The following is a 108,028-nucleotide window of genomic DNA, read 5'->3' as shown; positions in this document are numbered from 1 at the left end:
AGAAATACGGCCAGCCGATGCAGCATTGGTTCGACGAGATCGCGCCGATGCTGGAGCTTTCGCATATGCAGATCGTGTCCTTCCTGAAGGAAACCCATGCGATGGGCCACGGCCATGCCAATGCCATCGTCGCCCACCAGCTTGCCCAGAAGAAGAAGGGTGCCTGAGATGAAAGACTTCATCATTCCCGACCGCGATTTCGGAACCCCTGCCGCGCGCGCCAAAGAGATGGTCACGCTGAGCATCGATGGCTTTGATGTCACGGTTCCCGCCGGCACCTCTGTGATGCGCGCGGCGGCCGAGGCGGGCATTCAGGTGCCGAAACTTTGCGCGACAGACAGTCTGGAGGCTTTTGGCTCTTGCCGTCTGTGCGTGGTTGAGATCGAGGGGCGGCGCGGCACGCCCGCCTCTTGCACCACGCCCGTGACCCCCGGCATGGTGGTGCACACCCAGTCGGACACCGTGCGCAAGATCCGGCGCGGGGTGATGGAGCTGTATATCTCGGACCACCCGCTGGATTGCCTCACCTGCTCGGCGAATGGGGATTGCGAGTTGCAGGATATGGCGGGCGCGGTAGGCCTGCGCGATGTGCGCTATGAGGCGCAGAAAACCCATTTCCGCCCGCGCAACACCAGTGGCGAGGCGAACCCGCAGTATATTCCGAAAGATACGTCGAACCCGTATTTCACCTATGATCCGGCCAAGTGCATCGTCTGTTCGCGCTGCGTGCGGGCCTGCGAAGAGGTGCAGGGCACCTTTGCGCTGACCATCGAAGGGCGCGGTTTTGACAGCCGGGTGTCGTTCGGGGCGAAAACCGATACCGCGCTGGAGTCCGATTGCGTGAGTTGCGGTGCTTGCGTGCAGGCCTGCCCCACCGCGACCTTGCAGGAAAAATCGGTAATCGAACTCGGCACGCCGCAGAAATCGGTCATCACCACTTGCGCCTATTGCGGCGTGGGCTGTTCCTTCAAGGCCGAATTGAACGGCGACCAGCTGGTGCGCATGGTGCCTTACAAGCACGGCAAGGCCAACCGTGGCCATTCCTGCGTGAAGGGCCGCTTTGCCTATGGCTATGCCACCCACCGCGACCGCATACTGAAGCCGATGATCCGCGACCGGATCGACCAGCCGTGGCAAGAGGTCAGCTGGGACGAGGCGCTGCGCTTTGCCGCCGACCGGATGCGGGGCTTGCAGGAGAAATATGGCCGCCGCTCGATCGGGGTCATCACCTCCAGCCGCTGCACCAATGAGGAAACCTATCTGGTGCAGAAACTGGCGCGGGGTGTGTTCAGGAACAACAACACCGACACCTGCGCGCGGGTGTGCCACTCGCCCACTGGCTATGGTCTGGGCCAGACCTTTGGCACCAGCGCAGGGACGCAGGATTTCGACTCGGTCGAACACACCGATGTGGTGATCGTGATCGGGGCCAACCCGACCGACGGCCATCCGGTCTTTGCCAGCCGTCTGAAAAAGCGCCTGCGCGCCGGAGCCAAGCTGATCGTGATCGACCCGCGCCGGATTGATCTGGTGAAATCGGCGCATATCAAGGCGGCGCACCACCTTCCGCTGCGCCCCGGCACCAATGTGGCCGTGGTCTCGGCCTTGGCCCATGTGATCGTGACCGAAGGGCTGATGGATGAGGCCTTCATCCGCGAGCGCTGCGACTGGGACGAGTTTCAGGACTATGCCGCCTTTATCTCGGACCCGCGCCACTCGCCCGAAGCGACCGAGTTGCTGACCGGGGTGCCTGCCGCCGATCTGCGGGCGGCGGCGCGGCTGTTTGCCACCGGCGGCAACGGGGCGATTTACTATGGCCTTGGCGTGACCGAACATTCGCAGGGCTCCACGACCGTGATCGGGATTGCCAATCTGGCGATGCTGACCGGCAACGTCGGCCGCCCCGGTGTGGGGGTGAACCCGCTGCGGGGACAGAACAACGTGCAGGGGTCATGCGACATGGGGTCATTCCCGCACGAACTTCCCGGCTATCGCCATGTGAAAGGCGACGAGGCGCGCGCGGTGTTCGAAGCGGCCTGGGGGGTGACGATTGATCCGGAACCCGGCCTGCGCATCCCAAACATGCTGGATGCGGCGGTGGAGGGAACGTTCAAGGGGCTCTACTGCCAAGGCGAGGACATTCTGCAATCCGACCCCGACACCAAACATGTGGCAGCGGGTCTGGCGGCGATGGAATGTGTCATCGTGCATGACCTGTTCCTGAACGAGACGGCGAATTACGCGCATGTCTTCCTGCCCGGCTCCACCTTCCTTGAGAAAGACGGCACCTTCACCAATGCCGAGCGCCGCATCAACCGCGTGCGGCGCGTGATGGCCCCGCGCAACGGCTATGCCGACTGGGAGGTGACGCAGATGCTGGCGCGTGCGATGGGGGCCGATTGGCACTATACCCACCCGTCGCAGATCATGGATGAAATCGCGCTGACGACGCCCAGCTTTGCGGGGGTGAATTACGAGGTGCTGGAGGAGAAAGGCTCTGTCCAGTGGCCCTGCAACGAGGCGAACCCCGATGGCACCCCGCTGATGCATGTGGACGGTTTCGTGCGCGGCAAGGGGCGGTTCATCGTGACCGAATATGTCGCCACCGAAGAACGCGCCGGCCCGCGCTTCCCGCTTTTGCTCACCACGGGGCGCATCCTGTCGCAATATAACGTGGGGGCGCAGACCCGGCGCACCGCGAATGTGGTCTGGCACGATCAGGATGTGCTGGAAATCCACCCGCATGATGCCGAAGTGCGCGGGGTGAAGGAAGGCGATTTCGTGCGTCTCGCCTCGCGTTCGGGGGAGACGACCCTGCGGGCGAAACTGACAGACCGGGTGTCGCCGGGCGTGGTCTATACCACCTTCCACCACCCCGACACGCAGGCCAATGTGATCACCACCGATTTTTCGGACTGGGCCACCAACTGCCCGGAATACAAGGTCACGGCGGTGCAGGTCTCTCCGTCCAACGGCCCATCGGACTGGCAGGAGGATTACAGCGCACAGGCCGAGATGTCGCGGCGCATCCTTCCGGCGGCGGAATAGCGATGCGGGCGGCGATCACGGGCCTGCGCGGGGTTTCAGTGCAGGGTGACAGCATGCGCGAGGTTTGGCGCAACCTGCCCGAGGAGACGCCCGTGGCGCTGGTGTTCAACGGCACCACGGCGGCGGTGATGATGGCCTCTCCGCAGGATATCGAGGATTTCGCCTTTGGCTTTGCGCTGACCGAGGGATTTATCGACACGCTGGATCAGGTGGATTCGTTCGAGGTTGTCGCGCATGAGGCTGGCATAGAGGCGCGGTTCTGGATCACCGAGGCGCGGGCCAAGGCGATGCAGGCGCGCCGCCGCAACATGCTTGGCCCCGTGGGTTGCGGTCTGTGCGGGATCGACAGTCTGGAGCAGGCGATCCGCCCGTTGCCGAGGCTGGTGGCGGCGGGTCCCCGCTTGACGCGGGCCGAGGTGGCCCGCGCGACCGACGCCCTGCGCGCCCATCAACCCCTGCACGACCAGACCCATGCCGTGCATGCCGCCGGATTCCTGCTGCCCGGACAGGGGATTGTGCTGGCCCGCGAAGATGTGGGGCGGCACAATGCGCTTGATAAGCTGATCGGAGCGATGGTGCGTGGCGGGGTGGAGGCCGGGGCCGGAGCCATCGTGCTGACCTCGCGCGTGTCGGTGGAGATGGTGCAGAAAACCGTTATGGCCGGATGTCCGGTGCTGATCGCCGTTTCTGCTCCGACCGCCCATGCCTTGCGCCTTGCCCTGGACGCGGGGCTGACGCTTGCCGCCTTTGCACGGGGCGGCGGCTTTGATCTTTATACCCACCCTGACCGTATTCAGACCGGAGCCTGTGATGCAGCCTGAAAAAATGGTGATGATGGCCAATCAGATCGCCACATTTTTCGAGTCCCAGCCCGACAAGAACCGGGCAGAGCGTGTGGCGGCCCATATCAATGATTTCTGGGAGCCGCGGATGCGGGCGAAACTGCTCGATCATGCGGCGGCCGGCGGTGCGGGCCTGTCGCCTCTGGCGCGCGAGGCTTGCGCCCATATTCGCGCGCCGGCCTGACGGCAGACGGCGCGCGGGCGGGGCTTGACCCCGCAGCAATCATCAGACAGAGGGTGCGGCGGGCCGGATAGCCTGCGGCACAGGCCGCATTTGCCGCCCGCTTCTTGCGCCGCGCCTGTACGTTGACGCTGTAATCTGCAGGAAACCGGAAGAGGCCGACTGAAGCCGGAAGAACGTGGAAAAGCGCGGGAAAACGGGGAGTTATGGTGGGTCGGCAGGCTCTTGGCGCGGAATGTGCGAAGTTTGCAGTAGGACCACGAAACGACCTCAAAAGCGAGTTTGAGGCATTCGCAGCCGCTCTTTAGGGGCGTCGAGAGCGGACCGTTCAAATAGCTGTAAAACAATGGTTTTCAGGCGAGAGTGCGCAGGCGGGTGGCATGTTTGGCCGGTCTGGCGGGCTCCGGAACATGCAAATTTGGCCGCAAGTTCCGGAGGCGTTTGCATGTTCGGCGTAACCCTTTGAAACAATAGCATTACCAGTGGAGTGGCGCAGCCGGGGGCGGTGGCCGAACATGCAAATGGATTTGGCGCTAAAGACGGCTGATCAGCAGTTCTGCGGCGGGCTTTGCCCGGCCTTTTCCGGCGACGGTATAGGTCGTTGCGACCTCCTCGATCTTGGCCCAGGCGAAGACGTGGCGGACCTCTGCCACGTCGTTGATCGACAGGAGGAACCGGCCATTCGCGCCCGCCAGCTGGTCGGAGAGGCGCTGGAAATCGTCGCGGCTGAACAGGGCCTTGCCATAGTCGCCCTCGCAACCCCAATAGGGTGGGTCCAGATAGAACAGCGTCCCAGGGCTGTCGTAGCGCCGGATGAAATCACCGAAGTCGAGGCATTCGATGACCACGCCCGAGAGGCGCGTGTGCAGATCTTCCAGCATCGGTTCCAGTGTCGTCAGGTTGAACCGGCCGGGCCGGTCAACCGCGACGCCGAAATTGCGGCCCGAGACCTTGCCGCCAAAGGCAGTGCGCTGGAGATAGAGGAAACGCGCTGCGCGTTCGAGATCGGTCAGCGTGTCCGGGCTGGTCTCGACCAGTCGGTTGAATTCGACCCGCGTCGTCAACTGGAAGCGCAGCGTGTCGAGGAACTGCGGATAGTGCCGCTGCAGGATGCGGAACAGGTTGGCGACATCGCGGCCCGCGTCATTGATCACCTCGGCCCTTGGCCGGGTGCGGCGGCGCAGGAAAATACCGCCCATGCCAACGAAGGGCTCGGCATAGGTGGTGCAGGGTGTCGCATCAAGAATGGCACAGATGCGCTTGGCCAGGTTGCGCTTGCCGCCCAGCCAGGGGGCGACGGGAAGGGTCGGTTCAACGGGCCTTAAATCGGCGTTCATGGGGGGTCCTGCGGCTGAGACAAGCTTGGAACATATCATGAACTTAGGCGGGTGTCACAGCCCGTCGATGCGATCCATTTCGTCTAGCGTCAGTACCGCGCCCAGCACGATATCAACTTCCGCCAGATAATGCTGCCACATTGGTTTGCCTTCGAATTGGATGTCCTCGGGGTTGCCCGCAAAGCGACAAAGCGCGCGGGCGGCGCGCTCTCTGGCAGGCTTTATCTTGCTGCCCTTTTGTCTCGGTTGAGCTTTTGAGGCGTTTGGCTTGGTCATGGCCTAACAGCCTGCTTTTCTAAGCTCACAGCCGTGCCGGAGGCTACAAGAAGCAGCATGCTTTTGCCCTGGCCGGAGATTTCTGAATAATCGAGGTCAACGCCCACGACAGCATCGGCCCCGAGGTTGAACGCCTCCAGCCGCAGTTCGGCCAGGGCGGTTTCGCGGGCTTCGCGCAGGCCCTGTTGCATGATCTTGCTGCGGCCACCAAAGGTGTCGCGGAACATCGCCCCGATATCCTTGAACAGATGCATGCCGATCACGACCTCGGCCGTCACGATATCCAGCCGCTCGATCACCGGCAGGTTGTGAGCGGTTTCCGTGGTCAGGATGATGCGGGAGGCGGCCTGACCAGCGTCTCGTCTCTGTTGTTCTGCGGCCGCAGTGGCAAGAGCTTCCCGAGACGATTCTTCTGCCTTTTTTGCCAGTGCACATGGGGCGCACAGACCGAACTGAAGATCCCAGCGGGATACTTCGGCGGTGCAGTTTGAACAGGTTGCCATAGCCGGTTACTCCTTATTCGTGTGACCCCACCACATCACCTTTCCGATGATCTTTACATCGGAAATCGGGCGAAATTCTGGGGGTGTTGTGTGGTTGTCTGACAGGAGACCGAGATTGTTTTTGTCGACGAGCGCCAAGCGCTTGACCCTTGCCGCACCGTCGTCGAGGAGAGCGTAGATCGGGGCAGGCCGAGTGTCTTTCGGCGATCTGGGCTTGTCAGGTGGTGCGTCTTTTGAGGTGTCGATCAAAAGCATATCGCCCGGATGTATCGTCGGCATCATACTGTCGCCAGTAGCCCGAGCCAGTCTGGCAGAAGAGGCCGATACACCTATCCTGGTCAACCAAGAACGCCGGAAGGCCAGGTGGTCGATCACCGTCTCACCTTCGTTCATTGCGCCCCCGCCTGCGGCAAGGCTTGCTCCGTGCAATGGGATATGGGCGAAATCCTTGCCGTCAATAAACATCTGTTCCGCTGGGGCGGTGTCACGGGGCGGCCCGAAGTAAAGCTCAAGCCCGAGGTATTCAAAGAGCGCGTCGAGTTTGTCAATGCCCACGAGCCGTCCAGCCCGGATATCTCTGATCAGTCCATCGTGGCCGACGATGGCGAAAGAAGCCAAGCGGCCAGAAACGCCTTTGTTACGCAGGCCAGCTTCAACCAGCTCGCGAATGCGCTCTCTTATGTCTTGTGATTTCAATGTGTTAGCTTGCATGGCGTGTGACTATACACCCTAGGCAAGATAAATAAATCTGATTCGGGTGGATAAGACGCAAATATCTTGACCAGACAAGATTGATATGTCTTATATGCGGCATGACCCATGCCAGCTATCAGCACCTTCTCGACCTCAGTGATGCGTTCGCGCAGCACACCAATATGAGCCACTGGCGGGTGTCATTCCTCGCCCGTGGTGACGGCCAGTTCTTCAAGCGGTTGCGTGAAGGAAAAGGCTGCACAGTCAAAACCGCAACGGCCGTACTGCAGTGGTTCTCCGACAACTGGCCGGAAGACCTCACCTGGCCTTCCGACATTCCCCGTCCCCCCAAGAGCAAGAAGGAGGCTGCGTGATGCGCCTGTTTCCCGGCCTGCGCGAAGAGTTGCGGACAGCAGCTCCGGCGTTCATTCCCGGCATCCTGATCGACAGATTTCTTATCCGGGGAGTAGAAGTGTTGCTGTCTCCCTTGGTGATGGCAGCCCCGGAGCTTGAGAAACGCATTCGGCCGCGTGTCGGGCGGCTTTGCGATATTTCCAACCCTTCGTGGGCAGTACGCGCTGAGCGAGCCGCATGGCTCTGGCTGCTCGAAGAGCGAGGAACCGCGCCTGAACCCACAGAAGAACCTGATCATCCGGGCCAAGACGGGCAATCCTACGATCCCGCTCAGCCGGATCTTCGCCCAGGTAGACAAAGGCCACCTTTGGCGGGTCAAGCAACTGCGGGAGCAGAGTTTGCCAGTCGCGTTCGAGCCAATCCGCCAACACTTCCCGCTCGTCCTCAGAATACACGTCAAGGAGTTCGTTAGCATGCGCTTCCGCCTCCCAGATGTATCGGTCGAAATGTTCCATCGGCCAAGTCCTTCTTCCCGTCCGGTTGTTTGCGCTTCGGATGGTAGGGGAGGCCCCGGTCCGGCCAAAGCGAATTCGCTGCCGGACCGGGCACCTGTTTCTGTTTCGCGGCGGTCGGCTGGCCCCTGCCGCAGCGGGAGCCGCCCTGACCGGGCCGGGGAGCCAACCCCGGCCGGTCAGGGCGTGCTGCACCGCCTGCTCGCGGCCCATGCCCGCCTTGAGAACAGCCTGATCGGTGATGTCCTGGGCGCGGCTGCGCTGTTTGCCCTGCTGTATGTCTGCCTGCTGGCAGGGGAGGGGGCACAATGATGATGCTCGGCGTTCCTCAGACCTGGGCGACGGCCATGGGCCATTTGCAGGCGGCGCTTGATGCCCGCGCGCAGATGCGCGACCGCACCGTGACCCAGGCGGAGCGGGACAGTGCCACGGCCCGCTACACGCATTCGGTCGACGCTCTGGTCGATGCCCTGCACCGCTGCATGTCCAATCAGTTGCTTGGCCGGATCACGCTCTGGCTGGCACGGGGAGGGTGGTTTTGATGACCAAGGACTGCAACCTGCCAAAGCCCGCGCGCATGGCTTTCCGGGCCGAGCATCTGCCCGGCAAGGGCTATGCGGTGTTTGACCCGGAGGGGGCGATGTGTGGCCGGATCACACCGTTCCGGGTGCAAGCCGAGCAGCTGCGCGACCGTTTGCAGCGCGCCGCTGATCTGAAGGCGAAGCGCGGGCCTCGGCCCTGCCTGTCCTGCAGCACAGAGTTCGCGAGTGAGGGCATCCATCACCGGCTTTGCAATGGCTGCCGGGGGCGCAGTGACGGCGGCAGCATGACGATTGCCGCCACATCGAGCGGAAAGGTCCGTCGCGCCGCAAGGGCGTGACGGGGAAGACAAGGGGCCAGACGTGAAGAAACCAACCCTGATGCAGCAATCCACGGTGAAGCTGGCCGATATCGACGCCCGCAGCCGGTTGCGCCCGGTCTCGGAGGCGGGGGTCGAAAGCCTGATCGCCTCGATCCGCGAGACCGGCGTGATGAAGGATGCGATCCATGTGCGCAAGAAGAAGGACGGCAGCCTTGTGCTGATCGCCGGGGCGCACCGGCTGGAGGCGGCAAAGCGGCTGGGCTGGGAAGAGATCGAGGCCAAGGTCTGGACCGACGTGACCGACGACTGGGCGCGTCTGATGGAGATCGATGACAACCTTGCGGGCGCGGAGATGAATGCGCTGGATACGGCGGTGTTTCTGGCGGAGCGCAAGAAGGTCTATGAGCGGCTGCACCCAGAAACGAAATATGCGACCGGGGCAGCGTTGGCGGCCAAACGCTGGGATGCGACGGAACCGAGTTCCGTCGCATTCGTGACCGCGACAGCAGAGAAATTCGGCCTCACCGATCGGCAGGTACGCAAGATCGTTGCCGCTGGTGGGAAGCTCGGCGCTGGCGAGGTGCACCAGCTGCGCCAGGCCCCGCGCCCGGTCACCCTGAAAGACCTGACCGAGATTGCCCGGATCAGTGATCCGACCGAACGTCATGACGTGGTCGGGCGGATGGCGGCGGGTCAATGCAAGTCCGCCGCCGAGGCACGGCGCAGCCTGAAATCCGGTGTTGAAACCCCCGTTAAAGACCCGGTTGCAGCCGAGTTCAAGGCGCTGCTGGCGGCATGGTCCCGCGCCCGCCCTGCGGCCCGCGCCCAGTTTGTCGATGACGAATACGGCGCGATTGCCGCTGTGATGGCGCGTGTCGCCAAGGGCCGGGGAGAGGCCGCATGATCGCCGCCGCCCCGCAAAAGGAATGGTGGTCGACGGCAGAGCTGTCTGCTGCGGCGCTGCCCGATCTGCCGGACACCCGGCAGGGTGTTGATGATTTCGCCCGGCGCAACGACTGGCGCGGGCACCCTGAATTCGCGCGCCGCCGGTCCGGGCGGGGCGGTGGCTGGGAATACAGCTGGCGGCTGTTGCCACCACGCGCTCAGCGCAGGCTGATCGAAGCCGCTGCTGCAGATGCTGGTGATCCGACTGCACCCGAGCGCATGGACCGGGAGGAGGCCTGGGCGTGGTATGAGGGCCTGAAGGAGAATGCCAAGGCCAGGGCGCTGACCCGGCTGCGGATCATCCAGCAGGTCGAGGCGATGGAGCCGGTGCTGGGCCGGGATCTGGCGGTGCGGCAGGTGGCCATGGCAACGGGTCAGGGCGCGCGCACGATCTGGAACTGGCTGAACATGATCGAGGGGGTGCGCAGCGCCGACCGGCTGCCCTATCTTGTGGATCGCCGCAATGACGGTGCCAGCCGTCAGGGGGGCACCGTCGATTGCGATCCCGAGTTCTTCGACCTGATCAAGAGCTATTATCTGCGGCTGTCCGGGCCGTCCTTTGCCTCGGCCTATCGGGCGGTTGTCCGGATCGCGAAGGCCAGGGGGTTGGCGATCCTGCCGGAATGGATGATGCGGCGGCGGCTGAATGCGGTGGTCAGCCATGTGACGCAGGTCCTGCTGCGCAAAGGGCTCGATGCGGTCAAGCGGCTGTATCCGAGCCAGGTGCGTGACAAGACCTGCCTGCATGCGCTGGAAGCGGTGAACGCCGACTATCACAAGTGGGACAACTTCGTCATCTGGCCGGTCGAGCCGGGACAGAATGAGCCACCGTATATTGGGCGGCCCCAGATGGTGGCGTTTCAGGACATCTTTTCCGGTCGCATCATCGCATGGCGGGTCGACCAGACCGCCAACAGCAGCACCGTGTTGCTGGCCGCTGGCGACATGATCGAGGACTGGGGCATCCCGAAGCATGTGTTGCTCGACAACGGGCGCGAATTTGCCGCGAAATCGGTGACCGGCGGTTCCGAGACCCGGTATCGGTTCAAGGTCATGGATGACGATGTGCCGGGCCTGTTCACATCGCTCGGCTGCGAGATCCACTGGGCCACGCCCTATAGCGGCCAATCCAAGCCTATCGAGCGCGCTTTCCGGGATATGTGCGACAGCATCGCCAAGGATCCCCGGCTTGAAGGATCATGGACGGGCAATCGGCCCGATGCCAAGCCCGAGAATTACGGCAGCCGTGCGATCGAACTGGAAGAATTCCTGCGGATCGTTGCCGAGGGCATCGCGGAGCATAACACCCGTGTGGGGCGGCGCTCGGAAGTGGCCTATGGGCGCAGCTTTGCCGAGGCGTTTGACGAGAGCTACGCCAGATCGAAGATCACCAAAGCCACAGAAGCACAGCGCCGCATGTGGATGATGGGGGCCAAAGGGTTGAAGACCCATAGCCGGACCGGCGAGGTCAGTCTGATGGGCAACAAATACTGGTCGTCCTGGATGACCGAACTGGCAGGTCGTGCTGTCGTGGTGCGCTTCGATCCTGCCGATCTCTGGGCCGGTTTGCACATCTACAGTCAGGACAACGCTTACCTCGGCCATGCCGAAACATTCCACCGGGGCGGTTTTTTCGCGATGGAGGATGCGAAGGTTCTCGCCAAGTCGAAGCGCGCCTGGCTCAAGGCCGAGCGCGAGGCCGCAAAAGCGCACAAGGTGTTCACAGCGGCAGAGCTTGGCCGTGAGCTGGACAAGGTGGCCCCGGTCGAACCCGGCGCACCGGCGGCGAGCGTGGTGCAGCTGGTGCCGACAAAGGCCGTTGTACGCGGCAAGCCGAAGGTGGCCCCACAGGCAGACGCGCCGGGTGCGACCGTCACCACCCTGCCATCACGCCCCCGGCGTGCCGTCGATCCTGTCCAGTCGCCCCGCGAGCTGTTCCGGCGGGCGCTGGAGCTGGAACAGATCATCGAAGCCGGTGGGCCGGTCACGGCTGACCAACAGCGGTGGCTCACCGGCTTTCAGACGACATCCGACTACCGGACCGAGCGGAAGCTGTGGCTGACCCACGGCGACACGCTGTTCGGATAACAAAAAGGAGACGATCGAGCATGTCAGACGTCCTGTACCAAAATGTCGCCGCCCTGCGCAATGTATCCGCGCTGCACGCCCTCGTGGACCGGGTGCAGATGCGCGAATACGGCCTGCCCGGCATGGCGACATTTTACGGCCCTTCGGGCTACGGCAAATCCTGCGCCGCCACCTATGTCCAGAACAGCTTTGACGCGATCCATGTCGAAGTGCAGCCGCTCTGGCGGTCGAAGCAGCTGCTGCACTTCCTTGCTGTCGAGCTGGAGTTGAAACCGGCTCGGACAGCACCGGAACTGGCGCATCAGGTTGCCGAAGCTCTCGCAAAAGCGCAGCGCCCTTTGTTGATCGATGAAGCCGACCGGCTGGCGCGCGGCGACATGGTCGAGGTCGTGCGCGGGCTTTACGAGGCCTCGAACGTGCCTGTGATCCTGATCGGCGAGGAAGAATTGCCGCTTATGCTGCAGCGCTGGGAGCGGGTGCATGGCCGGATGCTGGACTGGGTCGCGGCGCAACCGGCCGAGATCGGTGATGTGTCACAACTGGCCCCGATCTATGCGCGGGGCATCACGATTGGTGACGATCTGAAGGCGCTCATCCTCGAACAATCGCGGCGCTCGCTGCGGCGGGTTTCCATCAACCTTGCCAAGGTGCGCGAGGAGGCGATGCGCCAGGGTTGGGAGAGAGTTGCCCTGAAAGAGTGGGGTGGGCGGCCGTTTTTCGGAGGTGACGCCCCGGCACCCCGCCGCGAGGAGGCCAGTGTGGTGGCCCGGGCACAGATTGCGGCCCGTCAGGCCCGGAGGAGCGCGTGACATGCTGATGGGGGCAAATCAGACTGTGACCGCCGCCCGGTTGCCCGAGACCGAGGCCAAGGCCTGGGCGCTGGCGCAGCGGGTCGGAAAATTCGGCTACGCGGAGATTGCCACGGAGCTGAGCATCAGCCTGGAGGCGGCAAAGAAGATCATCCTTCGCTGGTGCGATGAGGGCCGGGTGCGGGTGGAGCATGGCGGTGGGGCGCGGGGGCGCAAGATGTTCGCGCTCACCCCCGAATACCGGCAACCAACCGACCGGGCATCGCTGATCGCCGGACAGTTCTGGACGGCGATGCGCAATCTCAAGAAGTTCGGGCCGGTCGATTTGCTGGCGCATTGCCGGGAAGACCTCCGGCCAGAGCTGAAGGAGGCGCGGGCCTATTGCCGGGCCTTGCTGCAGGGCGGCTATCTGAGCGTTCTGCGCACGGCAGACCCATCGGTTGGCCGCGAGGCCACCTATGTGCTGGTGCACAACAGCGGGCCGCGTGCGCCGCAGGAAAAGCGGGTCTCGGCGGTCTGGGATGCGAATGAGGGGGTCTATGCCTTTGTCAGCGGCATCGGCCGGATGGAGCGCGCGAAATGAGCGGCCCGCTCGATACCGCCCGCGCTGCATGGGGTGATGGTCTGCCGGACTGGGTGGAGGGGCTTGCCATTGAATGTGGCAAAGCCAGTCAGGCCAAGGTGGCCAAGGCGCTTGGCCGGTCCGCCTCGCTGGTGAGCGCTGTGCTCGCCAACAAATATGGCGGTGACCTGGTGGCGGTCGAGGAACGCTATCGCGGCGTCTATGGCCGCGCCGTGGTCGCCTGTCCGGCCCTGGGCAACATGCCGACAAATGAATGTCAGGACTGGCGGGCCAAGGCGAAGCGCTTCCAGACCGGCAACCCGCTGCGCTCGCGCATGTTCCGTGCCTGTCAGCGCTGCCCCCGATATCTGAAGGAGACACAGGAATGAGGCTTCCCCCGTCGATGAAGGAAACCCGCCCGGCACAGGAGGTGATCGACGCCTTCCTGTCGCTGCGCCAGGCATCCGCAGATCTGATCATCACCTCGCGGATCAGTATCCGTCCCGTGGTCCGCGTCCGCCATGAGCTGATGTGGCTGCTGCGCGATCTGACCCACCTGACCTTGTCCGGGATCGGCCAGCTGGTCGGTGGCCGCGACGAAACCACGGTGCGCTATGGCATCGATCAGGTGTCCGACCGCATTGCGCAGGATGATGGCTATCGCCGCGAGGTGCAGTATCTGCGCCGCTCCATCCTGACGGGTGCCTCGTCGGGCATGATGCCCGACCTTTGCCTGACCGCCGTGCGGTCGGTGCTGGCCAACGGGGACCTGTCCGATGCCGAGGCCCGCAAGGCGGCACTGCAGCTGACGGAGGCGCGGCATGGGTAGGCCTGTCCGCCCGATCGTGCCCATGGCACCGCAAGAGATGGTCGAACGCGCGGCGCGTGCGGTGGGCCGGGTTCTGCGCGATGACATGCGCGGCATCACCGGCCTTTCGATTGATGACATCACCGCCATGACCGGGACGCTGATCGCGCTCGGCCTGGTGCCGGTCCTGCCCGGCGAAGCCACCCCAGACACCCTTATCGAAAGGACACGGACATGACGTCCCATACCACGCGGTTTGAACCACACCCGGTCCCCACCGGCATCATCGAAGCCAATGGCAACCTGTACATGGCGGACGGGAAGGGCGGTCTGCGTGCCGTCGAGAACGTTCCGACGATGAAGCGTCTGCAGGATGAGCAGGTCCGCAAGATCTTTGGGTTCGCCTTTGCCCTTGCCGCCCAGATTGCCCGTTTCAAAGGCCATGTTTACGAAGACCTTGGCTCATTCGACGCGCTGATGATGCAGGATTATGGCCTGACCGTGGGCGGCCCGAAGGGCAACCGCACCTATTCCACCTTTGACGGGCTGATGAAGGTGGAAGTCCGCATTCAGGACCGGATCGCCTATGGCCCGGAAATGCAGATCGCCAAGATGCTGTTCGACAAGGTGCTCAATGAACGGGCGGCCGGGGCCGATCCGCTGATCCGGTCGATCATCACCAGCGCCTTTGACACTGACAAGGAAGGCCAGATCAACCGGGCCAATGTCTTCGTGCTGCTGAACGTCCAGGACGATGATCCCGAGTTCCGCAAGGGGCAGGAGGCGATCCGGGCTGCGATGCATGTCATCGGGTCCAAAAGCTACCTGCGGTTCCAGCACCGCGATGCCTATGACGCGCCTTGGCAGACGCTGACCATTGATCTGGCGAGTGCATAGCTATGATCGGAGTTCTTCTCATCATCATCGCCTTTGTCTTGCAGTGCTTCGCGATCTTCTTCGGCGCGGTTTGCGGGACTTTTGTTCTCCAAGAGGACCGGCGCGCGACCGTTGTAAGTCTGTCCTGTGCTGTCGCACTGGCCATTGCCGCATCGGCGCTGATGATCGCTGCAGGGGGCGTGTGATCATGGGTTTTCATATCTTTGGCGCTCCCGACGAAAAGCTCCGTCTGAAGTCGTTTGGCGCAACCGTGAAAGGTGTCAAAGCGACGATCCGGATTGAGATCGAAACAGAAGACATGGCTGCACTCGGCTACGCACTCGGAGAATTGGGTGAGGTGCAACAAGGTCAGCGCGCAAAGTCTGTAAGGCGTCTTGCGTTGCCCGCCCCGGAGGCGCGATGATCATGGTTCATCTCGACCTCCGCGCCCAGATATTTGAAGAGATTGCGGCGCTTGCCTCCCGCGTCCACGCCGCGATGGCGGAAGAGGTCGTGGAGCGCCGGAAATACTGGTTCGCGGGCATCCCGACCGAGCTGGACCTGCATGCCGCCCGCAAGGCGGTGGCGCGCCGACTGAAACTCACCCTTGAAACCGTCGAGTCCATGCTGGCCCCGCCGGTGCCCCCAGCTGAGGAGTAACCCCCATGTCGGCCCGTCTTCAACCTGACCTGCCTTTGCATCAAAGGATCGCCATTATTGAGGCGGCACTGGAGCGCGCGCTTGATCGCGGGCCAGAGATGTCCGTCGAAGCGCACGGCCCAAACGCCAGCGATCTCTCCGTCTATGTGATCGCGCGACCCTTCGATGATGCGCGTGTGGCCCATGACCTTCACGACATCGCCCGCGAGTTGGAGGTGCTGCTTTGACCTCGGACAACATCAAGCAAAAGATCGCCGCTCTCCTGAAAATGACCACGGCAGCCGGTTGCACCGAGGCAGAAGCGCTCGCTGCTGCTCAGAAGGCGGCGGCGTTGATGCGCGACTATGGGTTGTCTGAGGCCGAGGTGACTATCGGGCAAGCCTCAGTCAGTGCCTCGACCAAAGGCAGGAGTGCGCGCGATGCCCTCTGGAAGGTCGTAGCCTATTGCACCAATACCGCGCCGACATTTCTGCATGAAAAAGGCATGCGGGGTGCCGATCTGGTTTTCGTCGGACGAGAACCCGGCCCGGAGATAGCAGCTTATTTGGTCGCTGTCCTCAATCGTGCTGTGGATACCAGCATTGCGGAATTCAAAGCCGGGGGGGTCTATCGTCGCCGCAGGACGGATGCTACCCGCCGCGTGGCAGTTCGTGATTTTACGATGGGGATGGTCGCCCGCCTGTCCAATCGACTGATTGAGATTTTCGGCCCGTCTATCGACAAGCAGGCCAATGCTGTCGCGACATCTGCTCGGGATGAACGATTTTCAGGTGCGAAACCAGTTTGTGCACCAGCAGTTGGCAAGGCGCGGTTTGATGATGCTGTCTGGTCTGGCTGGACTGCCGGAAGCAAGGTCAACCTCGCAAGTGGTGTCGGTAGCACTCACAATCCTCCGAAGCAGATCGGCGGCGCGAAATGACCGCGGCCCTGATCCGCACCATCCATGTCGGTTGCCGCCAGCTCGGGCTGGACGAGGACACGCGGCGCGAGCTGCAGCTGCGCGTGGTGGGCAAGGCCAGTCTGTCAGACATGACGGCTGCCGAGCAGCAGAAGGTTCTGGACGCGCTGAAGGCCGAGGGGTTCAAGCCGACCGGCGGGGCCAAGGCGAAGCGCCCTGCGGCGGCGCGGGGCGATGTGCGGTTCTGCCATGTGCTGTGGCGGCTGTTGAGCGAGGCCGGCGCACTGCAAAAGCCGGGTCGGGCCGGTCTCAACGCATTCCTGCGCTCGCAGTTCGAGGGCAAGTGGAAGTCGGTGCCGATCGACATTGATGCGATGCGCGACCACGACCAGATCAATGACGTGGTGCAGGCGCTCAAGGCGATGTGCCGCCGGGCGGGGGTAGCGCTCAAGTGACCCGCCGCCGCCCCCATGTCAGCGATCACGCAATGCTGCGCTACCTTGAGCGGGTGGTCGGCATTGATGTCGAAACCCACCGCCGCGAGGTTGAACGCCGGGTTGCCACCGCCGTCGAGATGGGGGCCTGCGGGCTGGTATCAGACGGGTTTCGCTACACGATCTCGGATTTCCGGGTCACCACCGTCACCCCTGCGTCATCGGATCCGGGGATGCCGCGTATGATCAACAGGAGGCGGCTGGATGACCGCCTGGATTGATGAACTCGAACGTGACCTCGGCCTGACCGTGCGGCTGAATGTCATTGCCAACGCCGGTGGTCAGCGCCGTGATATCCCTCGGCCGGAGCATTCCGAAGCTTCTGCCCTTGCCTCCGAGATCGGCGTGGATGCCGTCCGCTGGCTCGCCGAGCGCTTTGCAGGCACCAAGATCGACATCCCTTCGGCGCGTGGCAACGAGGTGCAGCGCCGGGCAAGCCTTCTGCGGGCTGCTGTCCTCGAAGCCGGATTGACCAATCCGACGCGGACGGCGAATGATCTGGCAAGGGAGCATGGCGTCACCTCGATGTGGGTGCGCAAGCTCCGGGCCGAAATGCGGCGCGATGCCGGATTTGAACCGCTCCTGCCCCTGTTCGACTGACCCCCGAAACCGCATCCCCCGGCCTGTTGCCGGGGGCATATGGCATCCCGGTCCGTGACCGGGGCCGCGAGGTGCCCCTTGAGCGGGGCCACCATGCGTCTGAGAAACCACAAGATCGAGGGGGTGCCCTTCATCCCCGCAAAACTGACCGGGGGCAAGATCGTCCCCGAGATTGTCATCATGCATGACACAGCCGGGCGGCTGGAGGCGTTCAACAGCCGCGATTATCTCGCCCGGACCACGGTTGCCTCGGTGCATTTCGTGGTGGAGCGGGATGGCACGGTCTCGCAGCTGGTGGCCACGAACCTCCGCGCCGGTCACGCCGGGCAGTCCAGCTATCATGGTCGCAAGGACTGCAATGCCTTCTCGATCGGCATCGAGATCGTCAATCCGGGCAAGCTGACCCGGGGCCTCGGCGGCTCTGCGCTGGCCTGGTGGGGGCAAGACTTTGGTTATGGCGCGTACCAGGTGGTCGAGGCCGAGACCAAAGAGCATGGTCGTGGCATCTGGATGCCCTATGCGCCGGAACAGATCGAAGCGGTGATCGATCTGCTGGAGGCGTTGTTTGCTGGCATTCCCACGCTCAAGGACATCACCACGCATTGGTATGTCAGCCCCGGCCGCAAGATCGACACCAACCCGCTGTTTCCGCTGGAGGCGATCCGCGCCCGTGTCTTTGGCCGCGATGATCCGGCCGCTGCAGAGGCCGAGGCCGCAAGTGCACAGGTCGCTGCGGATCAGTGGGTTCAGGTCAACACGCCGGGCGACACGCTTACCCTGCGGCGTTGGCCGTCGTTCAACCCCAATGCCATTGCCGCCATCCCGCATGCTGCGGTGGTGCCGGTGATCCGCAGGGGCAGCTTTGATGGCCGGGACTGGTTGCTCGTGCAGTACGCCGGGCACGAAGGCTGGATCGTCGCGCGCTATGCCACCCCCTTCAACCCCGATGAGGTTTCCCGATGAACGATTTTCTGCTCATGCTCTACTGGGAGCTCTTGCCGATGCTGCTGCAACTCATTGGTGCGGTTCTCGGCCTCTTTCTGATCTGGGCTGCCAGAACGGCAAAAAACCGCTGGGGCATCGAGATTGAGGCTCGCCACCGGGAGGCGCTGCATTCCGCTATTATGTCCGGGATCCGGGCATCACTGTCACGCGGCACTGTCGGTGAGGATGCCATCAACGAAGCGATCTTGCATGCGGGCAGCAGCGTGCCTGACGCGATCGCTGCGCTCAATCCGGGGGCCGGAGTTCTTGTATCCATTGCTGAGGCCAAGCTGCGCGAGGCCATCGAGGCATCGCCCGTCTATCGGCTGGACGGCAATCCCGCAGCTTGGCCTGCTGGTGTGGCCCGGCCCTGATGCAAGCCGCTATTGAACTGGGCCCGGCTCTTGCCGTGATGCTGGCAGGCCTGAGCATCATCAACATCCTCTACACCTGGTGGCGGACCCGCGACCAGAACGTTGAAACCCGCTTCAAGGCGGGCAGCGAACGCATGGACCGGCTGGATCACCGGCTGGGCTCGGTCGAACAGACGCTGCGCGGCCAGCCGACCAAGGAAGACATCCACAGCCTCGCGCTGGCGATGGAGCGGCTGGAAGGATCGGTGGGCATGCTGCGCACCGCACACAATGCCACGATCGAGGCCAGCAAGCGCCAGGACATCGTGTTGACCCGTGTCGAACAGTATCTGCTGGAGCGCAAATGACCGACTATCTCGCATTCAACAGCCGCCATCGCCGTCTGGCCATCCTGCGGTTCCTCGAAGCGATCCCGACCTACACGTCGAATGTCTCGATCCTGACCGATGTGCTCAACAGCGACCGGATCGGCATCGACACGACGCGGGATCAGGCCACCACCGAACTGGGCTGGCTGGCCGAAAATGGCTTTGTCACGCTGGGCGGGTCGAGTGATTTCCGGGTGGCGACCGCGACCGCGCGTGGGGTCGAAATCGCTACCGGCCGCGCCACGCACCCCGACATCCAACGTCCCAGCCCGAGGCGCTGAGATGCCGCCGCCCCGCAAGATCGACCTGCTGCCGCAAGAATTGCGCAGCTGGCTTCAGGAGGAGCTGCGCGCCCGTGGCTTCGGCCAGTATGAAGAACTGGCCGAGGCTCTGAACTTCCGGCTGGAAGAGGCCGGGCTGGACCTGCGCATCCGCAAGTCAGCCATCCATGCCTGGGGCAGCGAATATCAGGAATTCGTCCGCCTTCAGGAGCAGGCATCCGACTGGGCGAAGGAATGGCTTGGCGACATGGGCATGGAGGATCAGGCGCAGCGTCAGAACGTGCTGTTCCAGATGCTGACCACGCTGGCGTTCAAGGTGATGCAGGCCGAGGTTTCCAAGGAGGGTGCCGAGATCAGCCCCCAGAACCTGCACTTCCTCGCCAAAATGATGAAAGACGTCATGTCCAGTTCCGGCATCGTCCAGGCGATGCAGGACAAGGAACGCAAGGCCCAGTCCGCAAAGCTCGATGCAGCAGTCGCATCGGGCGACATTGACGCCGAGGCTGCTGCCAAGGCGCGCGCGATCATGGGTTTTGCATGATGGCGAGCACGCGCCAGATCATCAATGATCTTCGGGCACATTCCCGTGCGTTTGAAGGCACTCATGTGCAGGGAACGATGATGACCAGCCTTTGCCGGAGTCTTGACCGTGCCGTGCATGAGCTGGAACGGCTTCATGATGAGGTCACCTTGCTCCGGGCCTTCGCGGAGATCCCGCAGGACGCGCCATGAGCGCCATCTCCCCGCTCAGCCCGGTCATCAATTTCCTGCCCTATCAGAGGGCATGGATCGCTGACGAGAGCCGGTTCAAGATCGGCATGTTCGCCCGCCAGACCGGCAAGACCTTCTCGACGGGCGGCGAATGCGCCGATGATTGCTTCAGGTCATGGATCGACGGCCGTCGCAGCCGCTGGGTGATCCTGTCGCGTGGCGAGCGGCAGGCGGCCGAGATGATGACCGAGGTGATCAAGCCGTTCACCAAGGCCTTTTACGAGGTCTACAACACCCTGTTGAAGGGCGGTGAGCCGGTGTTTTCCGAAGGCGAGTTCCGTGCCCCACAGGCGAGCGGCCCGGATGCAGTCTACAAGGCGCTTGAGGTCGGGTTCCCGAACGGCAGCCGGATCACAGCGCTGCCTGCCAATCCTGACACCGCGCGTGGGTTCTCGGCCAACGTGATCCTGGACGAATTCGCCTTTCACGCGAAGAGCCGCGAAATCTGGGCGGCGCTCTTCCCGGTCATCTCCAAGGGCCAGCAGAAGCTGCGGGTGATCTCGACGCCGAACGGCAAGGGCAACAAGTTTTACGAGCTGATGACCGCCGAGGACAGCGTCTGGTCGCGGCATGTGGTCGATATCTATGAGGCGGTGCGTCAGGGGCTTGATCGCGATGTCGACATGCTGCGGCGCGGGATGGCGGACGAGGATGCCTGGGCGCAGGAATACGAGCTGAAATGGCTCGACGAGGCCAGCGCCTGGCTGGATTACGACCTGATCTCGGCCTGCGAACATGCCGGGGCCGGAAAGCCCGAAGGCTATCAGGGCGGGCTTTGTTTCGTGGGCGTTGATATCGCGGCCCGCAACGACCTCTTCGTGATCTGGGTGGTGGAGCTGGTCGGAGATGTCCTGTGGACCCGTGAGATCATTGCCCGCCGCCGGATCAGCTTCGCCGAACAGGATGCGCTTCTGGCCGAGGTGATGCGGCGGTACCGCGTGGTGCGTTGCCGCATGGACCAGACCGGCATGGGCGAAAAGCCGGTCGAGGATGCCAAGCGGGTGCACGGTTCCGAGCGGGTTGAAGGCGTGCTGTTTTCAGCCGCGTCGAAGCTCGACATGGCGACGACGCTGAAAGAGCGGATGCAGGACCGCAAGACCCGCATTCCAGCGGGCGATCCGAAGCTGCGGGCCGATCTGCACTCCATCAAATCGCAGGTCGGGGTAACCGGCACACGCCGCCTGATCGCGGACGGGGACAGCGACGGTCATGCCGACCGCTTCTGGGCGGGTGCGCTGGCCGTGTCCGCCGCCGATATGGGGGCCGAGGACTATGGGTATCAGGCTGCGCCGGGTGTCCGGTCCCGCTGGGCCGACCGGCGGGCCGATGATGATGATGATGACAAGGCTTCCGGCCAGCGCTGGGGCCATGGCGGAGGTGCCTGGTGATGCTACTCGATCAATTCGGCCGACCGATGCGGCGGGTGACAGCCGCCGAGTTGCTGGAACGCCAGGCGGTGGCCTCCATCGGCTCTGTGCGCCAGGTGCAGAGCGGGCACCCGGCGGACGGGCTGACCCCGCCGCGCCTGACCACCATCCTGCGCCAGGCAGAGGACGGTGATGCCACCGCCTATCTCGAAATGGCCGAGCAGATGGAGGAAAAGGATCTCCATTATGCAGCCGTTCTGGCGGTCCGGAAGCGGGCCATCCGGTCCCTCGAAATTCAGGTTGATCCCGGCGACGAGACCGCAGCCGCCAACGAGGCCGCCGATATGGTGCGCAACACCCTGAATTCGTCGTCAGTGAAGTCCTCGCTGATCGACATCATGGATGCCCTGGGCAAGGGCTTTTCGGTGTCGGAGATAGTCTGGGAGCGTGAGGGCAAGGGGCTGAAGCTGGCCGGTCTTGAGCTGGTCGATCCGCGCTGGTTCGAATTCGACCGCGACAACGGCACCCACATCTACCTGCGCGACAATGCCGGGCCGCAACCGCTGCGCCCTGACAGCTACATGATCCATATCGCCAAGGCGAAATCCGGTCTCGCAATCCGGGGTGGTCTGGCCCGGCTTGCGGCCTGGGCATATCTGTTCAAGAATTTCAGCCTGAAGGACTGGGCGATCTTTCTCGAGGCCTATGGCCACCCGCTGCGCCTGGGCAAATATGGGCCATCCTCGTCGCCGGAAGACCGGCTGACGCTGCTCAGGGCGGCAAGGCAGATCGGCGTCGACATGGCGGCGATCATCCCCAAGGACATGGAGCTTGAGGTGATCACGGCCGCCACCACCGGGTCGGACAAGCTCTATGAGGGCAACGCGCGGTTCTGGGATGAACAGATCTCGAAAGGGGTGCTGGGGCAGGTTGCCACCACCGATGCGATCGCGGGCGGCCATGCGGTCGGCAAGATCCATGAAGAGGTCCGCGGAGACATCCGGGATGCGGATGCCGAGCAGCTCGCCGGGAGCCTGCAGCGCGATATTGCCGGGGCCATCGTGCGGCTGAACTTCGCCGACCGGCACAGGGTGGCGCTGCCGGTGATCCGGTTTGTCTCGCCGGAGCGGGCTGACCCGAAACTGATGCTGGAACTGATGGAGAAAGGCCCCAAGGCAGGGCTGCGCATTGCCGTGAGCCAGATCCGCAACGTCTTTGCCCTGCGCGAACCCGAGGCCAATGAGGAGGTGCTGACGCCCCCTGTGCCGGAACCGCCGAAGCCGGATGTGCCGCCCGTCAACCCCGACCCGGCAGCCATCCGTCAGACTGCTGCGCGCGTTTCAGATATTGTCCCACGCGACAGCGTCGACGCCCTGGTGGACGAGCTGATTGCCTCGGGTGACATGCAGGAGGCACTGGACGGCGAAATCGGGCAGCTGATCGAGGCGCTCGGCCGGGCGGGCTCCCTGGATGAGGTCCAGGACATCCTTGCTGTGTTCAACGCCGCACCGCCCGGTCCGGTGCTTGACCAACTGGAGCAATCGACCTTTGCCGCCCGTGTCGCCGGTGAAACCGGCGCTCCGGTCCGGTGACCGGCATGACCGGGATCGAGCTTCGTCCGCTGCCACATCGCGATGCGATCGAGTACTTCACCTCCAAGGGCTATGCGCCGCAGCTGCAGCGGTTTCACCATCTCGATGTCTTCCGGGAGGAACACGCCCGGAACTGGGTTGTGGCAAAGGCGATGCGCGATGACGTCTCGCAGGCGATCCGGGACGAGATGACACGTGCGCTGGCGGAAGGCCGGACGCTGGCGCAGTTTCAGGCCGAGCTGGCCCCGCGCCTTCAGGAGCTGGGCTGGTGGGGCAAGCAGTCGAGGGTCGATCCGCAGACGGGAGAGACGGTCAACGCCCAGCTCGGATCGATGCGGCGGCTGCGCACCATCTTTGACACCAACATGCGCACCGCCCATGCCGCCGGGCACTGGGCCGCGATCCAGCGCACCAAGCGGGCCTTTCCCTATCTGCACTACATTCAGGTGGAGCGGCCCAGCAAACGCCACGACCACACCCGGTTCCATGACAAGATCTGGCATGTGGATGATCCGGTCTGGCTGCGCATCTATCCGCCGAACGGCTGGTTCTGCGGATGCCATGTCATCCAGCGGACCGAAGGCTGGATGAAGCGCAACAACCGCAAGGTCGATCCGGTCCCTGATCTTGAAGAGAGGCCTTGGGTCAACAAGCGCTCGGGGGAGGTTTTCGATGTTCCGCGCGGCGTCAATCCGGGCTTTGACACCAATCCCGGGGCGGCCTGGCTGGATATCAAGGACGCCTGGACGGCGGTGACACCGGAGTTTGCGCCAGACAAGCGCGCCCGTGAGCTGGGGATCATCGAAGGCCTGCGCCTCCAGCGGCTGGGGCGGGGCACCGAAAGCCTGGTGGCCACGCGCCCGGATGGCGAACCGGCATGGATGGCTTCGGCCAGGCCGGATCGCCCTGCTGTCGTCAGCTTTGATCGTGGGGCGGTGCCCGCTGGCGGCTCGCTGCTTCACAGCCACATCACCGATACCACCCTGTCCAGCCAGGACCTGACCGAGATGTTTGACAGCGGTGCGGCTTCGGTTGTGGCGATCACGCCCGGCGGATCGATCTGGCGGGCGGTGCGCGTGCCTGCGGCGCTGGCGCGCGATAGCCTTGCCGAATTCACCTCGCGCCTTGCGGTCTTCAGATCAGAGCTGACCGGCAATCCGGATGCCCGGTTTCTCTATCATCATGCGCTTGCGCTATGGCTTGAGAAAAACGGTGTCATCACCTATCGTTTTCACATGAGCGAGCGTGTCCGGCAGTTGCTGGACCGGAACGCCGAATTGGTGCGGAGACTGATCGATGGCACGCCTTAGGCCAGAGCCTGAACTCTATGACGTGCCCGGCTGGCGCGCGCTGGTTTCTGAGCTGCGGGCTGCCCCTCCTGCCGAGGCGGCCCCGGCCTATCTCGCCTATGCGGAAGCGCATCTTTCGGCGATTGCGGAACTGCCCCGGAAAACGCCCGCACAGCAGCCCTGAGGCTTGCTGCGGGCGACGTTCGCGCAAACCCGGACTGGCCATTTTTGAACGCGCTGGCGGGTTTTTGAACGGTAGTCTGGCCCGACCCGCGCCAACACCCCGCTTGTGCGGGCGGACCGACCCCCGAAACAGCATCCCCCGGCCCTGAAGGCGCGTCATTTGGCATAGCTGGCCCATGACACAGCTTGCCCGAAACATCTGCGCCCAGCTTGCGCCTCTGCCATCGGCTCCGGCCGACCGGATCGAACTGATCCCGGTCGGGCCATTCAAGACGGCTGACAGCCGCCCCGTCTTCAGCCTCGATCATCCCGAGGACGTCATCCGCAACAGCCTGTCTGTCGCGGCGGGCGGTGTTTTGCCCATCGACTTCGATCATCGGTCGTTTGGCGAGAAGGGCAGCACCGACAGCCGCGCGGCGGGCTGGATCACCGGGCTGGAGGCTGACGGCGGTCGCATCATGGCATCGGTCGAATGGACAGCCGAGGGCCGCAAGGCGCTGGAAGACCGCAGCTACCGTTTCATCTCGCCCGTCTTCAAGAACCGCGCCGACGGTCAGGTGGTCCTGATCGAAGGGGCTGGCCTCGTCAACACACCCGCACTCCCGCAGCTCCGTCAACTTGCGTCAAAGGAAACCCTGATGGACCCGATCCAACAGATTGCGGGCATTCTCGGCATTGCCGCCGAGAAGCCCGATGACATCGTCTCCCGTGTGAAAGCCCTCGCGACAGCCGAAACCCAGCTGGCCTCGATCGCCAAAGCCGCAAATGTGACCGGTGACGATGCTGTCACCCAGATCTGCAGCCGCCTCACGGCCACAGCACCCGACCCGGCGCTCTTCGTGCCCAAGGCCTCGTTCGACGAGCTGCAGACGCAGTTCGCATCGCTGGCAAAGGACATCAAGGATGGCAAGGTCGAGGATGCGCTGGAAAAGGCGCGTGACGAGGGCAAGCTGACGCCTGATCTCGAACCCTGGGCGACCCAGCTGGCAGCCAAGGATCTGGCCGAGTTCGAGGCCTGGGTGAAGGTTGCTCCAGTCCGCGTCGATCTTGGCCGCCGCCAGCTGGCGGGCAAGCAGCCGCCAAAGGCCACCGGCGACACACTCGATCCGCTGGAGCGGCAGGTTGCCGCCCGGATGGGTGTGTCTGCCGAAGACTTCATCAAGAACCGCAACGCAGGCCAGGAGGGCTGACCGATGACTGCTCTGACCAAGAACGCCCCCCGCACCCGGGTTGGGGAGGGAAAGCGTTTCCGCGATCCTGTCGCGGCCTCGATGCGCATCTTTGCCGGGTCGATGGTCGCCCTGAATGCGGCCGGTAACGCGGTGAAGGCCATCCCGACCGCCACCCGGGTGCGCGGCGTTGCCCTGGCCGAGGTCGACAACTCGGATGGCGCTGCCGGTGCGGCCAGCGTCGATATCGAGCGCGGCCCGTTCCTCTTCGCCAACGACACCACGAATGCTGTCACCCGCGTCCATATCGGCGGCACGGTCTACGTGGTCGATGACAACACCGTCGGGTCGGCCTCGGCTGGCACGATCGCGGCGGGCAAGTGCCTGGACGTGACGCCCGAGGGCGTCGTCGTCGAAATCCTCTGAACGGAGATCCGACCATGGATATCACCCGGGCCTCCCTGGCAGCCCTCAACATCGCCATGACAACCGCCTTCAACACCCGGTTCACGGGCGTTGAACCCACCTTTGGCCGCGTTGCGATGACGGTCCAGTCATCGACCCGCCATCAGGCCTATCCCAAGCTGTCGGAGCTTGGCCCGATGCGCGAGTGGATCGGCGAGCGCTACATCGAGCGGCTGGAGACCGATGGTTTTGTCATCACCAACCGCAAGTTCGAAAAGACCGTTGCGGTGCCGGTCGATGACATCTCCGATGATCAGTATGGCATTTACACGCCGCTGGTCTCGGACATGGCGCAGGTCGCGGCGGAACTGCCCGACGATCTGGTCTGGGAGCACATGGAGAAGGGCTTCAACACCACCCACTATGACGGCCAGTTTTTCTTTGACACCGATCACCCGGTCGAAAACGAGCAGGGCGTGGAAGTGTCGGTGTCGAACTTCCAGGGCGGTTCCGGTGCGGCCTGGTATCTGATCGACGACAGCCGGGCGATCAAGCCGATGATCTTCCAGGACCGCGAGGCCGCGAAGATCACCGCCAAGACCAGCCTGACCGACGACAACGTCTTCAATCAGGACGAATTCGTCTGGGGGGCCAAGCGCCGCTGTGCTTCGGGCTTCGGGGCCTGGCAGCTGGTCTATGCCTCGCGCCAGACGCTGAACGCCACCAACTACGGTCTGGCCCGTGCCGCCATGATGTCGATGCGGGGCCATCGCGGCCGCAAGCTGAACCTCAAGCCCAAGTTGCTGGTGGTGCCGCCGTCGCTCGAAGGGGCTGCCCGCGAAATCCTGCTCAACGAGCGCGATGCAAACGGGGCCACCAACAAATGGCGCAACACCGCCGAGCTGCATTGCGAGACCCGCCTGACGCTCTGACCTGCCACCCCGGCGGTCGGCTTCCCGAGGGGCGGGCAAAATCCGCCCCGACGATAAACCGACAGGAGACCAAAGATGACTACCCCAGATACAGGTCCGGCTGCGGCCAAATCCGATGTGCAGACCAAATCCGAAACAAAGGCGAAGCCGAACAGTACCGCGCCCCGCAAATCGCCGGTCCCGCCGGTGGGTGATCGCCCTTTGGACAGTTCTGCCACCGGCGCTGGTGGCCCGGAGGAGCACGGTGAGCCTGAAGGGCATGTTCAGGTGGTCCGGGTGGTTGGCCCTGAAAAAGGCCGTCGCCGCGCGGACCGGCGTTTCGGCCCGGAGCCGACAGATATTCCGCTGGCTGATCTCTCTGAGGATGATCTGCAGGCGTTGAGACGGGATCCGGCGCTGATCGTCTCGATTGGCGCGGTCCCGTCAGAGGCGACCGCAGAGGACTGATTTGTCGGGGTAGCTCAGTCGGTAGAGCGCCGGGCTCATAATCCGGAAGTCGCAGGTTCAAGTCCTGCCCCCGCAACCAAGAACACTCCAGCGCCCAAGGTGGCCCATGTCCTATGCAAGCATCGCAGAATTCAAGGCAGGGATCCCCGGGCGGGATCTCGTGGCTTTGACCGATCTGGGCGTTGATGCCTCTGGCGAGGTGGATGACGACCGTATTCAGGCGGCGCTGGACGATGCCTCGGCTGAGATCGACAGTTACATCGCCAAGGCGGTGACAGTGCCGCTGTCGCCCGTGCCGCGCATCCTGAAGGTCATCTGCCGCGATCTGGCGCTGCACCGGCTTTATGTGAACATCGGCCACAGCATGGAGGCGCGCAAGAGCCTGCGCGACGATGCCATCGGCTATCTGAAATCGGTCGCCCGGGGCGATGCTTCCCTTGGGGATGGCGGCGAAGTCGCGCCGTTGATCACCTCTCCCGGTGTGGCGATGACAGACGGTCCCGCCCGCCAGATCACCCGCAACAGCCTGAAGGGTTTCTGACATGGCTGGGGTGCAGTTTACGGTCGGTCTCGAAGATGCCGCTGCCAGCCGGGCATTGTCCGCGCTGGCCGCCGCCTCCGAGGACATGACCCCTCTGATGGAAGAAATCGGTCGTGTCCTGGTCAACGGCGCGATCGAGCGGATCGGCACCACCAATGTCGGCCCGGATGGTGTGGCCTGGCAGCCAAGCCGTCGCGCGACCGAAAAGGGGGGCAAGACGCTGCATGACAGCGGTGTGCTGATGCGCAGCATCAACGCCTGGGCCTCCCCGGATCAGGTCGTCGTCGGCACCAATGTGCCCTATGCCGCCGTCCACCAGCTGGGGGCGGCGACCGGCTCGCTTGGGGTCTGGGTCGGCAATGACAAGAATGGTCGCGACATGACTGTGCTGTCGCCCTGGGGCGATATTCCGGCGCGGCCCTATCTCGGGATTTCGGAGGAAGAACGGGCCAGCGCCCTTGATCTTGTCGAGATCCGCTACGGCGCGATCATCGAGGCCCTGCAATGATGCCCGCTGTGATCGAGCGCCTGAAGCAACGGGCACCGCTCCTGAGCAACCGCGTCTATGGCGCGGCGGCTCTTGCCGCCCTCATGAAGGCCGATGCGGTGCCGAAGGTGACCCCTTGCGCCCATGTGCTGCCAACCGGCCTGACCGGACGCAGCGACGGCGACGCCGCCACAGGCGCCTATGTCCAGTCCTATGACTACGGCTTTGCCGTGGTGCTGTCGCTGCGTGCCCATGATCCGCTGGGCGAGCGGGCGGCGCTGGACGAGGTGATCCCGATGATCATGGAGATCGCCAACGCGCTCGCGGGCTGGACCCCGGATGACGATACCGTCGGGGTCTTCGTCTTTCGCCGGGCGGCGCTGGCCAGCTTTGCCCGTGGCGTGGCGATCTACGAGTTGAACTTCACCCTTCAAGACCAGCTGAGGACCATTCCATGACCGGCAAGACCAATGCCCCGTTGCCCGATGCGGGCGGCAGCTACATCCGCGATCCGAAGACCGGCGCAATTCAGGTGGTCGAGGCTGCGTCCGATGCACCCGCCCCGGACGCCGGGAAGCCCGCGATCAAACCCGTCAAACAGCCGGTAAAGGAGGCCTGACATGCCCTTGAAGTGGAAATCCAAGGTTCTCCTGGCCAAGATCGAGGCCGAATACGGGACCGATGCGACGCCGACCGGAGCTGACAATGCCATCCTTGCGACCGAGGTCCGCCTGACCCCGATGGAAGGTCAGGATGTCAATCGCAACCTTGAACTGCCCTGGCTTGGGGCGCAGGCGTCCATTCCGACCGAACTGCATGCAAAGCTGGCATTCCGGGTCGAGATGACGCCCTCCGGCACGGTTGGCACCGCTCCGGCCTGGGGCGTGCTGCTGCGCGGCTGCGCCATTGCCGAAGTGATCACCGCTGCGACATCGGTGGCCTACAATCCGGTGACGAATGGCCATGAGTCCGTCACGCTGTATCTCTGGATTGCCGGGACGCAGTACAGGCTGCGCGGCGCACGTGGCACCTGCACCTTGCGGGTCAATGCCCAGGGCATCCCCTATCTGGAGTTCGAGTTTACCGGCCTGTGGAGCAAGCCAACCGAAGTTGTGCAGCCGACCCCTGCGCTCGCGGCACAGTTGGCGAACAAGCCGCGTGTGGGCACCACCGCGAACACGCCGGTCTATACCTACAACGCGGTGCCGCTGGTCATGCGCAGCTTTGCCCTGAACTTTGGCAATGCAGTGGAGACCCGGTTCCTGATCGGGTCCGAAAGCATCCTGATCACCGACAAGGCAGAGACGATCGAGACCACGGTCGAGGCGGTGCCGCTGACCACGCTCGACCCGTTTGCGCTGGCTGAAAGCCAGACGGCGGCGGCGCTGGCGCTGACCCATGGCATTGTTGCCGGCCGCATCGCATCGCTCGCGGTGCCTGCGGCGCAGATGCAGCGCCTGCAATCGCTGGAGAACCAGCAGAACATCAAGGAATGGCCGCTGCGCATGGTGCCGCTGCCGGTCACCGGCAATGACCAGTGGACGCTGACCCTGACCTGACCGCTGCCTTTTCAACTTCCCAACAGAAAGACATCCCCATGCTGAAAATCGTCAAGAACCCCGAGTTCACCGCGCCGGTAAAGGTCCAGGTGCCCGCAGAGGGTGGCTATGCCGACATGAACTTCACCGCCCGTTTCAAGGCCCTGACCGTGAGCGAGTCCGAGGCCTTCGACATGATGTCGATCCGGGGCACGGATGACTGGCTGCGCACGATCCTGATCGGCTGGGACGGTGTGGTGGGCGAGGATGACCAGCCCCTCTCGTTCAACAACGCGGTCCGCGACCAGTTGCTGGATGTGCCCTTTATCCGCATGGCGATCATCCAGGCTTACAACGCTGCGATGATGGGCGCGAAGCGGGGAAACTGACGGCGGCCGGGGCGGCGTGGGTCCGGGGCGAGCTGGACGGCGCAGCCCCGCAGGAGGCCGAAGAGGATGCCGCCCTTTGGGGGATCGAACTGCCCGAAGGCTGGAATGACCGGCAGCTGGACGAGGGGATATGGCAGGAGCATCTGCCCGCGCTGCTGGCTTTCCTCGCCGTCTCGGGCCAGTGGCGCACCCGCCCGCATGGCATGGGCGATATCCGCTGGATCGGTCTCGATTACGGCGCTGTCCGGGACGGGCTGGATCTCGCCGGGATCACGGTGACGCCGGATGTCTGGGCCGATCTGCGCCTGATCGAAGCCGGGGCACTGGATGAGCTGAACAAGGAACGGTGACATGGCCAACGGCGATCTGAATGTATCGATCATCCTGCGCTTTCTGGCCGATCAGGCCCGGCGCGAGATGTCGGGCGCGGGCACTGACCTGAAGACGCTCGGGGCTGCTGCCGAAGAAGCCGGGCGCAAGGCAGCGGGCGCAGGGGCCGCCATCGGTCAGACCGGGACCGCCGCCCAAGCGGCCGCTGCCCCCCTGAATGTGCTGAGCCAGGCGACGGCAACCAATGTGGTGCAATCGATCAATCTGACCGCGCAGATGGGCCGCAACACGACAGCGGTGGGCGGCATGATGAATGCCGCGACCGGACTGACCCGCAGCATCAAGGATCAGGTCGAGGCGATGCGGGCCGAGGCGCGCGAGGCTGGTCTGCTCAAGACGCAGCTGGATGAGGTCCGCGCGCGGTTCAATCCGTTGTTCGCGGCATCGCAGCAATATGAGATGGCCCTGCGCGACATCGCCGAAGCCGAGCGGATGGGGGCGATATCGGCACAGGAGGCAGCAGCGGCCCGGGACCGGGCAGCTCAGTCCATGGCCCCGATGAACAGCGAGCTGCGAGGCAACGCCGGGGCGGCCAACGCTGCCACCGCCGCGAACGCCAACCTGTTTGCACAGTGGAACGATATTGCGGTGATGATGGCAGCGGGCCAGAACCCGATGCAGCTTGCCCTGCAGCAGGGCACGCAGGTCAGTCAGGTGCTGATGGGGCTCGGCGGTGGAACGACGGCGCTACGGGCCGTCGGCAAGAGCTTCATCGCGATGCTGAACCCGATCAGCCTGGCCACAATCGGGATCATCGCCTTCGGGGCGGCGGCATTCCAATGGCTGACATCCTCAACCGTCAAAGTGCTGTCGCTAGATGATGCAATGGATCAGTTGTCATCGCGCATGGCGGACTACAAGTCAGCGGCGGGCGATGCCGGATCATCGACTGCATCTCTGGAGGAGCGTTTCGGCGCGGCGAGTGCAGAGGCACGTCGCCTGCTTGGGGATCTGGAGAAAGTCCAAGCTTCCCGGGCGCTGCTTGCAGCATCTGATGCATTTCGGGGCATTGCAACTGATCAGGGGTTGAAGCTTGGCGGGGCTGCCAGCGGGTTTGGGGCCGACCTCAAAACCTTGTCTAAAACCTTTGGCCTGGACACGACGGAGAAGGCAGAACGAGAGGCGGCTTCCGCAGTTCGAAACGCAATGATGGCTGTCAATTCTGCCTCATACTCCCGTGACCCATCTGCTCGCCTGCAAAAAATGTCCGCAGCGATGGCCGATCTTGTGGCGCGGACAACAGAGGCGGTCGACCTCGACGGCAAGCGCACGGCTGCGGAGGAAATGCTCCTGGAGGCACTTCTTCAACAGAATGTCGCTCTTCTTGAACAGGCAGCTTTGGTTGACGGCTCTGGCCGTGCCGAAGCCATCACCCGCCAGATCGACACAATGGTGCAGGGCTATAATCAGCAGGCACAGCTTGCGCAGGCGGTCCTTCAGTTTGGCGAGAACTCGGCCCAGGTCGAGGCGCTGCGCAACCGCCATGCGCGCGAGGCCCTGCGCATCCGGCTGGAAGAAATCGGCGTGGTGCAGGGCAGTGCCGACGAACAGCGCGCCCTGGGCGAGCTGGAGGCTGCACAGGCTGCCGAGGCTGGCGTCAACACGGATCGCCGTCGCAAGGCAATGGGCGAGATTTTCACCGACCTGCGGCGGCAGCAAGAGATGTCGCAGGCCATCCTCCAGTTCGGCGAGACGTCAGCAGAGGTCGAGGCCGTGCGTGCCCGGCATGCCGATGATGTGCTCAAGGCGCGGCTTGAGGAAATGGGCATGGCCCCGCTGCTGATCGCCATGGCGCTTGGACTTGCCTCTGCCGAGCGGGACCGCGCGCGGGCCATCCGCACTGAAGCCGCCCGGAAAAGCGCCGACAGCATGCTGGCCGATCTGCGCGAAGAGGCCGCGATCAATGCGGCCATCGCTCAGTCCGGCGAAGACAGCCTGCACGTGAAGGGGTTGCAGATCGCTGCCGAGCGCCGCGCGTTCGAGCAGACTCTGGCCACGCTGGAGGTGACAGCGGCCGTCAAGCGCGAGTTGCTCGCCGCATGGGATGCCGCGCGCGGCTTGGCTTCGGCCGATCCGTTCGGATCGCTGGGCGCTGGTCGCGATTATTCGCGCGGGCAACAGGAGCGTCTGGAGCGGCTGCGGCTGGAGCACAGCCTGCTCGGCCAGAACGAGGCGGTCCGCACCCGGATCGTTGCCCTGTGGCAGGTCGAACGTGACATGATCCGCGAGGGCATTGACCTGACCAGCGCGCGGGCGGCGGAGATCCGCGCGGCAGCGGAGGAAGAGGTGTCCCTGACCCGGATGATCGAGCGTCAGCAGGAGGCCTGGCAAAAGGTTCAGTCCTCGGCGGAAAGCGCGATCGACGGCATCGTCGGCAAGCTGATGGACGGCGACATCGATGGCGCGCTGGAGGCGCTGGCAGGCCAGATCACGGGCATGTTCACCGAGCTTGCTGTCACCAACCCGCTGAAGAACGCGATGCTCGGGACCAATTACGGCACCATGCAGGATGTGGGCGGGCTGAAAGGCATCTGGGGGCGGCTGACCGGCCAGGCCGATCCGCTGACCGCCTCGGTGTCGTCGATGGGACCGGTCGCATCGATGCAGGTCACTGCTGCCAGCGTCACCATTGCCGGGCCGGGGGCCATGTCCCTGATGACCGGAGCCGCTGGCGGGGCAGGGATGGCCGCGAACACCGCTGGCGCTCCGGGAGCCTTTGGCGGGGGGCTCGGCGGCGCTGTGGGCGTGCAGCAGCAGGTCTGGGCATTCTTCGCGGCGAAGGGGCTGAAGCCGCATCAGATTGCGGCGATCATGGGCAATGTGCAGGCGGAGAGCGGGTTCAATCCGCTGGCGGTCGGGGATGACGGCACGTCCTTTGGCCTGTTCCAGCACCATAAGAGCCGGGGCGCGGGCCTGCTCGATGCAACCGGCGGCATGGCCGGGCTGGGCAATGTCAATGCGCAGCTCGAATATGTCTGGAAGGAGCTGCTGACCTCGGAGAGCGGGGTGCTGAAAAAGCTGCTGGCCGCGCCCGATGTGCAGCAGGCAACCTCTGCCTTCGTGGGTTTTGAGCGCCCGCAGGGCTGGTCAGCCGCAAACCCGATGGGCGCGCACAACTGGGCGGGCCGCGTCGGGTCGGCAGAAGCCGCTCTTGCGAAATTCGGCACCACCGCCCAGACCGCCACCGGCAATCTCGGCACGCTGGGCACCGGGTTCGACGTCTTCGGCAGCGCTCTTGCGCAGGGTCTGAATGGCGCTGCCAGCGGCGGTGCGCAGGGCGGGATTGTGGGCCTGCTCGGCGCATTGGCGCAGGGTATCGCGGGTAAACTCAAGATCCCCGGCTTTGCGGCGGGGGGTGATTTCGGGGGCGGGCTGCGGGTTGTGGGCGAGAACGGGCCGGAGCTGGAGTTCACCGGGCCGAGCAGGATCCTCAATGCCAACCTGACCCGGTCTATCATGACCTCGCGCCCGCCGGTCGCTGCCAACAGCGCACCATCGGTCATCCAGCTGCAGCCGGTGCTGGTCAACAACACCGCCCGGCAGGTCGATCTGCAGGTCGAGGAGACCACCGATGCGCGCGGCCAGCGCCAGCAGCGCTATGTCATCTCGGATGTGGTGGGCGACGGGCTGGCCACGCCGGGCGGCAAGGCCGCGCGCAACATGAGCCAGCTCTACAACGTGAAGAAACCGGCGAGGCGGCGGTCGTGATCCTGACATGGCCCGCAGATCTGCCGCGCCCCGAGCGGCCCAGCTGGCAGCTGACCTCGCAGGACGCGCGGCGCAAGACGCAATCCGATGCCGGGCCAGCGCGCTACCGCCGCCGGTTTTCCTCGGCGGCAAAGCTGGTGACCCTGTCCGTGATCCTGACGCGGGACCAGAAGGCGATCTTCGACAGGTTTTTCCACGAGGACTGCGCCGAGGGCGCGCGGCTGTTCTACATGCCCGATCCGACCACCGATGGCTGGGCCTTGCTGACCTCAGACGGCACCCCGCTGCTGACCGGCGGGGGCGTGCCGATCCTGATGGCGGCGCGCTGGCTGTGCTCCTGGGGCGATCAGGTGCCGGTCGAGACCATCCACGGGCAGGTCGAGTTCAAGAAATCGTTCAATCTGCAGGTGATGCCATGAGACGTCTTTCCCTGAATGCACGCCTCGCCCAGGACGCCGAAGGCGGGGCCGAGATCGAGGTGGCGCTGATCCACATCGAGCACCCCGATCTGGAGGCCCCGATCCGGCTGTCCACCGACAACACCGAACGGCTGTCGGACGATCCGCTGATGTATGGCACCCGGTCCAGCTGGCGCGGGGCCAATCCGGTGACCGAGCCCTATCTCTGGGTCATCGCCTCGGCGGTGCTGCCCGGCGACGCCGATGATGCCCCGGCCTCCGCCCAGATCGCGCTGGAAAACCTTGATGCCGAAATGGTGGACCTGGTGCGGTCCTTCACCGATCCCGCCAGCGTCAGTCTGGCCGTGGTGCTCGCAGGGTCCCCGGATGTGATCGAGGGCGAGTGGACCGGCCTGCTGCTGGTCTCGGCCGACATCACCGCAGGCGAGATCGTCCTGTCGATCAGCCGCGACGAGGTAGAGCTTGAAGCATTCCCGCCGGGCCGTATGACCCGGCTCAATTTTCCGGGGCTGCACACATGAGGAGAAAACTATGCCTTTCCCAAATGGCTACACCAAGATTGTCTCTAACGGGGATCCGATCAACTGCCCCGACAGAGCGACGGACGACTTCGTTCCGGCTCAGCCAACAATCACTCTTGAAGGTGCGCCGTCTGATGTTTGGCGCGAAGTTTTCCGCGCGCGAAAGCAATCAGGAGAGCGGATGCAACGATATTGCCTGCAAGACGTGGTGCTCAGTGCTCTTCCCGCCAGAGAGCATGACCCGGCTCAATTTTCCCGGGTCCCGCTCATGAAAGCTATTGCGCGCTGGTCCGTGTCCGCTTTTCGCGCTCTTCGGCAACCCTATGCAGGTCAGCTTCTACGGCGTCTGCAAGCTGTCGAAGAAAGGCTGGAAGAGCTTGAGCGCCAGCGTCTTCAACCTCCCCATACGGTTGATCCCGTCCCGTCGCGAGAACCGGCAGACCAATTGTCAGATCGTTCTCGAACGATATTCCGTGTGTCTGATGTACGCAGGAGATGTTGAAGATGGTGGTGAAAAAGTCCGGACCATCGTTCCCATCCTCCATTTGTTCGAGCCGGATGCTTCCGATTGTGAGCGTGATGTCCATGTCATTCCTCTCGTGTGTGCAGCGCGTGGGGATAGCGACGATCCGGGGGGCGCTGGCACGCTCCCCGGTGTCGCGACTGTATCGGCGTTTCATGACCGCACAATCCCGGAGTCTCCAATGAGCTGGTCTGATCGCTTCATCGGGATCCCCTATGCCGACTTCGGCCGCGACCGTCACGGCTGTGATTGCTGGGGGCTGGCCTGCATCATCTACCGCGAGGAGCTGGGCGTCACGCTGCCCGATTATCTGGGCTATGGATCAGTTGATGAGCATGGCGAGATCGCGGCGCTGATCTCGGGGGCGGCCACCTCGCCGCTCTGGCTGCCGGTGACCGGCGCGGCGGTGGCCTTTGACATCGCGGTGTTCCGGCGCGGCCGGTTCTCGACGCACCTCGGGATCGTGATCCGGCATGGCATCATGATCCATATGGTCGCAGAGGATCAGGCCAAGGTGCAGGGCTATGCCGATGGCCCCTACAAGCACCGCTTTGCAGGCCACTACCGGCATGCTTCAAGAGCCATTGAACGCCCCGTTCAACTGATTTCGGAGGCTGTCCGATGACCGGCATTCCCGTCCTCGCCGCCCCCGCGATTGATCCCGGCAGCGCCCGGATCGAGGTGACGCTGCCCGAAGGGCTGACCATCGGCGAGATCGTGGCGATGGTGCTGCCCGGTGCCGCGCCTGCCGATCGGGCACGTGCCCGGGTCACGCTGGTCAGCCCGCGCGGATCGGCCATGATCCTGCCAGAGCACTGGCATGCCGTGCGGCCCCGGCCGGGGGTGCGGGTGGTGATCCGGCTGGTGCCGGGCAAGGACGCGCTGCGGACGATCCTGTCGGTCGTGGTGTCGATCGCGGCGGTGGCGCTTGGCACGATGTTCGGTCCCGCGCTGGCGGGCGCATTGGGTTGGGGCACCGGCGCTGCGGCGGTCGGCACCGCAACGGCCCTGATCGGCATTGGCGTCAACCTGCTCGGCAGTCTGCTGATCAACGCCCTGATCCCGCCGGTCAAGCCGGATGACGAACGGCGCAACAGCTACAGCATTTCGGGCTGGCGCAACCGGCTTGACCCTGACGGGGCGGTGCCGGTGGTGCTGGGTCAGGTCCGCTATGCGCCGCCCTTTGCGGTGCGCAGCCATACCGAGATCGTGGGCGACGCGCAGTATATCCGGGCGGTGTTCTGCTTTGGCGAGGGTGCGGTCGGGCTGTCGGATTTCCGGATCGGCGATACCTCGCTGGCGGATTTCGACGATGTCGACATCGAGGTCCGGGAGGGTCGGCCGACCGATCTGCCGCTCAGCCTCTTCCCGCGCCAGATTGTCGAGGAGAGCATCGGCGTCGAGCTGACCCGGCCCTTGCCCCGTGACAATCTGGGCGAGGTCATCGCGGGCAGCCCGGCCATAGAGACGCCGGTCGTGCGCACCACCGGACCCGATGCGCAGGGCGCATCCATAATCATCGCCTTTCCCACCGGTCTGATCAGCTTTTCCGGCAAGGTCAAAAAGCAGCATCACGGTGTGTCCATCCGGGTCGAGCAACGTCTGGCGGGGGCCGATGAGTGGCAGCTGGTCACGCCGCTGGACATATCGGCCCGGCGCATCGAGGCGTTTTACCGCCAGCTCACCTGGTCATTCCCGACGCGCGGCCGCTTCCAGATCCGGCTCACCATGATGACGCCGGAAACCGAGGAGACTCAGGTGCAGCAGCGCGCGGTCTGGGCCGGGCTGCAGACGCTGCGCCCGGAATACCCGCTCGCCTATCGCCAGCCGCTGGCGCTGGTCGCGGTCCGGGTCCGGGCGACGCATCAGCTGTCGGGGTCGCTGGACAATTTCTCGGCGCTGGCCTGGCGGGTGTGCCTCGACTGGGACCATGTGGCCGAAGAGTGGATCGAACGCCCGACCTCGAACCCCGCCTCGCTCTATCGCTACATCCTGCAATGCCCGGCCAATCCGAAACCCGCCACCGATGCCGAGATCGATCTGGGCCAGCTGACCGACTGGCACCATTTCTGTCATCTGCGCGCGCTGCAGTACAACCGGGTGCTGGATCAGGCCGGGACCACGCTGCGCGAGGTGCTGACCGAGGTTGCCGCCGCCGGGCGCGCCTCACCGCGCCATGACGGCACCAGATGGGGCGTGGTCATCGACCGCCCGGCCGAGCTGATCGTCGATCACATCAACCCGCGCAATTCCTGGGGGTTTTCGGTCCGCCGCGCCTATGTCGAAAAGCCGCATGCCTGGATCTGCAAGTTCCAGGACGAGGACAACGACTACAAGGAAGCCCAGCGGGTGATCCGGCGGCCGGGCTATACCGGCGACATCACCGTGACTGAGACGCTGGAGCTGCCCGGCATCACCAATGCCGCCATCGTTTATCGTGAGGGCCTGCGACGGTTCTTTGAGGCGGAGTACAGGCCGGATGTGTTCGAGGCCACCCAGGAGGGCGCGTTGCGCGTGGCGACCCGGGGCGATACGGCGATGCTCAGCCATGACGTGCTGTCGCGCATGCAATGGGCCGGGCGGGTGCGGCATGTGTCAGGATCGCTGGTCGCGCTTGACGAGCTGGTGACCATGGTGGAGGGGCGCAGCTATGCCCTGCGGTTCCGGGTCTTTGCGGATGACGAGGATACGGTCGGCACCTCGGTGGTCCGCCCGGTCGCGACCCTGCCGGGGGAGGAGACGCTCCTGACCCTGACCGGCTCCGGCCCGGTGCCGCTCGCGGGCGACATCGTGCATTTCGGCGAGATGGGCACCGACAGCTATCCGGTGGTCGTCACCCATATCGAGGCGACCCAGGATCAGTGCCAGATCATCCGCGCAGTGGCTGCAGCGCCCGAGATCGACGCCCTGACCAATGCGGCCGAGGTTCCGGCATGGTCGGGGCGCGTCGGGGTCGAGCTGGGCGCAAACCTGCTCCAGCCCTCGGCCCCGCGCTTCACCTCGATCACCTCGGGGATTTCCGGCACCGGCGAGGCCGGGCGGATCGATTTTCTGATCGTGCCGGGCAGCGGGGCGATCAGCGCGGTCTCGTTCCGGATCTCGCACCGGCTCGGCACCAGCGGCGACTGGACCGAGGCGGTGATCCCGGTCGCGGCCGGTGGGGGATCGATCCTTGTCTATGGCTCTGGCAGCACCGCCCAGATCACCGCGCAGGCCCTGTCCTGGACGGGGGTGGCCGGGCCATGGACCACGCCGGTGACAGTGATCATCGGCGCGGGCGATGCGCCGATCCCGGCGGCGCTGGATGATGAGACCATCTCGATCACCACGCTGCTCGGGGGCGCGCTGATCCAGCTGGCCACCGGCCCGGATGCCAATACCACCCAGATCCAGCTCTACCGCTCGACCTCGGCCGTGCTGGACCGCGAGACCGACGCGGTCGGCGGGGTCCATGCTGTCAGCCCGCTGCAGAGCTTCAGTTTTGCTCTGGGCGACACCACCCGGTCCAATCTGGTCACGGGCGGCACCATGGACGCCCCGGCGGCCTGGGATCTGGATCCGGGCTGGGCGATTGCCGCCGGGCTGGCCACCCACACAGCGGGCACGGCGGGGGCCATCGGTCAGGCGCGGGCCTTTGAGGCAGGCAAATGGTACCGCCTCGGCTACATCGTCTCCGGCCGCACGGCGGGCGGGCTGACACCGCGCCTGACCGGCGGATCGGACCGTCCCGGCACCAGCATTGCGGCCAACGGCTTTCACCGCGACCGCATCCAGGCGGTCACCGGCAATGACCGCATCGAATGGCTGGCGGGCACCTCCTTTGACGGCGCGATCGACGATGTGATCGTCTATCTGGAGACCGGGGCCTGTCTGGCGCAGGACATCCATTACATCTGGATCGAGCCGCAGAACGATGATGGCGTCCCCGGGCCGGTCAGCGGCCCCTTCACCATCGTCGTGATCTGACCCCCCCCGAAACCGCATCCCCCGGCCACGCCGCCCCGCGCGCGCGTATCGAGGGCTGCAGAAACCCGGCGGCCCGGAACCCGGTTCCGGTCGCCGCTGTGCCCCCCGCGCGCGCATAGACGGGCGTGCCCCTGATGGAGAGAGCCCATGCCCGCTGGCGTTGCGTCCACCAACCTCACCGAGGCGTCGGTGGTTACCGATGTGCTCGGCAACCAGTCCGGCGAGAGTGTCAGGATCCCGGTCGCCCGGCTGGCCCAGCAGCTCAGCCTGGATGCCATCGTGGTCAACAAGGAGACGCGGGCGCTGCTCGACGCCGATCTGTCCTGGGGCGACGGTGTGCGTGGCGCGGTCTGGGGCGATCCAACCGAGGCCTTGCGCGGGGTCTACCTCAAACTGGGGGCCTGGGGCACAGGTAGCTGGACGCGCATCGGCGATGTGCCGCAGAGCGCTCTGACAGAGGCCCAGCTTGCGGCCAAGGCAGCCCGCGACATGCCGATCATCACATTGCAGTCGTCGGGCGACGCGGCCGCTCAGACCGCTGCCTTGCCTGCAGGCGTGACGCTGACCCAAGGCCTGATGGTGATGCTGTTCTCTGGCAATACAAATACCGGGGCGATGACGCTCAACGGGTTGCCGATCCTGCGCCAGACCGGCGGGGCGCTGCTGCCTGCCGACGTACCTGCATCAATCGGTCTTTTGCTGCGCTGCTCCAATGGCGCGACCCAATGGCGTATCGTCGGGCGGTCCGCAGAGGATCCGGCCACCACAGCTGCCATCGGCGGGAGAGCGCCGCTCCTGCAGACCCTGCCGCTGGCAGCTGCAGACGGTGGCAGCGCAAACGCTCAGGTGTCAACTGCGCCCCCCGGAATGACGGGATATGCCCCCTCTCAGGTGTTTTTGTGGCAGGCCACCGCCACCAATACCGCCCCCGATCCGACGCTGGATGTCGGCGGTTTTGGCCCGCGCACCCTCAAGGCGGCAACCGGCGGCACGCTGTCCGCCGGAGACGTGCGGGTGGCCAGCCTGTATCAGCTCAGGGTGATGGCGGACGGCACAACCCTGCGCATCATCGCCACCCTGCCATCCGATGTGGCGGCGCAGATCACCGCCGCGCTGACCCCGGCCATCGCACCTCTCGCGCGCAACGGCGACGTGTCACAGGTCAACTTGTGCGACTGGATCACCCGCCCCTTTGTCAACGCACAAGCAACCCGCGTCGTCCTCGCGGATGGCACCCCCGGGGTGCAGGTATCTGGCACGGCTGCATCCGGACGATTTGCCCGTATTCCGCGCGACGCGATCAACGGCGAGACCTTTTCGGCAGGCGCGGTCGTAGATTTCTCGGATGTGGCAGGCCGTATCCTGGCCATGCAAATGACGGCCGCCCTGACGGAAATCCGCGACCTCTCGGATGGCAACGGCGACTATCGCACCCAGCTCAACATCACCGCCGGAATGGCGAACGCTCCGCTTTCAGTTCTGGACAAACCCCTCGCCCCTACGTGCGCTTTTGTCGATCTGTACTCAGACATGGGGTCCGGGGTCACCGGCACAATCAGGATCAAGGAGGATTGGGTCAGTGCCGGAGCCAAGCGGTTTGCCTTCCCGACGCCCGACTTCATGACATCAGGCCGGGTTTGTCATGTCAGCCCCACCGGCACGCTGGGCGCGGCTGGTACCGCCGCTGCGCCGGTCAACACCTTGCGCCGCGCGATGGCGACCGGGGCGTCTACGATCATCCTGGCGGACGGCGTCTATGCCGCCGCCAACATGCTGATCGACGGCAATATGTTTGGCGGCATCGACCTGATCGCGGCCCCCGGCGCGATGCCCATCATTCGCGGCGGCGATATCGTGACCGGGTTTACGGCGGTGCCGGGCCGCACCGACGTGTATCAGGCGGCGCTGGCGACTGCCCCGGCGATGCACCATGCCAGCACCCCGCGCGGGTTTGTCTGGCTGATCGGGGTGCCCTGGTCCGAGATCAGCGCCGCAGATCGGCGGACGCAACACCATGGCCGCTCGCACCGTTGCCCGCACATGCCGTTTTACGCAGGCCCGACCAGCCTCGACACGCTGGAGGCAGCCGCGCGCGTCAGCTGGTGGTGGTCTTCTGGCGTGCTCTATGTCCGGTCTGTGCCGGGCGTCGATCCGCTGACAATGGCGGTGCGGGTGCCGCGTGGCGATGGCATTACCAACCGCCGCCAGCAGAACAAGCTGTCGGCCCTGGGCATCACATGGGAGTTTGTCGGCCTGACTTGCGACAACATGGCGCGCTATGACTTCGAGGGCATCAATGTCATCGGTGCGCCGGTCGACGGCCTGTCGCTGGATTGGGTCAGCGGCACCGATCGGTTTTGCAGCGTCATCGGCTCATCTAATGACAACTGGAACGGCCATGGCACAACCGGCGACACGCCCGGTCGGCAGGATGGCCGGGCCTCGATCGACTATTTTCTGCACAGCATCGAGCCCTATTCGTGTCTGGCTCACGATGATGGCCGGTCGCTGCACGAGCGCGGGCGCGGGCGGGTAGACGGCGGGCTGTTCGAGCAGTGCGGCTCAACAGGATGCGCCCCCGCAGGCGGAGCGGAAGACGGTTATTATGGCACCGAAATCGTCGGCTGCGGCTGGGACACCGGCGCGGGCAGCGGCGGTGAGCGCGCCGGGATCGCGGCGGTCAACCCTGTCATCGACGATGGCACCGGCACGCGGGTGGAGTGCCGTGGCGTCATCATCCGCGACTGCCCGCGCGGCTTTTACGTCGGCGTGGGCGCATCGCACCGGATGGAGCTGTGGGACACCTGGACCATCGGCTGCACCGAGCACGCGCTCTATGCCGCCGCCGCCGGAGCCAGCATCGTGCACCACAACCACACCGACATCGGATCGGCGGCCCTGAAGGGCGGACCGGGCATGGCCGGGATCGTGGCAGCTAACGGGACGGTGGTGACGTGATGGGTCGGTCCGAAGCAGGTGGCATGGGGGCATGGTGTTCTCGGTAAAGGGGCGTTAAACACCCCCTTCAACGAAAACCGCGCTGCTGCAGGTTATGACGTAAAACTCTGCAAACTACGATGTCGCGCTACAGCCGCCGTCGGCAAGGTTGTCCACAAGAGATTTGCAAACAAATCGCTTTACAGGCTTTCGCTTCTGCAACACCATATCTAGTATGGGCCTGTCGGGTAATCGCAGAGCCTTGCCAGACACCCAGCATTTCGTGGGTTCGCCCCTGCGGAAGGCATCATCAAGAGGCCGGGCAATGTCACTTACCGAAGATTTCCTGTCAAACGACGATATGCACCCGATCGATATCGTCGAAACCCTTGCCGAACACCATGCGTGGGAGTTTGACAGGGTGACCGACGATCAGATCGCGATGGCGGTCGAGGGCCAGTGGCGCACCTATTCGCTGACGCTCGCATGGTCGGCGCAGGACGAGACGCTGCGGTTGATCTGCACCTTCGAGATGGAGCCGCCCGAAGGCAAGCTTCCGGCGCTTCTCGATGTGATCAACCGTTGCAATGACATGGTCTGGACCGGCGCTTTCACCTATTGGGCCGAGCAGAAGCTGATGGTCTGGCGCTATGGGCTGGTGCTGGCGGGCGGGCAGATTGCGGGACCGGAGCAGATTGACCGGCTGATTTCCAGCGCGGTCATGGCGGCAGAGCGCTTTTATCCGGCGTTCCAGTTGGTGGGCTGGGGCGACAAGACTCCGGCCGAAGCGATGAAAGTCGCCATTGCCGAGGCCTACGGTCGCGCCTAACTTGCCCCCCGTAAAGACGGGGAACACGATGAATCTGGATAGGATCAACCGCCGGGGCCTTGTGCTTTTGGGCTGCGGCAAGATGGGATCGGCCATGCTGGAAGGCTGGCTGGGGCAGGGGTTGCAGCCCGACGCGACATGGGTGATCGACCCGCATCCTTCGGCATGGGTGCAAGGGCTTGCCGAAAAGGGCCTGCGGCTGAACGCGGGCATGCCCGAGGCGCCTGCGGTTGTGCTGATTGCGGTCAAACCACAGATGATGGGGGCGGCGCTGCCGCAGATTGCGCGGTTTGGCGGGACGGATACGCTGATCGTGACGGTGGCGGCAGGCACGACCATTGCCACCTATGAGGCGGCATTTGGCGCAGGCAGCCACATCGTGCGTGCCATGCCGAACACGCCCGCCGCCGTCAGCCGCGGGATCACCGCGATCATCGGCAATGCTGCCGCCACGCCTGCCGATCTGGATCTTGCCGAAGCCCTGCTGTCGGCCGTGGGGCAGGTGGTGCGGCTGGAGGCCGAGCACCAGATGGATGCGGTCACCGCCGTTTCCGGCTCTGGCCCGGCCTATGTGTTCCACCTGATCGAGGCGCTTGCTGCCGCGGGCGAGGCCGAGGGGCTGCCTGCGCCGCTGGCCATGCAACTGGCGCGGGCCACGGTGACAGGGGCGGGGGAACTGGCCCATCGCGCCCCCGAAAGTGCCGAGCAGTTGCGCATCAACGTCACCTCTCCCGGCGGGACGACCGCAGCGGCCCTTGCGGTGCTGATGGCGCCGGAGGACGGGTTTCCGGCGCTGCTGCGCCGAGCGGTCAAGGCGGCGGCGGACCGCGGGCGGGAGCTTGGCAAATGATCAGCTATGAGGATTTCCAGAAGGTCGATATCCGTGTGGGCGTTGTCACCCGCGCCGAACCCTTTCCCGAGGCGCGCAAGCCCGCGATCAAGCTATGGGTGGATTTTGGCGGAGAAATTGGGGAGAAACGCTCGAGCGCGCAACTGACGCGGCATTACACGCCAGAGACGCTGGTCGGGCGGCAGGTGATGGCGGTCGTCAACTTCCCGCCGCGCCAGATCGGCAAGGTGTTGTCGGAGGTGCTGGTGCTGGGCGTGCCGGATGAAACGGGAGAGGTGGTGCTTTTGGCACCCGACCAGAATGTGCCTGCGGGCGGAAGGATGTTTTGATGAAACTGCTGATCACACGCCCGCTGCCGGATGCTGTTCTGGACGCCGCCCGCGCCCGTTTTGACGTGACGGTGCGCGAAAGCACCTTGCCGCTGACCGCGGACGAATTGCGCGCCAGCTTGCGCGATTATGATCTGGTGCTGCCCACGCTGGGCGACCGTTATCAGGCCGATGTGTTTGCCGATGTGCCAGCCCCGCGCGCGCGGATGCTGGCCAATTTCGGGGTGGGCTACAACCATATCGACGTGGCAGCGGCCCGTGCTGCGGGGTTGCAGGTCTCCAACACCCCCGGCGCTGTCACCGATGCCACCGCCGATATTGCCCTGACGCTGATGCTGATGACGGCGCGCCGCGCCGGGGAAGGCGAGCGTATGGTGCGGGCCGGTCTGTGGGAGGGCTGGCACCCGACGCAGATGCTGGGTATGCATCTTTCGGGCAAGCGGCTTGGCGTGATCGGGATGGGCCGTATCGGCAAGGCGATTGCGCGCCGCGCGCAGGCGGGTTTCGGCATGGAGGTGGTGTTCTTCAACCGCTCGCCCGTGGCCGATGCCGGAGTTCCGGCGCGGCAGGTCACGCTTGAAGAGGCGATGGCCGCCGATGTGGTGGTGCTTGCGGTGCCGGGTGGCAAGGAGACGCATCATCTGGTCAACGCAGGGACGCTGGCCCATATGAAGCCGCACGCCATTCTGGTGAATATCAGCCGGGGCGATGTGGTGGACGAGGCCGCCTTGGCCGAGGCCCTGACGGGCGGGCGCATTGCCGGGGCCGGGCTTGATGTCTACGAGTTCGAGCCGAAGATCCACCCCGCGCTGATGGCGTTGGAGAATGTGACGCTGCTGCCGCATCTGGGCACCGCCGCTTTGGAGGTGCGCAGCAACATGGGCATGATGGCGGTGGACAATCTGCTGGCCTTCGCCGACGGGCGGGATTTGCCGAACCCGGTATGACCGCGTCGGGTTAGGCCCGTCTGCCGCCAGCCTTCGCGTCCAATTGCGCGGTCTGCCTTGGTTTTGCCAAAGCCTTGCCTTGGGGTGGCCCTGTGCATCGGTCAGGGCTGAAGGGGCTGGCCCATTGCGATGCCGGCAAAACGGGGTGCGGATGGGAACACGTCGATGATCTGGGCGGGGTCGGAACAGGCGGGGCAGGACGGACCTTCGGTTGTGGCCGAAGGGATCATTGCCACGACCCCGATTGCCACCCCGTCGGGCTGGTGTCCCGCCGGAGAATTGCACAGCGGCGCAGAGGTGATGACCTTTGATGGCGGCAACCAGACCGTGACGCGCGCGCTGACCTTGCCGCTGGAAGAGCCGCCGCCCGAGTTCTGGCCGCTGCGGGTTCCAGCCTGGGCGATGGACAATCGGGAAGATGTGCTGCTGTTGCCCGAGCAGAAGGTGCTGATCGAGGCCGATTGCGCCGAAGACCTGTTCGGTGATCCCTTTGCGCTGGTCCCTGCGCGGGCGCTGGAAGGGTGGCGCGGGATAGAGAGGAGCCGCCCGCCACAATTGCTGGCTTCGGTGCAACTGCGGTTTGCGCGGCATCAGCTTGTCTATGCCAGTCGGGGGATATTGCTGTCTTGCGCGGGTGATCCGTTTGCCGAGGCCGAATGGCATCCGCGCGATTTCAGCGTCTGTTCGCTGGCACAGGCGCGGCATCTGGTCACCTGCCTGATGGCCGAGGAGGCGGGTGCCGCCCTGCGTCTGGCAAGGCAGCACCCGAACGGTTCGCTGGCTTAGGCCGCCTTGCGGGCGGATTTGCCGTAGAAGGTCTGTCCCGACGCTGCCATCTCGCGCAAAAGGTCCGGCACGGCAAAGCGTGCCCCGTGGCGGGAGGTGAGCGCATCGCAGAGTTCCACCGCGCGCGGAGCGCCGATGATGTCGAGCCAGCCGAACGGGCCGCCGGACCACGGGGCAAAGCCCCAGCCAAGGATGGCACCCACATCGCCTTCGCGGATATCGGTCAGCACCCCATCTTCCAGCGCACGCACGGCTTCCAGAACCTGCGCCATCAGCAGACGGTGCTGCACCTCGGTCAGGTCCGGTTGCGCATCGGCCAGCGGATACTGTGCCGCCAACCCGTCCCAAAGACCTTCGCGCTTGCCCGCAGCGTCGTAGGTGTAAAAGCCGGCATTGGCCTTTTTGCCCATGCGGCCCTGATCGGCCATCCAGAACAGCACCTCATCCACCGCGCCATCGGGATAGGCGTCGCCCATCGCCAGTTTGGTGGCCTTGGCGATCTTGACCCCGAGATCGATCGAGGTCTCGTCGACCAGTTGCAGCGGCCCCAGCGGCATGCCCACCAGCTTTGCCGCGTTTTCCACCAGCGCCGGTTCCACCCCTTCGGCGACCATGCGGATGCCTTCGTTGATGTAAGGAATGATGCAGCGGTTGGCGTAGAAGAAGCGGGCGTCATTCACCACGATCGGCGTCTTGCGGATCTGGCGCACATAGTCCAATGCCTTGGCCACCGCCACATCGCCGGTTTCCTTGCCGCGGATGATCTCCACCAGCATCATCTTGTCGACGGGCGAGAAGAAATGGATGCCGATGAATTGCGCGGGCCGCTGGCTGGCGCGGGCCAGTTCCGAGATCGGCAGGGTCGAGGTGTTGGAGGCAAAGATGCACTCTGCGCCCACCACCGCCTCGACCTTGGCTGTCACCTCGGCCTTGACCTTCATATCCTCGAACACCGCTTCGACGATCAGATCGCAGCCCTGAAGTGCCGCGTAATCGGTGGTTGCGGTGATGCGGCCCAGCACTTCGGCCTTTTTCTCGGGCGTGACCTTGCGGCGCGCGATGCCCTTGTCGAGGATGGCTTCGGAATAGGCTTTGCCGCGATCTGCCGCGTCTTGGGCGGCGTCGATCAGCACCACTTCTATCCCTGCATTGGCCGAGACATAGGCGATGCCCGCCCCCATCATGCCCGCGCCGAGGATGCCGACCTTCTTCACCGTCTGGTCAGGTGCGTCCGGACGGTTGGCGCCTTTCTCCAGCGCTTCCTTGTTGATGAACAGGCTGCGGATCATCGCAGACGAGGACGGGTTCATCAGCACCGAGGTGAAGTGCCGCGCCTCTATCTTCAGCGCGAGATCAAAGGGCACCAGCGCGCCTTCGTAGACCGCAGCCAGAAGCGCCTTGGCGGCAGGGTAGACGCCCATCGTCTTGCCGTGCACCATTGCGGATGCGCCGACAAAGGTCATGAAACCGGCCGGATGATAGGGGGTGCCGCCGGGCATCTTGTAGCCCTTGGCGTCCCAAGGCTTGACCAGATCGGCATCGGTGGCGGCGAGAACCCATTCCTTTGCGCGGGCCAGCAGGGCATCGGGGGCAACGACCTCGTCGATAAGACCGCCCGCCTTGGCGCCCTTGGGGTCAGAGAGCTTGCCTTCGAGGAGATAGGGCGCGGCCATCATCGCGCCCATCTTGCGCACAAGCCGCGTGGTGCCGCCTGCGCCGGGGAAAATGCCGACCATGATTTCCGGCAGGCCGATCTTGGCCTTGGGGTTTTCGGCGGCAATGATGCGGTGGCAGGCCAGAGGCACCTCCAGCCCGATGCCGAGCGCGGTTCCCGGAAGGGCGGCGACAATCGGCTTGCCGCCCTTGAGCGTTTTGGGGTCCATTCCGGCGCGTTCGATCTTGCGCAGGATCGCGTGCATATGCATCACGCCGTTGAAAATCCCCTCGGCCCCGCCCTCGTCGCGCATCTTGGCGATGACGTTCAGGTCCATCCCGCCGGCGAAGTCCTTTTTGCCGCTGGTGATGATGATGCCCTTCACCGCGCTGTCGGCAAGGGCGGCATCAATCTGGCTGTCGAGTTCCGCAAAGCCCGCAAGGGACATCACGTTCATGGATTTGCCGGGCACGTCCCAGGTGATGGTGGCGACGCCATCGGCGTCGATCGTGGTGGTGAAATCGGTCATTCTTGCGGTCCTTTCGGTAGGGCGGCCGTTCGCGTGCTGGAAATCAGGAACGGCCAGCGCGAATTGGCGAGAGCATTGGTGATCGAGGCCGCGCGCCAGCGGCCTTCGACAAGGCGGAGCGTGATTTGCGAATGGAACGGATCAAGCACCCGCATGCCGCCGGAAATCAGGTGGGTGACATAGCGGCCCGAAAGCAGATCGGGATCGAGACACTGCGCGCCTTCGACAAGGCGGATGTAATCGGTCACCCGCTGCGTTTGCAGCATGGTGCGAAAGGCGTCAAAGCCCTCGCGCAGGGCTGCCTCTGTCGTGATGGTCAGATTTGCGCTGTGGGTCACAAGATGAAACGGCAGCGCCACCCCGGTCTGATAGGCCGCAAAATCCCCCGCCATGACGGCAGCGGCGATCTCGTCCAGATAGGTCTGAAGGATGGCACCTGCCTCCATCTGTCAGACCCGCTCGATGATGGTGGCCGCGCCCATGCCCGAGGCGATGCAAAGCGTGGCAAGGCCGGTGCCTTTGCCAGACCGCTCCAACTCGTCGAGCAGGGTGCCGATGATGATGGCCCCGGTCGCCCCGAGGGGATGCCCCATCGCAATAGAGCCACCGTTCACATTCACCCGGCTCGCGTCGACATCGAAGGCCTGCATGAAGCGCAGCACCACGCTGGCAAAGGCCTCGTTCACCTCGAACAGGTCGATGTCGCTGATCGACATCCCGCTGTCCTTGAGGATCTTTTCCGTCACGGGGACCGGGCCTGTCAGCATGATCGTGGGGTCGGTGCCGATCTTGGCGGTGGCGCGGATGCGGGCGCGCGGCTTCAGGCCATGCGCCTGCCCGAACTCTTTCGACCCGATCAGAACCGCCGCCGCGCCATCGACGATCCCCGAGGAATTGCCGGCATGGTGGATGTGGTTGATCCGCTCCAGATGGGGGTATTTCATAAGCGCGATCTTGTCGAAGCCGGGCATCACTTCGCCCATGTCCTTGAACGCCGGTTTCAGGGACCCAAGGGCCTGCATGTCGGTGCCGGGGCGCATGTATTCGTCATGCGCCAGGATCGGCAGGCCGTTCTGGTCGCGGATGGTGATGACAGATTTGGCAAAGCGCCCGTCAGCCCAGGCCGCTGCCGCACGGCGCTGCGATTCCATGGCCAGAGCGTCGGCGTCATCGCGGGAAAAGCCGTATTCGGTGGCGATGATATCGGCCGAGATCCCCTGCGGCACGAAATAGGTTTTCATCGCAAGGCTCGGGTCAACGGCGATGGCCGCGCCATCGCTGCCCATCGCGACACGGCCCATCATCTCGACCCCGCCCGCGATATAGGCCTGTCCGGCCCCGCCCTTGACCTGATTGGCGGCAAGGTTCACCGCCTCCATGCCACTCGCGCAGAACCGGTTGATGGCAAGGCCGGGGATACGCTCGTCAAGATCGGACAGCAGGACTGCCGAGCGGGCCAGACAGCCGCCCTGTTCGCCCACTTGCGTGACATTGCCCCAGATCACGTCCTCGACCGCATGGCCTTCGAGACCGCTGCGCTCTTTCACCGCGTTCAGCACCTTTGCCGACAGCGCGACCGAGGTCAGCTCATGCAGGCTGCCATCGGGGCGGCCTTTGCCACGGGGGCTGCGAACGGCGTCGTAGATATAGGCTTCTGACATGATGTCTTCTCCTTATGTCCGGTCCGCAGGGGAGCCGGGCATCAATTCATAGGGGTGTTTCCAGCCGGGCAGGGCGCTGATGCGGTCCAGCCAGGCATCGATATGGGGCCAGTCCTTGCGGTCAAAGCCAAAGGGTTCGGGGTAATAGAGATAACCGCAGCACGACAGGTCGGCGATGGTCGGGCCATCGCCAACCACCCAGTCGCGCGCGGCCAGATGATCGTTCAGAACGGTATAGGCGGCCTTCAGGCGGCCCTGCAGGAACGGGACCACACCTTCGGGGCGCTTTTCGGCGGGCAGGAAGTTCATCAGGAACCGCACCGTGCCGATCTGCGTCGACAGCTTGTGATTGTCCCACAGGATCCAGCGCAGGATTTCGGCCTGTTCCTGCTTTGTGGAGCCTCCCAGCTTGCCCGTCTGCGCCGCGATGTGCATCAGGATGCTGCCCGACTGCGTAAGCACCTCATCACCGCTCACCAGCACCGGAACCTCGCCCATAGGGTTGAGCGCGCGATAAGCGGCGGTGCGGGTCTCGCCGTTGAAGAAATCGACATAGCGCGCCTGCCAGGGCGTGTCGCTGAAGACGAGCGCCAACGCGCATTTATAGGCGTTGCCGCTTTCGCCAAAGCAGTAGAGCTGCACCGTCATCCCTGTCTCCTCCCCTGTGTCTCCGGCTGCTGTGCCGGTGTTTTGCGCCCCCGGATTGCCGGAGGCGTTTCGGGAACAGACGAAGGCCGCAGGGTCTGAAGTGTCAGCGTTTGCGGTCTTCGAGTTCCGAATTGAACAGCCGGAGCCTGTGGGCCAGATTTTCGCTGTGGGTGACACTGTCGAAATGTTCGAACAGGAACGACAGCGCCTCTCCTTCATCCAGCCCGGCCTCGGCGGCGAAACGTTTCAATCTGCGGTAGCCGTCTTCGGTCATGGCGACGGGAAAGCGGCGGGTCAGGCGAAAACGTTTGGGCATCTGGGTTCTCCGTCTGGGGCGGGGCAGATCTTTCGCGAAAAATCGTGCCCCTGTCGCAGCCCAGTCTAGAACGCCTCGGCGGGCAAGGCCATGACCGTCTCGGCCCCGCTTTCGATCCGCGCAAGATGCATGCCGCAGGCGGGCAGTTGCCGTGCCATGTAGAAGCGGCCGGTGGCGATCTTGGCTTCCAGATAGTCACGGTCGGCATGTCCGCCATCCAGCGCGTCATAGGCGGCCCGCGCCATGCGCGTCCACATCAGGCCAAGGCAGACATGGCCCATCAGGTGCATGAAATCATAGCTGCCCGACAGGGCGGTGTTGGGGTTCTTCATGCCGCTTTGCATGAAGAACATGCCCGCCTGCTGCAACTGTTTCGAGGCCAGTTTCAGCGGTTCGGTAAAGCCCTTCATGCGGTCATCGCCGTCATGCGCCTTGCACTCGGCCTTGACCATGTCGAAGAAGGCCATCACATGCTTGCCGCCATCCTGCGCCAGCTTGCGGCCGACCAGATCAAGTGCCTGCACCCCGTTCGCGCCTTCGTAGATCATGGCGATCCGCGCGTCGCGGGCGAACTGGCTCATACCCCATTCCTCGATATAGCCATGCCCGCCGAACACCTGCTGGGCCTGCACCGCCATGTCGAAGCCCTTGTCGGTCTGGAACCCCTTGATGACCGGGATCATCAGGCTGACCAGCCCTTCGGCCGCCGCATCATCCTGACGCACCGAACGGTCGATCAGGTGCGCGGCCCAGAAGGTCAGCGCCCGCGCGCCTTCGACAAAGCTTTTCTGCTCCATCAGGTTGCGGCGGATGTCGGGATGCACGATCAGCGGATCGGCGGGGCCGGACGGGTTCTTTGCCCCGGTCACGTCGCGCCCTTGCAGACGGTCCTTGGCATAGGCGAGCGCATTTTCATAGGCTGCGGCCGCCTGGGCATAGCCTTGCAGGCCGACGCCCAGACGCGCCTCGTTCATCATGGTGAACATGGCCCGCATGCCTTTGTGCAGATCACCCAGAAGCCAGCCCTTGGCCCCGTCATAGTTCATGACGCAGGTGGCATTCCCGTGAATGCCCATCTTTTCTTCGATCTTGCCGCAAGACAGGCTGTTGCGCGCACCAAGCGAGCCATCCTCGTTCACGAGGAATTTCGGCACGATGAACAGAGAGATCCCCTTGGTGCCTTCGCCGCCGCCGGGAGCCTTGGCCAGCACCAGATGGATGATGTTCTCGGCCAGATCATGCTCACCCGCCGAAATGAAGATCTTCTGGCCGGTGATCAGATAGCTGCCGTCCTCCTGCGGTTCGGCCTTGGTGCGCATCAGCCCGAGGTCGGTGCCGCAATGCGGCTCTGTCAGGTTCATGGTGCCGGTCCAGTCACAGGACACCATCTTGGGCAGATACTGCGCCTTCTGCGCATCGGTGCCGTGGGTATGGATCGCGGAATAGGCGCCGTGGGTCAGGCCCTGATACATGTTGAAGGCCATGTTGGCCGAAACGAAAATCTCGCCCACCGCGGTGCCCATCAGATAGGGCAGGCCCTGACCGCCATACTCGGGGTCGCAGTCGAGCGCGGTCCAGCCGCCCTCTTTCATCGCGGCGAAGGCGGCATCGAAGCCCTTGGGCGTGCGCACGATGCCGTTTTCCAGCACGCACCCCTCACGGTCGCCTACAGCGTTCAGCGGGGCCAGAACCTCTGACGCGACCTTGCCCGCCTCTTCCAGCACGGCGGCAGTGAAGCCTTCATCCAGTTCGCCATAGCCGGGCGTGTCGGAAGCCGTAACTTTCAGGACATTGTGCAGAAGGAATTGCATGTCCTTGACGGGGGCGGTGTAGGTTGGCATCGGTGCTCTCTCCCTTGGTCTTGTTCTGGATCATTCCGCGGCACGGCGCAGGCTGGCGATCATCGCCTTGCCCGCGTCGAGTTCGGTCTTGAGTTCGGCAATCGCCTCATCGAGTTCGGCGCGCTGCGCCTCCATCTGGGCGAGGCGCTGTTGCGCCAGTTCATAGGTCCGAATGGCCTGCGCATGGTTCGAGCCGTCCCGATCATAGAGATCGAGCACCTGCCGGATATCCTCGAGGCTGAAGCCAAACCGCTTGCCGCGCAGGATCAGCGTCAGCCGCGCGCGATCCCGCCGGGTGAACAGCCGGCGCGTGCCATCGCGCTGCGGAAACAGCAGTTCCTTGGCCTCATAGAAGCGCAAGGTGCGCGGCGTGACATCGAAACTGTCACACATCTGGCGAATGGTCATCAGGTCATCGGTCATCGTCATGCACTCTTTGCCACATCGTCTGTGCTAGGCAGATGTGTGCTTTTGACCGAGCATACTAGAGTGCTTGACGTTAACGTAAATGTAACGTCACGTCAGAAAACCGGGTGACGTGATGTCAGATCAATCGAGCTTTGCGAGCGCGTCGACCGTTGTCGCGCGCAGGGCGCGCAGGTCTTCGATGGTGGCGTCAAGCTCCGCGCGTTGCTGCTCCAGCGCGCCAAGTTGGCGGTCGGCAAGACCCAGAAACGTTTCATACTGTGGACGGCTGCCTTGCTGGCGATAGATCAGCAGCCATTGGCGGATTTCTTCAAGGCTGAAGCCAAAGCGGCGCCCCCGAAGGATCAGCGTCATTCGCGCCAGTTCTCGCGGCCCGTAAAACCGCGCGCGCCCTTCTTTTTCAGGAGAGAGCAACTCGATGTATTCGTAGTAACGCAGCGTGCGCGGGGTAACGTCGAACCGGGCACACATTTCCTTGAAGCTGAGGCGGTTGGTGTCGGTCATTCTGGTCCTCCGTTGCCCAAGACTAAGCACGGATCGTGCGGTGCGCAACGCCCGCGCCGTCATTTCCGGTCTTGCGGCGGCAAGCGAAGCGGCGATTATGGGCCGCAAGGAGACGCCATGACCGATATCATCCGCATCGCCCGCCAGTTCATCGAGGCTATTCCGCATGCCCGCGCCTTGGGTATGTCGTTTGAAAGTCTGGGCGATGGCAAGGCCGTGATTTCCATGCCTTACGATCTGCGCTTTGTGGGGGACCCTGCCACGGGGGTCATCCACGGCGGCGCGGTTTCGGCGTTGATGGACACGGCATCGGGGGCGGCGGTGATGTGTCATCCGGTGGCCCCGGTCTCTACCGCCACACTCGATCTGCGCATCGACTATTTCCGCGCGGCGACGCCGGGCCAGAAGATCACCGCGCATGCCGAGTGCTATCACGTGACCCGCTCGGTCGCCTTTGTCCGCGTGACTGCGGTCGATGAGGACGAGACGCGGCCTGTTGCCGCCGCGACGGGTGCCTTTACGCTTGATCGGCCCAAAGGAAACGCCGCATGAAGCCCGCACGCCCCGAACCCGTGCAAGTGGTCAAGCAGCGGCGCGATGCCGCCCTGCGCAGTCTGTTGTCCGGCGTTCCCTATATCGCCTACCTCGGCATCCAGTTCGACCGCCGCGGTGACGAGTTGACGGCAATCCTGCCCTTCGACGAAAAGCTGATCGGCAATCCGGCCTTGCCCGCGCTGCATGGCGGGGTCACGGCGGCCTTTCTCGAGGTGGCGGCGATCATCGAACTGGCATGGGGCAATCTGTGGGAGGAGATGGAGGCCGGACGGCTGGACCTGACCGCCGACCTTGGACAGGTCCGCCTGCCCAAGACCATCGATTTCACCGTGGATTACCTGCGGTCGGGCCTGCCGCGAGATGCCTATGCGCGGGCGCGGATCAACCGGTCGGGCAGGCGCTATGCCAGCGTGCATGTCGAGGCATGGCAAGACAACCGCACGCGGCTTTTCGCGCAAGGCACCGGGCATTTCCTGATGCCGCCCGCACCCGGCGCACCTGCCGAGTAGTGGCGGGTGCCTCGGTCTAGCGCTTGAACAGCCGGAAGGCCGCCGAGGCTCCGTAGCCGGCCACCACCGCGATAAGCAGCGAGAGCAACCCGTAGATCAGCGGCTGATCGCGCGAGAGATTGAACAGGAACCGCTCCAGCCCCTCTTTGCGCACGTTGATCTGCCGCTCGATCTTGTCCACCACTTGTCCGTCCCGCGTGAGGAAGATGCGCACCCTGTACAGCCCCTCGGTCAGGTTGGCGGGCAGCACTACATCCGAGCGGAACAGGGTGGACTGGGTGAATTGGACCGAGCGCTCGTTCAGGCGATAGCGGTTCTCGCTCTCGCGCACGCGGATCAGCGCCTCCAGAAACTCGGGCGCATTGGCAGCCTGTTGCGAGATCCCCACCGCCCGGATCGCACGCGGAATGGTGATCTGATGCCGCAGGTTCTCTGTCTCGGACAGGATTTCCTTCAGCCGACCTGTGGTCGCGATGGCATAGAACGACGGGGCGCTCGCGATCTGCACCGACTCGCGGTTGATCCATATGCCAGCCGTCCGTTCCTTCCTGCGCACGGTCACAGGAGTTGCAGGCCCTTCGACGGTGATGATGACATGCAATTGGCCTTCCGGTGCGGGGGCCGTGCGCCGCACCGCGCCGTAGATCAGGATTTCGGAGCCTTCGAAATCCGCCGTGATCGACACCCGGTTCTGGCTGAGACCTGCCACAATGTCTTCTGTGGACGCGGCGGCGGGCAGCGCGAAAAGGCAGAACAACAGCGCGGCGCGGATCATGGCAACAACCCCGGCGCGATGGTGTAAAGCTCGGACGGGCGCAGCAGCAGGTCCAGCGCGATCTTGAAGGCCACGCCCAGCACCAGCAGCGACAGCAGGATGCGCAATTGCTCGGCCTTGAGCCGCCCGCTCACCGCGGCCCCGATCTGCGCCCCGATGACGCCGCCAAAGATCAGCAGCACCGCCAGCATCATATCCACCGTATTGGCGGTGACCGCATGCATCACCGTGGTGAAGGCCGTCACGAAGATGATCTGGAACAGGGAGGTTCCGATCACCACCTTGGTCGGCATCCCCAAAAGATAGATCATGGCAGGCACCATGATGAACCCGCCGCCCACCCCCATGATCGCGGCGAGAAAGCCCACCAAGGCCCCGACCGCCAAGGGGGGCAGCACCGAGATGTAAAGGCCCGAGGCGCGGAATTTCATCTTGAAGGGCAGGCCATGCACCCAGTTATGCGTATGCGACCGGCGGATGGGCGCGCCGGGCTTTCGCGTGCGGCGCAGCGCGATCACCGATTCCCAGAACATCGTCAGGCCGATCAGCCCGAGGAAAAGCACATAGGAGAGTTGCACAAACAGGTCGACCTGACCCGCCGCCGTAAGCCGCGCGAAAACCCAGACGCCCGACGCCGAACCGACCATACCGCCGGCCAGCAGGACAAAGCCCATGGGAAAGTCGACAGCCTTGCGCTTGAGCTGCGCCAGCACCCCCGAAACCGAAGAGGCCACCACCTGATTGGCGCCGGTTGCCACGGCGATGGCGGGCGGAATGCCGATGAAGAACAGCAACGGGGTGATCAGAAATCCGCCCCCCACACCGAACAGCCCCGACAGGAACCCGACCACGCCGCCAATTCCCAAAAGAAGGAACATGTTCACCGAAATATCGGCAATGGGAAGAAAAATCTGCATCAGTGGCCCCGGCAGGCGAAAGGGCGGTCAGTCCAAAGGGTTGCGCGCCTTTGGCAGGGAAGTCAAACCCCGATCCGCCTCATCGCAGCGTGTTCAGGAAATGCCGCAGGATGCGTTCCAGTTTTGCCGCACCCAAGGGGGCCATCGCCTTGGTGTGTTCATGGCTGATCTGCTCGTCCGACATGCCCGCCGCCATGTTGGTGATGGTGGAGATTGCGGCGCAGCGCAGCCCCAGAAAGCGGGCCAGAATGATCTCTGGTACAGTGGACATGCCCACGGCATCCGCACCCAGAAGCTTGAGCATGCGGATTTCGGCGGGAGTCTCGAAGGACGGGCCGGAATACCACGCATAGACCCCGCCCTTCAGATCGATGCCTTCGGCTTTTGCGCTGTCCGAAAGCGCGGCGCGCAGGGCCGGGTTATGGGCATCGGTCATCGGGACGAAACGCGCATCCGTCGGCTCCCCGATCAGCGGGTTCAGGCCGCTGTAATTGATATGGTCGGTCAGCAGCATCAGATCGCCCGGCGGAATGTCGGGCCGCATCGATCCTGCGGCATTTGTCAGGATAAGATCGCGCGCGCCAAGGTCCCTCAGAACCTCCAGCGCCAGCCGCATGGCCGCAGGATTGCCCTTTTCGTAGTAATGCTCGCGCGCGCCCAGCACCGCCACGCGCACGCCATTGAGCAGACCGACATGCAGATGCGGATTGTGCCCAGAAACGGCGGCATGTGGAAAGCCCGGAAGGTCGGCGTAGGGAATCGCGACACCTTCCACCGCATGGGCAAGATGGCCCAGACCGGAGCCAAGGATCAGCCCGAGCCGCACCGGCTCTGCTCCGGCACGCTGCCGGATCAGATCGGCTGCTTCTGATGTCACACTCATGGTACGGTCCTTTGTTCTTGCATGGCTCCGGCGGGCCGTTGCCCCCGAGGCAAACCCCGGGGGCAGGTTGCAGGCGCGCGCGTCAGCGTTCTTTCACATAGGGTTGTCCGCCCGCGCGTGGCGGGATGGCCTTGCCGACAAATCCCGCCAGCACCAGCACGGTCAGGATGTAGGGCAGGGCGTCAAGCAGCGGCACCGGCACCTTCATCTGGACCACGGACTGCACCACATCGGGCCGCAGGGCGAGCGCCTGGAAAAAGCCGAACAGAAGGCAGGCCCACATTGCCGCGACGGGGCGCCATTTGGCAAAGATGAGCGCCGCGAGCGCGATGTATCCGCGCCCTGCGGTCATCTCGCGGCCAAAACCGGCCTGAAGCGCGGTTGCCATATAGGCCCCCGCAACACCGCACAGAATGCCGGTGATGGCCACGGCGGCAAAGCGCAGGCCAATGACAGAGACGCCCGCCGTATCGACCGCCGCCGGATTTTCCCCGACGGCGCGCAGGCGCAGGCCAAAGCGGGTACGGAACAGCACCCACCATGTGAAGGGAACGATCAGGAAGGCGATGTAGACCAGCACCGAATGGCCCGAAATCACCTCGTAATAGAGCGGGCCGATCAGCGGCACATCGCGCAGGGCCTCGGCGCCGGGCAAGGTCACCGGGTTGAAGCGGGCATCCCCCGACAGGGGCGGTGTGCGCCCGCCTTGCTTGAACATGGCCTGCGCGATCAGCACAGTCAGGCCCGACGCCAGAAAGTTCAGCGCCACACCCGAAATCAGCTGGTTGCCGCGGAAGGTGATGGCGGCAAGCCCGTGCAGCGCTGCGAACAGCATCGACGCACCGATCCCGGCCAGCAGCCCCGCCCAAGCCGACCCCGTCAGGGCAGCGACCGCCCCTGCCGACATTGCCGCGGACAGCATTTTGCCTTCCAGACCGATGTCGAAGATGCCGGCCCGCTCGGAGTAGAGCCCCGCGAGGCAGGCAAGCAGCAACGGGGTGGCAAGGCGCACCGTGGTGTCAAGGACTTGCAGAAGCGTTGCGTAATCCATCAGGCTGCCCTCACCGCTTTGGCCGAACGGACCAGCGCGAAGAGCCGCTCGAGGATCATGCGCACCATCATGTCGAGTGCGCCGGTGAACAGGATCACAAGGCCTTGCACCACGATGCGCATCTCGATCGGGATGCTGGTCCAAAGGCCCAGTTCCGCCCCGCCCTGATAAAGAAAGCCGAAGAGCAGCGCCGCCAGCACCACGCCGAACGGGTGGTTGCGGCCCATCAGTGCCACGGCGATGCCGATGAAGCCCGCCCCCTCGGACGAGTTCTGCAGGAGCCGTTCTGCTTCGCCCATCACGTTGTTGATGCTCATCATGCCGGCCAGCCCGCCCGAGATCAGCATGGCGATGATGGTGATGCGCACCGGATTGATACCGGCATATTTGGCCGCGGCCTCGGATTTTCCGAAGGCGCGGATCTGATAGCCAAGCCGCGTGCGCCAGAGCAGCGCCCAGACCACCACGGCCATCGCAAGCGCGATCAGCAGAGTGATATTGGCAGGCACCGGCCGCTGGAAGATCAGGCTAAAGCCGGGAATGTCATTCAGCGCGGGCAGTTGCGCCCCCACCGGAAACCGCGCCGAGGCGGGGTCCATCTGCCCAGTCGGGCGCAGCACATCGACCAGCACATAAACCATCAGCGCGGCGGCGATATAGTTGAACATGATCGTGGTGATGACAATATGGCTGCCACGTTTGGCCTGCAAATAGGCCGGTATGGCGGCCCAAGCTGCCCCGAACAGCGCCGCGCCTGCCGTGGCCGCAGCAAGTGCCACCGTCCAGTGCGGCCAAGGCAGCGACAGGCAGACCAGGGCCACGCCCAGCCCGCCGATTTGCGCCTGACCTTCACCGCCGATGTTGAACAGACCCGCATGGAAAGCCACCGTGACCGCAAGGCCGGTGAAGATGAAGCTGGTGGCGTAATAGAGCGTATAGCCCCACCCGTAGGGAGAGCCGAGCGCCCCGTCGATCATCACCTTCAGCGCCTCGGTCGGGCTTTGCCCGATGGACAGCAACACCAGCGCGGAAATCACCGCCGCAAACAGCAGGCTGACCAGCGGCACCAAGGTCAGGTCGGCCCATCTTGGCAAACGGTCCATCAGTAAGCCTCTTTCTTGAGCTTGGCGTCGCTTGTGCCTGTCATGCCGGCCATCAGCATCCCCAGCTCGCGCTCGTCGGTGCTGGCGGGGTCACGCATGCCCATGATCTGGCCGTCAAACATCACGGCGATGCGGTCCGACAGCGACATGATTTCGTCAAGTTCCACGCTGACCAGCAAGATAGCCTTGCCCGCATCCCGCAGGGCGACGATCTGCTTGTGAATGAATTCGATGGCCCCGATGTCGACCCCGCGCGTCGGCTGGCCGATCAGCAAGAGATCGGGGTTCTGTTCCACCTCGCGTGCAACGACAATCTTTTGCTGGTTGCCGCCGGAAAAGTTCTTCGCTTCCAGCGTGGGGATCGGCGGGCGCACGTCATAGGTGGCCATCTTCTTCTCGGTATCGGCGCGCAGGGCGTCGTTATCCATGAACAGGGCCGATTTCTGATATTTCGGGTCGTTGTGGTAGCCGAAGGCGACGTTTTCCCAAGCGGCGAAATCTAGGATGAGCCCGTGGTGGTGGCGGTCTTCCGGAACATGGGCGATGCCCGCCTCGCGGCGGCTTTGCCCGTCGGAGCCGGGGCCGGAGAGGGGCAGCGGCACCCCGTTCAGGGTAATCGTTCCGCTGGCCTTGGTCATGCCGCCCAAAGCTGCGAGCAGTTCTGACTGGCCATTGCCCGCCACCCCCGCGATGCCGAGGATTTCCCCGGCGCGGATATCGAGGCTCACGCCCTTGAGCCGTTCGACCCCATGTTCGTCACGCACGCGCAGGTCCTGCACTGACAGCACGACCTTGCCGGGGGCGGGCGGCGTTTTCTCTACCTCCAGAAGCACCTTGCGGCCCACCATCAGTTCGGCAAGCTGTTCGGGGCTGGTGTCACGCGTCTTGACGGTGGCCACCATCGTGCCGCGCCGCATCACGCTGACATTGTCGGTGGCTTCCATGATCTCGCGCAGCTTGTGGGTGATCAGGATAATGGTTTTGCCCTGATCCTTCAGCCCGCGCAGGATGCGGAACAGATGGTCGGCCTCGTCCGGCGTCAGAACGCCGGTGGGCTCGTCCAGAATGAGGATGTCGGCCTGCCGGTACAGCGCCTTCAGGATCTCGACGCGCTGCTGGTGGCCGACCGAAAGATCCTCGATCAGCGCGTCCGGGTCGACGTTCAGCCCGTATTCCTGCGCAAGGTCCTTGAGCACCTGCCGCGCCTTGCCCAGCGAGGTGTTGAGCAATGCGCCCTCTTCGGCGCCAAGCACGATGTTTTCCAGAACGGTGAAGTTCTGCACCAGTTTGAAATGCTGGAACACCATCCCGATACCGGCGCGAATGGCGCTCTGGCTGTCGGGAATCGGGGTGGGCTGGCCGCCCACGAGGATCTGGCCGGAATCGGCTTTGTAAAATCCGTAGAGAATCGACATCAGGGTCGATTTTCCGGCACCGTTCTCACCGATGATGCCGTGGATCGTGCCTTTCGGCACGGCGATGTTGATGTCCTTGTTTGCCTGAACCGGGCCAAAGGCTTTGGAGATGCCCTTCAACTCGATGGCAAAGGGGGCGGCAGTTGCCTGCCGCCCCATGTTGTCTGCCGAAGCGGCCATCAGAACGTGGCAACCGGGCAGGTGTCGTCGGTGCGGTAGTCATGCACCACCAGCTCGCCCGACTTGATCTTCTCGGCGGCGGCATCGACAGCAGCCTGCATCTCGGGGGTGACCAGCGCGGCGTTGTGCTCGTCCATCGCATAGCCGACCCCGTCCGAGGCCAGGTTGAGAGCCTGCGGCGTGGTGTCGAGCGCCTCGCCCTGCTTCATCGAGTTGTAGACGGCGACATCCACACGCTTGAGCATCGAGGTCAGGACCGAACCCGGGTGCAGGTGGTTCTGGTTGCTGTCGACGCCGATCGACAGGATGCCTTCGTCAGCGGCGGCCTGCAGAACGCCCAGACCGGTGCCCCCTGCGGCGGCGAAGATCACGTCAGAGCCTTGCGCCTTTTGCGCCTTGGCCAGTTCCGAACCCTTCACCGGGTCGTTCCATGCGGCGGGGGTGGTGCCGGTCATGTTCGAGATGAAGTTGATGTCGGGGTTTGCCGCCTTTGCGCCTTGGGCATAGCCGCAGGCAAAGTTGCGGATCAGCGGAATGTCCATGCCGCCGACAAAGCTGACGGTGCCGGTCTTGCTGGCCAGGGCAGCCATCATGCCGACCAGATACGAACCTTCATGCTCGGCAAAGCCGATGGACAGAACGTTCGGATGCGCGGCAGGGTCCACAAAGCCGTCGATGGTGACGAACTTGGTGTCGGGGAAGTCCTTGGAGACGGTGGCGATCGGGTCAGACATGCCAAAGCCGGTGGTCACAATCGGGTTGGACCCCGCTTCGGCCAGACGGCGCAGCGCTTGCTCACGCTGGGCCTCGTTCTGCATCTCGATTTCCTTGTAGGTGCCGCCGGTTTCCTGCGCCCAGCGCTCGGCCCCGTTGAACGCGGCTTCGTTGAAGGATTTGTCGAATTTGCCACCCAGATCGTAGATCAGCGCCGGTTCCGCACTGGCAACGCCAGCGGTCAGCGCCAGCGCACCGGCTGCGCCCAAAAGCTGCTTCATCATGGTCATGGAGAGTCTCCCGGTTGTCATTACGACGATTACGTTTTTTGTTGCCCAAGACATACCGCAACAGCGGGTGTCCGGATCGTTGCAATTTAGGGCAGGGTCGCGGCAAAGGGTCAAGTGCCATTTGAAAGGCGGCGCATCAGATTTGATCTTCCGATCAAATTCCGGGCAGCGCAGGGGCGATCTGACGTGGCGTTACAGGGCGCGCGACAGCACCAACGCATCGACACGGGTGCCATCCGGCTCGCTGTAATACCCCTTGCGCCGCCCGACTTCCACGAATCCCGCCTGCCGATAAAGCGCGATAGCTCCGCAATTTGAGGCTGCAACCTCCAGAAAAGCCTGCGCTGCGCCGCGCACGCGCGCCTCGGTCACAAAGCGTTGAACCAGGCTGCGCCCCATTCCCGTGCGCCGCGCGTCCGGCATGACGGCAAGTGTCAGCATTTCCGCCTCGTCGGCGACCACGCGCCCCATCAGAAAACCGCTTGATTCGACCAGCGCAAACACCTCGGGGCTGCCGAGCAGGCTTTCGATCTCGGCGGCAGACCACGGGCGCGGCAGGGTGAAACAGGCGGCATGGATCGCTGCCAGAGCGGCGATGTCAGGCATCGAGGATAACCGGGGGCGGGTCGCTTGGCGGCGCGGCATCGGCCCCGCGCAGATAGAAGGGGGCAGGGCGCGGCTGCGGATGGTCCAGACGGCCCGCCGCCAGCCGCGCCGTTGCCTCGACCAGTGGCGTCGGTTGCGGCAGAACCGGCAGGCCCAAGGCCGCCGCCGCCGATCCGGTCACTGGCGTTGCGGGCTCTAGCCCCGCAAGGGGCCGCAACACAGCCGGACCCGCGCCATCTTGTTGAAAGGTTTGCACATAAGCTTCCTCGCGCCGCGCATCTTCGACAACGGTCACAGGGCGCGGCAGCCCAAAGGCGAGCGCCTCGAGCCGCGTGACCCCGATGGCAGGCACCCCCAAGGACAGGGCCAGCCCGCGCGCCGCCGCGACGGAAATGCGCACCCCTGTGAAATTGCCCGGCCCGGTGCCGACTGCAATCGCCGCCAGATCGTGCCAGCCGATGCCGCCCTCGGACAAGAGTTCTTCCAGCAGCGGGATCAGGCGCTCGGCCTGTCCCTTTGCCATCTCCTCGTGCCGCATAAGGCAACGGCCATCGGGCAAAAGCAAAGCGGCGGCGCAATGCGCCGCCGATGTGTCAAAGGCCAGAATGGCGTCAGGCGGCAACCGGACGCACCTCGGTCACTTCCGGAATGTAATGGCGCAACAGGTTCTCGATGCCCATCTTCAGCGTCAGGGTCGAGGAAGGACACCCCGCGCAGGCGCCTTGCATGTGCAGATACACCACACCGCGGTCAAAGCCGTGGAAGGTGATGTCGCCACCGTCCTGTGCCACCGCGGGCCGCACGCGCGTGTCCAGCAATTCCTTGATCTGGCGCACGATCTCGCCATCCTCGCCCGTATGTTCGGCATGGCCGCCCGCAGGCTTTGCCTCACCCTCCATCACCGGAGCGCCGGACTGGTAATGCTCCATGATGGCGCCAAGGATGGCGGGCTTGATGTGCTGCCAGTCGGTGTCATCTGCCTTGGTCACCGTGACGAAATCGGCACCGAAGAACACACCTGTCACTCCGCCTGCGGCAAAGATGCGGCGGGCCAAGGGCGATTTTTCAGCCGCCTCGGCGGTCGGGAAATCAGCCGTGCCAAGATCAAGCACGGTCTGGCCGGGCAGGAATTTCAGCGTGGCGGGGTTCGGGGTCGACTCGGTCTGGATGAACATGGCTATCTCCGACAGTTCCACTCGGATATGGGCCTTTGCCCGGCACAAGTCAACCTGCTGGCCGTCCGGGTGGCTGCCCCCCTGTGCGCCTGCCAGCGGTGCGGCCGGACAGCACGCCCTTGGTCAGTCTAGCGCCTCGTCCGATCCGAAATAGGCATACATCGCCTCGATCGGGGTCAGGGCGCGCAGAGGTGCGTGAATCTTGTCGGCGGAGGCCGAGTTGCAATAGTCCGGCGTGGCCGCCCGCGCCCGCGCAAGCGCTGTGACATGGGTCGGCAGGTGAAACATGCTCTGCGATGGGAGAGCGGTCATGGCATTGGCCCTTTCGTTGCTCTCCTCCCTGCACGAGAGCTAATCGCCCGAGCGCCCGAGCAAAAGGTCCAAGGCCGCATCGCCGCTCTGCGCCTCGCGCATGGGTCAGGTGATACGCTCCAGCCGCTCTTTCGACATCTCGCCCGGAACGATGGTGATCGGGATCGGCAGGCCCCCCGCGTTTTTCGACATCTGGGTGACCAGCGGGCCGGGTCCCGATTTGTCGCTGCCTGCCCCCAGGACAAGCACCCCGATTTCGGGGTCCTCCGCCACCAGTTTCAGGATCTCGGTCACCGAATCCCCCTCGCGGATGACAAGGTTCGGGTTCACGCCCTGTTTGTCGCGCATCCATTTGGCGAAAACCTCGAAATGCGCCTCGATCCTTTCGCGGGCTTCGGCGCGCATCAGGTCGGCAACGCCCATCCAGTGCTGGTATTCTTCGGGTGGGATCACCGACAGAATGGTGACGCCCGCACCGGTATGTGCCGCGCGCAAGGCGGCAAATCGCATTGCGTTCAGACATTCCCTGCTGTCATCCAGCACGACAAGAAACTTCCGCATCTGTATTCTCCCCAAGCGGAGGCATCATGGCGACGGCAACGGGGGCTGGCAAGCCTTGAAGGCAGTTCAGGCAAAGCGGCGGGCTGCGTCCAGCGCAAGCCCGGTGCCGACGCTGCCGAACATGTCTCCGGTGGCGATAGGCGTGGACGGCAGGCAACGGGTGACAGCATCGCGCAGCACGGGCAGGCTGGCAGAGCCGCCGGTCATGAATACGGTGCCGATCTGCTGCGGTGCCACTCCGGCCCGCCGCAGCACTTCGGCAAGACCCGAGGTCAGCCGCAAGACAGGCTGTTCCACCGTGGTTTCAAACCCCGTGCGCGACAATGTCTTGTCCCGCGCGCCGGTCAGCGCGGCAATCTCGATCTGGGTCATGCTGCGCGCTGACAGGTCGATCTTGGCCGCCTCTGCCGCCATGGCCAGTGAATGACCCTGCCGCTGCTCCAGCACCGAAAGCATCCGGTCCAGCAGATCGGGCCGGATCGCCCGCTGGCGCAACTCCTTGATTTCACGTGCGACAGCGGGTGCATACATCGCGTTGATCCGGTGCCAGCTTGCCAGATCGAGATAGTAGTGCTGCGGCATCGGGGCTTTGCCGCCATGCACGAGCGAGCCGAACCCCAGTTCCGGCATGATATGGTCAAGGCTGAGCAGGCGGTCCAGATCGGTGCCGCCCAAGCGCAGGCCGTGATTGGCAAGAATGTCGCCCGACCGGTCCGCCCGCCGCGCGCCTTCGGGCGAAACGCGGATCACCGAAAAGTCGGTGGTGCCGCCGCCGATGTCCACGATCAGCACCAGTTCCTCGCCCTTGATCCGGCTTTCATAATCCAGCGCCGCCGCAATCGGCTCATACTGGAAGCCGATTTCGGTGAACCCCTGTTCGCGGGCAATCGCCTCCAGCACATCCTGCGCCGCCTGATCGCCCGCCGTGTCGTCATCGACGAAATGCACCGGACGACCCAGCACGACATGCTCGGTCCCGGGTTGTGCCGCCTCCAGCCGCGTGCGCAGATGGGCGAAAAAGCGTCCGATGATCTGGGTAAAGGCGATCGCGCGGTTGCCGACCTTGGTTTTCTCGTGGATCAGATCGGACCCGAGCGCGCTTTTCAGCCCGCGCATCAGCCGCCCGTCCTCGCCCTCGACATAGGCCGCCATCGCCGCACGTCCGAACTGGGGCGGCGCGCCCTCGGCATCCCAGAACACCGCAGAGGGCAGGGTCGTGTGCTCGCCCTCGAGCGCGATCAGCCGCGCTCCGTCGCCCGCAGGAATTGAAACGGTGGAATTGGAGGTGCCAAAGTCCACCCCGCAGACGCCTGCCTGTGCCATGTTGCCCCCTGACTGCAAGCGGGCGGACCTAAGCGCTTTGCGGCGCGCTGTAAAGGCCCACCCGTGCGCGGATCAATTGGCCTCGGCCAGCAGGGCGGCCAGATCAAGCCGCTTGTTCACCATCGCCAGGGTGCCGTTCGCATCACGCGGCCATGCGCTTTCGGGACGGTCGACGTAAAGCTCGACGCCGTTCTCGTCGGGGTCGCGCAGGTAGATCGCCTCGCTCACCCCGTGGTCGGCGGCGCCATCAATCGGCCAGCGCGCTTCGACCAGCCGCTTGAACACCTGCGCCAGTGCCTTGCGGTCGGGAAACAGAAAGGCGGTGTGGTAAAGTCCGGTGTGGCCGGGGGGTGGCGGTGTGCTGCCAGCGCTTTCCCAAGTGTTCAGGCCGATGTGGTGATGATAGCCCCCCGCCGCCAGAAAGACCGCCTGCGGCCCATAGCGCTGCGTCACCCCAAAGCCCAGAAGGCCGCCGTAAAAGCCGATGGCACGGTCCAGATCGGCCACCTTGAGATGGACATGGCCCACGCGGGTGCCGGGGTGAATGGTATGCATCATCGTCTCCTTCGGACAGCTGCCCTGCGAAAGCGATCATAGACCATTGCTGGCCATCTCCATAGGCGCACCGGCGCACAGGTTCTGTCGAAAAAAGCCCCCCAACCCCTCAGGGCTGGGGGAAAAAGCGGGCCGCACAGGGCCGGGGAAAGACCCTCGTGGCAGCGACGGTTCGGGAAAGGCCCGCCTGCGGCAAGACATAGCCGCGCTCGGCGTCAATCATGTGACACGGGCGCGCAGCCGGCGGATCACCATGCTCTGCACCATTCCGGCCAGCAGCATCGCGAAAGACAGCAGCGCCCCCACCAGACCCACGATCAGCGCCACCGCCTCATCGCCATAGCGGAGGGTGGCCCGCAGCAGGCGCGATTTGCCCAGCACCTCGGCGCGGGACACGGTCTTTGGCCCCAGCGCCTCGGCTGCATTGGCCAGTCGCCGTGCGTCGGTCGCGTCGTCGACAAGAGGCAGCAGGTGCAGCGCGGGGACGGGGCCCGTGGCATCGGCCATGCGGCCAAGGTCGGCAACCGTTTCAGCCAGCGGACGCAGGGCATCCGTGCGCAGCAGTGCCGCCGCATCGTCGGCGCTGCGCACCATCGGCAGGTCGGCCCAACGGATGCCGTCTGTCACCGCACCCGTCATCCGCGCGCCCAAGGCAGGCGAAAGCCGTCCCATTCCGCGCGCGAGCCGGATCGTCGCCGTTCCGGCCTTGACCGTGGCCGAAGTGCCGCCCGTCGCAACAAAGGCGGCGGTGGCCCCCAACCCCAGCACCGAAAGCCCGAGGTCCAGTTGGTCAATCGGCCGGCCAAGGCTGTAGTCCGCCCCTGCCTTGACCACGCCGCGCAGGTCCTCCACCGGAGTCAGAAAGATCGGCGCCTTGCAGATCAGGGCGGTGGAGAGGGAACAGGCGTTTATGTCCCACATGCAGGCAAGGCAATCACCGGATAGGGCCATCAGCCCCGACTCTTCCTCCCATGCCTGCGCATAGCTTGCGGGCAGCGGATAGCCCTGCGCCTCGGACACTTCGGCCAGAGCTGTCAGCGCAACCCAGTTGCGCGGGCTTTCGTCAAGACGCGCCTCGATCAGGGCCGCCAGCCGGTCAGGCGTTGCCTCGCGCGCCATCATGCGGTCGGTCGCCGCCTCGATCTCGGCCGCGCTGCGGTCGATCAGCGGGCGCAGCGCGGGGGTATTGGCAATCTGATAGCCTGCGCGCAGGGTCACCGTCAGAGACCCCGCGAAGGCAAGCAGCAAAAGGGCACGCAGCAGACGCTTCATCGCAGGCAGGATAACAGGGCTGGGCAGGGCGTCCCAGCCCTTTCCACCCTGCATGCCGTTGCGCGGTGCCGCGCGCGTCCGCCAGAGGTCAGCGACGCGACCGGATCATGCCGACAATGTCATAAACCTGCGTCAGGATCGGGCGTGCAATGGCTTCGGCACGGTCGGCCCCTTCGCCCAGAATGCGGTCGATCTCGGCAGGGTCCTGCATGAGGCGATTCATCTCGGTTGTGATCGGGGCCATCACCGACACGGCCAGATCGGCCAACCGGGGTTTGAAGGTGCCGAACTGTGCGCCGGCGTGTTCGGCGATCACCTCTGCCGCCGTCATTCCCGCAAGCGCGGCGTAGATGTTCACCAGATTGCGCGCTTCGGGCCGGTCTTTCAGCCCGTCAAGGCTGTCGGGCAGGGGCTCGGGGTCGGTCTTGGCCTTGCGGATCTTGGCGGCGATGGCGTCGGCGTCATCGGTCAGGTTGATGCGGCTCTGGTCCGACGGATCAGACTTCGACATTTTCTTGGTGCCGTCGCGCAAGGACATCACGCGGGTAGCGGCACCTTCGATCAACGGCTCGACGATGGGAAAGAAATCGACGCCGTAGTCGTGGTTGAACTTGGTGGCGATGTCGCGGGTCAGTTCCAGATGCTGCTTCTGGTCCTCGCCCACCGGAACATGGGTCGCGTGATAGGCCATGATGTCGGCCGCCATCAGCGCCGGATAGGCGTAGAGGCCCAGCGACGCGGCCTCGGCATTCTTGCCCGCCTTGTCCTTGAACTGGGTCATCCGGTTCATCCAGCCCAGACGGGCAACGCAGTTGAAGATCCACGCGAGTTCCGCATGGGCGCTGACCTGACTCTGGTTGAACAGGATCGAGCGCGCCGGATCGACGCCCGAGGCGATGAAGGCCGCCGCGCCCTCACGGGTTTGCTGGCGCAACTTCGCGGGGTCTTGCCAGACGGTGATGGCGTGCATGTCGACGAGGCAATAGATTGTCTGGATGCCCTCGTTCTGCTTTTCGGCAAAGCGTTTCAGAGCGCCGAGGTAATTGCCAAGGGTCAGTCCGCCCGAGGGCTGGATTCCCGAGAAGATACGCGGCGTGAAGGCTTGCGGCGTGTGGACCGCCGAAGTCTCTGACATGGTCGTCTCCATCTGGATAAAGTCCTGCCGCTGGCGTAATCCATGGGCAAGGGGGCGTCAATCATGCTGGCCCCGCGAGGAGTTTGCGATGCAGGACATGAACGCCGCCCCCCTGAACCCGCTGCCGATGGTGGTCTGGGTGCTGGCCTTGCCGATGATCGCGATGGAACTGGTGCTGGCCGCGGCGGGGGCGGGGCTTGTGGGCGGGGCGGAGGGGATCGGCTGGCGCTTGCAGGCGCTGGAACGCTTTGCCTTCTCGCCCGACCTCATGCGGTATCTCCTCGACACCGGGCAGTATCCGCTGGACGGGATGCACCGGCTGGTCAGCTATCCTTTCGTGCATGGCAGCCTGACCCATGTGCTGTTCGTGGTCGTGATCCTGCTGGCCTTGGGAAAGATGGTGGGGGAGGTGTTCCGCTGGTGGGCGGTGCTGCTGATCTTCTTTGCCTCGGCCATCGGGGGGGCGCTGGTCTATACCCTGATCCTGCCCGGCGTGCGGGCGCCGTTGATCGGGGGGTATCCGCCGGTCTACGGGTTGATCGGGGGGTTCACCTTCCTGCTCTGGGTCAATCTGGCGGCGGTGGGGGCCAACAAATACCGGGCCTTCACGCTGATCGGGTTCCTCCTGGGCATCCAGCTGATCTTCGGGCTGCTGTTCGGGGGCGGGTATGAATGGGTGGCGGACCTGACGGGATTTGCCACCGGCTTTGCCCTGTCTTTCGTGGTCAGCCCCGGTGGCTGGGGGCGGGTGCTGGAGAAGATGCGCCAGCGGTAGAACCGCTGTGTTACACAGGCGCGAACTCAATGAAATCAAAGGTTTAGATTTCCGGTTTAACGTGGTCTTAACCTTTTGTCCCGCTCATCCGGCCTGATGGCCGCCTTCGCTGGTGCGACCGAAGACGGCCATCAGGCCGGATGAGGGGCGGGTCAACTGCGATTGCGGCGCAGGGCGGATTTGAAATCGGACAGGCGGAAGGCCCCGATCAGGGTGCCGAGGCCGAAATAGGCCACGATGCCCGAGGCGATCAGCAGCGCGAGGCCGAGGTAGCGCAGCCCTTCGGTGCCGAGCATCGGGCCGAGCGCCGTCATCGCCGCCAGAAGCACCCCGCCCATCGCAAGCGAGGCCAGCACGATCCGCCATGCGCGGGCGCGGAACCGGTCGTCAAACTGCGCTTCCGGCCCCATGCCGCGACTGCCGCGCCAGAGTTGCCAGACCATCACCCAGGCCGAAAGCGTGGTCGCCAGTGCCGCCGCGACAAAGCCGATCACCGGCATCAGCCCGATGGCGATGAGCGCGTTCACGATCATGCAGATCACCGCATAGCGGAACGGGCGTCTGGTATCTTCGCGCGCATAGTAGAGCGGTTGGAGAACCTTCTGGAACACGAAGGCCGGCAGGCCCATGCCATAGGCGGCGAGCGCCATTGCGGTATTGGCGGTGTCATCCGGCCCGAAGGCCCCGCGCTGGAACAGCACCGAGCAGAGCGGCATGGCGATGACCACCAGCGCCACCGCCGCCGGAAAGGTCAGCGCCAGCGCGAATTCGGTGCCGCGATTGAAGCTGTCACGCCCGCCCTGCGCATCGCCTGCCCGCAGGCGGCGCGAGAGGTCGGGCAGAAGCACGGTGCCGATGGCGATGCCGACGACGCCCAAGGGCAGTTGATAGAGCCGGTCGGCATAGGAGAGCCATGCCACCGCGCCTTCGGTGAAGCTGGCGACCTGACGGCCCACCAGCAGGTTGATCTGCACCACCCCGCCCGCCAGCACGGCAGGGGCGGCGATGATGAAGAGGCGCTTCAACTCGGGCGTCATTCTGGGCCATGACGGCACCAGCGCAAAGCCGACGCGGGCGGCGGCCCACCATGTGAAGGCAAATTGCGCCACCCCTGTCACCGGCACCGTCCATGCGAGGGTCAGGCCCATATCCCAGCCGAAACGGTCGGCAAGCAGCATGGCGGCGATGAACATCAGGTTCATCAGCACAGGCACGAAAGAGGCCTCGGTAAAGCGGCCGAAGGCGTTCAGCACGCCCGACAGAAGCGCGACAAGGCTGATGAACAGGATGTAGGAAAACCCGATGCGGCCATAGAGCACCGCGAGATCAAAGCGTTCGTCCCCCGCAAAGCCCGAGGCCATCGCCCAGACCAGCCACGGCATCGCCAGCGTGCCGAGCAGAGAGAACAGGATCAGGATGCCCGCCAGCCCCGAAAACGCATCGCGGGCAAAGCCCTTGGCATCCTCGCCGCCTTCGAGCTTTTTGGCGAACATCGGCACGAAGGCCATGTTGAAGGCACCTTCGGCAAAGAAGCGGCGGAACATGTTGGGCAGGGAAAAGGCGATCAGGAAGGCTTCGGCCACCGGGCCTGCGCCCAGATAGGCGGCCATCATGATGTCGCGCGCAAAGCCGGCCCCGCGCGAGAGCAGAGTCCAGCCGCCGACCACCATGATCGAGCGGATCAGCCGGATGGGTTTCATGTTGCGGCGCGCTCCCGGCCTTCCAGAATGGCCTGGCGCAGCTTTTTCTCCAAAGCCTCTTGCTTGGGTCTGGCGTGGATTTTCAACCCGAACATGTCCTTGACGTAAAAGCTGTCGACGACCTGCGCCCCGTAGGTCGCGATGACGGCGCTTGCGATGTAGATGTTGTTGTTGGCCAGCGTGCGGGTGAGGTCATAGAGCAGGCCCGGGCGGTCGCGGGTGTCCACCTCGACGATGGTGTAGATGTCGGACCCTTCGTTGTCGAAGGTGATATGGGTCGGGAAGCGGAATTCGCTTTCGCGCTTCTTGACCTTGTCGCGGTCTTTCAGCGCGTCGCGGGCGACGACCTGACCGCGCAGGGTCTTTTCGATCATGCCGCGCAGGCGGGGCAGGCGGGCCTCGTCATAGGGCTTGCCTTCGCCATCCTGCACCCAGAACACGGCGGTGGCGTAGCCATCCTTGGATGTGTAGGTGCGCGCGTCGACGACATTGGCCCCGACAAGGGCCAGCGCACCTGCAAGGCGCGAGAAGATGCCCGGATGATCGGCCAGCGCAAAGGCGGCGCGGGTGGCGTCACGGTCAGGCTCGGGGTGCAGGTCGATGCGGATTTCGTCATCGGCAAGGCCGCGCAGGAGGCGCGCGAACACCGCCTGGGTTTCGGTGGGCAGGCCCTGCCAGTAGGGCGGGTAATGGCGCGCGAGTTCGGCGCGGATGTCGGCTTGCGGCCAGTCGGCCAGTGCGATGCGCAGGGCCTTCTTGCCTTCGTCCTCGCGTTTGGTGCGGTTGACGTTTTCCAGCCCGTTTTCCAGCGCCTCGGCGGTTTCGTTGTAAAGCCTGCGCAAGAGCATGGCTTTCCAGTTGTTCCATGTGCCCGGGCCGACGCCGCGGATGTCGCAGACAGTGAGGACGGTCAGAAGGTCGAGCCGCTTGCGGGTCTTTACCGCCTTGGCAAAGTCGCGCAGCGTGCGCGGATCGCCGATGTCGCGCTTTTGCGCCACATCGGACATCAGCAGGTGATAGCGCACCAGCCATTCGACGGTCTCCACCTCCTCGGGGGTGAGGCCGAGGCGGGGCGCGATGCGGCGGGCCATCTGCGCGCCGATGATGGAATGGTCTTCGGGGCGGCCCTTGCCGATGTCGTGCAGGAGGAGCGCGATGTAGAGCACCTTGCGGTTGACCGCGCCCGAGAGGATGCGCGAGGCGATGGGCAGTTCCTCGACCAGTTCGCCGCGTTCGATCTGGGCCAGCACCGAGATGGTCTGGATGATGTGTTCGTCCACCGTGTAGTGGTGGTAGACGTTGAACTGCATCATCGCGACGATGCGCTCGAAATCGGGGATGAAGGCGCCAAGCACGCCAAGCTCGTTCATCCGGCGCAGGGCGCGTTCGGGGTTGCCGTGTTTGAGCAGCATGTCGGTGAACAGGCGCACCGCCTCGGGGTTGTCGCGCACGGAATCGTCGATGAGCGACAGGTTGGCCGCGATCATCCGCATGACGTTGGGGTGGAGGAGATAGCCGGTGCGCAGGGCCTCTTCGAAGATGCGCAACAGGTTGAGCGGGTCTTGCAGGAAGGCGACCTCGTCCACCACGTCGATGCGGCCCTGGATCAGGCGGTAGCCCTCGCGCACGCGTTTCTTGCGCTTGAAGATGCCGAAGAGGCTGGCTTCGGGCTTGGCGTGGCGGGCCTCGAGTTCGGTAAGGAAGATGCGGGTGAGTTCGCCCACGCGGGTGGCGTGGCGGAAGTAGTCCTGCATGAAGATTTCCACCGCGCGGCGGCCCCCTGCGTCGCGGTAGCCCATGCGGTCGGCCACCTCGACCTGCAGGTCGAAGGTGAGCTGGTCCATCGCGCGGCCCGAGATGTAATGCAGGTGGCAGCGCACGGCCCAGAGGAATTCCTCGGCGGTGCGGAAGGTGTCGTATTCCTCGGGGCGGAAGAGGCCGACCGCGACAAGCTCGCGCGCGGCGGGCACGCGGTGCAGGTATTTGCCGATCCAGTAAAGCGTTTGCAGGTCGCGCAACCCGCCCTTGCCCTCCTTGACATTGGGCTCCAGCACATAGCGCTGGCCGCCCTGGCGCTTGTGGCGTTCGGCGCGTTCCGAGAGCTTGGCCTCGATGAATTCGGGGCCGGAGTTGCGGAAGAGGTCCGACCAGAGCCTGTCACCCAGTTCGGTGGCGAGCGGTTCGTGTCCGGCGATGAAGCGGTGTTCCAGAAGGGCGGTGCGGATGGTGATGTCCTCGCGCCCGAGCCGGATGCAATCCTTCACGGTGCGGGTGGCATGGCCGACCTTCAGCTTCAGGTCCCACAGGATGTAGAGCATGGATTCGACCACGCTTTCCGCCCAGGGGGTGGTTTTCCACGGGGTGAGGAACAAGAGGTCGACATCGGAGGCGGGGGCCATTTCGGCGCGGCCGTAGCCACCGACGGCCACCACCGCGATGCGTTCGGCCTCGGTCGGGTTGGACAGGGGATGCAGCCAGCGGCAGGCCACCTCGAGCGCGACGCGCACCAGCCCGTCGGTCAGCACCGATTGCCCCAGCACCAGTGCCCGCGCGTCATGCGGGCGCTTGGTGAACGCCTCGGCAAGGGCTGCGTTGCCGCGGCTGCGCGCTTCGGTCAGGTGCTGCACCGTCAGGCTGCGCATCGTGCGGCTGTCGTCGGCCTTGGCAAGCTCTTGTGTCAGCCCGGCAAGGCAGGCGGTCTGATCGAAGATCTGGTCCGCTGGCAGCAGCATGTCTGGCGCAGGGGCCGATGACAGGGAGGCGGGCGGCGTGGCAAGGCCCGGCGCAGCCGTGCGGGCTGCGCCGGAGCCCGGCTGCGCAGGTTTGGCGGCGCGCGCCATGATCTGTCTTAGAACCCGGCGCCGCCGAAGCTGCGCGGCGCGGGGTCGATGATCATCACCTGATTGTTGCGGATCTGTGCCACCGCAAGTCCCCGCTCGTTCTGCCCGTCCGAGCGCAGGCGGAAGATGCCGTTCACCCCGACGAAGCCTGCCGATTGTGTCAGCGCCTGCCCGGTCAGGGCGTTGGAGCGGCCCTGCTTGAGCAGCGCGCCGATGGCGGCGATGCCATCATAGGCCAGCCCCGAGATCGGGTGGGGCGGCTCGCCGAAGGCGGTCTGATAGCGGCTTTCGTATTGTGCGTAGAGCGCGGGATCGGGCAGGGCGAACCAGCCGCCCTGCACGCCGGGCAAGGCAAGCGTGGCCTGCGGGATATCCCAGCGGGTGAGGCCGATGAACTGGGTTGCGGCCGGGCCAAGCCCGTTGTCGGCCAGAAGCTGGCTGATCAGCGGCAGCGCGCCCGCAGTGTCGGCGGTCAGGAACACGGCATCGGCATTGGCGGCGCGGGCCGAGGCGGCGATGCGCGGGGCGGCAGAGACGACGCCGTTTTGCGAGAATTCATAGGAGCCGACCCCGACGACGCTGCCGCCGGCGCGGGCGACGCCCTGTTCGATGGCGGTGCGGCCAAGCTGGCCTGCGGTGTTCTGGTCATGCACCACCATGATGCGGCGCTTGCCGTTGCGCACCGCATAGGTGGCCAGACGGGTCGCGGTGTTGCCGAAGGTGGGGCCGAGGATGAAGACGTTGCCCCCGGCGATGTCGGGGTTGTTCGAGAAGGCCAGCACGTTGACGCCTTGCGCCCGTGCGGCGGCACCGGCGGCATTTGCCTCTTGCGCGAAGACCGGGCCGAGGATGATCTTGGCGCCGTCTGCGATGGCCTTGGACGCCATCGCCTGCGCGGTCGCGGGCTGGCCTGCGGTGTTGTAGACGCGCAGATCGATGCGGTTGCCGCCCAGATCGGAGACGGCAAGGCGCGCGGCATTCTGCAAGGAGCGGGCCAAGAGCTCGTCACTGGCCTGACCGGAGCCCGAGGGAACCAGCAGCGCCACGATGACGGGGGCGGACGAATCAACCGCCGGACCACCGGCGACCGGGCCTGTGGCGGGCTGACAGGCGGCCAGCGCAAGGGCGGCCAAGGCAACGGCGGCATGACCCAGCGACTTGCGGGCCCGGCTCAGAACAGACAACATAAGAACTTCCTTTTCCGGAAAGGCGCAGCTTTATCGGCTGAACTTACGGGCAATGACGCACGAAGTAAACTTGTCAGGACCAATCCGATGACGGCAGACGCTTTCCAGACCCCGCCTGCGGGCGCCCATGCGGCCCCTGCGCGCGGCATTCCGCCGGGGCTGCATTTCATCGCCACCCCAATCGGGGCGGCGCGCGACATCACGCTGCGCGCGCTCGATCTGCTGGCGGGCGCGGATGTGCTGGCGGCGGAAGACACCCGCAGCCTGCGGCATCTGATGGAAATCCACGGAGTTGCGCTGAAAGACCGCCCGCTTGTGCCTTATCATGAACACAACGAGGCACAGGCGCTGCCCCGCCTGATGCGCGCGCTGCAAAAGGGCAAATCGGTGGTCTATGCCTCGGAGGCGGGAACGCCGCTGGTCTCTGACCCGGGTTTCGGTCTGGCGCGCGCGGCGATCGCGGAGGACCTGCCGGTGCTGGCCGCGCCCGGAGCCTCGGCGGTGCTCTGCGCGCTGACCGTTTCGGGCCTGCCATCCGACCGCTTCATGTTCGCAGGCTTTCCCCCCAGCGCCAAGGCCGCGCGGCAAAGCTTTCTGAGCGGCCTGGCCCATGTCGGGGCGACCCTGATCCTCTATGAAAGCCCGAAGAGGATTCGGGAAACATTAAGGGTCTGTGTGCAATGCTTCGGAGCAGAGAGGGAAGCGGTGGTGTGCCGGGAACTGACGAAACGGTTCGAAGAAGTCACCCGCGGCACTTTGGCCGATCTGGTGGCTGCCTATGACGGGCGGGATGTGAAGGGCGAAATCGTGCTGCTGATCGGCCGCGGCGCAGCGGTGCAGGCCGATGCCGGAACGGTGGAGGCTGCACTGGACCGTGCCTTGGCCACGATGACCGTGAAGGATGCGGCCGCCGCCATCGCCGATGCCTTCGGGCTGCCACGGCGCGAGGTCTACCAGCTTGCCCTGGCGCGCGGGCGGGCGGGCGATTCGGCGGAGTGAGCTGAAGGATCGGCGGAACGGGCGGGACGGATGGCGGAATGTGCAAGGGGGACAGCGGAATGAGCGGAAGCAGAAGCTATCATGCCGGGGTTGCGGCGGAAGATCAGGTGGCGCGGCTTTACGACCGGTCGGGCCGGCCGGTGATTGCGCGGCGCTGGCGCGGTCCGGGTGGCGAGATCGATCTGATCGCGCGGAACGGGGCAGAGGTGATCTTCATCGAGGTCAAGCACGCGCGCAGCCATGCCATTGCCGCCGAGCGGATTACGCCGCGCCAGATGGCGCGAATCACCGCCTCGGCCGCGTGTTTCATCGGCGGCGAACCGGCGGGGCAGGAAACGCCTGTGCGCTTCGACGTGGCGCTGGTGGATGGCACGGGGCGGATCGAGGTTCTGGAAAACGCCTTCGCGGCCTGACGGTTTGCATCTTCCCCGGGTTTGCGCCAAAGCTTGCGCGTTCACGGAGGATTGCCCATGCCGCTCAAGGTTGCCCTGCAGATGGACCCGATCGGGTCGGTCAATATCAATGCCGACAGCACGTTCCGGATCGCGCTTGACGCGCAGGCGCGGGGTCATGCGCTGTTCTATTACACGCCGGACCGGCTTGCCTTTGTCGAAGGCCGCGTGATGGCGCGGGGCTACTGGATTGAGTTGCGGCGCGAGGTTGGCAACCATGTGAGCTATGGCCCCGAGGTGGAGGTGGACCTGTCGGAGATGGATGTGGTCTGGCTGCGGCAGGACCCGCCGTTCGACATGGGATATATCACGACAACGCATCTGCTGGAGATGATCCACCCCAAGACACTGGTGGTGAATGATCCGTTCTGGGTGCGGAACTTTCCCGAGAAGCTGCTGGTGCTGCGCTTTCCCGATCTGACGCCGCCGACGGCGATCGCGCGCGATCTGGCCACGATCCGGGCGTTCAAGGCGCGGCACGGGGATATCATCCTCAAACCGCTCTACGGCAATGGCGGCGCGGGGGTGTTCCGGCTGGACCCGAATGACCGCAACCTTTCCAGTCTGCACGAGATGTTCACGGGGATGAACCGCGAGCCCTTGATCGTGCAGAAGTTCTTGCCGGCGGTGTCGGCGGGGGACAAGCGGGTGATTCTGGTGAATGGCGAGCCTGTGGGCGCGATCAACCGGGTGCCGCAGGAGGGCGAGACGCGGTCGAACATGCATGCGGGGGGGCGGCCCGAGAAGGTGGGGCTGACAGCGCGGGACCTCGAGATTTGTGCGCGCATCGGGCCTGTGCTGCGGGACAACGGGCAGGTGTTTGTCGGCATCGATGTCATCGGGGACTGGTTGACCGAGATCAATGTGACTTCGCCCACCGGGATCCAGGAGCTCGAGCGTTTTGACGGGACCAATACGGCGGCGCGCATCTGGGAGGTGATCGAGGCCAAGCGCGCGGGGTAGCCCTGCTGCGGCGCGGCTGAGTTTCACCGGACGCACGATCCGTCGTATGAGGCGTGCACGGCCGGGTGCCAGGCCCTGCGGTGCCGCCGGGCGCAGCCGGATTTTCGCAGCTCACTTGATCTATTTGCGGTCCGGTTTCGAGATTGGCGCGAACCGGTAGCTGATGGCTTCGGCGACATGGGGGTGGCGCACGGTTTGCGCGCCGTCGAGATCGGCGATGGTGCGGGCGACGCGCAAAACGCGGTGATAGCCGCGCGCGCTGAGCCCCATGCGTTCGGCCACGCGTGCGATCAGGGCGCGGCCTTCGCTGTCGGGGCTGGCCACCTCTTCCAGCCGTCTGCCTTCCAGATCGGCGTTGACGCGCAGCCCGTCATCCTCGGCATAGCGCGCGGATTGCAGGGCGCGGGCGCGGGCGACGCGGGCGGCGATGGCGGCCGAGCTTTCGCCCGTTGCAGGCAGGTCCAGATCGGCATAGGCGACCGGCGGCACGTCGACGCGCAGATCGAAACGGTCCATCAGCGGGCCGGAGATGCGGCCCAGATAGTCGTCGCCGCACAGGGGCGCCTTGCCGCAGGCGCGGGCCGGATCGGAGAGGTAGCCGCAGCGGCAGGGGTTGGCGGCGGCCAAGAGCAGGAAGCGGCAGGGATAGCGGATATGCGCATTGGCGCGGGCCACCATCACCTCGCCGGTTTCGATCGGCTGGCGCAGGGTTTCCAGCACCTGACGCGGAAACTCTGGAAACTCGTCCAGAAACAGCACCCCGTTGTGCGCGAGCGATATCTCGCCCGGTTTCGCCCCTTTGCCGCCGCCCACGATGGCGGCCATCGAGGCGGTGTGATGCGGCTCGCGGAAGGGGCGGTCGCGGGAGATGCCGCCTTCGGTCAGCAGACCCGCGAGGGAGTGGATCATCGAGGTTTCCAGCGCCTCGCGCGCCGAAAGCGGGGGCAGGATGCCGGGAAGGCGCGCGGCGAGCATCGACTTGCCCGAGCCGGGGGTGCCGACCATGAGCATGTGATGGCGGCCTGCGGCGGCGATTTCCAGCGCACGCTTGGCGCGTTCCTGTCCCTTGACCTCGGCCAGATCGCGGCCCGAGCGCTGCGAGATCACCTCGCCCGCCTCGGCAGCCGGCAGCGGGCATTGGCCGGTGTAATGGCGCACCACCTCGTCGAGAGAGGCAGCGGCCAGCACTTCGGTGGCGCCCACCCAGGCCGCTTCGGCGCCGCAATCGCGCGGGCAGAGGAGGGCGCGGTCACTTTCGGCGGCGGCCATCGCGGCGGGCAGCGCGCCGAGGACGGCGATCAGGCGGCCATCAAGGGCGAGTTCGCCCAGAGAGACGGTCGCCTCCACCTCGTCCTTGGGCAGAATGTCGAGCGCGGCGAGCAGCGACAGCGCGATGGGCAGATCGAAATGCGAGCCCTCTTTCGGCAGGTCGGCGGGCGAGAGGTTTACGGTGATCTTCTTGGTGGGCAGGGCGATGGACATGGCCGAGAGCGCCGCGCGCACGCGTTCCTTGGCTTCGGAGACCGCCTTGTCGGGCAGGCCGACCACGGCAAAGCCGGGCAAACCGGCAGAGATGGCGCATTGCACCTCGACAAGACGCGCCTCTACCCCTTCGAAGGCGACTGTATAGGCCTTGGCAACCATGTTTTACCCCGATCCCTTGGCAGAGGGTTAACGGGGCAGGGTTAGCGAATGGTTAACAGGGCCTTGGTGGCGATTCAGAGCAGCGCCATGAACTGTGGCCAAGCCTCGGGGTCGGCCGCCGTCTTGTCGCGGCAGAAGGCATTGCAAAAGCCGAAGCGGCGGCCCTGAAGCTCCAGCACATGCGTGACCGCCTTGCCAGAATAGGGGCAGGCGGTGTTTTCCGCCGCAACGCCCTCGACCGCCCGCGCGGGCAGGGGGGCGGGGCCGGGCCAGACCCGCGTGGGGTAGTCGCGGCGGTAAAACTCCTGATCGGCGCCGTCGACGAGCCCCATTGCGCGCCACTGGCGGAAGGAGCGATGCGCCAGATGGGCCTTCACATAGGCCATCGCGCGCGGGCTGAGCGGCAGGTTGTAGGTGGCGATGCGGGTGGCGACGGGGGCGAAGAACACATCGGCGGCGGAATAGTCACCGCAAAGCCATTGCGCCGAGCCGGTCTGGTCCCATGCCCAGGCCCAGATCGTTTCCAGCCGGGCCAGATCGTCGAGCACCGCCTGCGGCGGCGCGCAATCGGTGTAGCTGACCCGCAGGTTCATCGGGCAATGGCTGCGCAGGGCGGTGAAGCCTGCGTGCATCTCGGCGGCGAGCACGCGGGCGATGGCGCGGGCCTTGGGCTCGGCCGGCCAGAGGCCGGCATCGGGATGGCGGGAAGCCAGTTCCTCGGCGATGGCGAGGCTTTCGGGGATGACCACGCCATCGGGGGTGCGGATGGTGGGGGCGGTCCGGGCGGGGTGGAACTGTTGCAAGAGCGTGGGAAGCTCATCGGTGTAGAGCCGCGCGCGGTGCAGGGTGCAGGGGATGCCGAAGGCGTCGAAGAGCAGCCAGCCGCGCAGGCTCCAGCTGCTATAGGCGCGGTCGCCGATCACGAGGTCATAGGGCTGGGTCATGGGTCAGGGCCTTTCCGCTTGCTTGCGCCGCAGCTAGCGGCATGGCGCGCCGGATGGAAAGTGATGAATTTTGCGCCCGCCCATCACGGAATGTGATTGATGCGCAGCGCCTGCCAGCCCGCTGCCGTTTTGTGCAGTTCGGTGACGGAAAGATTGTCGATCCTGTGGGCAAAGACATCGGTGGCGCTCAGGCCGAGGCAGGCCTGCAGGGCGGCGAGGATGGCGCCGAAGTGGCAGACGATGATCGTCTCGTCGGGCAGGCGGTCCAGCGCCGCTGCAACGCGGGTGGCGAGGTCATTCCAGCATTCGCCGCCCGGTGCGCGGATGGGGCCGGGGGTTTCCCAGAAGGCGCGGATATGGGCGGGGTCTGCTGCCTCGGCCTCGGCAAAGGTTCGCATCTCCCACGCGCCGAAGTGGAGTTCGCGCCAGGCCGGGTCATGCGGCAGGCGGGTGCGGGTGGGCAGGGCGAGCGCGTCGGCGGTGGTGACGGCGCGGGAGAGGTCGGAGGAGACGAGCGCGGCATTGGCGGGCAGATGGGCCGAGAGGCGGGCGATGGCGGCGGTGTCGGACAGGTCGGCGGGCAGGTCTGTCCAGCCGATCATGGTCTTGGCATGGGTGGGGCCGTGGCGGACGAGGTGCAGGCGCATCAGAGCGCGGCCTGTGGCAATGCGCCCTTGAGCGCGAAGGGCAGGCCCGCCATCACGCCGATGACGCTGCCCGCACGGGCGGCGATCTGCTGGTTCAGGCGGCCTTGGGCATCGCGGAACTGGCGCGCGAGCGCGTTTTCGGGAACGATACCCCAGCCCACCTCGTTCGAGACGATGACGATGGGGGCGGCATGGGTGGTGAGCGCCTGGACGAGGGTTGTGCCGGCGGCGTCAAGGTCATGCCCTGCGAGCAGGTGGTTCGACAGCCAGAGCGTCGCGCAGTCGATCAGGATGGCGCTGCCCGGATCGCAGGCGGCAAGGGCGGTGGCGATGTCGGTGGGGGCTTCCAGCGTCTGCCAGTCGGGGCCGCGGTCCGTGCGGTGCTGGTCGATGCGGGCCTGCATTTCGGCGTCAAACGCCTGCGCGGTGGCGATGTAGCAGCGCGGGCGGCCCGTGGCGGTAACGAGGCGTTCGGCCAGACGGGATTTGCCCGATCTGGCCCCGCCGATCACCAGCGTTAGGGCGGGCAGAGAAAAAGTCGATGGCGAAAGTGATCCGATCGGCGGCACGCGGCGTATTACCTTTCAAAAGCGGGATCTGAGCCGCACGATTGTTGCGGCGATCGAACACTGGGGGAAGCGAGATGGCACTGGACGGATATAACGACCAAACCATGTCCCGCCAAGCGATGCGGGCCGAATTGCTGGATGCCGAAACCGAGTTGAAGCTGGCCTATGCATGGCGTGACCAGCGGGACGAGCGGGCGCTGCACCGCCTCATCACGGCCTATATGCGACTGGCGATCAGCATGGCGGCGAAGTTCCGCCGCTATGGCGCGCCGATGCCCGATCTGATCCAGGAGGCGTCGCTGGGCCTGATGAAGGCCGCCGACAAGTTTGACCCTGATCGCGGGGTGCGGTTTTCGACCTATGCGGTATGGTGGATCAAGGCGAGCATTCAGGATTACGTGATGCGCAACTGGTCGATGGTGCGGACCGGATCGACCAGCAGCCAGAAGGCCCTGTTCTTCAACCTGCGCCGCGTGCAGGCCAAGCTGGAGCGCGAGGCGGCGCAGCGCGGCGAGGTGCTTGACCAGTTCCAGTTGCGGCAGATGGTGGCCGCCGAGGTGGGGGTGCCGCTGGCCGATGTGGAGATGATGGAGGGGCGGCTTTCGGGGTCTGACTTCTCGCTCAATGCCACACAGTCGAGTGACGAGGACGGGCGCGAGTGGATTGACGCGCTGGAAGATGATGCGGCGGGCGCGGCCGAGCAGGTGGAGCTGTCGCATGATGCCGAGCGGCTGCGCGGCTGGCTGATCACCGCGATGCAGGCGCTGAACCCGCGCGAGCGTTTCATCGTGGCCGAACGCAAGCTGCGCGAGGAGCCGCGCACGCTGGAAAGCCTTGGCGAGGAGCTGGGCCTGAGCAAGGAGCGGGTGCGCCAGCTGGAGGCGGCGGCTTTCACCAAGATGCGGCGCAACCTTGAGACCCAGTCGCGGGAAGTGCATCACTTCCTGCAATGAGGGTGCTGGCATTCACACTCGGTCTGTTCGGGGCCACGGGGGTGGCCGAGGCGGGCAAGATCGGGGCCGGGATGCTGGATGCCATGCCGCGTGCCGAAGTCGTGGTGTTGGGCGAGGTGCATGACAACGCCGAACACCACATGAATCAGGCGCGGGCGGTGTTCTCGCTCAAGCCGCGGGCGGTGGTCTGGGAACAGATGACCGCGGAAACCGCCAGCAGGGTGCCGCTTGACCTGAGCGACCGTGAGGCGGTGGCGCGCCGTCTGGGCTGGGCCGAAAGCGGCTGGCCCGATTTCGAGATGTATTATCCGATCTTCGTGGCCGCTGGCCGTGCGCGCCATTACGGGGCCGAGGTGCCGCGCGAGCTTGCGCGGCGCGCGGTGAGCGAAGGCGCGCTGGCGGTGATGCCCGATGGCCCCGGCCTGAGGCGCCTTTTGCCCGAGGCGGAGCAGGCGGCGCGGGAGGCGGAGCAACTGGCGGCGCATTGCGATGCGATTCCCGTCGAGGTGCTGCCCGGCATGGTGCAGGCGCAGCGGCTGCGCGATGCCTATCTGGCCGAGGCGGTGCTGCGCGCGCTGGCCGAGGTGGGCCCGCCCGTGGCGGTGATCACAGGGTCGGGCCATGCCCGCCGCGATTGGGGGGTGCCTGCCGTGCTGGCCGAGGCGGCACCGGGGCTTTCCGTGCTGTCGGTCGGGCAGATCGAAGGGGTTGCGCCTGCGGCGGCCCCGTTTGACATGTGGGTCGTGACCGAGGCCGTGCCGCGCCAGGACCCGTGTGCCGCCTTTCGTTGACGGGGTGTTGCCTTTGGCGCGCATTGCGCCCTAACGTCCGGAGGCAAAGAGGGGACGCGGGATGCTGGCCGGAAAACGGGTGCTTTTGATCATTGGCGGCGGCATCGCGGCCTATAAGTCGTTGGAGTTGATCCGGCTTTTGCAGAAGGCGGGGGCTTCGGTGGTGCCGGTGCTGACCCGCGCGGGGTCCGAGTTCGTGACGCCGCTGAGTGTATCGGCGCTGGCGGGGCACAAGGTGTATCAGGACCTGTTCGATCTGACCGACGAGGCCGAGATGGGGCATATCCAGTTGTCGCGCGCCGCCGATCTGCTGGTCGTGGCCCCTGCGACGGCGGATCTGATGGCGAAGATGGCAGGCGGGCGGGCGGATGATCTGGCCTCGACGCTTTTGCTGGCGACGGACAAGCGGGTGCTGGCGGCCCCTGCGATGAATGTGCGGATGTGGGAGCATCCGGCGACGCAGCGCAATCTGGCCACGGTGCTGGCCGATGGCGTGCGGGTGGTGGGGCCGAATGCGGGCGAGATGGCCTGCGGCGAGTTCGGGCCGGGGCGGATGGCGGAACCGGCGGAGATTGTGGCGGCGGTCGAAGCCGCTTTGGGCGCGGGGCCGCTGGCGGGGCGGCATGTGCTGGTGACATCCGGCCCGACGCATGAGCCGATTGATCCGGTGCGCTATATCGCCAACCGCAGTTCGGGCGCGCAGGGCACGGCGATTGCGGCAGCCTTGCGTGATCTCGGGGCGCGGGTGACCTTTGTCACCGGCCCTGCCGTGGTGCCGCCCCCTGCCGGCGTGGCCGTGGTGCGGGTGGAGACGGCGGCGCAGATGCTGGCGGCGGTCGAGGCGGCGCTGCCCGCTGATGCGGCGGTGATGGCGGCGGCAGTGGCCGACTGGCGGGTGGCCAATGCGGGCGCGCAGAAGATGAAGAAGGACGGCTCTGGCCGCGCCCCCGCGCTGGAGTTTGCCGAGAACCCCGACATTCTGGCGACGGTGTCGCGCGGCGCCTTGCGCCCGCGTCTGGTGGTGGGATTTGCTGCCGAGACAGAGGCGGTGGTCGACCATGCGACCGCCAAGCGGCTGCGCAAGGGGTGTGACTGGATCGTGGCCAATGATGTCTCGCCCGCGACCGGCATCATGGGCGGGGCCGAGAACGCGGTGACGGTGATTTCGGAACGCGGGGCCGAGGTCTGGCCGCGCATGGCCAAGGATGCGGTGGCGCGGCGACTCGCGCAGAAGATTGCGGAGGCGTTGCAATGACCCCTGTGGTGAAGATCCTGTTCGAAGACTGGGCGGACCGCGACCTGCCCTTGCCCGCCTATGAGACGCCGGGGGCGGCGGGGGCCGATATTCGCGCCAACCTGCCGCCCGGGATGCGGGCGGGCGGGTTTACGCTGGCCCCGATGCAGCGGGCTATTTGCCCGACGGGGATCAGGGTGGAGATCCCGCCGGGCTATGAGATGCAGATCCGGCCCCGCTCGGGCCTGTCGACCAAATCGGGGATCACCCTGCCCAACACGCCGGGCACGATCGACAGCGATTATCGGGGGCCTCTGGGGGTGGCCTTGGTGAACCTGAGCGATGTGCCCTATACCGTGCAGCACGGCGACAGGGTGGCGCAGATGATCGTGGCTCCGGTGGTGCAGGCGCGCTTTGCGGTGGTGGAGGCCTTGGGCGACACAGAGCGCGGCACGGGGGGCTTTGGCTCCACCGGCCGGTCGTGACGGGCGGCGGCGCATGATCGGGCTTCTGGGATTTCTTGTCCTGTTTGGCGCGGGGCGCTGGCTGGGCTGGGCGGCGCGCTGGGTCTGGCTGGCGGCCTGGGGCTGGCTTCTGGTGCTGCTGCTGGCGCATGCGCCCTATATGCCGCCGGAACTGGGGGCTTTTGTCGGAGGCGATCTGCGCGGCTGGTTCCTGCTGGGGGCGCTGGCGGCGGTTATCATGGTCTACCGCGCGGGGCTGTCGCGATTGCGGCGGCGGGTGGCCCCGCCCGCCGCCGGGGCTGCGGCCCGTCCGGGGACATTCTCGGCGGTGGAGCGCGAGCGCTATGCGCGCCACATCCTGCTGCGCGAGATCGGCGGGCCGGGGCAGAAAAGCCTGAAATCGGCGCGGGTGCTGGTGGTGGGGGCAGGGGGCCTCGGCAGTCCGGCGCTGCTGTATCTGGCGGCAAGCGGGGTGGGCGTGATCGGCGTCATCGATGACGATGTGGTGGAAGGGTCGAACCTGCAACGCCAGATCATCCATGCCGATGCGCGGATCGGGATGCCCAAGGTGTTTTCCGCCGAGATCGCGATGAAGGCACTGAACCCGTTCATCGAGGTGCGCCCCTACAGGCGGCGGCTGGACGAGAGCGTTGTGGCCGATCTGGTGGCCGACTACGATCTGGTGCTGGACGGCACCGACAATTTCGACACACGCTATCTGGTGAACCGCGTCTGCGCGGCGGCGGGCAAGCCCCTGATCGCGGCGGCGATCACGCAATGGGAAGGGCAGATCAGCGTCTATGATCCGGCGCGGGGGGGGCCGTGTTTCGAATGCGTCTTTCCGCAGCGCCCCGCGCCCGGGATGGTGCCAACCTGCGCCGAGGCCGGGGTGGCGGCGCCCCTGCCCGGGGTGATCGGCGCGATGATGGCGATGGAGGCGATCAAGCTGCTGACGGGGGCGGGCGAGGGTTTGCGCGGGCGGCTGGTGATCCATGACGCGCTTTATGCCGAAACGCGGGTGATCGGCGTAAAGCCTCGCGCCGGTTGCGCGGCCTGCGGTGGCGGTGGTTGAGCGGAGGGGCGGGCCTGATGGGGGCCGCCTCGGGGGGCATCGAGCCCCCGCTCGGCGGCGTTGCCACGGACCGTGGCCACCGGCGGCGATCGTTTTTCGGGCGGGCGGCATTTCCCGCCCGTCTTGGGCGGGCCTGCCCTTGCCGAGGGCGGTGACCGCCGCCATAGTCTTGTGATCAAAGTCCAACCGGGAGCCTGACCCATGAAACCGACCCTTGCCCTTGCTGCCCTTGCCCTGAGTGCCACCGCCAGCCTGGCGCAGGATCTGCCCGATCTGGGGGGGCGCGAGATCGTGGTGGTTACGGAAAACGCCTATCCGCCGCTGCAGTTCATCGATGCCTCGGGCGCGGCGGTGGGCTGGGAATATGACGCGATGGCGGAGCTTGCCGAGCGGCTGAACTTCACCGTGAAATACGAGACGATTTCCTGGGATGCGATGATCGCGGCGGTGTCGGAGGGGCAGTTCGACCTTGGCATGACCGGAATCACCATCCGCGACGACCGCAAGGAGAAGGTCGATTTTTCGGACAGCTACATGACCAGCCAGATGGTGATGATGGTGCGCGGCGACGAGACGCGGTTCAGCGACGCGGCGGGGTTCGCGGCAGACCCTAACCTGCTGATGGCGGCGCAGCCCGGCACCACGCCCTTCTACGTGGGCGTCTACGAGGTGCTCGATGGCAACGAGGCCAATCCGCGCATCAAGCTGTTCGAAACCTTCGGGGCCACGGTCGAGGCGCTGCGGGCGGGCGATGTCGATCTGGTGCTGACCGATGGCACGGCGGGCGCGGGCTATGTCGAGGCGTCGAATGGCGGGCTCAAGATCGTGGGTGACATGCTGGGGACCGAGGATTTCGGCTTCATCTTCCCCAAGGGCTCGGATCTGGTGGCCCCGATCAATGCCGGCATCGCGGCGCTGGAGGCGGATGGCACGCTGGAGGCGCTCAATACCAAGTGGTTCCTTGACTACAAGATGGGCCAGTAAGGCGCGCGGCCCCGGCGGGCACATGCGCCGGGGCCCCGTTCTGTCAGGCAGCCCATGATCCCCAAGACGTCCCCCGACAAGGATTTTCCATGGTGGCTGGTGGTCCTTGTGACCATCGGCGCGGTCCTGTTCTGGCAGGTGCTTGCCAATCCGGTCTATGGTGCGGTGCTGAACACCCTGGCCAAGGGCATCCGCGTGACCCTTCTTGTCGCGGTCGTGGCCTATCTGGGGGCCTGTCTGATCGGGCTTGGCCTTGCGGTGATGGGCCTGTCGCGTTTTCTCCTGCTGCGGCAGCTGGCGCGGCTCTATATCGAAATCATGCGCGGCATCCCCATCATCGTGCTGCTGCTCTATGTCGCCTTCGTGCTCGCACCGCTGCTGGTGACGGGCGTCAACGCGCTGCTGGAACCGCTGGGATTTGCGCCGTGGCGCACCCGCGATTTTCCGTTGATCGCGCGGGCGGTGATCGCCCTGATGCTGGCCTATTCCGCATTCCTCGCCGAGATCTTCCGCGCGGGCCTGCAGGCCGTGCCGCGTGGCCAGATCGAGGCCGCGCAGGCGCTTGGCCTGTCGGGCTGGCAGCGCTTTCGCCACATCGTGTTCCCGCAGGCCATCCGGCTGATCCTGCCGCCGCTCGGCAATGATTTCGTGGCGATGGTGAAGGACAGCTCGCTCGTCTCGGTGCTGGGCGTCACCGATGTGGCGCAGCTTGCCAAGGTGACGGCGGCGGGCAATTTCCGCTATTTCGAGACCTATAACGTCGCCGCCCTGATCTATCTGACCATGACGATCGGGTTGAGCCTGATTTTGCGGCGGATCGAGACGCGGCTGCGGTCGCGGTCAGAGCGTTAGGGCGCGGCGCCTGTGGCCTTTGAGTATTTGGAAAGCAGCAAAGCCTGAGCGCGCGCCTTGCATTGCTGCTTTCCAAATACTCCCGCCGGAGGCGTCCGACCGCAGGGGCCGGGCGCCGCCTGTCAGGCCTTGCGCGGCACCAGTCCGGCAAGGGCGCGGCTGACGGTGCCCGAGGTCGAGGGGCGGGCGACCGCCACGAAGGGCATCGGGCGGCAGAGGTCGATGGCGGCAAGGCCGACACGGGCGGTCAGCGCGCCATTGACCACGCCTTCGCCAAAGCGGCGCGAGAGTTTGGACAGGACCCCGCCCCCTGCAACCGTCCCGATGAGGTCATCCGTGAGGGCAAGGGCTCCGGCAGCGACGAGCGAGGCAAAGACGCGGCGCAGGAGGCCCCATGACCCGAGCGCGCCCGAGCGTCCGCCGTAGATTTCCGCGATCCGCCGGATCATCCGCAGGTTGGCCACCAGCGCGGTCGCCACATCGGCCAGCGCCAGCGGCACCAGCGCGGTCACCATCGCCACCTGCCGCGCGGCCGCCTCGACTTCGGCGCGGGCGCGGGCATCGAGGGGGGGGAGGAGTTCCGTCTCGGCCAGAGACAGGAGCGCGTCGGCGTCCAGCACCTCGGCCTCTCGCTCGGCCAGACGCGCCCGGCCCCAGGCGGTGTCGGGGCGGGCGGCATAGAGCGAGACGAGTGCGGACACGCTGCGGCGCGCGGCCTTGAGGTCGGCGGTCTGGCGGGCGGTGACGGCGGCCTGTCGCAACTGGTCGAGCCGCATCAGCCGCAGGTAGGCGGACCATTCGCGCCCCGCCAGCAACACGGCCGCGAGCAGCGCCAGCACCAGCAGCACCCCCGCCACCCAGCCCAGAAGCGCATTGCGGGCGAAAAGCCCCGTCACGAAGTCGTAGGCGGCGACCGAGAGCGCGAAGGTGAAGAAGGCTCCGAAGGTCCAGAGGGCAAAGCGTGCGAGCCGCGAGCGGGGCGCACGCAGGCGGGCGGCAAGCTGCATGGCCTGCCCTTGCGGCAGATCATCCGGCACCGGAGCAGCGGCGGCGGGGTCTGCCTCGTCCTCGAGTTCCAGAAGCAGCGGTTTGCGCGGCGGGGGCAGGTCGGTCACAGCCGGTCTCCGATCAGGAATTCGGCGGCGCGGTCCAGCCGGATATGGGGCGGGCCTTCGCCGGGCTTAAGCGTCATGCGGGCGGGGGCGAAGCCCATCAGCGCGAAATCGGCGTCCAGCCAGCGCTCGGCCCCTTCGCGCGCGGGGGCGAGGATGCGGGCGGGGTCGGTTGGCAGATCGCCTGCATACATCGCCGCCTGTTTGCCGGTGCCTTGCAGCCGTCCCCGCACCAGATCGAGCGGGGCGCCGTCGCGCTGCACGCTATCCTCCACCGTGGCGCGGATTGAGGCCAGCGAGAGCGCCGCGGTGCGCGCGCCGGAAAAATCGGCGCGGCGGCGGGCGTCCGAAAGCAGCGCCTCGGTGATCGCGGTGAGGGCGGGGTGCTGGTGGTGGTGCAGATGGTCGGCCTTGGTGGCGGCAAAGAGGATCTTCTCCACCCGCTTGCCGCCAAGTATGCGGTTGAGCCAGCCATTCGCGCCGGGGCGGAAGGCGGTGAGGATCTCGGCCATCGTGCGGCGCAGGTCCTCGACGGCGCGCGGACCGGCATGGATGGCGCCCAGCACATCCATCAGGACCACCTGCCGGTCGATGCGGGAAAAATGGTCGCGGAAGAAGGGTTTGACCACCTTGGCCTTGTAGGCCTCGAACCGCCGCTCCATCTCGCGCCAGAGGCTGCCGCGCGGTGCGCTGGCAGGTTCGGGCAGCGGCGCGAAGGTCAGCACCGGCGATCCGGCAAGATCCCCCGGCAGCAGAAAGCGCCCCGGTGTCAGGTCGGACCATCCCTTGCCGCGCGCGGCGTTCAGATAGTCGGTGAAAGCCGCCGCAAGGGACTGCGCGCGCGGCTCGTCCAGCGCCAGCGCGCCATCCTCGGCGCGGGCAAGCGCCAGAAAGGCCGCCGCCTCGGGGCGCTTACCGATCCGTTCCAGCGTCTCGGCGGACCAGCGTGGATAGTCCTTGTCGAGCAGCGAGAGGTCCAGCAGCCACTCGCCGGGGTAGTCCACGATATCGAGATGCAGCCGCCCGCTGCCGGCCAGACCGAGCAGCCCCGAGGGGCGCAGGCGGAAGGACAGCCGCAACTCTGACACCGCACGGGTGGATTGCGGCCAGCGCGGCTCGCTTCCCAGAAGCGCCGACAGATGGCCCTCGTAGTCAAAGCGCGGCAAGGTCAGGTCGGGTTGCGGCTGCAGCAGCACCGTCTCGATCCGGCCCTGTGCCTCGGCGGCGAGTTGCGGCATCCGGCCACGATCCAGCAGATTGGCGACCAGCGCGGTGATGAACACGGTCTTGCCCGCGCCCGACAGGCCGGTGACGCCCAGCCGCAGGGTCGGCTCGAACAGGTCGGTCACCGATCCGGCCAGCGCCCCGACGCTGCGCGAAATCCCGTCGGTCAATGAGGAAAGAACCAATTGCGACATTCCTTGTGCTTGTCCCCAACATAGGCATGGCCGCGCGCGCTGGGTAGGGGGGACCCCGCGGCTGCGCAGAGGAAGGCTGCCTGGCATCGCACCATTGCGGATACGCCCCGCACGGGGCGCGCCGGGGGGCGCCGGGGGGCGTCGCCTTGGAATGCGGACGGGCTTGCAGCGCAGGCCAAATCCGCTAAGACCGGCACCATGCCCCGCTATGCGCTGAAAATCGACTATGACGGCGGCCCGTTCCAGGGCTGGCAACGGCAGGCTGCCGGACAGCCTTCGGTGCAGGCCACGGTGGAGGCGGCGCTGGCGCGGCTGGAGCCGGGGCCGCATACCATTGCCGCCGCCGGACGCACCGATACCGGCGTGCATGGCACCGGACAGGTGGCGACGGTGGACCTTGCGCGCGACTGGTCGCCCTTCCGTCTGTCCGAGGCGCTGAACTGGCATATGAAGCCCGCGCCGGTGGCGGTGATCGACGCGGCCCGCGTGCCGGATGATTTTCATGCCCGATTTTCCGCGACCGAGCGGCGGTATCTGTTCCGCCTTGTGGCACGGCGCGCGCCGGTGACGCATGACAGGGGTCGGGTGTGGCAGGTGCTCAATCCGCTGGACCTTGCGGCGATGCAGGCGGGGGCGGCGCATCTGGTGGGGCTGCATGATTTCACCACCTTCCGCTCGACGATGTGTCAGGCGAAATCGCCGGTAAAGACGCTGGACGAGATCACGATCACAGAGCATCCATATGCGGGCGGTGTCGAGTACCGTTTTGTGCTGCGGGCGCGCAGCTTTTTGCACAATCAGGTGCGCTCGATCGTCGGCACGCTGGAGCGGGTGGGCGCGGGGGGCTGGAGCCCGGATCAGGTGGGCGAGGCGCTGGCGGCGCGGGACCGCGCGGCCTGTGGTCCTGTGTGTCCGCCGCAGGGGCTTTATCTGACCGGAGTGGGGTATCCGGTCGACCCGTTTGCAGATAGGCCGGCGCGCTGACGGCGCGCGCTACCTTTTGCCATCCGCTCTTCCAGCGTGACCGCTGTCATCGCTGCGCCAGCGAGGAGGGCGGTCACGCGCGACGAGCGCCCGGTCGGAAGGTTTGCTCAGCCTTGCGGGCGTTCGGCCCAGCCCGCGAAGATGCGTTCCAGCACCAGCACCGCGTAATAGAGCAGGATGCCAAGCGCCGCGAGCGCGATCAGCACCGCGAACATCAGCGGGTAATCCCCGTTCGTCTCGCCCGATTTGAACAGCGCGCCGAGGCCGCGCCCGTGCGGAGCCACGATTTCCACCAGATTGGTGCCGATGAAGGCCAGCGTGACCGACACTTTCAACGCCCCGAAAAACTCGGGCAGGGTCTTGGGCAGGGCGATCTTGCGGAAGATCGTCAGCCGCGAGGCCCCGAGGCTGCGCAGGATGTCGCGGTATTCCGGTTCCAGCGTCGACAGGCCGATGCCGACCGAGACGGCGATGGGGAAGAAGCTGATGAGAAAGGCCATCAGCACGGTGTTGAAATCGTGCTGGCCGATGAAGATGAGCGAGATCACCGGCACCAGCGTGGCCTTGGGAATGGCGTTGAAGCCGACCAGCAGCGGGTAGAGACCGTCGCGCGCGATGCGCGAAAAGCCCATCACCATGCCGATGAGCGTGCCGACCACCACCGCCAGCCCCAGCCCCAGCACGGTACGCCACAGGGTCTGCCAGCCCATTTCGAGGAAGAGCCAGCGGAAGCGCCAGAAGGCGGGCGGCAGGTCGGATGGCGAGGCCATCTTGTAATTGGGCCAGTTGTTGACCCAGACCAGCGCCTCCCATGCGGCCAGAAACAGCACGACCGCGACCAGTGGCACCGCGATTTTCTGCAGGGTTTCCATCAGTGCAGCTCTCCGTCACGGCCTTGGGCGATGCGGATCTGGTCGCGCAGGGTGTGCAGCATCTGTTGCGCGCGCGGCTCGTAGAGGACATCGAGCTTGCGGTCGGCGGGCAGGTCCACCTTGAGCACCATCTGGGTGCGGGCGGGGCGGCCTGACAGCACAAAGACCTGATCGCCCAGAAACACGCTTTCGCGCAGGTCATGGGTGATGAGAACGCAGGTGAAAGGTTCGGCGGCGCGCAGGTCCCGCATGGTCTGCCACAGGTCCTCGCGCGTGAAATTGTCAAGCGCGCCAAAGGGTTCGTCCATGATAAGCACATCAGGCCGATGCACGATGGCGCGGCAGAGGCTGGCGCGCTGGCGCATGCCGCCCGAAAGCTCGCTCGGGCGTTTGGATTCAAAGCCGCTTAGCCCCACCATGTCGAGCAGATGCAGCGCGCGTTCCACCCGCCGCGCCTGCGGCATGCGCGGGGCCACGATTTCCAGCGGCAGGATCACGTTATCGACGATCGTGCGCCATTCGAGCAGAACGGGGTTCTGGAAGGCCATGCCAACCGTCTTGCGCGGGCTGGTCACCCGTTCGCCATGCAGCCAGACCTCGCCGCTATCGGGTTTCATCAATCCGGCGACCAGCCGTGTGAGCGTGGATTTGCCGCAGCCCGAGGGGCCGACGACAGCGGCGAATTCGCCTTCCGGCACAGCGATATTCAGGTTGTCGAGCACCGGAAGCGGGCCCGATTTGGTGCGGTAGGCGTGGGAGACGCCCTTGATGTCGATGAGGTTGGCCATGAGAGGAGCGCCGCCCGAAGGATGCTTCGGGCGGCGGGGCCTTATTGCATGGTCAGACTGCCGTCGGTGGGCAGCCATGCGGGGTTGAAATACAGGGCCGCATCAGGCGCATTGGTGAAGGTATAGACCGATTTTGTCTGCTCGATCGCCTTTTCCATGCGCGCGGGGTCGATGTTGCCCATGCCATTGGCCATGACCCAGTCGGTCATCACGTTGTCGCGGATCGACAGCGCCAGACGCTCGGTCTCCAGCGCGGGATCGGCGGCGGGGTTGCGCGACATCAGGCTGGCGATGGCGGTGTCGGGGTCGGCCACGGTGTCTTTCCAGCCCTTGGCCACGGCGCGCAGGAAGCCGGTGACAGCCTCGGGATTGGCGGCGGCGAAGTCGGTGTTCACGATCACCGCATTGCCGTAGAGCGCAACGCCGTGATCGGCCATCAGGATGACCGAGATGTCATCTTCGGGCACGCCGAGGCGCTTGACGTTGAGGCTGGAGGTGAAGCTGAAGCCGGTGACAGCGGCGACCTTGCCTTCGGCGAGCATCGGCTCGCGCACCGGAAAGCCGACGGGTTCGACGGTGAGCGCGGCCATGTCGATGCCGTTCTCGGCGGCGAAGATCGGGAACTGTGCCCAGGCGCCGTCGGGCGGCGGCGCGCCCAGCACCTTGCCCGCCAGATCGGCCGGCGCGCTGACGCCGAGCGATTTGCGGCCGACCACGGCGAAGGGCGGTTTGTCATAGACCATCATCGCGGCGACCACGGGGGCACCAGGGTTCTGGTCGAGGAACTTCATCAGGCTGTTGATATCGGCAAAGCCGACCGGAAAGGCCCCAGTGGCCACTTTCGGAATGGCGTCGAGCGAGCCCGCGCCTTCGGTGATCTCCACGCTCAGACCCTCGGCAGCGAAATAACCCTTGTCGAGTGCGACGAAATAGGGAGCAGCAGGCCCCTCGAACTTCCAGTCCAGAGCAAACGGCATGGCTGTTTCGGCATGGGCCGCATGGGTCAGCAAGAGGGCGGTGAAAAAGCCGGACAGGGCGGGACGGATCATGGGGAAGACTCCGGTTGGGGTTTTCTTGACGGTAAGACTTGCACGGGGGAGTCACAGGGCGGCGCGGCGGGTTGATGCGGGATTGCGCGAGGGTGGGCGGGAATTGGGCGACTGCGGCCAGCTTAGATGAAAAAATATGCGAAGCAAGGATCGGCTTCGGCTTGGCCTGCCGCATGGTTAATCGACCCGCCGACGGGATGGCGGGACAGGCTTTGCGCGGGCGTATTCCAGAGGCGCCGAGGGAAAGCGCGCGGGGGACTGGTCAGGCGAAAAGGCCGGGAACCAGCGCGCCGCGCGCCTGTATGACACCGGCGGCAAGGGCGATGGCGGCTTTGGCGGCGGTGTCTTCGTCATGGCCCATCGCGAGATGGGCGAGAAAGCCGCCGGCAAAGCTGTCGCCTGCTGCGGTGGTGTCGACGATGTGCTTGACCGGGCTTGGGGCGTGCTGGCGGCTGCCATTGGCGGCGGACCACAGGGTGACAGGGCCGCCGCCATCCTTGACCACGACGCGCGTGGCACCGGCCTTGGCATAGCGCTCGACGGTCTGGGCGGTGCTGGTGTCTCCCCAGAGACCGGTTTCCTCGTCGAAGGAGGGCAGCACGATATCGGCGACCGAGGCCCCCAGCATCACGCCCGCCCGCATGGCGTCGGCGTTTTCCCACAGGCGGGGGCGCAGGTTGGTGTCGAAGGCGATCAGGCTGCCGTTCGCGCGGGCGAGGGAGAGGGCGGCGCAGAAGGTGCGCCGCTGGTCCGGCGAGAGGATAGCGAGCGTGATGGCCGAAAAGTGGATGATGCTGCGCCCGTGGAGGGTGGCGGCCAGCCAGTCGGGATCATCCGCAAGGCATCTGGCCGCCGACTGGCCGCGCCAGTAGGAAAAGCTGCGCTCGCCGTTGCGCAGGCTGATCATGTAGAGGCCCACGGTGCGGTCGGGCAGGCGGCGCAGGGTGGCGGTGTCGATGCCTTCGCCCGCGATGAAGGCGGCCATTTCTTCCGAGATGGCGTCGGTGCCGATGCAGGTGCCATAGGCGACGGTCCAGTCGGCGGGCAAGAGGCGGCGGGCATACCATGCGGTGTTGAAGGTGTCGCCCGCAAAGCCCCGCGTATAATCGCCTCCGGCGGTGGGCGAGAGTTCGACCATGCATTCACCAAGGCAGAGCAGGGATTGTGACATGTGCGCGCGTCCTTTTGCCGATTTCGGCGTGACCGTAGCCGAGGGGTGACGGGGCTGCAACCGCGCGTGGTGACAGAGGCGCGCGGGGCCTGATTGAGGCGCGGCGCGATTGCGCGTATCAGGGCTGCACGGGGCCGGTCTGCGCGGATCGGGGCCGAACGGCGGGCGTATGCGCGGATCAGGGGCGCGCGGGGAGGCGAGGGATGCGGATCATCGGGACGGGATCGGCGCTGCCGCATACGGTGGTGAGCGCCGACCAGATCGATGCGCGGTTGGGCAAGCCTGCGGGCTGGACCCTTGCGGCAAGCGGTGTCGCGCGGCGGCATGTGATGACCGAGGGCAGCCAGATCGACCTTGCGCTGGGCGCGGCGCGGGCGGCGCTGGCGGATGCGGGCATGGCGGCGGGGGACATGGACCTGATCGTTTCGGCCTGCGGGATCGGGTATCAGACCCTGCCCAGCACGGCGCCGCTGATCCAGCGCGGGCTGGGGCTGGCCGACGGGGCGGTGGCGTGTTTCGACATCAACAGCACCTGCCTGTCGTTCCTGACGGCGCTGGAGGTGGTCGAGGGGTTGATGGCGACGGGGCGCTATGCGCGGGCGCTGGTCGTTTCGGCCGAGGTGGCCTCGCGGGCCTTGCCGTGGGAGGCGCAGCCGGAGGTCGCGGCGCTGTTCGGCGACGGGGCGGCGGCGGCGGTGGTGACGCGGGGCGCGGGCCTGCGCGCCGCGCGGTTTCGCAGCTTTCCGTCCGGCTATGAGGCCTGCGAGATTGGCGCGGGCGGCACGCGGTTCGATTTCGCGCAGGACCGCGCCGCCTTCGAGGCCCATGCGCGGTTCCGCATGGACGGGCGGGCGCTGTTCCGTCTGACGGCGCAGCATTTCGGTGCCTTCGTCGAGGCGGTGCTCGCCGAGGCTGGGGTCACGCGGGAGGAGATCGATCTGGTGGTGCCGCATCAGGCCAGCCCGGGGGCCTTGCAGCACATGATAAGGCTCTGCGGCTTTGCGCCGGAGAAGGTGGTCGATATCGCGGCAGAGGTGGGCAACCAGATTGCCGCCTCGATCCCCTTTGCGCTGGACCATGCGCGGCGGGCGGGACGGGTGCCAGCGGGGGCGCGGGTGCTGATGCTGGGCACCTCGGCGGGGGTCTCCTTTGGCGGTGTGGTGATGGATTTCTAGATGGCGGTTCTGGTCACGGGGGCATCGGGGTTTCTGGGCGGCGCGCTGGTGCGGGATTTGCGCGCGAGGGGCTCGGCGGTGCTGGCGACGGGGCGGGGTGTAGAGGCCTCGGCCGAGGTGGGGGCGCTGGCCCTCGACCTTGCCGGTGCGGGGGCCGTGGACAGGCTGACGCGTGCGGCGGAGCAGGCGGGGGTGCGTGCGATCGTGCATGCGGCGGCGCTGTCGGCCCCTTGGGGCGCAATGGCAGAGTTCCGGCGCAGCAATGTGGGGGCGACGCAGACGGTGCTGGAGGTGGCGCGGCGGCTGGGGGGCGTGCGGGTGGTGCATATCTCGACGCCCTCGGTCTGCTTCCGCTTTGCCGACCAGATCGGGCTGCGCGAGGATGCCGCGCTGCCGCCGCCGGTGAACGCCTATGCCGCGACCAAGGCCGAGTCCGAGGCGCTGGCCTTGGCGGCGGGGGCGGTGGTACTGCGCCCGCGCGGGATTTATGGCGCGGGGGACCGCGCACTGTTGCCGCGCCTGCTGCGGGCGATGGCGGCGGGGCCTCTGCCCCTGATGCGGGGCGGGCAGGCGGCGACCGATCTGACCCATGTGGATGATGTGGTGGCGGCGATCCATGCGGCGCTTGGCTCGGATGCGGGCGGCGTGTTCCACGTCTCGGGCGGGGTGGCGCTGCCGATCCGCGAGGTGGTGCGGGCGGTGGCGGCGCGGGCCGGGGTGGTGCCGCGCTGGCGGGCCTTGCCGGTGCCGCTGGTGATGGCGGCGGCGCGGGCGATGGAATGGCGCGGCGCGCTGACGGGGACAGAGCCGCGCGTGACGCGCTATGGGGTGGGGCTGTTTGCCTATACACAGACCCTCGACATCTCGCGCGCGGGGCGGGAGTTGGGCTGGCGGCCCGTGGTGGATTTCGAGGACGGTTTGAACCGGACCTTCGGCGGAGGGGCGTGATGCAGATAGGGTTCGCCAATAGCGGCTTTGTGCCCGCGCCGGAGACGGTGCTGCGCAGGGGCGGTGCGTGGCGGTGGCGGGATTTGCGGGTGCGTTACGGGGTGCTGCGGCATCCGGTGCGGGGCGTCTGGCTGATCGACACCGGCATCGGGCCGCAGGCGCTGAGCGCGCCGGGGCGCGGTTTTGCGCTGCGGGCCTATGCGGCGGCGCTGCGCTATCGGTTGTGCGAGACGCAGGCGCCGCATGCGGTGCTGGACCGGATGGGGTTGCGCCCGCGCGATGTGGCGGGGGTGATCGTCACGCATTTTCACGCCGACCATGTGGCGCGGCTGGCCGAGTTTCCGATGGCGCGGATCGTGGCCCACGGGCCGACGCTGGCGCGGATACGGGCGGCGCATGATCTGGTGAACCAGCGGCACGGGGTCTTTCCGGACCTGATCCCGCAGGGGCTGGAGGCGCGGCTGACCTGCGTGACCACATTGCCGCGTGTGGCGCTGCCTTTTGGTCTGGGCGAAGGGGCGGACCTGTTCGGCGACGGGTCTTGCGTGGTGGTGGAGTTGCCGGGCCATGCGGCGGGGCATTTCGGGATCGCCTTTGCGGAGGCGGGATTGCTCTATGCCTGTGATGCCGCATGGCTGCGGGAGGGACTTGCGGAGGCGCAGGCACCGGGGCTGCCCTTGCGTCTGGTGCTGGAGGACCGGACGGCGGCGGCGCGCAGTGCGGCGCTGGCGGCGGGGTGGCAGGCGGCGGGGGGGCAGGTGATGCTGTGCCATGATCCGGAGCCGACCGCCTTTGATCTGCCCGAGGCAGGTTTGCCGTGAGTCTGCGGGCGCTGGCGCTGCTGGCCTTTGTGCGCACGCTCTGGGTGTCGCGGCGGCGCGCGCGTGCGGATTTCCTGCGCTGGCAGGACAAGGTCTATGCGCGCTGGCGGCGGCGCGATGTGCCAAGGGTTGCGTTCTATGCCGGACGGCAGGACCTGCCGGTGGTGGACAAAGCGGTGCTGATGGCGGATTTCGCCGCCTTCAACCGCGCGGGGATCACGGCCGAGCAGGGCTGGGCGGCCTTTGCCGGATCGCGGCGGATCGGCAGGTTCACGGTGGGGGCCAGCACCGGCACCAGCGGCAACCGCGGGCTGTTCGTGATTTCCGAGGCCGAGCGGTTCCAGTGGCTGGGCGTGATGCTGGCCAAGGCGCTGCCCGATGTCTGGCGCAGGCGGCACCGCGTGGCGGTGATCCTGCCCTTGCACACCGCGCTTTATGACAGCGCGGCGCAAAGCCGGATGCTGCGGCTAAGCTTTCACGATCTGAACGGGGATTGGGCCGTCTGGGCCGAGGAGGTGCGGCGCGCGAACCCCACGGTGATCGTGGCGCCGCCCAAGGTTCTGGTCTGGCTGGCGGCGCAAGGTGGCGTCCGGCCCGAACGGGTGTTTGCGGCGGCAGAAACGCTGGACCCGCCCGACCGCGCGGCGATCGAGGCGGGGTTCGGGGTGACCCTGGGGCAGATCTACATGGCGACCGAGGGGTTGCTGGGGGTCAGTTGCGCCCACGGCCGCCTGCATCTGGCCGAGGATGTGGTGCGCTTCGAGTTCGAGCCGGTGGGTGATCTTGTCTCTCCGGTCATCAGCAGTTTCACCCGCCGCACGCAGATATTGGCGCGATACCGGATGAACGATCTGCTGCGCCTGTCGGATCGGCCCTGTGCCTGCGGCAGCCCGCTGCTGGCGGTAGACGAGGTGGTGGGGCGGGCCGATGATGTGTTCCGCTTTGGCGATGTGCAGATCACGCCGGATGTGCTGCGCAATGCGGTGCTGGATGCCGACCGGCGCATCACCGATTTCCGGCTGGAGCAGCGGGGGGCCGGGGTGGTTGTGCTGAGCTTGCCCGATGAAACCGGGATGGAGGCGGCGGCGTGCGCCTTGCGCGGGCTGTTTGCCGCGCGCGGGGTGGCGGTGGCGGTGCGGGCCGAGGTGGTGCCGCTGCGCCCCGATGCGCGCAAGTTGCGTCGGGTGCGGGTGGTGCGCGATGGCGGCTGAGGCGGTGATGGTGACAGGTGCGCGCGCGCCCGTGGCGCTGCACTGGGCCTGGGCCTTGCGGGCGGCGGGGCGGCGGGTGCATCTGGCCGACAGCCTGCGCTGGCCCATCGGGCGCGGCTTTGCGGACGGCTATCTGCGCCATGCGCCGCCGGCCTTTGATCTGGACGGGTTCCGGCGGGATCTGCTGGCGCTGTGTGCGCGACACGGGATCGGGTTGATCCTGCCGACCTGTGAGGAAGTGTTCTGGCTGGCACAGATTGCGCCCGATCTGGCGGCAGCGGGGGTGCGGGTGTTTGCGCCGCCGATGTCGCTGCTGGCGCAGGCGCATGACAAGGGGGCGTTCATCGCGCTGTGTGCGCAGGTCTGGCCGCATGTGCCGCAGACGCGGCGGCTGATGTGCGCGGACGATCTGGCGGATCTGCCCGATCCTTCGGGCTTGGTGCTGAAGCCCGCTTTTTCGCGTTTTGCCACGCGCACTCTGGTGCGCCCCTCGCCTGCGCAGGTGGCGCGGCTGCGGCCATCGGCGCGTGACCCTTGGGTGGCGCAGGAGTTTCTCGCGGGGCGGGAGGTGTGCGCCTATGCCATTGCGGTTGCGGGGAAGGTGACGGCGCTGGCGGTCTATCATCCGCTCTATCGGGCAGGGCAGGGCGCGGGGATTTACTTTCAGCCGGTCGATCCCGCGCCGGCGCTGGGCTTTGTCCGCGCCTTTGCGGCGGCGACGGGGTGGACGGGGCAGCTTTCCTTTGACCTGATCGAGACTGCGGCGGGCGTGGCCCCCATCGAGTGCAACCCGCGCGCGACGAGTGGCCTGCACCTGATGCGCGATGCGGAGGCGCTGGCGGCGGCGCTGGCGGGGAGCGGGCCGGTTCTGGTGCCCGGGAGCGCGCGCCCGCAGGCAGTGCGGCTGGCGCTGTGGCTTTACGGCGCTTGGCGCAGGGCCGGTTTTCGCGCCGATCTGGCGCGGGCGGAGGAGGCGCTGGCATGGGAGGGCGCACGGGTGGGTCTTGGCGCGCAACTGCGTGCGGTGGCCGAGATCGGCGCGATTGCCCTGCGGCGGGGGCAGGGGCTGCAGGCCGCCTCGACCGCCGATATCGAGTGGAACGGCTAGAGGCCGTATCTGCGCATGATCGGCACGCCGATTCGGGTCAGCAGGCCCGCAAGGATGGCGGTGGCGATGCGGTTGCGCGTGGGCAGGTGCGAGACGAGGGCGGCGGTGTATTCGATGGCGGGCTTGGCGCCGCGGTTGCGCTTGAAGCTGGCCGCGCCTGCCGACATGTGGAACGGGATCTGTGCCTGTTCGGCCTCGGCCATCGCAAGGGCGAGGAGGCGGCGGTAGAGGCCGAGCGATTGCGGCAGGTCGGTGCGGTAGCCGACGACGGGCGCGGTGAGCATGCCGCCAAGCGCGACGGTGCCGATGACGCCCAGAAGCGCGCCATTTGCCTGAAGCCCCGTCAGCCGCATCAGGCCCGTCTGCGCCATGCCCTGCAGGAAAGCGGGGGTGTAATGCGGGTTCAGCGGAGTGTATTTCTGCAGGTAGAGCCGGGCGTAAAGATCTGCCGCCGTTGCATAATCCTGCGGGGTAAAGGCTGCGCCGGGGTGCAGGTCAAACTGTCCGTCCGCCAACAGGGCGGCATCGCGGCGGCGGTCGCGCGGCAAGGACGGCGGCTTGCCCTGCGTGGCGGGGCGGGGATGCCATATCCACACCTGCCGCGCGGGCAAAAGCTCAACGCCCGCCGCCCGCAGCGCCGCCAGCAGCGGGGCATCGGTGGCATCGTTGAGCGAGCGCAGCAGGATGGCGCGGTCCGGATGGCGGCGGGCGAGCGCCTGCATCGCGGGCAGGACGCCCGTGGGGGGCGGCGGATTGGTGGCCAGAAGCCAGTTGTTGACCTGTGCCTGATGGTCCAGCCCGCTGGCGCGCAAAAGCGGGGCCGCGCCGCGCAGCAGGCCCGAGAGCGTGCGGCGCAGGAGGGGGGAATGCGTGAAATGCCGCGTCTCTTCGATGCCATAGTCGATATAGGCGGTCGAGGGCTGGCACAGGTAGCAGTTGGGCCGGTCGCGGGCGTCGCAGAGCGTGACGGGCAGCATTTCCCCGCCCGCCTGCACCAGTTCCACCCTTGCGCGCAGGTTTGCGACAAGCTGGGCGCTGCCCTTGGTCCATAGAGTGATGAAGGCTTGGGCGTTTGACGGGGGCATGGTCTGAATTGCGTGCCACACTGTCTGATGTTTCACAACCGTGCCGGGCAAAAGGCGCGGGCTTTTGCGAAAGGGGTTTGTGCGTTATGGCCTAAGGCAAGATCGCATGCCAAAGAGCGGTGAACTTTGGGGGGCTGGCCATGACGGATGATGCGGCGCGCTATATTGCAAAGGGTGTGGCCCATGTCGAATTGCCCCCCGTGGCAAGCCCTGTCGAGGTCAGCTTTGTCTTGCTGCCCAAGTTCACCATGCTGGCCTTTGCCTCGGCGATCGAGCCGCTGCGGATTGCCAACCAGCTGACAGGTCAGGCGCTGTTCCGTTGGCAGGTGCTGTCCTCTGACGGGCAGCCGGTGGCCTGTTCGAACGGGGTGCCGGTGATGGTGGATCGGGCGTTCGGCACGGTGCAGCCTGACGGCGTGGTGCTTGTCTGCTCGGGCGTGGAGCCGGAATTGCAGGGCAGCGCGGCCTTGGCCGACTGGCTGCGCGGGCTGTGGCGGCGCGGGCGCGTGGTGGGCGGGCTGTGCACCGGGGCCTATGCGCTGGCGCGGGCGGGCATCCTGAAGGGGCGGCGGTTCACCCTGCATTGGGAGAACCTGACGGGGTTCGGCGAGACCTATCCTGACCTCAGTGCCGCGCGGCAGGTCTATTGCATCGATGACCGAATCGTCACCTGCGCGGGCGGGGTCGCTGCGGCGGACCTGATGCTGGAGATCATCCACGAGCGCTTTGGCATCACCCTCAGTCAGGAGGTGATGAACATGTGCCTGCTGACCCAGCGGCGCAAGCAGAGCGACGAGCAGATGACCTCGCTGGCGGCGCGTCTGGGCACGCGGCATGAAAAGCTGATCGAGGCGGTGGCCTTTCTGGAGGCGCGGATCGAGGAGCCCTTCGATCTGGACGCCTGCGCCGCGCAACTGGGCCTGTCGCGGCGGCAGATCGAGCGGCTGTTCAGCCGTTACATGGGGGTGACCCCGGTGCGCTACATGAACGACCTGCGGTTGCAGCATGGCCGCGCGCTGCTGGCGGAAACCGATATGAGCGTGACCGAGGTCGCGATTGCCTGCGGCTATGCCAGCAGTTCGCATTTTTCCAAATCGTTCAGGATTAAATACGGCGTCTCGCCTTATAGGTTTTCCCATTTCGGCAAGTAACCCAGAGGATGTTTCCCGTCAGGGTTGTGTGAATTGATCGCGAGCTGGAAATAATCCTAAACAGTCCCCTGAATTGTTGCTGTTTTGCAATAGCCAAGCGGCGAAGTGCTTGTTAGAGTTAACACAATAAAAAAACGAGCAGACTAAAAAGGGACAGGCATGGGAACGGGCTCGAGAGGCACGTTCGTAATTTCCTGGTCACAGACAGAGATAGACGGCCTGAGCGCCGCGCCGCTTGATGTTCTTGCTGTCGGTGCCTCGTGGCGCTGGGCGGGACAGCCTGTGCGTGTGGACGGTCACGGGGGTATGCTTCTGCTGGAAGGGGCCGAGGGGGTTGCGGACATTCGCAGACGCGCAGCCAAGATGGTGCGCCGTCTGATCGGCGTTGCCGTGACAGGCGAGGCAAGCGCGCCTGAGACGGAACAGGAAGAGGAAGACGCCCCCGATCAGGGGTTCATCGTGACAGACGGCCACCAGAGCTGGTCTGTCACCATTCTGCCGGTTCCCGATACAGGGGCGCGGCTGTTGATGTTCGTGGGCGATCTGCCGCCGCCGGGGCAAGACCTTTGGGTGGTGCGCACCGCGATCGACCGCACCCATTCGGGGGCCGGCGCCAAGGTGGCGGGGGGTGTGATCTGTTTCACCCCCAACACGCGCATCGCCACGCCCACCGGCGCGCGGCTGATCCAAGACCTGCGGCCGGGTGATCGTATCCTGACCAAGGACAATGGTGCGCAGGATATCTTGTGGACCGGCAGTCGGCGGATGAGCGGCGCACGGCTTTACGCGATGCCCCATCTGCGTCCGATCCGCTTTCGGGCGGGTGCGCTGGGGATCGACCGCCCGGACGAGGATCTGGTGGTGTCCCCCCAGCACCGGATGGTGCTGAACGGACCGGCGGCACGGTCGCTGTTCAACACCGAGGAGGTGCTGGTCAAGGCCGAGGACCTGCTCAATGACGTGTCGATCTGCGTCGATCATGCGCTGCGCGAGGTGACCTATATCCATATCCTTCTGGACCGGCACAACATCATCTGGGCCAACGGGATGGAGACGGAGAGCTTTCACCCGTCGAACACGGCGATGGACACCATCGAGCCCTCGCAGCGCGAGGCCCTGCTGGCGATCTTGCCCGATGTTTCGGTCAATCCGGCGAGCTATGGCGATTATGCGCGGCGCAACCTGTCGTCTTCGGAAGTGGCCATCCTGCGGCATGATCTGGCGGCCTGAGCGCGCGGGAAAAAAGACCCGGCGGCGGCATCTGTGGCTGCGGATGCGGGGGGCTGTCTGCCCCCCCACCGCCTGCGGCGGTTCCCCCCGAGGATATTTGTGGACAGAAAATGAGCGCTTGGCCGGGATTGTCGGCGGGGGGTTGTTGACTCTGGGTTTTGCGGGCGTATAAGCGCGCCACGTCCCGGCGGGAAACCTCCGGGGCTTTTCATTGGTGTTGGTGGACCCCGCAAGGGGATGCCTGTCGGGCCGAAGCCTTTTCGAAGGCGGGGCACAAGGACAACGCCCTTCATATCTGACGAAGGAGATCAGCCGTGACCAAACGCACGTCTGCCAAGTATAAAATCGACCGCCGCATGGGCGAGAACATCTGGGGCCGCGCCAAGTCGCCGGTCAACAAGCGTGAATACGGCCCGGGCCAGCACGGCCAGCGCCGCAAGAACAAGCTGTCGGATTTCGGCACCCAGCTGCGTGCCAAGCAGAAGCTGAAGGGTTACTACGGTGACCTGACCGAAAAGCAGTTCCGCAAGATCTATGGCGAAGCCGAGCGTGTGCGCGGCGACACCGGCGAGATGCTGATCGGCCTGCTGGAGCGCCGTCTGGATGCGGTGGTTTACCGCGCCAAGCTGGTGCCGACCATTTTCGCCGCCCGCCAGTTCGTGAACCACGGCCATGTGCTGGTGAACGGATCGCGCGTGAACATCGCGTCTTACCGCGTGAAAGAGGGCGATGTGATCTCTGTGCGCGAGAAGTCGCGTCAACTGGCGATCATTCTGGAAGCCGTGCAGTCGACCGAGCGTGACGTTCCCGACTATCTGGAAGTTGACCACAACAAGATGGTTGTGACCTTCGTGCGCACCCCTGCGCTTGGCGATGTGCCCTATCCGGTCGTGATGGAGCCGAACCTCGTCGTCGAATATTACGCGAAGAACTGATCTTTCGTTCTTGTTGCGGAAAAGGCCGTCCCTCGGGGCGGCCTTTTTGCTTGGGCGGGGGGCGGGTGGCTTGAAACGGGGGAGACCCGTGCGATTGCGGCGGCTGCGCCCTATAATCGCACTGGTCTAACCGCCCCTCGCCCGCTAGAACCGCCGGGTGACTTGGAGGCCACTATGCACGACACCATCCGCCCGCAGCCCGGTATTCTGGACATAGCGCTTTACGAAGGCGGCAAGGCACATCTGGCCGGTGTGTCGAATGCGCTGAAACTGTCGTCGAACGAGAATCCGTTCGGCCCCGGGGACCGTGCGAAGGATGTGTTCAGCAAGACGGTCCATACGCTGCACCGCTATCCGGGCACCGATCACGCGGCCCTGCGGCAGGCGATCGGAGAGGTGCACGGGCTGGACCCAGAGCGGATCATCTGCGGGGTCGGTTCGGACGAGATCATCACCTTTCTGTGCCAGGCCTATGCCGGGCCCAAGGACGAGGTGGTGTTCACCGAGCACGGTTTCCTGATGTACCGCATTTCGGCGCTTTCGGTCGGGGCCACCCCGGTGGAGGTGAGCGAGCGCGAGCGGATGACCGATGTGGACGCGATCCTGCGCGCCTGCAACAAGCGCACCAAGCTGGTCTTCATCGCCAATCCGAACAATCCGACCGGCACCATGATCTCTCCGGCCGAGATGGAGCGGCTGGCGGCGGGTCTGCCGCCGCAGGCCATTCTGGTGATCGACGGGGCCTATGCGGAATATGTCGATGGCTATGACGGGGGGGCGGGGCTGGCGACGACGCGTGACAACGTGTTCATGACGCGCACCTTTTCCAAGATCTACGGCCTAGGCGGTTTGCGGATCGGCTGGGGCTATGGGCCACGGCACATTGTGGACGTGCTGAACCGCATTCGCGGGCCGTTCAACCTGTCGACCACGCAGCTTGAGGTGGCCGAGGCCGCGGTGCGCGATCAGGACTGGGTGAACAAGTGCCGCGCCGAGAATGCGCGGATGCGGCACTGGCTGGCCGAGGCCTTGGCCGAGGTGGGGGTGCCTTCGGACACCAGCATGGCGAATTTCGTGCTCGCGCGTTTTGCCTCGGTAGAGGAGGCGGAGGCCTGTGACACGTTCCTGCAATCGCAAGGGCTGATCGTGCGCCGTGTGGCAGCCTACAAGCTGCCGCATTGCCTGCGCATCACGGTGGGGGATGAAGCGGGGTGCCGGCGCGTTGCGCATGCTGTGGGGCAGTTCAAGGGGTTGAAATGACCGCAGCTTACAAGCGGGTGGCGCTGATCGGGCTGGGGCTTATCGCCTCGTCCATGGCACATGCGATGCGCCAGTTCGGGCTGGCCGATGAAATCGTGGGCCATGCCAAATCGGCCGAGAGCCGGAAGATCGCGCTGGAGATCGGCTTGTGCGAGCGGGTGTATGCCACGGCGGCAGAGGCGGTGCAGGGCGCCGATCTGGTGGTGCTGTGCGTGCCGGTAGGGGCAATGGGCGAGATCGCCGCCGAGATCGGGCCGCATCTGGCGGCGGGCGCTACGGTGACGGATGTCGGGTCGGTCAAGGGCGCGGTGGTGGAGGCGGTGGCCCCCCATATGCCGCAAGGCGTGCATTTCATTCCGGGCCATCCGATTGCGGGGACGGAGCATTCCGGGCCACGCTCGGGCTTTGCCACGCTGTTCCGCAACCGCTGGTGGCTGCTGACCCCGCTGGACGGGGCGGACCGCGATGCGGTGGCGCGCCTGCGGGGTCTGTGCGAGGGCATGGGTGCCAATGTGGACGAAATGGATGTGGCGCACCACGATCTGGTGCTGGCCGTGACCAGCCATACGCCGCACCTGATTGCCTATACGATGGTGGGCGTGGCCGAGCATATGCGGCGGGTGTCCAATTCCGAGGTCATCAAGTATTCGGCAGGCGGGTTCCGCGACCTGACGCGGATTGCGGCCAGTGACCCGGTGATGTGGCGCGACGTGTTCCTGACCAACAAGGATGCCGTGCTGGATATCCTTGGCCGCTTTACCGAAGAGCTGTTCGTGCTGCAGCGCGCCATCCGCATGGGCGACGGTGAGCATCTTCACGCCTATTTCACCCGCACCCGCGCAATCCGGCGTGGCATTATCGAAGCGGGTCAGGATACTTCTGCACCAGATTTCGGGCGTGTCCCGTTGGGTGGGGGAGAGGGCAAGACGTGATGCTGCGGGGGGTGGTGACGGGCGCTGTGTTTTGGGCTTTGGCAGGAGCCGCCCTTGCGGATGCGCCGTCAAGCTCACCCCGGCCCATGCCGCGCCCCGGTATGGTTGCGATTGCCGATCCGCAGGTG

Annotated in this window: 125 protein-coding genes and 1 tRNA gene (2 of these 126 running past the window's edge); 82 read left to right on the top strand and 44 right to left on the bottom strand. The window is 65.5% G+C overall.

The features are described 5' to 3' along the window. The 4 genes in view from G3572_RS15625 to G3572_RS15610 are tightly spaced (at most 2 nt apart) and all read left to right on the top strand, a layout consistent with a single transcriptional unit that may run on beyond the window. Positions 1–167, top strand: partial view of a DUF4287 domain-containing protein gene (locus G3572_RS15625; RefSeq protein ID WP_164613578.1) — the 3' portion only. It extends 49 nt beyond the left edge of the window; 167 of the gene's 216 nt are visible here — the last part of the coding sequence; its start codon lies beyond the left edge, outside the window; its stop codon occupies positions 165–167. Position 168: 1 nt separating this feature from the next. Beyond that, entirely contained in the window at positions 169–3,048 is a 2,880-nt protein-coding gene (gene fdhF, locus G3572_RS15620; RefSeq protein ID WP_164613576.1) for a formate dehydrogenase subunit alpha, read from the top strand. A 2-nt stretch (positions 3,049–3,050) separates the two neighbouring features. Continuing rightward, positions 3,051–3,869: a formate dehydrogenase accessory sulfurtransferase FdhD gene (fdhD, locus tag G3572_RS15615; protein ID WP_164613573.1), complete on the top strand. Its 819-nt coding sequence runs from the start codon at positions 3,051–3,053 to the stop codon at positions 3,867–3,869. Continuing rightward, a complete protein-coding gene (locus G3572_RS15610) occupies positions 3,859–4,074 on the top strand; it encodes a formate dehydrogenase subunit delta (RefSeq protein WP_164613571.1) in 216 nt (71 codons plus the stop codon). Before fdhD ends, G3572_RS15610 begins: the two co-directional genes overlap by 11 nt. Before the next feature lie 530 nt (positions 4,075–4,604). Here the strand turns inward: G3572_RS15610 and G3572_RS15605 are convergent. From G3572_RS15605 to G3572_RS15590, 4 genes are read right to left on the bottom strand one after another with little or no spacing between them, the layout of a single operon-like run. After that, the gene (locus tag G3572_RS15605) at positions 4,605–5,408 is read right to left on the bottom strand and encodes a DNA adenine methylase (RefSeq protein ID WP_164613569.1); all 804 of its coding nucleotides are present in this window, start codon (positions 5,406–5,408) and stop codon (positions 4,605–4,607) included. A 54-nt stretch (positions 5,409–5,462) separates the two neighbouring features. Next, positions 5,463–5,684, bottom strand: coding sequence for a hypothetical protein (locus G3572_RS15600; RefSeq protein ID WP_164613567.1), 222 nt, complete (start codon positions 5,682–5,684; stop codon positions 5,463–5,465). Continuing rightward, on the bottom strand, positions 5,681–6,187 hold the full coding sequence (locus tag G3572_RS15595; RefSeq protein ID WP_164613565.1) for a YbjQ family protein: 507 nt from the start codon (positions 6,185–6,187) through the stop codon (positions 5,681–5,683). Before G3572_RS15595 ends, G3572_RS15600 begins: the two co-directional genes overlap by 4 nt. Positions 6,188–6,193: 6 nt before the next feature. After that, the gene (locus G3572_RS15590) at positions 6,194–6,898 is read right to left on the bottom strand and encodes a S24 family peptidase (RefSeq protein WP_164613563.1); all 705 of its coding nucleotides are present in this window, start codon (positions 6,896–6,898) and stop codon (positions 6,194–6,196) included. 101 nt (positions 6,899–6,999) lie between these two features. On the opposite strand from G3572_RS15590, the gene G3572_RS15585 reads away from it, so the two are divergent. Continuing rightward, positions 7,000–7,254 carry a hypothetical protein gene (locus G3572_RS15585; protein WP_164613561.1) on the top strand — a complete coding sequence of 85 codons (255 nt, stop codon included), beginning with the start codon at positions 7,000–7,002 and terminating at the stop codon, positions 7,252–7,254. An 81-nt stretch (positions 7,255–7,335) separates the two neighbouring features. Here G3572_RS15585 and G3572_RS15580 read toward each other — a convergent pair whose 3' ends face one another. Further along, positions 7,336–7,749, bottom strand: a complete 414-nt coding sequence (locus tag G3572_RS15580; RefSeq protein ID WP_164613559.1) for a hypothetical protein — start codon at positions 7,747–7,749, stop codon at positions 7,336–7,338. Positions 7,750–7,932: 183 nt separating this feature from the next. On the opposite strand from G3572_RS15580, the gene G3572_RS22310 reads away from it, so the two are divergent. The 44 genes from G3572_RS22310 (at position 7,933) to G3572_RS15365 (ending at position 35,503) form a co-directional block, all read left to right on the top strand. After that, complete coding sequence (locus G3572_RS22310; protein WP_275897796.1) at positions 7,933–8,058, top strand: hypothetical protein; 126 nt, start codon at positions 7,933–7,935, stop codon at positions 8,056–8,058. Next, positions 8,055–8,288, top strand: a complete 234-nt coding sequence (locus G3572_RS15575) for a hypothetical protein (protein WP_164613557.1) — start codon at positions 8,055–8,057, stop codon at positions 8,286–8,288. Before G3572_RS22310 ends, G3572_RS15575 begins: the two co-directional genes overlap by 4 nt. Further along, positions 8,288–8,626 carry a hypothetical protein gene (locus G3572_RS15570; RefSeq protein WP_164613555.1) on the top strand — a complete coding sequence of 113 codons (339 nt, stop codon included), beginning with the start codon at positions 8,288–8,290 and terminating at the stop codon, positions 8,624–8,626. The genes G3572_RS15575 and G3572_RS15570 overlap by 1 nt, the downstream gene beginning before the upstream one ends. A 22-nt stretch (positions 8,627–8,648) precedes the next feature. Then, positions 8,649–9,512 (top strand): ParB N-terminal domain-containing protein, encoded by an 864-nt coding sequence (locus tag G3572_RS15565; protein WP_164613553.1) that lies wholly within the window; start codon positions 8,649–8,651, stop codon positions 9,510–9,512. After that, entirely contained in the window at positions 9,509–11,641 is a 2,133-nt protein-coding gene (locus G3572_RS15560) for a transposase domain-containing protein (protein ID WP_205518749.1), read from the top strand. Before G3572_RS15565 ends, G3572_RS15560 begins: the two co-directional genes overlap by 4 nt. Positions 11,642–11,661: 20 nt before the next feature. Further along, positions 11,662–12,450 (top strand): AAA family ATPase, encoded by a 789-nt coding sequence (locus G3572_RS15555; RefSeq protein WP_164613550.1) that lies wholly within the window; start codon positions 11,662–11,664, stop codon positions 12,448–12,450. 1 nt (position 12,451) lies between these two features. Then, complete coding sequence (locus G3572_RS15550) at positions 12,452–13,033, top strand: hypothetical protein (RefSeq protein WP_164613548.1); 582 nt, start codon at positions 12,452–12,454, stop codon at positions 13,031–13,033. Next, complete coding sequence (locus tag G3572_RS15545; protein WP_164613546.1) at positions 13,030–13,401, top strand: hypothetical protein; 372 nt, start codon at positions 13,030–13,032, stop codon at positions 13,399–13,401. The genes G3572_RS15550 and G3572_RS15545 overlap by 4 nt, the downstream gene beginning before the upstream one ends. Continuing rightward, the gene (locus G3572_RS15540) at positions 13,398–13,841 is read left to right on the top strand and encodes a helix-turn-helix domain-containing protein (RefSeq protein ID WP_164613543.1); all 444 of its coding nucleotides are present in this window, start codon (positions 13,398–13,400) and stop codon (positions 13,839–13,841) included. Before G3572_RS15545 ends, G3572_RS15540 begins: the two co-directional genes overlap by 4 nt. Next, positions 13,834–14,058, top strand: a complete 225-nt coding sequence (locus tag G3572_RS15535) for a hypothetical protein (RefSeq protein ID WP_164613541.1) — start codon at positions 13,834–13,836, stop codon at positions 14,056–14,058. The genes G3572_RS15540 and G3572_RS15535 overlap by 8 nt, the downstream gene beginning before the upstream one ends. Further along, a complete protein-coding gene (locus G3572_RS15530; protein ID WP_164613539.1) occupies positions 14,055–14,717 on the top strand; it encodes a DUF3164 family protein in 663 nt (220 codons plus the stop codon). The genes G3572_RS15535 and G3572_RS15530 overlap by 4 nt, the downstream gene beginning before the upstream one ends. Before the next feature lie 2 nt (positions 14,718–14,719). Then, complete coding sequence (locus G3572_RS15525) at positions 14,720–14,902, top strand: hypothetical protein (RefSeq protein WP_164613537.1); 183 nt, start codon at positions 14,720–14,722, stop codon at positions 14,900–14,902. 2 nt (positions 14,903–14,904) lie between these two features. Beyond that, a complete protein-coding gene (locus tag G3572_RS15520; protein ID WP_164613535.1) occupies positions 14,905–15,120 on the top strand; it encodes a hypothetical protein in 216 nt (71 codons plus the stop codon). Continuing rightward, the gene (locus G3572_RS15515; protein ID WP_164613533.1) at positions 15,117–15,356 is read left to right on the top strand and encodes a hypothetical protein; all 240 of its coding nucleotides are present in this window, start codon (positions 15,117–15,119) and stop codon (positions 15,354–15,356) included. The genes G3572_RS15520 and G3572_RS15515 overlap by 4 nt, the downstream gene beginning before the upstream one ends. Before the next feature lie 5 nt (positions 15,357–15,361). Further along, positions 15,362–15,583, top strand: a complete 222-nt coding sequence (locus G3572_RS15510; protein WP_164613531.1) for a hypothetical protein — start codon at positions 15,362–15,364, stop codon at positions 15,581–15,583. Then, positions 15,580–16,275, top strand: coding sequence for a DUF7168 domain-containing protein (locus tag G3572_RS15505; protein ID WP_164613529.1), 696 nt, complete (start codon positions 15,580–15,582; stop codon positions 16,273–16,275). Before G3572_RS15510 ends, G3572_RS15505 begins: the two co-directional genes overlap by 4 nt. Further along, positions 16,272–16,709, top strand: coding sequence for a regulatory protein GemA (locus G3572_RS15500; RefSeq protein ID WP_164613527.1), 438 nt, complete (start codon positions 16,272–16,274; stop codon positions 16,707–16,709). The genes G3572_RS15505 and G3572_RS15500 overlap by 4 nt, the downstream gene beginning before the upstream one ends. A 32-nt stretch (positions 16,710–16,741) precedes the next feature. Then, entirely contained in the window at positions 16,742–16,969 is a 228-nt protein-coding gene (locus G3572_RS15495; protein WP_164613250.1) for a hypothetical protein, read from the top strand. Then, positions 16,953–17,348, top strand: coding sequence for a hypothetical protein (locus G3572_RS15490; RefSeq protein ID WP_164613525.1), 396 nt, complete (start codon positions 16,953–16,955; stop codon positions 17,346–17,348). The genes G3572_RS15495 and G3572_RS15490 overlap by 17 nt, the downstream gene beginning before the upstream one ends. A gap of 93 nt (positions 17,349–17,441) precedes the next feature. Then, a complete protein-coding gene (locus G3572_RS15485; RefSeq protein WP_164613523.1) occupies positions 17,442–18,311 on the top strand; it encodes an N-acetylmuramoyl-L-alanine amidase in 870 nt (289 codons plus the stop codon). Beyond that, the gene (locus tag G3572_RS15480; protein ID WP_164613248.1) at positions 18,308–18,706 is read left to right on the top strand and encodes a hypothetical protein; all 399 of its coding nucleotides are present in this window, start codon (positions 18,308–18,310) and stop codon (positions 18,704–18,706) included. The genes G3572_RS15485 and G3572_RS15480 overlap by 4 nt, the downstream gene beginning before the upstream one ends. Continuing rightward, positions 18,706–19,053, top strand: a complete 348-nt coding sequence (locus tag G3572_RS15475; protein ID WP_164613521.1) for a DUF2730 family protein — start codon at positions 18,706–18,708, stop codon at positions 19,051–19,053. Before G3572_RS15480 ends, G3572_RS15475 begins: the two co-directional genes overlap by 1 nt. Beyond that, positions 19,050–19,355 carry a VpaChn25_0724 family phage protein gene (locus G3572_RS15470; protein ID WP_164613519.1) on the top strand — a complete coding sequence of 102 codons (306 nt, stop codon included), beginning with the start codon at positions 19,050–19,052 and terminating at the stop codon, positions 19,353–19,355. Before G3572_RS15475 ends, G3572_RS15470 begins: the two co-directional genes overlap by 4 nt. Position 19,356: 1 nt before the next feature. Continuing rightward, positions 19,357–19,896 carry a phage protein Gp27 family protein gene (locus tag G3572_RS15465; RefSeq protein ID WP_164613517.1) on the top strand — a complete coding sequence of 180 codons (540 nt, stop codon included), beginning with the start codon at positions 19,357–19,359 and terminating at the stop codon, positions 19,894–19,896. Continuing rightward, complete coding sequence (locus tag G3572_RS15460) at positions 19,893–20,087, top strand: hypothetical protein (RefSeq protein WP_164613515.1); 195 nt, start codon at positions 19,893–19,895, stop codon at positions 20,085–20,087. Before G3572_RS15465 ends, G3572_RS15460 begins: the two co-directional genes overlap by 4 nt. After that, positions 20,084–21,514, top strand: a complete 1,431-nt coding sequence (locus G3572_RS15455) for a terminase large subunit domain-containing protein (protein WP_164613513.1) — start codon at positions 20,084–20,086, stop codon at positions 21,512–21,514. The genes G3572_RS15460 and G3572_RS15455 overlap by 4 nt, the downstream gene beginning before the upstream one ends. After that, the gene (locus G3572_RS15450) at positions 21,514–23,085 is read left to right on the top strand and encodes a DUF935 domain-containing protein (RefSeq protein ID WP_164613511.1); all 1,572 of its coding nucleotides are present in this window, start codon (positions 21,514–21,516) and stop codon (positions 23,083–23,085) included. Before G3572_RS15455 ends, G3572_RS15450 begins: the two co-directional genes overlap by 1 nt. A 5-nt stretch (positions 23,086–23,090) precedes the next feature. After that, on the top strand, positions 23,091–24,395 hold the full coding sequence (locus G3572_RS15445) for a phage head morphogenesis protein (protein WP_164613509.1): 1,305 nt from the start codon (positions 23,091–23,093) through the stop codon (positions 24,393–24,395). Next, positions 24,382–24,558, top strand: coding sequence for a hypothetical protein (locus tag G3572_RS15440; protein WP_164613507.1), 177 nt, complete (start codon positions 24,382–24,384; stop codon positions 24,556–24,558). Before G3572_RS15445 ends, G3572_RS15440 begins: the two co-directional genes overlap by 14 nt. Positions 24,559–24,733: 175 nt before the next feature. Continuing rightward, positions 24,734–25,747, top strand: coding sequence for a phage protease (locus tag G3572_RS15435; RefSeq protein WP_164613505.1), 1,014 nt, complete (start codon positions 24,734–24,736; stop codon positions 25,745–25,747). Positions 25,748–25,750: 3 nt separating this feature from the next. After that, positions 25,751–26,152, top strand: coding sequence for a hypothetical protein (locus G3572_RS15430; RefSeq protein ID WP_164613503.1), 402 nt, complete (start codon positions 25,751–25,753; stop codon positions 26,150–26,152). Positions 26,153–26,166: 14 nt separating this feature from the next. Beyond that, positions 26,167–27,063 carry a Mu-like prophage major head subunit gpT family protein gene (locus tag G3572_RS15425; RefSeq protein WP_164613500.1) on the top strand — a complete coding sequence of 299 codons (897 nt, stop codon included), beginning with the start codon at positions 26,167–26,169 and terminating at the stop codon, positions 27,061–27,063. A gap of 75 nt (positions 27,064–27,138) precedes the next feature. Continuing rightward, the gene (locus G3572_RS15420) at positions 27,139–27,510 is read left to right on the top strand and encodes an HI1506-related protein (protein WP_164613498.1); all 372 of its coding nucleotides are present in this window, start codon (positions 27,139–27,141) and stop codon (positions 27,508–27,510) included. Positions 27,511–27,512: 2 nt separating this feature from the next. Continuing rightward, a tRNA-Met gene (locus G3572_RS15415) sits at positions 27,513–27,589 on the top strand. 27 nt (positions 27,590–27,616) lie between these two features. Next, positions 27,617–28,051: a gp436 family protein gene (locus G3572_RS15410; RefSeq protein ID WP_164613496.1), complete on the top strand. Its 435-nt coding sequence runs from the start codon at positions 27,617–27,619 to the stop codon at positions 28,049–28,051. A 1-nt stretch (position 28,052) separates the two neighbouring features. After that, positions 28,053–28,559 carry a phage virion morphogenesis protein gene (locus G3572_RS15405; RefSeq protein ID WP_164613494.1) on the top strand — a complete coding sequence of 169 codons (507 nt, stop codon included), beginning with the start codon at positions 28,053–28,055 and terminating at the stop codon, positions 28,557–28,559. A gap of 8 nt (positions 28,560–28,567) precedes the next feature. After that, positions 28,568–28,996, top strand: coding sequence for a phage tail terminator protein (locus tag G3572_RS15400; RefSeq protein ID WP_164613492.1), 429 nt, complete (start codon positions 28,568–28,570; stop codon positions 28,994–28,996). After that, positions 28,993–29,157: a hypothetical protein gene (locus tag G3572_RS15395; RefSeq protein WP_164613489.1), complete on the top strand. Its 165-nt coding sequence runs from the start codon at positions 28,993–28,995 to the stop codon at positions 29,155–29,157. Before G3572_RS15400 ends, G3572_RS15395 begins: the two co-directional genes overlap by 4 nt. Position 29,158: 1 nt before the next feature. Beyond that, positions 29,159–30,097, top strand: a complete 939-nt coding sequence (locus G3572_RS15390) for a phage tail tube protein (protein ID WP_164613487.1) — start codon at positions 29,159–29,161, stop codon at positions 30,095–30,097. A gap of 38 nt (positions 30,098–30,135) precedes the next feature. After that, complete coding sequence (locus tag G3572_RS15385) at positions 30,136–30,465, top strand: hypothetical protein (RefSeq protein ID WP_164613485.1); 330 nt, start codon at positions 30,136–30,138, stop codon at positions 30,463–30,465. Next, on the top strand, positions 30,462–30,815 hold the full coding sequence (locus tag G3572_RS22135) for a DUF1799 domain-containing protein (protein ID WP_164613794.1): 354 nt from the start codon (positions 30,462–30,464) through the stop codon (positions 30,813–30,815). The genes G3572_RS15385 and G3572_RS22135 overlap by 4 nt, the downstream gene beginning before the upstream one ends. 1 nt (position 30,816) lies before the next feature. Continuing rightward, positions 30,817–34,563, top strand: a complete 3,747-nt coding sequence (locus G3572_RS15375) for a phage tail tip lysozyme (protein WP_164613483.1) — start codon at positions 30,817–30,819, stop codon at positions 34,561–34,563. After that, positions 34,560–34,982, top strand: coding sequence for a hypothetical protein (locus G3572_RS15370; RefSeq protein WP_164613481.1), 423 nt, complete (start codon positions 34,560–34,562; stop codon positions 34,980–34,982). Before G3572_RS15375 ends, G3572_RS15370 begins: the two co-directional genes overlap by 4 nt. Continuing rightward, positions 34,979–35,503, top strand: coding sequence for a hypothetical protein (locus G3572_RS15365; protein ID WP_164613479.1), 525 nt, complete (start codon positions 34,979–34,981; stop codon positions 35,501–35,503). Before G3572_RS15370 ends, G3572_RS15365 begins: the two co-directional genes overlap by 4 nt. Before the next feature lie 275 nt (positions 35,504–35,778). Here the strand turns inward: G3572_RS15365 and G3572_RS15360 are convergent, their stop codons facing one another. Next, positions 35,779–36,090, bottom strand: a complete 312-nt coding sequence (locus tag G3572_RS15360) for a hypothetical protein (protein WP_164613477.1) — start codon at positions 36,088–36,090, stop codon at positions 35,779–35,781. A 117-nt stretch (positions 36,091–36,207) separates the two neighbouring features. On the opposite strand from G3572_RS15360, the gene G3572_RS15355 reads away from it, so the two are divergent. The 8 genes from G3572_RS15355 (at position 36,208) to G3572_RS15320 (ending at position 46,670) form a co-directional block, all read left to right on the top strand. Then, on the top strand, positions 36,208–36,651 hold the full coding sequence (locus tag G3572_RS15355; RefSeq protein ID WP_164613475.1) for an NlpC/P60 family protein: 444 nt from the start codon (positions 36,208–36,210) through the stop codon (positions 36,649–36,651). Next, complete coding sequence (gene gpJ / locus G3572_RS15350; protein WP_164613473.1) at positions 36,648–39,992, top strand: TipJ family phage tail tip protein; 3,345 nt, start codon at positions 36,648–36,650, stop codon at positions 39,990–39,992. Before G3572_RS15355 ends, gpJ begins: the two co-directional genes overlap by 4 nt. A 147-nt stretch (positions 39,993–40,139) precedes the next feature. Then, the gene (locus G3572_RS15345; RefSeq protein ID WP_164613471.1) at positions 40,140–42,950 is read left to right on the top strand and encodes a hypothetical protein; all 2,811 of its coding nucleotides are present in this window, start codon (positions 40,140–40,142) and stop codon (positions 42,948–42,950) included. Between the two features lie 304 nt (positions 42,951–43,254). Then, entirely contained in the window at positions 43,255–43,758 is a 504-nt protein-coding gene (locus G3572_RS15340; protein ID WP_164613469.1) for a type III secretion system chaperone family protein, read from the top strand. 28 nt (positions 43,759–43,786) lie between these two features. Continuing rightward, complete coding sequence (proC, locus tag G3572_RS15335) at positions 43,787–44,608, top strand: pyrroline-5-carboxylate reductase (protein ID WP_164613467.1); 822 nt, start codon at positions 43,787–43,789, stop codon at positions 44,606–44,608. Beyond that, the gene (locus G3572_RS15330) at positions 44,605–44,937 is read left to right on the top strand and encodes a tRNA-binding protein (RefSeq protein WP_164613465.1); all 333 of its coding nucleotides are present in this window, start codon (positions 44,605–44,607) and stop codon (positions 44,935–44,937) included. Before proC ends, G3572_RS15330 begins: the two co-directional genes overlap by 4 nt. Beyond that, on the top strand, positions 44,937–45,884 hold the full coding sequence (locus G3572_RS15325; protein WP_164613463.1) for a 2-hydroxyacid dehydrogenase: 948 nt from the start codon (positions 44,937–44,939) through the stop codon (positions 45,882–45,884). Before G3572_RS15330 ends, G3572_RS15325 begins: the two co-directional genes overlap by 1 nt. 129 nt (positions 45,885–46,013) lie before the next feature. Then, positions 46,014–46,670 (top strand): Hint domain-containing protein, encoded by a 657-nt coding sequence (locus G3572_RS15320; RefSeq protein WP_164613461.1) that lies wholly within the window; start codon positions 46,014–46,016, stop codon positions 46,668–46,670. Here the strand turns inward: G3572_RS15320 and G3572_RS15315 are convergent. From G3572_RS15315 to G3572_RS15280, 8 genes are all read right to left on the bottom strand, one after another. Continuing rightward, on the bottom strand, positions 46,667–48,853 hold the full coding sequence (locus G3572_RS15315) for a 3-hydroxyacyl-CoA dehydrogenase NAD-binding domain-containing protein (protein ID WP_164613458.1): 2,187 nt from the start codon (positions 48,851–48,853) through the stop codon (positions 46,667–46,669). The two genes, G3572_RS15320 and G3572_RS15315, sit on opposite strands and share 4 nt — an antisense overlap. After that, positions 48,850–49,299 (bottom strand): hypothetical protein, encoded by a 450-nt coding sequence (locus tag G3572_RS15310; RefSeq protein WP_164613457.1) that lies wholly within the window; start codon positions 49,297–49,299, stop codon positions 48,850–48,852. Before G3572_RS15310 ends, G3572_RS15315 begins: the two co-directional genes overlap by 4 nt. Before the next feature lie 3 nt (positions 49,300–49,302). Then, positions 49,303–50,514, bottom strand: coding sequence for an acetyl-CoA C-acetyltransferase (locus G3572_RS15305; RefSeq protein WP_164613455.1), 1,212 nt, complete (start codon positions 50,512–50,514; stop codon positions 49,303–49,305). A 12-nt stretch (positions 50,515–50,526) separates the two neighbouring features. Next, the gene (locus G3572_RS15300; protein ID WP_164613453.1) at positions 50,527–51,162 is read right to left on the bottom strand and encodes a glutathione S-transferase family protein; all 636 of its coding nucleotides are present in this window, start codon (positions 51,160–51,162) and stop codon (positions 50,527–50,529) included. Between the two features lie 103 nt (positions 51,163–51,265). After that, entirely contained in the window at positions 51,266–51,478 is a 213-nt protein-coding gene (locus G3572_RS15295) for a hypothetical protein (RefSeq protein ID WP_164613451.1), read from the bottom strand. A 65-nt stretch (positions 51,479–51,543) separates the two neighbouring features. Then, a complete protein-coding gene (locus G3572_RS15290; RefSeq protein WP_164613449.1) occupies positions 51,544–53,319 on the bottom strand; it encodes an acyl-CoA dehydrogenase C-terminal domain-containing protein in 1,776 nt (591 codons plus the stop codon). A 30-nt stretch (positions 53,320–53,349) separates the two neighbouring features. Then, entirely contained in the window at positions 53,350–53,742 is a 393-nt protein-coding gene (locus G3572_RS15285; protein WP_164613447.1) for a MerR family transcriptional regulator, read from the bottom strand. A gap of 126 nt (positions 53,743–53,868) precedes the next feature. After that, the gene (locus G3572_RS15280) at positions 53,869–54,249 is read right to left on the bottom strand and encodes a MerR family transcriptional regulator (RefSeq protein WP_164613445.1); all 381 of its coding nucleotides are present in this window, start codon (positions 54,247–54,249) and stop codon (positions 53,869–53,871) included. Positions 54,250–54,366: 117 nt separating this feature from the next. Between G3572_RS15280 and G3572_RS15275 the strand changes: the two genes are divergently transcribed. After that, positions 54,367–54,801, top strand: coding sequence for a PaaI family thioesterase (locus tag G3572_RS15275; RefSeq protein WP_164613443.1), 435 nt, complete (start codon positions 54,367–54,369; stop codon positions 54,799–54,801). After that, positions 54,798–55,313 (top strand): PaaI family thioesterase, encoded by a 516-nt coding sequence (locus G3572_RS15270; RefSeq protein ID WP_164613441.1) that lies wholly within the window; start codon positions 54,798–54,800, stop codon positions 55,311–55,313. The genes G3572_RS15275 and G3572_RS15270 overlap by 4 nt, the downstream gene beginning before the upstream one ends. 16 nt (positions 55,314–55,329) lie before the next feature. Here G3572_RS15270 and G3572_RS15265 read toward each other — a convergent pair whose 3' ends face one another. From G3572_RS15265 to trpS, 16 genes are all read right to left on the bottom strand, one after another. Further along, the gene (locus G3572_RS15265; protein WP_164613440.1) at positions 55,330–56,088 is read right to left on the bottom strand and encodes a TIGR02186 family protein; all 759 of its coding nucleotides are present in this window, start codon (positions 56,086–56,088) and stop codon (positions 55,330–55,332) included. Then, the gene (locus G3572_RS15260) at positions 56,085–57,005 is read right to left on the bottom strand and encodes a sulfite exporter TauE/SafE family protein (RefSeq protein ID WP_164613438.1); all 921 of its coding nucleotides are present in this window, start codon (positions 57,003–57,005) and stop codon (positions 56,085–56,087) included. Before G3572_RS15260 ends, G3572_RS15265 begins: the two co-directional genes overlap by 4 nt. Before the next feature lie 79 nt (positions 57,006–57,084). Next, positions 57,085–57,888, bottom strand: a complete 804-nt coding sequence (locus tag G3572_RS15255) for a purine-nucleoside phosphorylase (protein ID WP_164613436.1) — start codon at positions 57,886–57,888, stop codon at positions 57,085–57,087. 82 nt (positions 57,889–57,970) lie between these two features. Next, positions 57,971–58,939 carry an ABC transporter permease gene (locus G3572_RS15250; RefSeq protein WP_164613434.1) on the bottom strand — a complete coding sequence of 323 codons (969 nt, stop codon included), beginning with the start codon at positions 58,937–58,939 and terminating at the stop codon, positions 57,971–57,973. Beyond that, on the bottom strand, positions 58,939–60,042 hold the full coding sequence (locus G3572_RS15245) for an ABC transporter permease (protein WP_164613433.1): 1,104 nt from the start codon (positions 60,040–60,042) through the stop codon (positions 58,939–58,941). Before G3572_RS15245 ends, G3572_RS15250 begins: the two co-directional genes overlap by 1 nt. Continuing rightward, on the bottom strand, positions 60,042–61,637 hold the full coding sequence (locus tag G3572_RS15240; RefSeq protein WP_240335577.1) for an ABC transporter ATP-binding protein: 1,596 nt from the start codon (positions 61,635–61,637) through the stop codon (positions 60,042–60,044). Before G3572_RS15240 ends, G3572_RS15245 begins: the two co-directional genes overlap by 1 nt. Then, positions 61,637–62,641 (bottom strand): BMP family lipoprotein, encoded by a 1,005-nt coding sequence (locus tag G3572_RS15235; RefSeq protein WP_164613431.1) that lies wholly within the window; start codon positions 62,639–62,641, stop codon positions 61,637–61,639. The genes G3572_RS15240 and G3572_RS15235 overlap by 1 nt, the downstream gene beginning before the upstream one ends. A 192-nt stretch (positions 62,642–62,833) precedes the next feature. Beyond that, the gene (rimI, locus tag G3572_RS15230) at positions 62,834–63,247 is read right to left on the bottom strand and encodes a ribosomal protein S18-alanine N-acetyltransferase (protein WP_240335576.1); all 414 of its coding nucleotides are present in this window, start codon (positions 63,245–63,247) and stop codon (positions 62,834–62,836) included. Next, a complete protein-coding gene (gene tsaB, locus G3572_RS15225) occupies positions 63,240–63,869 on the bottom strand; it encodes a tRNA (adenosine(37)-N6)-threonylcarbamoyltransferase complex dimerization subunit type 1 TsaB (RefSeq protein ID WP_164613427.1) in 630 nt (209 codons plus the stop codon). Before tsaB ends, rimI begins: the two co-directional genes overlap by 8 nt. Further along, positions 63,859–64,422, bottom strand: a complete 564-nt coding sequence (locus G3572_RS15220; protein WP_164613425.1) for a NifU family protein — start codon at positions 64,420–64,422, stop codon at positions 63,859–63,861. The genes tsaB and G3572_RS15220 overlap by 11 nt, the downstream gene beginning before the upstream one ends. 123 nt (positions 64,423–64,545) lie before the next feature. Next, the gene (locus G3572_RS15215; protein WP_164613423.1) at positions 64,546–64,734 is read right to left on the bottom strand and encodes a hypothetical protein; all 189 of its coding nucleotides are present in this window, start codon (positions 64,732–64,734) and stop codon (positions 64,546–64,548) included. Positions 64,735–64,839: 105 nt separating this feature from the next. Next, on the bottom strand, positions 64,840–65,295 hold the full coding sequence (locus tag G3572_RS15210) for a universal stress protein (protein ID WP_164613421.1): 456 nt from the start codon (positions 65,293–65,295) through the stop codon (positions 64,840–64,842). 66 nt (positions 65,296–65,361) lie between these two features. Further along, positions 65,362–66,618, bottom strand: a complete 1,257-nt coding sequence (locus G3572_RS15205; RefSeq protein ID WP_164613419.1) for an Hsp70 family protein — start codon at positions 66,616–66,618, stop codon at positions 65,362–65,364. A gap of 72 nt (positions 66,619–66,690) precedes the next feature. Next, complete coding sequence (locus tag G3572_RS15200) at positions 66,691–67,176, bottom strand: VOC family protein (RefSeq protein ID WP_164613417.1); 486 nt, start codon at positions 67,174–67,176, stop codon at positions 66,691–66,693. A gap of 216 nt (positions 67,177–67,392) precedes the next feature. Beyond that, positions 67,393–68,499: a hypothetical protein gene (locus tag G3572_RS15195; RefSeq protein ID WP_164613415.1), complete on the bottom strand. Its 1,107-nt coding sequence runs from the start codon at positions 68,497–68,499 to the stop codon at positions 67,393–67,395. 34 nt (positions 68,500–68,533) lie between these two features. Further along, positions 68,534–69,580 (bottom strand): tryptophan--tRNA ligase, encoded by a 1,047-nt coding sequence (trpS, locus tag G3572_RS15190; protein WP_164613413.1) that lies wholly within the window; start codon positions 69,578–69,580, stop codon positions 68,534–68,536. An 88-nt stretch (positions 69,581–69,668) separates the two neighbouring features. On the opposite strand from trpS, the gene G3572_RS15185 reads away from it, so the two are divergent. Then, positions 69,669–70,355, top strand: a complete 687-nt coding sequence (locus G3572_RS15185; protein WP_164613411.1) for a rhomboid family intramembrane serine protease — start codon at positions 69,669–69,671, stop codon at positions 70,353–70,355. A gap of 152 nt (positions 70,356–70,507) precedes the next feature. Here G3572_RS15185 and murJ read toward each other — a convergent pair whose 3' ends face one another. From murJ to G3572_RS15170, 3 genes are all read right to left on the bottom strand, one after another. Continuing rightward, positions 70,508–72,055, bottom strand: coding sequence for a murein biosynthesis integral membrane protein MurJ (gene murJ, locus G3572_RS15180; protein WP_164613409.1), 1,548 nt, complete (start codon positions 72,053–72,055; stop codon positions 70,508–70,510). Then, positions 72,052–74,787 (bottom strand): [protein-PII] uridylyltransferase, encoded by a 2,736-nt coding sequence (locus G3572_RS15175; RefSeq protein WP_435530985.1) that lies wholly within the window; start codon positions 74,785–74,787, stop codon positions 72,052–72,054. Before G3572_RS15175 ends, murJ begins: the two co-directional genes overlap by 4 nt. A gap of 116 nt (positions 74,788–74,903) precedes the next feature. Continuing rightward, complete coding sequence (locus G3572_RS15170) at positions 74,904–76,082, bottom strand: penicillin-binding protein activator (RefSeq protein ID WP_164613405.1); 1,179 nt, start codon at positions 76,080–76,082, stop codon at positions 74,904–74,906. 87 nt (positions 76,083–76,169) lie between these two features. Between G3572_RS15170 and rsmI the strand changes: the two genes are divergently transcribed. From rsmI to gshB, 3 genes are read left to right on the top strand one after another with little or no spacing between them, the layout of a single operon-like run. Beyond that, a complete protein-coding gene (gene rsmI / locus G3572_RS15165) occupies positions 76,170–77,081 on the top strand; it encodes a 16S rRNA (cytidine(1402)-2'-O)-methyltransferase (protein WP_164613403.1) in 912 nt (303 codons plus the stop codon). A 59-nt stretch (positions 77,082–77,140) separates the two neighbouring features. Further along, positions 77,141–77,494: a YraN family protein gene (locus G3572_RS15160; protein ID WP_164613401.1), complete on the top strand. Its 354-nt coding sequence runs from the start codon at positions 77,141–77,143 to the stop codon at positions 77,492–77,494. Between the two features lie 57 nt (positions 77,495–77,551). Next, positions 77,552–78,496, top strand: coding sequence for a glutathione synthase (gene gshB, locus G3572_RS15155; RefSeq protein ID WP_164613399.1), 945 nt, complete (start codon positions 77,552–77,554; stop codon positions 78,494–78,496). Positions 78,497–78,616: 120 nt separating this feature from the next. Here the strand turns inward: gshB and G3572_RS15150 are convergent, their stop codons facing one another. From G3572_RS15150 to cobU, 4 genes are all read right to left on the bottom strand, one after another. Beyond that, positions 78,617–80,140: a YifB family Mg chelatase-like AAA ATPase gene (locus G3572_RS15150; RefSeq protein WP_164613397.1), complete on the bottom strand. Its 1,524-nt coding sequence runs from the start codon at positions 80,138–80,140 to the stop codon at positions 78,617–78,619. A gap of 74 nt (positions 80,141–80,214) precedes the next feature. Next, positions 80,215–81,084 (bottom strand): glutathione S-transferase, encoded by an 870-nt coding sequence (locus tag G3572_RS15145; protein WP_164613395.1) that lies wholly within the window; start codon positions 81,082–81,084, stop codon positions 80,215–80,217. An 83-nt stretch (positions 81,085–81,167) separates the two neighbouring features. Then, positions 81,168–81,734: a histidine phosphatase family protein gene (locus G3572_RS15140; RefSeq protein WP_164613790.1), complete on the bottom strand. Its 567-nt coding sequence runs from the start codon at positions 81,732–81,734 to the stop codon at positions 81,168–81,170. Beyond that, positions 81,731–82,300 carry a bifunctional adenosylcobinamide kinase/adenosylcobinamide-phosphate guanylyltransferase gene (cobU, locus tag G3572_RS15135; RefSeq protein ID WP_354004052.1) on the bottom strand — a complete coding sequence of 190 codons (570 nt, stop codon included), beginning with the start codon at positions 82,298–82,300 and terminating at the stop codon, positions 81,731–81,733. Before cobU ends, G3572_RS15140 begins: the two co-directional genes overlap by 4 nt. 74 nt (positions 82,301–82,374) lie before the next feature. Between cobU and G3572_RS15130 the strand changes: the two genes are divergently transcribed. From G3572_RS15130 to G3572_RS15100, 7 genes are all read left to right on the top strand, one after another. Then, entirely contained in the window at positions 82,375–83,253 is an 879-nt protein-coding gene (locus tag G3572_RS15130) for an RNA polymerase factor sigma-32 (protein ID WP_164613393.1), read from the top strand. Further along, positions 83,250–84,044 (top strand): ChaN family lipoprotein, encoded by a 795-nt coding sequence (locus tag G3572_RS15125; RefSeq protein WP_164613390.1) that lies wholly within the window; start codon positions 83,250–83,252, stop codon positions 84,042–84,044. Before G3572_RS15130 ends, G3572_RS15125 begins: the two co-directional genes overlap by 4 nt. Positions 84,045–84,105: 61 nt before the next feature. Then, on the top strand, positions 84,106–85,299 hold the full coding sequence (gene coaBC, locus G3572_RS15120) for a bifunctional phosphopantothenoylcysteine decarboxylase/phosphopantothenate--cysteine ligase CoaBC (protein WP_164613388.1): 1,194 nt from the start codon (positions 84,106–84,108) through the stop codon (positions 85,297–85,299). Next, positions 85,296–85,763 (top strand): dUTP diphosphatase, encoded by a 468-nt coding sequence (gene dut / locus G3572_RS15115; protein ID WP_164613386.1) that lies wholly within the window; start codon positions 85,296–85,298, stop codon positions 85,761–85,763. Before coaBC ends, dut begins: the two co-directional genes overlap by 4 nt. A 13-nt stretch (positions 85,764–85,776) precedes the next feature. Next, positions 85,777–86,814: a HesA/MoeB/ThiF family protein gene (locus G3572_RS15110; protein ID WP_164613384.1), complete on the top strand. Its 1,038-nt coding sequence runs from the start codon at positions 85,777–85,779 to the stop codon at positions 86,812–86,814. A 201-nt stretch (positions 86,815–87,015) separates the two neighbouring features. Next, a complete protein-coding gene (locus tag G3572_RS15105) occupies positions 87,016–87,798 on the top strand; it encodes a transporter substrate-binding domain-containing protein (RefSeq protein WP_164613382.1) in 783 nt (260 codons plus the stop codon). A 54-nt stretch (positions 87,799–87,852) separates the two neighbouring features. Next, entirely contained in the window at positions 87,853–88,650 is a 798-nt protein-coding gene (locus G3572_RS15100) for an amino acid ABC transporter permease (RefSeq protein ID WP_164613380.1), read from the top strand. 122 nt (positions 88,651–88,772) lie between these two features. On the opposite strand, the gene G3572_RS15095 is transcribed toward G3572_RS15100, so the two are convergent. Beyond that, a complete protein-coding gene (locus tag G3572_RS15095) occupies positions 88,773–89,765 on the bottom strand; it encodes a YcjF family protein (protein ID WP_164613378.1) in 993 nt (330 codons plus the stop codon). Further along, entirely contained in the window at positions 89,762–91,171 is a 1,410-nt protein-coding gene (locus G3572_RS15090) for a YcjX family GTP-binding protein (protein ID WP_164613786.1), read from the bottom strand. The genes G3572_RS15095 and G3572_RS15090 overlap by 4 nt, the downstream gene beginning before the upstream one ends. Before the next feature lie 207 nt (positions 91,172–91,378). Here G3572_RS15090 and truA point away from each other — a divergent pair, with 207 nt between their 5' ends. Continuing rightward, positions 91,379–92,164 carry a tRNA pseudouridine(38-40) synthase TruA gene (gene truA / locus G3572_RS15085; protein ID WP_164613376.1) on the top strand — a complete coding sequence of 262 codons (786 nt, stop codon included), beginning with the start codon at positions 91,379–91,381 and terminating at the stop codon, positions 92,162–92,164. Positions 92,165–92,271: 107 nt separating this feature from the next. Here the strand turns inward: truA and G3572_RS15080 are convergent, their stop codons facing one another. The 4 genes from G3572_RS15080 to G3572_RS15065 all read right to left on the bottom strand — a co-directional run bounded on the left by G3572_RS15080 (position 92,272) and on the right by G3572_RS15065 (position 96,044). Further along, positions 92,272–93,036, bottom strand: a complete 765-nt coding sequence (locus G3572_RS15080; protein WP_164613374.1) for an ABC transporter permease — start codon at positions 93,034–93,036, stop codon at positions 92,272–92,274. Beyond that, on the bottom strand, positions 93,036–93,824 hold the full coding sequence (locus tag G3572_RS15075) for an ABC transporter ATP-binding protein (RefSeq protein ID WP_164613372.1): 789 nt from the start codon (positions 93,822–93,824) through the stop codon (positions 93,036–93,038). The genes G3572_RS15080 and G3572_RS15075 overlap by 1 nt, the downstream gene beginning before the upstream one ends. A gap of 41 nt (positions 93,825–93,865) precedes the next feature. Further along, on the bottom strand, positions 93,866–94,873 hold the full coding sequence (locus G3572_RS15070; RefSeq protein ID WP_164613370.1) for an ABC transporter substrate-binding protein: 1,008 nt from the start codon (positions 94,871–94,873) through the stop codon (positions 93,866–93,868). A gap of 262 nt (positions 94,874–95,135) precedes the next feature. Beyond that, a complete protein-coding gene (locus G3572_RS15065; RefSeq protein ID WP_164613368.1) occupies positions 95,136–96,044 on the bottom strand; it encodes a sugar kinase in 909 nt (302 codons plus the stop codon). A gap of 203 nt (positions 96,045–96,247) precedes the next feature. Between G3572_RS15065 and G3572_RS15060 the strand changes: the two genes are divergently transcribed. The 5 genes from G3572_RS15060 to G3572_RS15040 are packed head-to-tail and all read left to right on the top strand — an operon-like array spanning position 96,248 to position 101,307. Then, the gene (locus G3572_RS15060) at positions 96,248–97,219 is read left to right on the top strand and encodes a 3-oxoacyl-[acyl-carrier-protein] synthase III C-terminal domain-containing protein (RefSeq protein WP_164613366.1); all 972 of its coding nucleotides are present in this window, start codon (positions 96,248–96,250) and stop codon (positions 97,217–97,219) included. Continuing rightward, positions 97,220–98,167, top strand: a complete 948-nt coding sequence (locus tag G3572_RS15055) for an NAD-dependent epimerase/dehydratase family protein (RefSeq protein ID WP_164613364.1) — start codon at positions 97,220–97,222, stop codon at positions 98,165–98,167. Then, positions 98,167–98,988 carry an MBL fold metallo-hydrolase gene (locus G3572_RS15050; protein WP_164613362.1) on the top strand — a complete coding sequence of 274 codons (822 nt, stop codon included), beginning with the start codon at positions 98,167–98,169 and terminating at the stop codon, positions 98,986–98,988. Before G3572_RS15055 ends, G3572_RS15050 begins: the two co-directional genes overlap by 1 nt. Continuing rightward, on the top strand, positions 98,985–100,199 hold the full coding sequence (locus tag G3572_RS15045; RefSeq protein WP_354004051.1) for a CoF synthetase: 1,215 nt from the start codon (positions 98,985–98,987) through the stop codon (positions 100,197–100,199). Before G3572_RS15050 ends, G3572_RS15045 begins: the two co-directional genes overlap by 4 nt. After that, the gene (locus G3572_RS15040; protein WP_240335575.1) at positions 100,189–101,307 is read left to right on the top strand and encodes an ATP-grasp domain-containing protein; all 1,119 of its coding nucleotides are present in this window, start codon (positions 100,189–100,191) and stop codon (positions 101,305–101,307) included. Before G3572_RS15045 ends, G3572_RS15040 begins: the two co-directional genes overlap by 11 nt. Here G3572_RS15040 and G3572_RS15035 read toward each other — a convergent pair. After that, the gene (locus G3572_RS15035; RefSeq protein ID WP_164613360.1) at positions 101,304–102,392 is read right to left on the bottom strand and encodes a GNAT family N-acetyltransferase; all 1,089 of its coding nucleotides are present in this window, start codon (positions 102,390–102,392) and stop codon (positions 101,304–101,306) included. The two genes, G3572_RS15040 and G3572_RS15035, sit on opposite strands and share 4 nt — an antisense overlap. A 140-nt stretch (positions 102,393–102,532) precedes the next feature. On the opposite strand from G3572_RS15035, the gene G3572_RS15030 reads away from it, so the two are divergent. From G3572_RS15030 to G3572_RS15005, 6 genes are all read left to right on the top strand, one after another. Continuing rightward, positions 102,533–103,543 carry a GlxA family transcriptional regulator gene (locus G3572_RS15030; protein WP_164613358.1) on the top strand — a complete coding sequence of 337 codons (1,011 nt, stop codon included), beginning with the start codon at positions 102,533–102,535 and terminating at the stop codon, positions 103,541–103,543. Positions 103,544–103,849: 306 nt separating this feature from the next. Then, positions 103,850–104,773: a Hint domain-containing protein gene (locus tag G3572_RS15025; RefSeq protein ID WP_354004050.1), complete on the top strand. Its 924-nt coding sequence runs from the start codon at positions 103,850–103,852 to the stop codon at positions 104,771–104,773. Between the two features lie 314 nt (positions 104,774–105,087). Further along, a complete protein-coding gene (rpsD, locus tag G3572_RS15020) occupies positions 105,088–105,708 on the top strand; it encodes a 30S ribosomal protein S4 (RefSeq protein ID WP_164613354.1) in 621 nt (206 codons plus the stop codon). Between the two features lie 174 nt (positions 105,709–105,882). Further along, a complete protein-coding gene (hisC, locus tag G3572_RS15015; protein WP_164613345.1) occupies positions 105,883–106,968 on the top strand; it encodes a histidinol-phosphate transaminase in 1,086 nt (361 codons plus the stop codon). After that, positions 106,965–107,900 (top strand): prephenate/arogenate dehydrogenase family protein, encoded by a 936-nt coding sequence (locus tag G3572_RS15010; protein ID WP_164613343.1) that lies wholly within the window; start codon positions 106,965–106,967, stop codon positions 107,898–107,900. The genes hisC and G3572_RS15010 overlap by 4 nt, the downstream gene beginning before the upstream one ends. Next, positions 107,900–108,028, top strand: partial view of an extensin-like domain-containing protein gene (locus G3572_RS15005; RefSeq protein WP_164613780.1) — the 5' end (the start) only. It continues 810 nt past the right edge of the window; 129 of the gene's 939 nt are visible here — the first part of the coding sequence; it begins with the start codon at positions 107,900–107,902; its stop codon lies beyond the right edge, outside the window. Before G3572_RS15010 ends, G3572_RS15005 begins: the two co-directional genes overlap by 1 nt.

Source organism: Pseudotabrizicola algicola, from assembly GCF_010915705.1.
GTDB classification, from domain to species: Bacteria; Pseudomonadota; Alphaproteobacteria; order Rhodobacterales; family Rhodobacteraceae; genus Pseudotabrizicola; species Pseudotabrizicola algicola.
This window is presented reverse-complemented; position numbering and strand designations above follow the sequence as displayed.

What these genes read in the sequence shown, in the direction of transcription:
- fdhF (WP_164613576.1), top strand. Translation starts at nt 169, where the DNA reads ATGAAAGACTTCATCATTCCCGACCGCGATTTCGGAACCCCTGCCGCG.
- fdhD (WP_164613573.1), top strand. Translation starts at nt 3,051, where the DNA reads ATGCGGGCGGCGATCACGGGCCTGCGCGGGGTTTCAGTGCAGGGTGAC.
- G3572_RS15610 (WP_164613571.1), top strand. Translation starts at nt 3,859, where the DNA reads ATGCAGCCTGAAAAAATGGTGATGATGGCCAATCAGATCGCCACATTT.
- G3572_RS15605 (WP_164613569.1), bottom strand. Translation starts at nt 5,408, where the DNA reads ATGAACGCCGATTTAAGGCCCGTTGAACCGACCCTTCCCGTCGCCCCC.
- G3572_RS15600 (WP_164613567.1), bottom strand. Translation starts at nt 5,684, where the DNA reads ATGACCAAGCCAAACGCCTCAAAAGCTCAACCGAGACAAAAGGGCAGC.
- G3572_RS15595 (WP_164613565.1), bottom strand. Translation starts at nt 6,187, where the DNA reads ATGGCAACCTGTTCAAACTGCACCGCCGAAGTATCCCGCTGGGATCTT.
- G3572_RS15590 (WP_164613563.1), bottom strand. Translation starts at nt 6,898, where the DNA reads ATGCAAGCTAACACATTGAAATCACAAGACATAAGAGAGCGCATTCGC.
- G3572_RS15585 (WP_164613561.1), top strand. Translation starts at nt 7,000, where the DNA reads ATGACCCATGCCAGCTATCAGCACCTTCTCGACCTCAGTGATGCGTTC.
- G3572_RS15580 (WP_164613559.1), bottom strand. Translation starts at nt 7,749, where the DNA reads ATGGAACATTTCGACCGATACATCTGGGAGGCGGAAGCGCATGCTAAC.
- G3572_RS15575 (WP_164613557.1), top strand. Translation starts at nt 8,055, where the DNA reads ATGATGATGCTCGGCGTTCCTCAGACCTGGGCGACGGCCATGGGCCAT.
- G3572_RS15570 (WP_164613555.1), top strand. Translation starts at nt 8,288, where the DNA reads ATGACCAAGGACTGCAACCTGCCAAAGCCCGCGCGCATGGCTTTCCGG.
- G3572_RS15560 (WP_205518749.1), top strand. Translation starts at nt 9,509, where the DNA reads ATGATCGCCGCCGCCCCGCAAAAGGAATGGTGGTCGACGGCAGAGCTG.
- G3572_RS15555 (WP_164613550.1), top strand. Translation starts at nt 11,662, where the DNA reads ATGTCAGACGTCCTGTACCAAAATGTCGCCGCCCTGCGCAATGTATCC.
- G3572_RS15550 (WP_164613548.1), top strand. Translation starts at nt 12,452, where the DNA reads ATGCTGATGGGGGCAAATCAGACTGTGACCGCCGCCCGGTTGCCCGAG.
- G3572_RS15545 (WP_164613546.1), top strand. Translation starts at nt 13,030, where the DNA reads ATGAGCGGCCCGCTCGATACCGCCCGCGCTGCATGGGGTGATGGTCTG.
- G3572_RS15540 (WP_164613543.1), top strand. Translation starts at nt 13,398, where the DNA reads ATGAGGCTTCCCCCGTCGATGAAGGAAACCCGCCCGGCACAGGAGGTG.
- G3572_RS15535 (WP_164613541.1), top strand. Translation starts at nt 13,834, where the DNA reads ATGGGTAGGCCTGTCCGCCCGATCGTGCCCATGGCACCGCAAGAGATG.
- G3572_RS15530 (WP_164613539.1), top strand. Translation starts at nt 14,055, where the DNA reads ATGACGTCCCATACCACGCGGTTTGAACCACACCCGGTCCCCACCGGC.
- G3572_RS15525 (WP_164613537.1), top strand. Translation starts at nt 14,720, where the DNA reads ATGATCGGAGTTCTTCTCATCATCATCGCCTTTGTCTTGCAGTGCTTC.
- G3572_RS15520 (WP_164613535.1), top strand. Translation starts at nt 14,905, where the DNA reads ATGGGTTTTCATATCTTTGGCGCTCCCGACGAAAAGCTCCGTCTGAAG.
- G3572_RS15515 (WP_164613533.1), top strand. Translation starts at nt 15,117, where the DNA reads ATGATCATGGTTCATCTCGACCTCCGCGCCCAGATATTTGAAGAGATT.
- G3572_RS15510 (WP_164613531.1), top strand. Translation starts at nt 15,362, where the DNA reads ATGTCGGCCCGTCTTCAACCTGACCTGCCTTTGCATCAAAGGATCGCC.
- G3572_RS15500 (WP_164613527.1), top strand. Translation starts at nt 16,272, where the DNA reads ATGACCGCGGCCCTGATCCGCACCATCCATGTCGGTTGCCGCCAGCTC.
- G3572_RS15495 (WP_164613250.1), top strand. Translation starts at nt 16,742, where the DNA reads ATGCTGCGCTACCTTGAGCGGGTGGTCGGCATTGATGTCGAAACCCAC.
- G3572_RS15490 (WP_164613525.1), top strand. Translation starts at nt 16,953, where the DNA reads ATGACCGCCTGGATTGATGAACTCGAACGTGACCTCGGCCTGACCGTG.
- G3572_RS15485 (WP_164613523.1), top strand. Translation starts at nt 17,442, where the DNA reads ATGCGTCTGAGAAACCACAAGATCGAGGGGGTGCCCTTCATCCCCGCA.
- G3572_RS15480 (WP_164613248.1), top strand. Translation starts at nt 18,308, where the DNA reads ATGAACGATTTTCTGCTCATGCTCTACTGGGAGCTCTTGCCGATGCTG.
- G3572_RS15475 (WP_164613521.1), top strand. Translation starts at nt 18,706, where the DNA reads ATGCAAGCCGCTATTGAACTGGGCCCGGCTCTTGCCGTGATGCTGGCA.
- G3572_RS15470 (WP_164613519.1), top strand. Translation starts at nt 19,050, where the DNA reads ATGACCGACTATCTCGCATTCAACAGCCGCCATCGCCGTCTGGCCATC.
- G3572_RS15465 (WP_164613517.1), top strand. Translation starts at nt 19,357, where the DNA reads ATGCCGCCGCCCCGCAAGATCGACCTGCTGCCGCAAGAATTGCGCAGC.
- G3572_RS15460 (WP_164613515.1), top strand. Translation starts at nt 19,893, where the DNA reads ATGATGGCGAGCACGCGCCAGATCATCAATGATCTTCGGGCACATTCC.
- G3572_RS15455 (WP_164613513.1), top strand. Translation starts at nt 20,084, where the DNA reads ATGAGCGCCATCTCCCCGCTCAGCCCGGTCATCAATTTCCTGCCCTAT.
- G3572_RS15450 (WP_164613511.1), top strand. Translation starts at nt 21,514, where the DNA reads ATGCTACTCGATCAATTCGGCCGACCGATGCGGCGGGTGACAGCCGCC.
- G3572_RS15445 (WP_164613509.1), top strand. Translation starts at nt 23,091, where the DNA reads ATGACCGGGATCGAGCTTCGTCCGCTGCCACATCGCGATGCGATCGAG.
- G3572_RS15440 (WP_164613507.1), top strand. Translation starts at nt 24,382, where the DNA reads ATGGCACGCCTTAGGCCAGAGCCTGAACTCTATGACGTGCCCGGCTGG.
- G3572_RS15435 (WP_164613505.1), top strand. Translation starts at nt 24,734, where the DNA reads ATGACACAGCTTGCCCGAAACATCTGCGCCCAGCTTGCGCCTCTGCCA.
- G3572_RS15430 (WP_164613503.1), top strand. Translation starts at nt 25,751, where the DNA reads ATGACTGCTCTGACCAAGAACGCCCCCCGCACCCGGGTTGGGGAGGGA.
- G3572_RS15425 (WP_164613500.1), top strand. Translation starts at nt 26,167, where the DNA reads ATGGATATCACCCGGGCCTCCCTGGCAGCCCTCAACATCGCCATGACA.
- G3572_RS15420 (WP_164613498.1), top strand. Translation starts at nt 27,139, where the DNA reads ATGACTACCCCAGATACAGGTCCGGCTGCGGCCAAATCCGATGTGCAG.
- G3572_RS15410 (WP_164613496.1), top strand. Translation starts at nt 27,617, where the DNA reads ATGTCCTATGCAAGCATCGCAGAATTCAAGGCAGGGATCCCCGGGCGG.
- G3572_RS15405 (WP_164613494.1), top strand. Translation starts at nt 28,053, where the DNA reads ATGGCTGGGGTGCAGTTTACGGTCGGTCTCGAAGATGCCGCTGCCAGC.
- G3572_RS15395 (WP_164613489.1), top strand. Translation starts at nt 28,993, where the DNA reads ATGACCGGCAAGACCAATGCCCCGTTGCCCGATGCGGGCGGCAGCTAC.
- G3572_RS15390 (WP_164613487.1), top strand. Translation starts at nt 29,159, where the DNA reads ATGCCCTTGAAGTGGAAATCCAAGGTTCTCCTGGCCAAGATCGAGGCC.
- G3572_RS15385 (WP_164613485.1), top strand. Translation starts at nt 30,136, where the DNA reads ATGCTGAAAATCGTCAAGAACCCCGAGTTCACCGCGCCGGTAAAGGTC.
- G3572_RS15375 (WP_164613483.1), top strand. Translation starts at nt 30,817, where the DNA reads ATGGCCAACGGCGATCTGAATGTATCGATCATCCTGCGCTTTCTGGCC.
- G3572_RS15365 (WP_164613479.1), top strand. Translation starts at nt 34,979, where the DNA reads ATGAGACGTCTTTCCCTGAATGCACGCCTCGCCCAGGACGCCGAAGGC.
- G3572_RS15360 (WP_164613477.1), bottom strand. Translation starts at nt 36,090, where the DNA reads ATGGACATCACGCTCACAATCGGAAGCATCCGGCTCGAACAAATGGAG.
- G3572_RS15355 (WP_164613475.1), top strand. Translation starts at nt 36,208, where the DNA reads ATGAGCTGGTCTGATCGCTTCATCGGGATCCCCTATGCCGACTTCGGC.
- gpJ (WP_164613473.1), top strand. Translation starts at nt 36,648, where the DNA reads ATGACCGGCATTCCCGTCCTCGCCGCCCCCGCGATTGATCCCGGCAGC.
- G3572_RS15345 (WP_164613471.1), top strand. Translation starts at nt 40,140, where the DNA reads ATGCCCGCTGGCGTTGCGTCCACCAACCTCACCGAGGCGTCGGTGGTT.
- G3572_RS15340 (WP_164613469.1), top strand. Translation starts at nt 43,255, where the DNA reads ATGTCACTTACCGAAGATTTCCTGTCAAACGACGATATGCACCCGATC.
- proC (WP_164613467.1), top strand. Translation starts at nt 43,787, where the DNA reads ATGAATCTGGATAGGATCAACCGCCGGGGCCTTGTGCTTTTGGGCTGC.
- G3572_RS15330 (WP_164613465.1), top strand. Translation starts at nt 44,605, where the DNA reads ATGATCAGCTATGAGGATTTCCAGAAGGTCGATATCCGTGTGGGCGTT.
- G3572_RS15325 (WP_164613463.1), top strand. Translation starts at nt 44,937, where the DNA reads ATGAAACTGCTGATCACACGCCCGCTGCCGGATGCTGTTCTGGACGCC.
- G3572_RS15320 (WP_164613461.1), top strand. Translation starts at nt 46,014, where the DNA reads ATGCCGGCAAAACGGGGTGCGGATGGGAACACGTCGATGATCTGGGCG.
- G3572_RS15315 (WP_164613458.1), bottom strand. Translation starts at nt 48,853, where the DNA reads ATGACCGATTTCACCACCACGATCGACGCCGATGGCGTCGCCACCATC.
- G3572_RS15310 (WP_164613457.1), bottom strand. Translation starts at nt 49,299, where the DNA reads ATGGAGGCAGGTGCCATCCTTCAGACCTATCTGGACGAGATCGCCGCT.
- G3572_RS15305 (WP_164613455.1), bottom strand. Translation starts at nt 50,514, where the DNA reads ATGTCAGAAGCCTATATCTACGACGCCGTTCGCAGCCCCCGTGGCAAA.
- G3572_RS15300 (WP_164613453.1), bottom strand. Translation starts at nt 51,162, where the DNA reads ATGACGGTGCAGCTCTACTGCTTTGGCGAAAGCGGCAACGCCTATAAA.
- G3572_RS15295 (WP_164613451.1), bottom strand. Translation starts at nt 51,478, where the DNA reads ATGCCCAAACGTTTTCGCCTGACCCGCCGCTTTCCCGTCGCCATGACC.
- G3572_RS15290 (WP_164613449.1), bottom strand. Translation starts at nt 53,319, where the DNA reads ATGCCAACCTACACCGCCCCCGTCAAGGACATGCAATTCCTTCTGCAC.
- G3572_RS15285 (WP_164613447.1), bottom strand. Translation starts at nt 53,742, where the DNA reads ATGACCGATGACCTGATGACCATTCGCCAGATGTGTGACAGTTTCGAT.
- G3572_RS15280 (WP_164613445.1), bottom strand. Translation starts at nt 54,249, where the DNA reads ATGACCGACACCAACCGCCTCAGCTTCAAGGAAATGTGTGCCCGGTTC.
- G3572_RS15275 (WP_164613443.1), top strand. Translation starts at nt 54,367, where the DNA reads ATGACCGATATCATCCGCATCGCCCGCCAGTTCATCGAGGCTATTCCG.
- G3572_RS15270 (WP_164613441.1), top strand. Translation starts at nt 54,798, where the DNA reads ATGAAGCCCGCACGCCCCGAACCCGTGCAAGTGGTCAAGCAGCGGCGC.
- G3572_RS15265 (WP_164613440.1), bottom strand. Translation starts at nt 56,088, where the DNA reads ATGATCCGCGCCGCGCTGTTGTTCTGCCTTTTCGCGCTGCCCGCCGCC.
- G3572_RS15260 (WP_164613438.1), bottom strand. Translation starts at nt 57,005, where the DNA reads ATGCAGATTTTTCTTCCCATTGCCGATATTTCGGTGAACATGTTCCTT.
- G3572_RS15255 (WP_164613436.1), bottom strand. Translation starts at nt 57,888, where the DNA reads ATGAGTGTGACATCAGAAGCAGCCGATCTGATCCGGCAGCGTGCCGGA.
- G3572_RS15250 (WP_164613434.1), bottom strand. Translation starts at nt 58,939, where the DNA reads ATGGATTACGCAACGCTTCTGCAAGTCCTTGACACCACGGTGCGCCTT.
- G3572_RS15245 (WP_164613433.1), bottom strand. Translation starts at nt 60,042, where the DNA reads ATGGACCGTTTGCCAAGATGGGCCGACCTGACCTTGGTGCCGCTGGTC.
- G3572_RS15240 (WP_240335577.1), bottom strand. Translation starts at nt 61,637, where the DNA reads ATGGCCGCTTCGGCAGACAACATGGGGCGGCAGGCAACTGCCGCCCCC.
- G3572_RS15235 (WP_164613431.1), bottom strand. Translation starts at nt 62,641, where the DNA reads ATGACCATGATGAAGCAGCTTTTGGGCGCAGCCGGTGCGCTGGCGCTG.
- rimI (WP_240335576.1), bottom strand. Translation starts at nt 63,247, where the DNA reads ATGCCTGACATCGCCGCTCTGGCAGCGATCCATGCCGCCTGTTTCACC.
- G3572_RS15220 (WP_164613425.1), bottom strand. Translation starts at nt 64,422, where the DNA reads ATGTTCATCCAGACCGAGTCGACCCCGAACCCCGCCACGCTGAAATTC.
- G3572_RS15215 (WP_164613423.1), bottom strand. Translation starts at nt 64,734, where the DNA reads ATGACCGCTCTCCCATCGCAGAGCATGTTTCACCTGCCGACCCATGTC.
- G3572_RS15210 (WP_164613421.1), bottom strand. Translation starts at nt 65,295, where the DNA reads ATGCGGAAGTTTCTTGTCGTGCTGGATGACAGCAGGGAATGTCTGAAC.
- G3572_RS15205 (WP_164613419.1), bottom strand. Translation starts at nt 66,618, where the DNA reads ATGGCACAGGCAGGCGTCTGCGGGGTGGACTTTGGCACCTCCAATTCC.
- G3572_RS15200 (WP_164613417.1), bottom strand. Translation starts at nt 67,176, where the DNA reads ATGATGCATACCATTCACCCCGGCACCCGCGTGGGCCATGTCCATCTC.
- G3572_RS15195 (WP_164613415.1), bottom strand. Translation starts at nt 68,499, where the DNA reads ATGCAGGGTGGAAAGGGCTGGGACGCCCTGCCCAGCCCTGTTATCCTG.
- trpS (WP_164613413.1), bottom strand. Translation starts at nt 69,580, where the DNA reads ATGTCAGAGACTTCGGCGGTCCACACGCCGCAAGCCTTCACGCCGCGT.
- G3572_RS15185 (WP_164613411.1), top strand. Translation starts at nt 69,669, where the DNA reads ATGCAGGACATGAACGCCGCCCCCCTGAACCCGCTGCCGATGGTGGTC.
- murJ (WP_164613409.1), bottom strand. Translation starts at nt 72,055, where the DNA reads ATGAAACCCATCCGGCTGATCCGCTCGATCATGGTGGTCGGCGGCTGG.
- G3572_RS15175 (WP_435530985.1), bottom strand. Translation starts at nt 74,787, where the DNA reads ATGCTGCTGCCAGCGGACCAGATCTTCGATCAGACCGCCTGCCTTGCC.
- G3572_RS15170 (WP_164613405.1), bottom strand. Translation starts at nt 76,082, where the DNA reads ATGTTGTCTGTTCTGAGCCGGGCCCGCAAGTCGCTGGGTCATGCCGCC.
- rsmI (WP_164613403.1), top strand. Translation starts at nt 76,170, where the DNA reads ATGACGGCAGACGCTTTCCAGACCCCGCCTGCGGGCGCCCATGCGGCC.
- G3572_RS15160 (WP_164613401.1), top strand. Translation starts at nt 77,141, where the DNA reads ATGAGCGGAAGCAGAAGCTATCATGCCGGGGTTGCGGCGGAAGATCAG.
- gshB (WP_164613399.1), top strand. Translation starts at nt 77,552, where the DNA reads ATGCCGCTCAAGGTTGCCCTGCAGATGGACCCGATCGGGTCGGTCAAT.
- G3572_RS15150 (WP_164613397.1), bottom strand. Translation starts at nt 80,140, where the DNA reads ATGGTTGCCAAGGCCTATACAGTCGCCTTCGAAGGGGTAGAGGCGCGT.
- G3572_RS15145 (WP_164613395.1), bottom strand. Translation starts at nt 81,084, where the DNA reads ATGACCCAGCCCTATGACCTCGTGATCGGCGACCGCGCCTATAGCAGC.
- G3572_RS15130 (WP_164613393.1), top strand. Translation starts at nt 82,375, where the DNA reads ATGGCACTGGACGGATATAACGACCAAACCATGTCCCGCCAAGCGATG.
- G3572_RS15125 (WP_164613390.1), top strand. Translation starts at nt 83,250, where the DNA reads ATGAGGGTGCTGGCATTCACACTCGGTCTGTTCGGGGCCACGGGGGTG.
- coaBC (WP_164613388.1), top strand. Translation starts at nt 84,106, where the DNA reads ATGCTGGCCGGAAAACGGGTGCTTTTGATCATTGGCGGCGGCATCGCG.
- dut (WP_164613386.1), top strand. Translation starts at nt 85,296, where the DNA reads ATGACCCCTGTGGTGAAGATCCTGTTCGAAGACTGGGCGGACCGCGAC.
- G3572_RS15110 (WP_164613384.1), top strand. Translation starts at nt 85,777, where the DNA reads ATGATCGGGCTTCTGGGATTTCTTGTCCTGTTTGGCGCGGGGCGCTGG.
- G3572_RS15105 (WP_164613382.1), top strand. Translation starts at nt 87,016, where the DNA reads ATGAAACCGACCCTTGCCCTTGCTGCCCTTGCCCTGAGTGCCACCGCC.
- G3572_RS15100 (WP_164613380.1), top strand. Translation starts at nt 87,853, where the DNA reads ATGATCCCCAAGACGTCCCCCGACAAGGATTTTCCATGGTGGCTGGTG.
- truA (WP_164613376.1), top strand. Translation starts at nt 91,379, where the DNA reads ATGCCCCGCTATGCGCTGAAAATCGACTATGACGGCGGCCCGTTCCAG.
- G3572_RS15080 (WP_164613374.1), bottom strand. Translation starts at nt 93,036, where the DNA reads ATGGAAACCCTGCAGAAAATCGCGGTGCCACTGGTCGCGGTCGTGCTG.
- G3572_RS15075 (WP_164613372.1), bottom strand. Translation starts at nt 93,824, where the DNA reads ATGGCCAACCTCATCGACATCAAGGGCGTCTCCCACGCCTACCGCACC.
- G3572_RS15070 (WP_164613370.1), bottom strand. Translation starts at nt 94,873, where the DNA reads ATGATCCGTCCCGCCCTGTCCGGCTTTTTCACCGCCCTCTTGCTGACC.
- G3572_RS15065 (WP_164613368.1), bottom strand. Translation starts at nt 96,044, where the DNA reads ATGTCACAATCCCTGCTCTGCCTTGGTGAATGCATGGTCGAACTCTCG.
- G3572_RS15060 (WP_164613366.1), top strand. Translation starts at nt 96,248, where the DNA reads ATGCGGATCATCGGGACGGGATCGGCGCTGCCGCATACGGTGGTGAGC.
- G3572_RS15055 (WP_164613364.1), top strand. Translation starts at nt 97,220, where the DNA reads ATGGCGGTTCTGGTCACGGGGGCATCGGGGTTTCTGGGCGGCGCGCTG.
- G3572_RS15050 (WP_164613362.1), top strand. Translation starts at nt 98,167, where the DNA reads ATGCAGATAGGGTTCGCCAATAGCGGCTTTGTGCCCGCGCCGGAGACG.
- G3572_RS15040 (WP_240335575.1), top strand. Translation starts at nt 100,189, where the DNA reads ATGGCGGCTGAGGCGGTGATGGTGACAGGTGCGCGCGCGCCCGTGGCG.
- G3572_RS15035 (WP_164613360.1), bottom strand. Translation starts at nt 102,392, where the DNA reads ATGCCCCCGTCAAACGCCCAAGCCTTCATCACTCTATGGACCAAGGGC.
- G3572_RS15030 (WP_164613358.1), top strand. Translation starts at nt 102,533, where the DNA reads ATGACGGATGATGCGGCGCGCTATATTGCAAAGGGTGTGGCCCATGTC.
- G3572_RS15025 (WP_354004050.1), top strand. Translation starts at nt 103,850, where the DNA reads ATGCTTCTGCTGGAAGGGGCCGAGGGGGTTGCGGACATTCGCAGACGC.
- hisC (WP_164613345.1), top strand. Translation starts at nt 105,883, where the DNA reads ATGCACGACACCATCCGCCCGCAGCCCGGTATTCTGGACATAGCGCTT.
- G3572_RS15010 (WP_164613343.1), top strand. Translation starts at nt 106,965, where the DNA reads ATGACCGCAGCTTACAAGCGGGTGGCGCTGATCGGGCTGGGGCTTATC.